We start from the raw sequence: 83,435 nt of genomic DNA, 5'->3' as shown, positions 1-83,435 counted from the left end.
TTCTGTCAAGTTACGACCACCGGCCCCGAACGCCGCCGTCACGGCGTCGCCGGGGTGCTGTCCGGTACCGTCTCCCCCGCATGACGCGACCGACGCCACATCGAGCACGGTGGCTGGTGATCTGGGCCCTCGCCGTGTTGCTCACAGCCTGTGGGACCGACCCCGCGTCCGCACCGTCGAGCACGACCAGCACTTCGAGCACGACACCGCGATCGAAGCCGGCCACGACGGCCGCTCCGACCTCGGTGACACCACCCGAGCCGGCCACGGGATCGATCTGTTCGGGGCTCGAGATCACCGCGACGGCGCAGATCGCAGTCGAGGGCGAGCTCGGTGAGATCTCCGGCGCCGTGACGTCGCACCGCATCCCCGGTTCGGTCTGGGTGCACGAGGACTCGGGCAACGAGGCGGTCCTGACCGAGATCGGCCCCAAGGGCGGGGTCCGGTCGCACTGGACGGTGCCTGGTGCCGGTGCGGTCGACTGGGAGGACATGGCGTCGGCCCCCGACCCTGACGGGGTCGTACACCTGTTCGTCGGCGACATCGGCGACAACGAGGAGAAGCGCGAGCACCTGGCGGTCCTGCGTCTGCGCGAACCCTCGCCGTCGGACACGTCGGGGACCACCGCCGAACCGTCGGTGCTCACCCTGGCGCTGCCGACGCCCCGGAACCTCGAAGCGCTCCTCGTCGATCCCCACAGCGGGGACCTCGTCGTGGCGACCAAGTCGCTCGACGGCGTCACCGAGATCCTGGTGGCCGAGGGCGCCGCCTGGGAGCCGCACGGAACCGAGGTGGGCATGCAGCGGGTCGGTTCGCTGCGTCTCGGCTTCGGGCGGGCGGTGCTGGCGGGCGACGTCTCCCCCGACGGCTCGCTCCTCGCGCTGCGGACGCCGGTCTCGGTGCTGCTGTGGGCGAGGCCCGACCCGAGCGCCTCGCCGGCCGAGGTCCTCACCGGCAGCGAGTCCTGCGAGGCGCCGGCCCCGTTCGATCCGCTCGGCGAGGCGCTGGCGCTCACCGGGGATGGCTACGTGCTCGTCGGCGAAGCCGAACGACCCGAGCTCGTCGTCGTCTCGGGTCCGGGCGCGGGCTGAGCGCCGGCGCCTGGGGCGACCTGGGCCGGTTCCAGGCGCAGTGCGGCCACCTCGACCGCGTGTGCGTGGAGCCAGGCGAACGCGCCGGCCAGGTCCTCCAGGGCTCCCCCGGCCCGTTCGCGCTCGAGGTCGTCCAGCGCGTGGCGCAACAGCGCCAGACGGTCCTGTGCGGCCTCGAGCTGGCGGCGGTCGACCACGAGTTGGTCGTCGGCCAGTCCGTGGGCGTCAGCCAGCGTTCGAGCGAGGTAGGCCTGCTGACGACAGCTCTGGCGGCAGTAGCGGCGAGGGCGACCGGTCTCGGCTGCGGCCGGCAGCGGGCGCTGGCACCACCGGCACATGCGGGGCCGCTCCCCCGGTCCCCTCGCCTCCCCATGTTTCGTCACGTGACGAAACTATCACAGGTGCCCGTCCCCACCGCGGCTCAGGGTCGTGAACGGTCCTGAGCCGCCTGGACCTCGGCGTGGGCCCAGCAGTCGACGAGGTGGTCGTTGACCAGCCCCATCGCCTGCATGAGCGCATACATCGTCGTCGGCCCGACGAACCGGAAGCCGCGCCGCTTGAGTTCCTTCGACAGGGCGCGGGATTCGGCGGTCTCGGCCGGGATGTCGCCCATGCGTCGCCGAAGCGGCGTCTCGTCGGGCCTGAACCTCCAGATGAGGTCGCGGATCGACCCGTCGGCACCCTGAACCTCGAGTGCAGCTCGAGCGTTGGCGATCGTCGCCTCGATCTTCGCCCGGTTGCGGACGATGCCCGCGTCGGCCAGGAGGCGCTCGACGTCGGGCTCACCGAAGCGGGCCACGGCCTCGATGCCGAAGCCGGCGAACGCCGTCCGGAAGGCGGCGCGCTTGTTCAAGATGGTGAGCCAGGACAGGCCGGCCTGGAAACCCTCGAGGCACAGCTTCTCGAAGAGACGATCGTCGTCGTGTTCGGGTCTCCCCCACTCGGTGTCGTGGTAGCGGAGGTAGATCGGCGGGTCGCCACCCCAGGGGCATCGCGCTCGCCCGTCGCCCCCGATCGCGGTGTCTGCCTCGAGCACGATCCGAACCTCCGCTCCTCCGTTGGGCCCCACCGGGCCTCGACGCCCTCCTGGCCGCACCGACGACGCAGCGGCGCGGATAGCGTCGGATCGTACGACACGAAAGGTGACGACCCGTGCCCCCCGACGAGATCCGCCAGCTGCGATTCGACCCACCCGCCGGCTCGACCCAGATCCTGCTCATCCGCCACGGCGAGTCTGTGCCCCATCGGCCCGGGACGCGGTTCTCGCTCGTCGACGGGCACGGCGACCCGCCGCTGTCCGAGCTCGGTCACTGGCAGGCCGAACGGGTCGGCGACCGGCTCAAGGACGAGGCGGTCTCCGCGATCTATGTGAGCACCCTGACCCGCACCCATCAGACCGCGGCACCCCTCGCCGCCCACCTGGGGCTCGACCCGGTCGTCGAACACGACCTGCGCGAGGTGTTCCTCGGCGAGTGGGAGGGTGGCCTGTACCGGGAGAAAGCGGCCGAGGACCATCCCGCCTTCCGCCAGATGCAGCGCGAGGAACGGTGGGATGCCATCCCCGGGGCCGAGTCCAACGAGTCGCTCACCGCTCGCACCGTCGCCGTGCTCGAGCGCGTCCATCAGGCCCATCCCGACGAACTGGTCACCGTCGTCGTCCACGGCGGTGTCATCGGCGCACTGCTGGCCCACGCCGCCCGGTCCCGCCCGTTCGCGTTCATGGGCGCCGACAACGGGTCGCTGCACCACCTGGTCATGACGCCCGAGCGCTGGATCATGCGTCGCTACAACGACACCGGCCACCTCGACAGCGTGTCGGCGGTCGCCGCACCGCTGAGCTGAGTGGTCGACATCGTCTGTAGCCGGGCAGCCTTCGACGCCCACCGCGAGCTCCTCGAACCTGCGGCCGGTCCCGATTGTCGATGGCTGCTGCTCCACGACGACGCCAGCACGACGATCGACGGCGTCGAGGTCGACCGCCGGACGCTGACACCCGAGGTGGCCTGGCTCAGCTCCGACATCGTCCAGTCCGAGCTGGCCCGGCCGTTCTTCGGCCTGGTGACCCGTTCCGAGTCGCTGCGATGGCTCCAATCGGTTGCCGCCGGGTTCGACCACCCCATCTTCGGTGAGCTCCTCGGCCGTGGGGTTCGCCTCACCCCGTCGCACATCTCGGGGCCACCGATCGCCGACTACGTCCTGCGCGCCGCGCTCGATCACCTGCAAGACGCTGCCGGTTGGCGGGCGGCGGCGGCGGACCACCGCTGGGAACCACACGAGCTCGTCGAGATGGCCTCCACCCACTGGCTGATCATCGGCCTTGGCGCCATCGGGGCCGAGATCGCGGTGCGGTCGCGGGCATGTGGGGCCACGGTCACGGGGGTGCGCCGCTCCCCCGACGGCTCCGAGCCCGTCGACGTGATGATCACCCCCGACGAGCTGGACGGGGCGTTGCCCGACGCCGATGTGATCGTGCTGGCGGTCCCCTCCTCCACCGCCACCGACGGCCTCGTCGACGAGCACTTCCTCGCCCGCACCAGACCGTCTGCCCTGTTGGTGAACATCGGGCGCGGGGCCCTGGTCGACGAAGCCGCATTGCTCGCCGCACTCGACGAGGGGCGTCTTGCCAAGGCGGTGCTCGACGTGACCGCGGTCGAGCCGCTTCCCGCCGACGACCCGCTCTGGTCGCATCCACGGGTCGAGATCACCCCGCACTCCTCGGCCCTCGGCGATGGCCGGCATCGCCGCGCCGCCGAGGCGTTCGCAGAGAACCTCCGCCGATACCTGACCGGTGACGCGCTGCTCAACGAGGTGACCGCCACCGACCTGGCCTGAACGATCCCATGGCGTGGGCGCACTACCATCCGAACCGTGTCCGAGACCCTGACCGTCGGCCTGGAAGGCTCTGGCTCCCACGAGATCACTGCCGACATGTCGCCGCCCCACCTGCCTGCTCCGGTGCTGTCGACACCCTCGATGATCCAGCTCATCGAGGCGACATGCCTCACCACGGCCCAGGCTCACCTCGACGAGGGCCAGACCACCGTCGGCACCCACGTGTGTGTGAGCCACGACGCCGGCGCGTTCGTCGGCGAGACGATCGAGGTGGGGTGCCGCCTGGCCGAGCTCGACCGCCGCCGCCTGACTTTCGAGGTCACCGTCACCTGCGGCGACCGAACGCTGTCCACCGGCACGCACCAGCGTGCGGTGGTGGACCTCAGCCGCTTCGGCTGAGACCGGCCCCGAGGTTGCAGGCGCGCGGGTCGCGGTCGACCGCGGTCGCGCCGGTCAGGCTCGCAGCGCGACCCAGGTGAAGGGCTGGGTCGCGCCGGAGGGGGTGTGGTGCTCGGTCCTGGTGGCGGCCACCAGCCGGAGTTGGTCGCCGAGCTCGGAGGCGAGGTGGTCGGGGTCGTAGCGCTCGACGGGCAGCCCGGAGCACCACTCGGGACCGTCGGCGGCGAAGGTGCCGACGACGACCAGCCCGCCGGGGGTGATGCTGCGCTGCAGCAGGTTTCGGTAGGTGGCCCGGTCGGCGGGGTCGGTGAGGAAGTGGAACACGGCGCGGTCGTGCCACACCGCCCAGGTGCGTTCGGGGGTCCAGGTGAGCAGGTCGGCATGGACCCAGGTGACGGGGGCGTCGTCGCCGAGACGCTGTCGGGCCAGATCGAGTGCGGCCTGGGAGACGTCGAGGACCGTGAGGTCGGTGTGGCCCCGGGCGGCCAGCGCATCGACGAGCCGGGACGCGCCGCCGCCCACGTCGATCACCGAGTCGGCGTCGGTGACCCCCACCTGGTCCAACAGCTCGAGGGAGGTGGTGGGCTCGGGCTCGTACCAGCTGACGTCCTCGGCGCCGACCTCGACGTAGCGGTGGTCCCAGTGGCTCTGGCGCTGGTCCGGGTTCGAGGGCGTGTCGGTCATGGGTTCAGTTCAGCTTGGATCGGGATCGAGCACCTACTCGGGCGCGATGCGGACATGCCATGGCAACGGCAGATCGAGCTCCTGTGCCTTCTGGTTGACACGATCGTGAAGCGTGAGCAGTTCTTCGACTGGCCAGGTGTCTCCCCGAGGAGCCTGAAGCCCGACACTGAAGCGAAAGATCGCCGAGCCCTCCCAGTCCGCGTCGCGCACCACACCAACCGTCCAGACGCGGCTCGACCCGGAGTCGGCGCCGCCATCGAGCAGCCACTTGCGAAGCGCCTCTGCTGACGCGGGTGTTGGAGCTACTGAACGCACCCACGAATCGTATCGCTGGCGTCGGACGGCAGGTCGACACGAGACGCGAAGTCGGGCCCACCGGCAAGTGACCGAAAGCCCTCTTGGTCACAATGGATCTACCTATCCGCAATGGAGGCCGGTGGGCCCTGGAGCCACCATACCGTGTTCTAGGTTGATATTTTGTGACCAAGAGGTACGATCCTCAGCCAGGGTGGACAGAGGAGGGTTGAAGTAGTAGAAACAAAAGAGGTGGCCCACCAAGGCACGGCGGGCCACCTCTACGGATCGGCACGATGGCGCTCTCCGCTTGCAACGATGAGCCTAGTCGTGCCGGTTCCTCCGTTCCAGTACAGAGGAGGTCGACATGACCGAGACGCACCACCCGCGATGTCCCGTCCGCCAGGATGTCGATGCACCGGACCCACGGCAGTGTCCATGGTGTCAGCAGATCGAGATGCTGGACGACATGTAGCCGCCGGCCAGAGCGAGCTAGCAACCGTCATCGGCGCTCCTGGGGGCACCACCACACGAGAGTGTCACACCGGTTCTGCACACTCGGGGTGTCGGGCTGAGAGCCACCCGGGCTCGGATGACCCGATCCTTCCCCATGAAACCAAATCGTCTCACCCAGCTCACATGGCCCGTGGCCGCTTCGAGCAAGCCCACCGGCACGTGCACCTCGGACCCGCTACCGTCGCTTCGCGAGTCGAGCTGCAATGGGGGCGGTGACTCGCAATGGGGGAGGGCAAACGGGGTCGTTGACAACCACCAAGGTGGAACGCCCTTCGCGTGGCGCTTCAGTTCAACGCTTCAGGCAATCGCGCCAGATGGCGGAGATGGCAAGACACATCGATCGAGTCGCGCTCGCGGCTCACCTAAGCAGAGGGGGATCAATCCCATGCCACTGACCTACGACGAACTGTACGACACGGTCACCGGACCGGGGGTCGGCATCAGGGCCCGCACCGAGTTCGATCCCCTCGGGGGCCCGGGAGACAAGGTCTTCCCGCCAACCTACGGGGTCGACCGCACCGCAGAGACCAAGTACGCCGTCGAACAGCGCACCATCAATGGCGAGCTCGTCGAGACCGTGATCCTCGACTCGGTCGCATCCCAGGCCAACCGGTTCGAAACTGCATTGCTCGAAGCACGTCGCGACGGAAGGCTCGGCGTTCCGCTGATCTCGGTCGACTTCTCGGGTACCGACGACCTCGCTGACCTCGACCGGATCTCGGCTCTCGAGGCCTCCCACCGAGTGTTCGATGCCATCCTTCGAGACAGTCTCCTCGGCGACACCCTGTTCAGGCTGAGCGACATCGGGCGCCGGATCACCGAGGCCGATCCAAAGAGTGCTGCGGCACTGTTCCACCACTCCCCCACCACGCTGCTGTTCGGTGGGTGGGATTCGACGGGACCCAAGGGGGGCAAGGGCGCCAAGTACGAGCGGGCCCTCTCTTCCGAGATCATCGGTATCGGCGCCACGCGAGGCGTGAGGACGTCGTCCCGAATCGATGCACTCGGCGTGGAGCTGAAGGCGGGGCCCGTCTACGAGAGCGAGGACGGCGAGTGGACACTGGACCCCGACGAGGCGCGAAAGGAGAAGGGCAAGCCAGTCGAGGTCAAAGGCAGCGCCGAGGGCCGGCCAGGCCGCCCCTCTCATGTCAACCACGGCAACATCACTCCATCGATCGACGAGCTCGCCGGTGGTGTGACGGTCGATCAGATCCTCGGCATCTCAGTGCTCAGCTTCATTCAGCTACGCCGGCTTCGCTTCCCGGTGGATTCGGAGGGGACGCCCATCCCACCCGACGCCCGCACCGAGGCCGAGGGATCCGCACGTACCGCTCTTGCAGCGCTGGGACTCGCCGCAATGACGCTCGCATTCGAGAACGGTTTCGACCTTCGCTCGCGGTGTGTGTTGGTGCCGGTGGACGATCTGCAGTTCGAGCTGATCCTCCGAGGAGCCACTGAACCCCATGCGTTCTCCCTCGACAGCAGCGAGGCAAGCGCGTTGCTCCAGACTGCTGTTGAGCGAGCTACTGCGGTCGGCCTCCCCTGGCAGGACGAGGAAGTGCTGCTCCAACCCACCGAGCGCCTCGTGGAACTCATCCGTCGAAGCAGGGCCCTTGCGGCCACGGGAGAGGCCGACGAAGCGGAGGCAACGTGATGTTCGCCATCGAAGTCGAGCTTCTCACCGGGTGCTACACAGCGACTCGCTACGACGACCGCAACAAGCCCGAGTGGCCGCCCCACCCAGCGCGGCTCTACTCCGCGCTTGTCAATGCCTGGGCTGAGTCGAGACGACCACGACGACGGCGAACAGCAAGCGTTGCGATGGTTCGAGTCCCTCACCGATCCAGAAGTGGCATCCAGCCGCCTCACAGCCGACACCGCGACCAGCGAGGTCGCCGTCCGGTCCGTTGTTACTCACTATGTTCCCGACAACGATCCGACTGTCGTCCGTCGTGACCTGCACCGGACCTATGAACAGCTGCAGCGGGCGGCCGATGCGACCAATTCCCACGACCAGGGTCCCATGTCCAAGGTCGCCGAGCGGACGAGCAAAGAATTGACCAAGGCGCTCGACAAGGCAGAGTCCGACTCGCTGAAGGCAGCAGCGAGCGGGACCGCGCCGGACTCGGCACTAGCCGTCCTTCCCGACCTTCGTGGTAAGCAGCCCCGGACCTACCCGACCGTTCGACCGGCCGATCCCGTCGTGACCTACACGTGGCCTGAGCACACACCGGATGACGCGACTCACACCCATCTCGACGCGCTGTTGAGCCGGGTCGGAAGACTCGGGCACAGCTCCTCACTCGTATCCTGTCGCGTGATCGATGAGAAGCGAACTGGCACATACGTTCCGCGCGCCGATGGCGAGACACTCATCCGCCTCCCTGGGCCCGGTCAGTTCGACCGGCTGCGTGAGCTCCATGAGTTCCATCAGGGTTCCGAGCCACGCAGCCTTCCCAAGCGAATCGTCCGCTACGGGAGCCCTCGGGATAGGGAGCCCCGTATGCGGGTTCGGTCTGGCACAACGGCACCTTCATTGCGCTGACGCTGGCCGATGGACCGCGCCTGTCGGTTCGAGACTCGCTGGCTCTCGCTCAGGCCGTCCGTGGAGCGATCTTGGCCCACGCGGGAGAGGTCGCCGAAGCGATCCCCGAGTCGATCTCCGGCCACGTGCCGCGCGAGGGGTCGGAGGCATCAACCACCAGGTCGCAGCGGCCCCACATGGCGGTCGTACCGCTCCCGTTCGCTGGCTTTCGCCATGCCGACGGTCTGATCAAGGGTGTCGCCGTCCTCTTGCCTGAGGTCTGCAGCGAGCCTGACCGGAATCTTCTCTTTCGAGCGATCAATCACTGGCTCGACGACGAGGATGACGATGGGCACCTGTCGGGAGAACTCTGGGCGCGCGGCCAAGCGCGAACCTGGACGGTCAGGCACGAGCCGGGGATCGACCGACCGCGGTCGCTGCACTTCGAGCGCTGGGCAGATCCATCTCGACGCTGGGCCACCGTGACGCCGACGGTGCTCGACCGTTACCCCGATGCGCTGTGGCGTGGGTCCAGCGCTAGGCGCGCACGGGGCCATGCTCAGGCCGTGACATTGATCGGGCAGGCCTGTGAGGCCATCGGCTTGACGGTGCCTCGAAGGGTCGAAGTAAGAGCGGACGCTCCTGTCGAAGGCGCACAACCCGTTCGACGCCACCCCACGTTCCACAATGGCGCCAGACCAGGAGCCCGGCCGTCAGTGCATGCGGTGATCGAGTTCGACGAGCCCGTCGCCGGACCAGTGATGATCGGTCGTGGTCGGTACCTCGGCCAGGGCCTCTGCACGCCCTTGGGGGAGAGCAGATGAGTGCTCAAGCGCTGGTGTCGTTGGACGCGAGAGACTTCCCCAGCTTCTTCGAGGAACTCTGGGACTACCAACCGTTCCCCTGGCAGCGCGATCTGGTAGCAGAAGCCTCTGCGAGGAACGCCTTGCCAAGCCTCCTTGACCTGCCGACGGGCACCGGCAAGACGAGCATCATCGACATCGCCATCTTCCTGCTGGCGCTCGACGCAACCGCCGAACCATCGAACAGGTGGATGCCCCGGAGAGTTGTCACGGTGGTCGATCGCAGAGTCATCGTCGACCAAGTGGTTGAGCGTGCCGAACGCATTGCCAAGAAGCTTCACCACGCATCGACAGATCCACACGCCGGGGTGCTGGCGAACGTTGCGCATCGTCTCCGGCGGCTGGCGGGGACCGATCCAGATGATGGGTCACCCGGCGACACCCCCACCATGATCGAGCCTCCGCTGCTCGTTGCCCCACTGCGCGGCGGCACCACTCGGGACGAATCGTGGATGCGCCGGCCAGACGTTCCGGCCATCGTGTCCTCGACTATCGACCAAGCCGGATCGCGCCTCCTGTTTCGTGGCTATGGGATCAGTCGCTCCATGCGACCTGTGCACGCCGGACTGCTGGGCAACGACGCTCTCTGGATTCTCGACGAAGTCCACTTGGCCCGTCCTTTTGCACAGACGCTCGGAGCCATCAGATCTCTTCGCCAGTGGAGAACCGGCGGCGGCGACCTGCCGAATCGCTGGGGCGTGATCGAGATGTCGGCCACCCCGACCGATCGGTCCTTGGATGACGGCGGGCTGTCATCACCAGGTGACGTCGTTGACGATTCATGGAGATTCCCGGGCGATGATCTGGTCACGACCGGGGTACCGACGCTGAGCCGCCGGTTGGCCGCTAGCAAACCCGCCCGTCTCGTCGATGTCAGCGTTCCTGCGAACCCGGCGAAGGCCGATGAGCGGTTCGCCCGTCACTGTGCCAGGGCGGCTGAAGAACAGATCGAGGCGGGCATCCGCACTCTTGCGGTCATCGTCAACCGTGTCGACACGGCGCGACGCGTGAACCTGGCGCTCCGAGACTCGGGAGCCACCGTCGTGCTGCTGACGGGTCGGATGAGGCCGCTTGAGCGAGACCGAATCCTCCACCAGTACAGGGATCGCCTCCGGACCGGCAGACAGCGAGACGCACATGACGAATCGTTGGTCGTGGTATCCACCCAAGCGATCGAGGCCGGCGCCGACCTGGACTTCGACTCGATCATCACCGAGGCTGCAAGTCTCGACAGCCTGCGGCAGCGCTTCGGCCGAGTTGATCGCGATGGCCAGGTTGCCTCGGCTGGGCCCCCGCCGATGAGCGTCATCCTGGCTCGCTCGTCGGACCTCAAGCCGGGAACCGAGGACCCCATCTACGGAGACGCGCTCCGCGAGACGTGGCGGTGGCTCGAAGCGCTCCCAGAGCTGGACTTCGGGCACGGCTTGCTCCCAGACCCCGATCCCGAGACACTCACGGCACTCGTGCCCCCGGCCGGTCGCGCTCCGCGGTTGCTCCCAACTCATCTCGACCAACTGGCCCAGACCTCCCATCCCATCCAAGCCGACCCCGACGTCAGCCGGTGGCTTCACGGGGAGCGCCCTGCACAAGCCGACGTACACCTCGTGTGGCGAAGCGACCTGGACGAGGAGTTCATCGTCCGCATGAGCCATCTCGCTGAGGAAAGCGAGGAACGGACCGAGATGATCGAGCGGCTGACAGCCTGCCCACCCAGCCCCCTCGAGATGCTCCCCGTACCGATCAACGCTGCCCGCAAGTGGCTGAATGGCCAAGCGCCCACACCCATCAACGACGTCGAGGGGTCGGACGACGACACGCCTTCCGACTCGGAGACACGCCCACGCCCCTGGATCTCTTGGACGAGCGGGACACCAGCGCCGATCGCGCGCGGACCATCCACGGGCCGCGATCGGGATGATCAGGATCGAGCTGCAGTGCTACGGCCTGGCGGGGTCATAGTCGTTCCAAGCCACTACGGAGGAATCACCGCTGGCACCTGGGATCCGGCGGGGACCGAACCGGTATCGGACCTCGCGACGGGCGCCCACCTCAAGCAGGGGCGCCGCGTGATCCTTCGATTGCATCCGGGGATGATGACTTCGCCACACGGTGAGGCACTGTTCTGCGACCACGAGCTTCCAACCGAGGACGACTGCCAAGAGATGTCCAGGAGAGAATTACGAAATGCTGCTCTGGAGGTGGTCGAGGCGATCGACGCTTCGCGGGCCGGCGAGGACGACCGCCGTGCGAGAGAGATGCTGATCAAAGCTCCTCGGTCCTCCGTCTCCGTCCTACGTCCGCTTGCCGGGGGCTTCGGAGCAGATGCGAGCCACCGACGGTCCATCATCTTGTCGGCTCAGCTCCCCGAGAGCGAGGAGACGTCGATCCTCAGCGGCCCAACTTCCAACACCGACCCAGAGATGGAGGCAAGCTCCTTCACCGGAGCTGGCGTCGGCTTGCAGGAACACCTACAGGGGGTTGGCAACTGGAGCAGATACCTGGCCGAGGGCCTTGGCCTCGAAGGTAGCTACTCGGAGTTGCTTGAGCTCGCAGGGCGGCTCCACGACCTGGGCAAGGCGGACACACGCTTCCAGGTGCTCCTGCACCACGGAGATGAGGTTGCTGCCGCTGGAGCGCCCCTCCTAGCCAAGTCGAAAAACTCACCAGCCACGACAGCCCGTCGCGGCGCCACCGACCGGAGTGGATATCCAAAGGGTGCCCGCCACGAACTCACCAGCCTCGCTCTCGGCGAAGTACCAATCGAGGCGTCCGCTCGGCCCGATCTGGTGGCTCACCTGGTTGCGAGCCACCATGGCTGGTGCCGGCCTTTCGCTCCGCCTTCGGTCGATCCGTCACCAGTCGACATCGACGTCGAGATGGACGACATCCAGATGACCGCTCGGTCGGACCACGGACTTGATCATGCGGGTGCCGGAGCACCCGACCGGTTCGCCGACCTGAACCGAGAGTACGGCTGGTTCCATCTCGCGTGGTTGGAGGCCATTCTCCGACTCGGCGATCACCGTCGCTCCGAGTTTGAAACCCGCTCGATGACGAACGATCGGAGCAGTGCACATGGCTGAGATCGAGCTCAGACCCCTTCGGGGTCAGAACCCGGGGGGCTTCCTTGCCGCGCTCGGCGCGCTCGACGTGGCGACCCGTCACCTCGACGGTACCCGGCCGACCCTTCGCTGGAGTGAGGATGTGGACCCCTCTGCCGTCATCGAAGGGCCCTCCGAAGTCGAGGAGCTCATCGAGATGTGCCGGGTCGACCTCGACCACTGGCGGGCCTCACCGGTCCTCGCATGGCCCGCTGATGACCCCTTCGTCGACCTCAAGGTCACCCAGGACCAACTTCGGGAGTGGATCGATGCTGTCGAGGCGGCGTCGACGCCCGAGAGTGATGCCGACCTGCGGCTGCACAGCGCCCTAGTCGCGGAGGGAGGGGTTGCTGGGAAGGGCGACTCGAAGCCGACCCACCTGCACTTCACGGCAGGACGCCAGCTGTTTCTTATGATGCTCCGCGAGCTTCGTGACAACTTCGACAGCGGAGATGTTCGAGGAGGCGCTCCAAGGACCGTGGCGGTATGAATCCGAGCTACCGGTTCTTGGCTGGGACGCGCGGGGCGAGAGGATCCATGCGCTGTCCGGGCCAGCACCCTCATCTGTGAAGAAGACCGGGGTCCCGGGCGCCGAGTGGCTCGGTTTCTTGGGCCTTCGGTTCTTGCCCGTGTCAATCGAGGGTGGACAGGTCGTGACGACGGGATGCAGCCATGGCTGGAAGGTTGGTTCGTTCACCTGGCCACTGTGGCGTGACCACCTCACCGCGCCAGCGGTGGCAGCCCTGATCTCGCGTCGGGATCTTCCCGGCCTCTCGGATGCTCACCCGCAGATCTGTCGGCGTCTCAGCGTTGCTGCAGTGCCGAATCCGACGATCTGATCAGGGCGGCTACGGCAGCTTCGGGCCAGCCACGACGATTTGAGGGCTTGATGGCGGGCGACACCGACACCGATGTTCCGGAGCTGGTACCGGCGCGGATGCTCAACGAGTTCTGCTACTGCCCGCGGCTGTTCTTCCTCGAGTGGGTCCAGTCCCGGTTCGCCGACAACACAGACACCGTCGAGGGCGCATGGGCTCATCGGGCCGTTGACCGTGAGGAGGGAAGAGCTCCGTTGCCGGACGACGAGGAGCCGTTCAAGGTCGCTCGCTCACTGTCGTTGTCGAGTCCGAACCTGGGCATCGTCGCCAAGGCCGACCTCGTCGAGGCCGGCGCCGACGGCAAGGTCGTACCGGTCGACCACAAGAAGGGACGCGCTCCCGACCTCGCCGAGGGCGCATGGGAGCCCGAGCGGGTGCAGCTCTGCGCGGTCGGTCTCCTGCTCCAGGAGGCTGGCTATGACTGCGATCACGGGATGCTCTACTTCGCCGCGAGTCGCCGGCGTGTTCGGATCGACTTCGACGAGGACCTCATCCAGCTGACCACCAGCCGACTCCACCAGTTGCGCGAGGTCGCCGCCGAAGGCACCCCTCCACCGCCGCTCGTCGATAGCCCAAAGTGTCCTCGCTGCTCCCTCGTGGGTCTCTGCCTCCCTGATGAGACCAACGTGCTCGCCGAGCGCACCAACAGGACGGCTCGGCGTCTGATGCCCGGCGCCGATGATGCTCGCCCCCTCCACGTGACCGAGCAGGGCACCTGGGTGACCAAGTCCAAGGGTCGCGTCGTCATCAGCAAGGACCGAGAGCGTCTGGCATCGGTTCGGCTCATCGACGTGTCCCAGCTCTGCGTGCACGGGAGCGTGCAGGTGAGTACCCAGCTGTTGCGGGAGCTGATGGCCGAGGACGTGCCGGTGTGCTTCTTCAGCTACGGCGGATGGTTCAGCGGCATGGCCCACGGGCTGCCGAGCAAGCATGTCGAACTGCGGAGGCAACAGGTCATCGTCGCGGCTCAAGGCGGCCTTGCGATAGCTCGGCGCGTGATCGAGGGCAAGATCCGCAACTCTCGGACCCTGGTGCGCAGGAACGCCCGGCCGAAGCCGGATACCACCATCGGGTCACTGAAGGTGCTAGCCGATCAGGCGGCCGAGGCAGCGAGCGTCGAGACGTTGCTCGGAATCGAGGGCGCGGCCGCCCGCCTGTACTTCGAAGCGTTCCCCACAATGCTCAAGTCCTCCGGTGACCTGCCCGGCGGGCTGTTCGACTTCGCCCAGCGGAACCGTCGGCCCCCACGAGATGCGATCAACTGCCTGCTCTCCTATGGCTACTCGCTGCTGACCAAGGAGCTGACGGTCACGACCCTCGCCGTGGGTTTCGATCCCTACCTCGGCTTCTACCACCGCCCGCGCTACGGGCGGCCTGCGCTCGCGCTTGACCTGGCCGAGGAGTTCCGCCCTCTTGTCGTCGAGTCGATGGTTCTCACACTGGTGAACAACGGGGAGCTGGGTCCATCGGACTTCGTAGTGCGGGCCGGTGGCGTCAGCCTCACCCGCGAGGGACGTCGAACCGTCACCCGCGCGTTCGAGCGGCGCCTCGATACCGAGGTGACCCATCCCATCTTCAAGTACCGGATCACCTACCGGCGGGTGCTCGAGGTCCAGGCTCGACTCCTAGGAGCACTTCTGCTCGGGGAGATCGACGAGTACGTCGCGTTCGTGACTCGGTGAGCCATGGCTCGACGGCGCTATCTTGTGATGTACGACATCCGCAGCGAAGGCCGGCTTCGGCGGGTGTTCCAGGTCGTCAGCGGCTTCGGCGACCGTCTGCAGTACTCGGTGTACGTCTGCGACCTCAACCCGTCCGAGCTCGTACGCCTGCGCTGGGATCTCGATGACGAGATCAATCCGATGGAGGATTCCGTGGCGATACTCGACATGGGTGAACTCAGCCGACAGACCACCATCGGATTCACATTCCTGGGGGTCCGCCCCGATCTTCCAGACTCGGGGGCGACGATCATCTGACCGCTGCGAGCGGTGCGGTGCCAGGCTCGAGCCCGGGCTCCACTCGCCCGCAGGTCAGGACCAGGTTTCGATACTTGACAACCCAGAAGCTTCGACGACAAGCGCCTTTCGCTCCACACCGCTCGCAACTACCCGCGAAACGCCTGCTCAGCGGGTACGAAAACTGCGAGTGGTCCTCCCCTCCTCCCCGGAGGGGCTCCATTGCGGCTACGGCGATGACAGCGGGCGCGAGCATGGCCGGCGATGCGAGCTCGCGGTCCTCCCCTCCTCCCCGGAGGGGCTCCATTGCGGCTCTGCCTCGGCGGCCTCGTCGCACGCTTCGGCGTACTGTCCTCCCCTCCTCCCCGGAGGGGCTCCATTGCGGCGCCTCGCTGCATGCGGACGGCCTTGCGTAGCGCAACGGTCCTCCCCTCCTCCCCGGAGGGGCTCCATTGCGGCCGCAGATCGTCGTCGGCGATCTCGTGTGTGCCTTGCCGGTCCTCCCCTCCTCCCCGGAGGGGCTCCATTGCGGCGGTTGGGTCAATGCGATGGGGACGTTCGTGGCGACCGGTCCTCCCCTCCTCCCCGGAGGGGCTCCATTGCGGCACCCTGCTCCCCGGGATCTCCGACGATGCGATGAGCGAGGTCCTCCCCTCCTCCCCGGAGGGGCTCCATTGCGGCCGGCCGTCCAGCTCGATGCGGACCTCGCTCGGGAACATGTCCTCCCCTCCTCCCCGGAGGGGCTCCATTGCGGCATGCACTCGGCGAGGGTGTCGAAGAGGTCGTGGACGGCGTCCTCCCCTCCTCCCCGGAGGGGCTCCATTGCGGCGCAGGGCGGCCGTTCCGCGTGTCGAGTGAGATCGCATGTCCTCCCCTCCTCCCCGGAGGGGCTCCATTGCGGCCCGGTGTGTCGAAGCTGCGGTGGATCACCTGTGGCGAGTCCTCCCCTCCTCCCCGGAGGGGCTCCATTGCGGCGCGGCTTGGTCGGGGTGAGGTCGGTGGTCGTGCCCCGTCCTCCCCTCCTCCCCGGAGGGGCTCCATTGCGGCACCGGGGCACCGTCGGGGCTTCCCACAAGCGCAACGGTCCTCCCCTCCTCCCCGGAGGGGCTCCATCGCGGCTGTAGGGCACGGCTCAATGCTCCGGCACGTTGTCTGCCCGTCCTCCCCTCCTCCCCGGAGGGGCTCCATTGCGGCAGCTTCCAGTACCCCACTGGGGAGTCCGCCAGCACCGGTCCTCCCCTCCTCCCCGGAGGGGCTCCATTGCGGCTTGCTTGACGTCGGCTCGGTTGGATGCGAGCAGTCGATGTCCTCCCCTCCTCCCCGGAGGGGCTCCATTGCGGCCCGGACCCGATCAGGCCACATGGGAATCGCTCTCGCCTGGTCCTCCCCTCCTCCCCGGAGGGGCTCCCATTGCGGCTACTGCCGAACGGTCACTCGCTCGGCTGGAACGGTCCTCCCCTCCTCCCCGGAGGGGCTCCATTGCGGCTACTGCCCGAACGGTCACTCGCTCGGCTGGAACGGTCCTCCCCTCCTCCCCGGAGGGGCTCCATTGCGGCTACTGCCCGAACGGTCACTCGCTCGGCTGGAACGGTCCTCCCCTCCTCCCCGGCGGGCTCCATTGCGGCTTCGACCTGACCCTACAGGGGGAGATGACTCTCACCCGGTCCTCCCCTCCTCCCCGGAGGGGCTCCATTGCGGCACGTCCCACCTCCTCGGTAGCCGTCATCCCGGAGCAGCCAAGTCCTCCCTCCTCCCCGGAGGGGCTCCATTGCGGCAGCGGTTCGGTCGCGTTGGTGATGTGGCGGCGGGTCTTGTCCTCCCCTCCTCCCCGGAGGGGCTCCATTGCGGCGGCGAAGTCGCCGAACGCATGACCGCCGGCGGTCTGCTGGTCCTCCCCTCCTCCCCGGAGGGGCTCCATTGCGGCAACCAGTCCCGTTCACTGGTCACGATCCCCCGGTACACGGTCCTCCCCCTCCTCCCCGGAGGGCTCCATTCGCCCTGAGCGCGATCTCGACGGCGGCGAGCGGCATGTGGGAGTCCTCCCCTCCTCCCCGGAGGGGCTCCATTGCGGCTTCGCTGGTGGGGGTGATCGAGACCGGTGATTTGGTCCTCCCCTCCTCCCCGGAGGGGCTCCATTGCGGCGTGTGCGGGCGACGCATCCGGCCTGGTGCGTCGACACGTCCTCCCCTCCTCCCGGAGGGGCTCCATCGCGGCATCTCGGCTCGTGCCAGGCGTTCCCACTAGTTCGAGAGGGTCCTCCCCTCCTCCCCGGAGGGGCTCCATTGCGGCGTCACCCGGCGCCGGCGGCGACAGCGCGCCAGTCGATGTCCTCCCCTCCTCCCCGGAGGGGCTCCATTGCGGCCGGCGTTGACCCCGGTCCACGCCCACGAGGGTGAAAGTCCTCCCCTCCTCCCCGGAGGGGCTCCATTGCGGCTGCGCTGACAGGCTCATGTCGCGCACCGTCGCCACCGGTCCTCCCTCCTCCCCGGAGGGGCTCCATTGCGGCGGTTCGGTTCACTGAGCACCCCTTTTGAGGAATCGTGTCCCCCCTCCTCCCCGGAGGGCTCCATTGCGGCGACCAGGGACCGTTCTGGACGAACCAGATGAGCCTCGCGTCCTCCCCTCCTCCCCGGAGGGGCTCCATTGCGGCACCTTGGTGAGGTCCTCGGTCGTGCCCCAACCCGATGAAGTCCTCCCTCCTCCCCGGAGGGGCTCCATCACGGCCGGCCGTCGACGGTGAAGCCCAGTCGGCCGAGGCAGCGGGTCCTCCCCTCCTCCCCGGGAGGGCTCCATTGCGGCGGGGTGGCACCAGCGGCAACGGGGGTGGCCTCCGTCGTCCTCCCCTCCTCCCCGGAGGGGCTCCATTGCGGCCCGTTCTGACGACCGACCAACAGCAGGATGGTGCGGAAGTCCTCCCCTCCTCCCCGGAGGGGCTCCATTGCGGCGCCTACGTCCGATGCTCGACCAGGACCGACCCCACGTGCGTCCTCCCCTCCTCCCGGAGGGGCTCCATTGCGGCGAGGATCGGGCGATCGGGTCATCTCCTTCTCGGCAGCCGTCCTCCCCCTCCTCCCGGAGGGGCTCCATTGCGGCAACCTCCCCTGCCCGAACCGTGGCACTGGAGCCACCGAGTCCTCCCCTCCTCCCCGGAGGGGCTCCATTGCGGCTACGGCGAGCTCATCGACCGGCGGGGCCGACTGTGGGAGGTCCTCCCCTCCTCCCCGGAGGGGCTCCAGTGGCCCGTCGCTGATGAGGAACGAATACGCCATCTCTCCCGGTCCTCCCCTCCTCCCCGGAGGGGCTCCATTGCGGCCGCATGCCGACGCTACCGCGTCTGCATGTCGGTCGGCTCGGTCCTCCCCTCCTCCCCGGAGGGGCTCCATCGCTGGCAGCCGCGGGTGGTGGAGGCTGGGGCCGCTGCCGCTCTGGTCCTCCCCTCCTCCCCGGAGGGGCTCCATTGCGGCAACAACCCACCCGCTGCTTCGGAATGCTCAGCAGCGGGTCCTCCCCTCCTCCCCGGAGGGGCTCCATTGCGGCTGGTTCTCCGGCTGCGCGGAGCCACCGAGATCGCTCGGTCCTCCCCTCCTCCCCGGAGGGGCTCCATTGCGGCAACACCGGCCCCGGCCGTGCCGAGCCTGACGTATCCGGTCCTCCCCTCCTCCCCGGAGGGGCTCCCATTGCGGCTGGCGGTCACCACGCCACCGGACTCCAACCTCGCGGATGTCCTCCCCTCCTCCCTGCAGGGGCTCCGTCGCGGCCGCATGGACGCTGGCGCTGCATTGGTCGGTCTGCTGGGTCCTCCCCTCCTCCCCGGAGGGGCTCCATTGCGGCTGCGCACGGTGGCCGCGAGGTCGGTCGCCGCCTGCCGCTCTGGTCCTCCCCTCCTCCCCGGAGGGGCTCCATTGCGGCCGGACCTTGCCGGCGCCGGTTCCGATCGGCATGGGCGAGGCCCTCCCTCCTCCCCGGAGGGGCTCCATTGCGGCGGACCCGCGATCCAGGTGCCCGCAGGATGGTTGCGGGGGTCCTCCCCTCCTCCCCGGAGGGGCTCCATTGCGGCATCGGTGGCACCGTCGGCGCTCGACGTCGACTGGTCGAGTCCTCCCTCCTCCCGGAGGGGCTCCATTGCGGCATCGGTGACACGTCGGCGACTCGACGTCGACTGGTCGAGTCCTCCCCTCCTCCCCGGAGGGGCTCCATTGCGGCGCTGATGGGCGACCGCCAGGCCGAACATCAGCAGTTCGTCCTCCCCTCCTCCCCGGAGGGGCTCCATTGCGGCAGGGACCCGAGCTAATGGCCCGGCTCCGATTCGAGTCCTCCCCTCCTCCCCGGAGGGGCTCCATTGCGGCGCGGCTGGCACGCAGGCGATGGAAACCCTCAAGGGCGTGTCCTCCCCTCCTCCCCGGAGGGGCTCCATTGCGGCACCCGCGTCCAAGGCCAGCGCACCGGGGCCACACCGTCCTCCCCTCCTCCCCGGAGGGGCTCCATTGCGGCACGTCGCCGGTGTTGGTGAACGGGATCTCGAAGGCCTGGTCCTCCCCTCCTCCCCGGAGGGGCTCCATTGCGGCGACGCGATGAACCCGCCGAACGGGTGGGGCAATCGGTGAGTCCTCCCCTCCTCCCCGGAGGGGCTCCATTGCGGCGAGATCCGGCGGGTTCGCGACCGACAGCGTCACTGAGGTCCTCCCCTCCTCCCCGGAGGGGCTCCATTGTGGCGGTGGTGCAGCTCCGCGGCAGCGCATGCGGTCAGTCTGCTCAGGTCCTCCCCTCCTCCCGGAGGGGCTCCCATTGCGGCAGTTGGCTGCAGTCGCGGGCAGCGCATGCGGTCAGTCTCTCGTCCTCCCCTCCTCCCCGGAGGGGCTCCATTGCGGCTCCACGAGGTCGGTGGGGATCTTGGTGACGCCCAGGTAGTCCTCCCCTCCTCCCCGGAGGGGCTCCATTGCGGCAACGCCTCGGAGGTGTTGCCACCGGCGGCGATGAACTCCTGGTCCTCCCCTCCTCCCCGGAGGGGCTCCATTGCGGCGCCTCCAGCGCCGCCCTGCATCTTGCCGGCCCGCTGCGTCCTCCCCTCCTCCCCGGAGGGGCTCCATTGCGGCCGGTCATGCGTCGATCTCCTGTTGCGAGCAGACTGAGGGGTCCTCCCCTCCTCCCCGGAGGGGCTCCATTGCGGCCCGTCGCTGATGAGGAACGAATACGCCATCTCTCCCGGTCCTCCCCTCCTCCCCGGAGGGGCTCCATTGCGGCGGCGTCACCGAGGAGAAGGCGTTCATGACCGGGGACGGGTCCTCCCCTCCTCCCCGGAGGGGCTCCATTGCGGCCGGCGTTCCCGACCGAGGCGAGTGAGGTGTCCTACGAGTCCTCCCCTCCTCCCCGGAGGGGCTCCATTGCGGCCGGCCGTCGACGGTGAACCCATCGGCGAGAGCAGCGGGTCCTCCCCTCCTCCCCGGAGGGGCTCCATTGCGGCGGTTCGGTTCACTGAGCACCCCTTTTGAGGAATCGTGTCCTCCCCTCCTCCCCGGAGGGGCTCCATTGCGGCGACCAGGGACCGTTCTGGACGAACCAGATGAGCCTCGCGTCCTCCCCTCCTCCCCGGAGGGGCTCCATTGCGGCACCTTGGTGAGGTCCTCGGTCGTGCCCCAACCGATGAAGTCCTCCCCTCCTCCCCGGAGGGGCTCCATTGCGGCTGGCCGTCGACACTCGGAACTGTCGGCGCGCGCCCGACACATCCTCCCCAGGAGGGTCTCCATCGCGGCCCCGGCTGAGTCGACACTTCGTCACGGACATACGGGGCGACTCAGCCTCGATGACGTAGGTCGTTCCACCGCCACCGCGACCCGTCCAGGAGCAACTCGGGGTCGCCCGTCCACAGCGTCGCATCTTCAGCGACAGCGAGCGCAGCGCCGAATGCATCGGCGTAGGCCATCGGGTGGTCAGCCTTCAGGCGGGCCGCGCCGAGCACGAGGCGCTCGTCTGGGAGTCGGACGTCGATCAGGTCGCGAAGGTCGCGCACGGCCTCCATGGCGTCGTCCTCGCCATGTGCACGACGTAGGACGTAGTGCACCTCTCCCAGGTTGATCCAGGACATCAGGGGCCGATCGTCATCGAGGAGATCGGAGACGAGGGTCGCGGCCGGCTCGGTGTTCTCGAGGTACCTGAGCACGGCCCAGGAGTCGAGGACGATCGTCATCGTGCAGCTTCTCGACGGCGATCGACCTCACGTTCCGCAGTCAGAGCATCGACGAGGGACGACCCTTCGAAACGGCCTCGCAGGGGCCGCCGATGGCTCGCCGGGCGAACCGCCACATGGTCACCGTGGCGCCAAAAGCTGACCTCGTCGCCCGGCTCGATCCCGAGCTCATCTCGCAGCTCCTTCGGGATGACGACCTGGCCCTTCGGACCGACACGGTGAGTCATACCAATAAGTATAACCCACTCGAGGCGCGCCTACCGTTGCGGCCGACTTCAGCCGAAGCCCAGTTCGGCAAATAGGTGAGATTGGGGTGGGTGAGTGAGTGGCACTGTCACACCTCTCGCGCACAATCAGTGTCATGGATGGGGCTGGGTTCGTGACGAGGGCGGTGGTGTTCGGGATCGACGTGTCACCGTCCGAGGAACGACTGCTCCGGTCCTACTGCGGGGCCCGGCGGTTCGCGTACAACTGGGTCCTCGCCACCGTGGCCGAGAACCTGGAGACTCGAAGAGCAGAGCGTGAGGCCGGTGTCTCCGACGACGAGCTGACACCCTCGGTGTCGTGGTCGTACTACTCCTTCACGAAGCTGTGGAACGGCGTGAAGGGCGAGGTGGCGCCGTGGTGGCGGGAAGTGTCGATGCACGCGTTCCGATCCGGGATCGACGATGCCGCGACAGCGCTCGACAACTGGTCGAAGTCGCGGTCCGGTCAGCGGCGTGGCCGTCGCGTTGGTTTCCCTCGGTTCAAGGCCCGCAACAAGTCGGTGCCGTCGGTGTCGTTCGTGGAGATCAACCACCAGCTGTCATGGCTCCACGAGAACCGCCACGCCATCCGGCTGATGCTGCCCCAGTCGACACCGGATCCGGCGGTGAAGCGTCGCCGTGGTGAGCTCGCCTGGTTGCACACAACCACATCCACGCGTCGGCTCTACAACTTGGTGGCCCAGGGTCGGGCGTCGATCCAGAAGGTGACGGTCGCCAAACGTGGTGGCCGGTGGCAAGCCAGTCTGCTGGTGCGCTATCAGCTCAAGTCGCGACCGACCGTGAAGCCCCGCAAGCACTACGGTGCCACGATCGGTGTGGATGCTGGTGTGAAGCACCTCGCCACCCTGTCCCGTCCCGTGCCCGGCCTCACCGATAGGTGTGGGCATGTCGCCAACCCGAAGGTTCTCAACAACCAGCTGCGACGGCTCGCCAAGCTCGACCGGGCGGTCGCCCGCTGCGAACGCGGCTCGAACAACCGACGACGTCTCCTGGATCGGCGAGCCAAGCTCCACGGTCGGATCACCAAGACTCGTGCCCTGGGTCTGCACCACCTGAGCAACTCCCTTGCCGGTGGGTTCGACACCGTCGCCATCGAAGACCTCAACCTTGCCGGCATGAGTAGCCGCAAACGCCGATTGGGTCGTGCGTTGGCGGATGTGTCGCTCGGTGAGCTGCGCCGCCAACTCGACTACAAGACCACCGACCACGGCACCATGCTGGTTCCGATCGGTCGTTTCTACCCGTCGTCGAAGACCTGTTCTGCCTGTGGGCTGGTGAAAGCCAAGCTGGCCCTCCATGAACGTGTCTTCAACTGCGACGACCCCAGCTGTGGTCTCGTCCTTGATCGGGACGTGAACGCGGCACGCAACATCGCTCGGGAAGCCGCACGGCTCCTCGAGCAGCAGCATGAACAGCAGTCTGTCGCCGGGCTACGACCGGAGACACGAAACGCCGAGCCGAGACCGCACAAGACCAGCCCAGCTCACGCTGGGATGGCAGCGGTCGCCCGAGGCCGGAACCAAGCAGCCCCACCAGCAACAGCTGACAGGGCGTAGGACTTGGACGGGACGCTGGCAACGGCGTCCAGTTCGACAACATAGGCAACAGATCCTGCCCACCCCGGATCTCACCTATTTGCCGAACCTAGCCGAAGCCGAACTCCTCGAGGATGGCGGCGAGCTCGAGCGGCCGGTCGCCCTGCACCGAGTGACCCGCCCCCTCGACGGTGACCACGCTCGCCCCCGGCAGGCGCCGGGTCAGCTCCTCGACACCCTCGTCGCGCACCATCGAACCCTTGGCACCACCACGGACCAGCAGGTACGGCGCGGCGATGCCGCTCAGCTCGTCCCACTGGTCGGGTGCCTCCACCGTCGGCGCACCAGAGCGATCACGCCGGTCGTAGCGCCACTGCCAGGATCCGTCGGGATTCCGTCTGGCGTTGTGGAGGATCCCGCGGCGCAGCGAGGCGACCGACCGGGTCGGGTTGTACTGCACGGTGCGGTCGAGGATCTCGGCGAAGCTCGCGAACGTCTGGGGCCCCGAGATGAAGTCGTGGATGTCCTTGGCGTCCTCAGCACGAGGATTCGGGGTGATGTCGACAGCGGCGATGCGACCCACGAGATCCGGTCGACGAGCAGCCACCGCGTTGGCCACCGCACCCCCCAGCGACATGCCGACGAGGAGCACCGGTTCGTCGACGAGCGCCTCGATGGCGGCGACGACGTCGTCGGCGAGCTGGTGAGGTCGGTACCCGAAGTCGTCGCGCCAACCCGAATGGCCGTGTCCGGGAAGGTCGATGGCCAGCGCCGGTCGGCCGAGGGCCAACAAGACGGTGTCCCAGGTGTGGGCGTTCTGGGCCGTGCCGTGGAGCAGCACCACCTCGATGGGCTCGGTCCCCCACCGCAGCGCGCTCACGCAGCGATCGCCGGCGACGGGGATCTCCACGCGCTCCACCGCCGGTGGACCGCTCCAGGCCAGCCCCACCTCCTCGGCGTTCTCGTGGAAGTAGGCGAACTCGTCGTACTCGAAGTCGTCGGCGGTCGGGTCGGTCGAGGCCATGGTGATCACCCCCGCCGGGCAGCATGGCACGCGTCGGGTCCCTCGCGACAAGCCCACACCCAGCCGGCGGTGAGCCGTGCGTGGGCTGCCGGCGAGCTCAGTCGCCGGCGAGCTCCTGGGCACGGTCGGCGGTGGCCTCGATCCCCTTGCGCAGCTTCTTGCCCGTGGCCTTGGCCTTCTTCTTGGTCGCCTTGGCCTCGGCCTTGGCCGCCTTGGCGGCCTTGCGGGCAGCTCGCCGGGTCCGGACCGTCGTCGAGGGCTTGTCCTTCTTGGCCGCCGCAGCGAGCCGCTTGGCGTCCTTGCGGGCGGCCTTCGACGCCCGCGCGAACTCCTTGCGGGCGGCCTTGGTCGTCGCCTCGACCTCGTCGCGCGACCGGGCCGCCACGGTGCCAGCCCGCCGGCGGAAGCGTCCGATCCCGACCCGAACGCCTCCCGCAGGTTCCGAGCGGCGCCGGCGACGTCGCGAGGCAGCCGCCTTGGCCTCCTTCAACAGGCGCCCCTCGGCATCGCGGGCGCGCTGGTCGGCGGCCGCGACCCGCTGGTCCGCGTCGATGCGGGCCTGCTGCTCCTTCTCGAGCTCCAGCTCCGCGAGCCGCGATGCGGTCTCGGCCTGTTGGAGCCGCTCCTTCTTCGACCGGAACGGCACCACACCCAAGGTCACCACCGACATGGTCTTGCGGATCGCTCCCATTTGACCTCCCATTGCCGTCGACGGTGTCGGTCTACCCCCGCGCCGGCAGAGTCAACCACCCGGGCTGCGATCGGATGGGGCCCACCTGTATCCTGTGCAGGCGATCACCAGGAGGTGCCCGATGGCCGAGCTCCGGCTCCCGTTCCCCCGTCCGACCTTCGAGAACCCCGCCGAGGAGCGCCTGCACCTCAAGCAGCGGCTCGCCGCCTCGTTCCGCCTCTTCGGCCGGTTCGGCTTCTCCGAAGGCGTCGCCGGACACATCACCGCCCGAGACCCCGAGCACCCCGATCGATTCTGGGTGAACCCGTTCGGCATGAGCTTCAGCCACATCCGCGTGTCGGACCTGATCTGTGTCGATCACGACGGCGAGGTCGTCGAAGGCGAGTACCACGTGAACCGCGCCGCGTTCGCGATCCACTCCCAGGTCCACGCCGCCCGACCCGACGTCGTCGCCGCCGCCCACGCCCACTCGGTGCACGGCAAGGCCTGGTCCTCCCTTGGTCGCACCCTCGACCCCATCACCCAGGACTCGTGCGCCTTCTACGACGACCACGTGCTCTTCGACGACTTCACCGGGGTGGTGCTCGACACCGAGGAAGGCAAGCGCATCGCCCACGCACTCGGCGACAAGAAGGCCGCCATCCTCCGCAACCACGGCAACCTCACCGTCGGCACGTCGGTCGACGAGGCCGCGTGGTGGTTCATCACCATGGAACGCACCTGTCAGGCCCAGTTGCTGGCCGAGGCAGCCGGGACGCCGGTGTCGATCGACGACGAGTCGGCTGCACTCACCCGAACCCAGGTGGGCACCGAGGGCGCGGGCTGGTTCAGCTTCCAGCCCCTCTACCAGTGGATCGCCAAGGCCGAACCCGACCTCTTCGACTGAGCCCGACCTCTTCGACTAACCCGGTGCGCTCCGGCCTCTAGCGCTCGTCGCCGACCGCGCGCCCGACCGGCAAGGTCGTGGCCACATCGGGCTCGGTCGCAGCGACCGACGGGCGAAGTTCGACGATCGCGGAGTCGACCTCGTCCTTGACGCTGCCGAGGGGCAAGATGTTGAGCACGCCCTGTCCCTGGCGCAACACGTCGAGGATCTCCTCGTCGCTGCGGACCAGCACGCTGGAGCCACGGATGACCAGGTTGGCGGTGACGATGTCCTCGCCGAGGTGCTCGCGCAAGAAGGTGAAGGCCTCACGCACCGACTCGAGACGGATGCCGGCGTCGAGCAGGCTCTTGATCACCTTCAGCTCGAGCAGGTCGCGGTAGGAGTACTGGCGGCGGCTGCCGCTGCCGTTGGCGTCGGCCAGCGAGGGCCGCACCAGGTCGGTGCGGGCCCAGTAGTCGAGCTGGCGATAGGTGATGCCGACGACCTCGGCGGCCTTGCGGCCGCTGAACCCGTGGGCGACAGCACTGTCTCGGGCGGACTGGGTCATGGTGAGCTCCCCGTCGGGATGTGGTGCCAGGCGCTGGCTTCCTCGGTGGCACAGATGTTCGACACCGGCGAAATTACGCCGGTGTCAGCCGAACCGAGCGTACGACGGCCCCGCTCACCCGTCAATGCCCACCGGGATCGGCCGAAGTCGCGGCTCAGGACGCGAAGTCGCCGGGGTCGACGCTGTCGATGAACTCACGGAACTGCTCCACCACGTCCTCGGGCTCTTCGGGCTCGGCCTCGACGAACCCGGCCTCGTCGAGCACCGCTTCCTCGGCGTGGATCGGTGTGGCCGTGCGGACCGCGAGCGCGATGGCGTCGGATGGCCTGGCCGAGATGACACGGGTGCCTTCGGCCAGGCTCAGGTGCAGGTCGGCGTAGAACACGCTGTCGCGCAGCTCGGTGACGACCACCTGCACGAGGGTGGCTCCCATCTCGTCGAGCACGATCTTCAACAGGTCGTGGGTGAGCGGACGCCGCGGCTCGAGCCCTTCGAGGGCGACCGCGATGGCGGTGGCCTCGGGCCCGCCGATCCAGATGGAGAGCATGCGCTGCTGCCCCTCGGTCTCGCGGAGCACGACCATGGGTTGGTTCGAAGGGACTTCGACTCGAACGCCGATCAGCTCCATCTCCACCATGACTCGACCCTATCCCGATGGCGGCCGGTCTTCACTCGTTTCGCCGCGAATCGCGCCCGCCGGTCCGAGCGGGAGCGGTCAGGGACTACCCAGGTACTCGCGGAGCGCGTGGTGCAACATGGCCGCACGCAGGCCCTCCCCCAGCTCGGCCAGCTCACCCAGGGTCTCGACCGCCTGTTGGCGGGACGACGGGTGCCGCTGCTTCAGCAGCGGCATCACCACCTGCTGGAAGAACGATGCCTCGCGCTCGGCAGCCACCTTGTACATCCGCAGGTGACGACCCTCGACGCCGTGGCGGAAGAACCCGGCAGCCAGCCGGGCCACCCCCAACGCCGACTCGTCATAGAGCACGGTGGGGCCGATGGTGCGCCCCGACAACAGGCCGAAGCGCTCGAGGTCGGCGACCTCGGCCGGGCTGATGCCCGCCGCTTCGGCCAGCTCGTCGCGACTGAGGGCGACCGATGCCGACCCCGGATCGAGTGGAGCGGTGCGGACCGCGTCGCGGGCGGCTCGGGCTGCACCGCGTCCACGGTCGGAATCGGCCGCGTCGGTCCCCGATGCGGAGTTGGTCCCGCCCCCGGTGCCGCTGCCAGTGGGTGCAGGCAGGTCGAGCTCGGTGTTCGCGGGAGGATCCGGGGAGCCGACGTGACCGGCACCGTCGGAGACCTCGTCGAGCTCGCCGCGCTCGAGTCGCTCCTTGATCACCTTGAGCGGCAAGAAGTTCTCGCGCTGTTGCACCAGGATCCACCGCAGGCGAGCGATGTCGGCCTCGTAGAACTTGCGATAGCCAGACGGGGTCCGCTCGGGATCGATGAGTCCCTGACTCTCGAGGAAGCGGATCTTGGAGATCGTGATGTCCGGGAACTCGTCCTGGAGCAGACTCAGCACCTCGCCGATCGACAGGTGGCCCCGATTGGCGTCGGCTGCTTCGCTCACTCGTCGCGGCTTCCTGTGTCACTGGCGACGAACATCAGCTTGAACTTGCCCACCTGGATGAGATCGCCATCGTGCAAGGGCCCCCGGTCGACCCGTTCACGGTTGAGGTAGGTGCCGTTGAGCGAGCCGACGTCGACGACCTCGTAGCCATCGCTGGTGCGGCGGATCTCGGCGTGACGACGCGACACGGTGACATCGTCGAGGAACACACGGCTGTCCGGATGCCGACCGAGGCTGGTCACCGGATGATCGAGCACATAGCGCGAGCCGGCGTTGGGCCCCCGCCTGACCAACAACATGCCGGTGCCCGGCTCGATCTCGGCCTCGTCGAAGACGTGCTCCTCGTCGACCGGTGGGAACTCGTCGACCGGGATCGCCTCGGTGCTGTGCTCGTCGTCGCGATCGGTGAGGGGCGACCCGCACGAGGAGCAGTAGTTCGCTCCCAACGGGTTCGGGTGCCCGCAGGCTCCGCACACGACGTCGGACACCGCTCAGCCCTCGACGAGCGAACGATAGGCAGCGGCGTCGAGCAGGTCGTCGACCGCGGCGGGATCGGCCGGTTCGATCACCGCGATCCACCCGTCGCCGTACGGGTCGTCGTTGAGCCGCTCGGGGTGGTCGCCCAAGTCGGCGTTGACCTCGGCGATGGTGCCGGCCACGGGTGCATAGATGTCGGACACCGACTTGGTCGACTCGACCTCGCTGAACGACTCGCCGGCGGTGACGCTGCGTCCCGTATCAGGGAGCTCGACGAAGACGACGTCGCCCAGGGCGTCCTGGGCGTAGTCGGTGATGCCGAGCCGGAGCCGGCCGTCTTCGACGCGCACCCATTCGTGATCTGTCGAGTACCGGAGATCGTCGGGGATGTTCATCGACGAAACGCTACAAGACATCGAGGCGCCTGGCGACCGGCGCCGAGCAACGTCCCAACCTCGACCAGAGGTTGAGGTTTGGCTCAGCTCGGCTGGCCGCGGCGAGCGGCGCGACCCTCCGACAGCGCGCTCCTCGCCGCGGGCAGATAGCCCCACGCCGCGTAGTAGGCGATCGCCAGGCCAGGCGCACCGCACGCCCACGCCAGCCACCACGAGGCATCGGCCAGGGACCAGTCAGCACCGGAGACGAGGAAGAGCGGGAAGCTGATCATCAACAGGAACGTGCCGGTCTTGCCCCACCAGGTGACGTCGATCCGTCGGGCACCGAGCGCCCCCAGGGCCAGGGCCAGGACCGACACCACGCCCTCGCGGGCGAGGGTGAGCCCCGCGAACCACCAGGGAACGTGGCCCGCGACCGCGATGGCCAGCACCGCCACGAGCAACATGATCCGATCGGCGGTGGGGTCGAGGATCTTGCCGATCTCGGAGACCTGGCCGAACCGTCGCGCGATGTATCCGTCGACCCAGTCGGTGACACCGAGGAAGGCCAGGAGCACTCCCGCGGCCAGGGGAGCGTCGAGCCCGAACAGCAGCCACAGAAAGACCGGTACGCAGCCGAGCCGGCCCACCGACACGAGGTTGGGGACCGTGAGCAGACCGGCATCGGAATCATCGGACGACTTCGGCACGGCGCCACTCTACGATCTGGGCATGGCCACCATCTTCACCCGCATCATCGAAGGCGAGCTCCCGGGACGATTCGTCTGGCGCGACGACACGTGCGTGGCGTTCATGTCGATCGCCCCGCTGCAACCCGGCCACACCCTCGTGGTTCCCATCGTCGAGGTCGACCACTGGATCGATCTCGACCCGACCACGGCCACCCACCTGATGGGCGTGTCCCAGACGATCGGCCAGGCGATCCAGCGGGCCTTCGAGCCGGCCAAGGTGGGGCTCATGCTGGCCGGGCTCGAGGTGCCCCACACCCACATCCACCTGGTGCCGATCCGTGGCGTGCACGACCTGGACTTCGCCAACGCCGACACCGACGCCAGCGGGGAGGACATGGACGCGGCCGCCGAACGGATCCGCACCGAACTGCGTGCCGCCGGCGCCGCCCACGTGGCCGACTGATCTCCGATCACCCCCATCAGGGGTCGGCACGCTCCGAACGGAGGAAGAGCCGCACCCCGTGTCGTTGGTAGGTGAGCTCGAAGCCCTGCTCCTCGACCGCCCGCACCACCCCCCGCAGGCGGAACTGGTTCCAGGCACCGGTGACGGTCTCGTCGAGCAGCAGCGCATCAACCCCGGCAGTGAGCTCTCGACCGCCGATGTCGGCCCGGTCCTCGGCCACCACCAGCACCTCGCGCGACGCGAGATCGGCCAGCGCAGGTCTGGTGGCCCGCACCCGATCGTCGGACTCGACGATCTCGATGGCGTCGAGGCGGGCCTGATCGGCCAGGCTGCGGCCGCCCCACCCCCATGGTTCGTGGTAGGGCGACGCGGGCGCGTCGTGGATGAAGAACACCGCGGCCGCCAGGGTGAGCGCTCCAAGGAGGCGCCGGTCGACGGTGATGCGCTCGATGTTGCGCCGGCCCAGACGGGCGAGCGCGAACGGCAGCGCCAGGAACACGAACACCAGCAGTGGCACCAGATTGGCCGCACCCTCGGGACCGGTCGTGGCGACATCGGCCACGAAGATGGTGGCGACGACCGGCGCGATCGGGAGCAGGTACCGGGGAGCGAGCAGCGGCAGGAAGGCCACCGGAGCGAACACCGCCACCAGGGCGGCGAAGTTCGCTCGCTCCACGAGATCGGCCGCGACGCCGAGCGGATCGGTGAGCATCCCCCACATCACGTCGGGGAGCGTGGTGCCGTAGGGAGCGAAGGCCTCGGCGTGCACGAACGAGCCGTCGCCGAACGCGGGTTGGATCAACAGGATCGAGACGAGGGTCCACACCACTCCCCCGAGGATGAACCGTGGTGCCTGCCGGGTGCGGGTGTCGATGATCAGGACCACCCCGATGGCGGCCACCACCAGCCCCAGATCGGCCCGCATCGAGACCGCGGCCACACAGAAGAGCGTCGCCCACCACCAGTGGCCACGGAACCCGGCGTAGGCCCCCGCGAGCAGGAGCGGAACCGCCAGCACCTCGGGATGGAAGTCGGCGAGGTTGAGCTGGTGCATCGGCGGATAGAGGGCATAGGCGGTCACCGCTGCGCCGGCAGCACCCGCTCGGAGACTGCACACCTTGCGGCACAGGCGCCAGATGGGGATGGTGCCGAGGGCCAGCGCCGCCGACTGCACCACCAACAGGAAGGGGATGGCGGCCACGACGTGGGTGCCCTGGGCCAACAGCGCGTAGCCGAACGCCCCCTCACGCTCGAAGAGATTCGTGCCGGTGAGGGTGAGCTCGGGGTCGTGACCGCTGGTGAGGTAGAAGGCTCCCTGGACCCACCGGGCGAGCTCGGCCCCGTTGCCCAGGTTCCGGGCCTGGGCCAGGGACAGCGCCACCAGGACCACGAACAGACCGATCGCGGCACTGATCGGCAGCACCCGGTCGGCCCACGCACCGTCGAGGCGAGCCTGCCAGCGCAGCAGCTGGTAGTCGAGCTTGCGCCGAAGCGCCTTGGTGGGGATCACCCGCCCGTGGCCTCGTCATCTCGGGGCTCGTCGCCGATCGCGACCGGCTCGACCAGATGCGCGCCGTGGTTCCGGGTGTTGTTCACCTCGGTGCTGACCGGATGGAACGAGATCAGCTGGGGTGGGGCCGGGACCAGGAACCGACCGAGGAGATCGGGGTCGTCCACCTGTGGGTCGAGCCAGGTCGACCAGGCGTCGGGTGCGAGCATCACCGGCATGCGGTCGTGGATCTCGGCCATCTTCTCGTTGGCCGGGCCGGTGAGGATCGTGCACGTGCGAAGGGGCTCGTCCTCGCGGTCGGGGCCGCGCCAGGTCTCCCACAGCCCGGCGAAGGCGAAGGGTTCGCCGTCGGGGCGGTGGACGAACCACGGTTGCTTCTTCTTCTGGCCTTCGGGACGGGTCCACTCGTAGAAGCCGTCGGCGGGAACGATGCAGCGCTGGCGACGGAAGGCCTTCTTGAACGCGTTCTTCTCGGCCACCGTCTCGGCGCGAGCGTTGATCATGCGGTTGCCGATGCTGAGATCCTTCGCCCAGAAAGGAACCAGTCCCCACCGGGCGAGGTCGAGCCGTCGAGCCTCGCCGTCGGCGAAGACGGTCCAGACCGCACGGGTGGGTGCAACGTTGTACTCGGGATCGAGCAGCTCCTCGGCGGTGAGGGTCGCGCCGAAGTAGCTCGCCAGCTGATCGGCCGGGGTCGAGGACACGTACCGTCCGCACATGCTGCGCGACGCTATCGGTCGCCGTGGCCCCGGTGGGTGAGTCCTGCGCCACGCCTGGTGAGAGGGGTCGCGCCGGGCCCGTGGTCAGCCGCCGAGGTAGGGGGCCAGCACGTCGCGAACCCTGGCGCCCGCCGCGGTGCCGTGTTCCGCGGCGGCATCGGCTGCGCTCTTCGCCGCGATCCGAGCGGCCGCATCCCGCGTCCCGTCCATCAGATGCGCGACCTCGAGGGCACCTTCCACCACCCCGATCGCGGCGGCGGTGACGTCGGCCCCCGCCGCGGCCGCATCGACCACCGCAGCGCGCCCCGCCGACTCGATCACGGCCTCGTCGACCAGGTGGGCCTGGCGGACACTCGAGATCATCGAACCCTTCGCCGCGTTGTGCACCGAATCGGCGGTCGTGGCCGCGAGCTCACCCGGGCGGGGCAGCGTCACCTCCGCTCCCCGCTGATGACGCCGAGCCAGCACCGCGGTGGCCGCAGCCGCCACCGCGCTCACCCCGGCGCCGATGAGGCGTGGTCGGCCCCGGAGTCGTTGCGCCAGCGTGGTCAGGACTCGTCGGATCTCGCGCATGGCGGCCATCGGCTCTCCCAGCTCCCGGATGCTCACAGCACCATAGCGATGCCGTAGGCCAGCGCGACGACGAAGGGAAGCACCATGGCCCAGCGGATGGTCGTGTTCGGGTCGTGGGTCAGGCGGCCGAGATGAACCGGATCGGTGTGGAACGATGCCACCAACGCCCGGCGTGGCAACCGCCAGGCCAGGACCGCCGCCCCGGTCAGACCGAGCACGATGATCACTCCCGAGCCGGTGACCTGATCGACCCGGTCGAGCACCGGAAGCCCGCCCACCGTCAGGCCCATGTCGGTGAAGCTCAGTGCCGACGGTGTACCGAGGACCACGATGGTCCCCGCCGTGAGCTGGGCGGCACGGCGCCGGCTGAGCCGGAGCTGATCGCGCACGGTCGACATCACCACGATCGATGCCCCCATGCACGAGGTGAAGGCGGCCACGAACAGCAGCACGAAGAACGCGATCGCCAGCAACGCGCCACCCCTGACCTCGGCGAAGGCCTGCGGGAAGGCGGTGAACGACAGCTCGCTGCCGGTGTCGGGAGCGATGCCGAAGGTGAAGACGATACCGAACACCATCAGGCCCGAGACGAACGCGATTCCAGCGTTGGTCAACGCGATGATCGCGGTCGAGCGCAACAGCTTGGTTCCGGCCGGGACGAAGCTGCCGTAGGCGATGAGGATCCCCTGGCCCAGGCCGATCGAGTAGAAGGCCTGACCGGCCGCGGCCCGCCAGGTGGCGGCATCGGCCAGCGCCGCGCCGTCGACGCCGAAGTAGAACGACCGTGCCTCGCCTGCGCCGTCGAGGGTCTGGGAGTACACGGTCAGCCCCACGACGACGACCACCAGCATGGGCAACAGCACCAGGCTTGCTCGTTCGATGGCGCTGACATCGCGCAGGAGCAGGCGGTAGACCCCGAAGCCCACGAGCAGGAAGAGCCACAACGACGTGTACCCCTCGGTGAACTCGGTGAAGGTCACCAGGTCGCCACGGAACGCATCGACGGCATAGCCGAGCGTCCAGCCCGTGACCACCAGGTAGTAGCTCATGATCGCCACGGTCATCGCGATCACCGCCCAGCCGAGGACCGCGCCGGCACCACCGGCTGCCCTCCGGAACAGCCCTACCGGCGAGCGCCGAGCGAGGTTCCCGGCGCCGCTCTCGAGGGCGGCGAGGGGGATACCGATCACCACCACACATACGAGGTAGGCGAGGAGGAACGAGCCGCCCCCATGCTGACCGGCCATGTAGGGGAACCGCCAGATGTTTCCCAGCCCCACCACTCCGGCGATGGCGGCGAACACGTAGGCCCGCTCGGAGCGCCACACGGGGCGCGGATACAGCGCCGCATCGGTGATCGCCGACAGCACGCTGCCGGTCTGTGCATCTCCCGACTCGCCCCGTGCCATGGCGCTCGACCCTAGCGGCACCCGCCAGCACCCGACCCGGGTAGGGACCGGTGCCCCACATGCTGCGCCGGCCTATCGCCCGAGGAGGCGGTCGAGGGCGCCGAGGAACCGCCTGGCGACGGGCTCCGGGGCGTACTCCGTTCGCAACGGCTCGACCTGGCGCATCGCACGCTGGGTCGCGGCCGCCGGATCGGCCCGGATCTCGCGAAGCATCGCCACTGCTCGATCGAGGTCCGGCTGGGCCCAGCCGGACCCGGACTCACCCCAGTCGCGCAGGCCGGTGGGGACGGACCTGGCGGGCACGAGCCACGACGAGGCCCGGTCGAGGTAGAGCGGCGGGGCTCCCCAGTCGGTGACGACCACCGGGGTACCCGACATCGCTGCATCGAACGCGCCCAGATCCCAGCCTTCGCCGTGGGAGAGACCGAGGAAGCAGTCCCCGCGCTGGTGCAGACCCCCGAGCTCCGACTCGGTCAGGAACCGGTCGATGATGCGGATCTCGGGGGTGGGCCCCAGCCGGCCCATGACCTTCGCCATGGCGAACCACGTGCGGTCCCCGACCGCCGACGGTGCGTCGACGTCCACCTGTCCGGGAAACACCTCGGGCCCGGTCTTGAGGACGAAGGCGACGGTGTCGTCGTCGGGGTCGAACGCACGAGCGAACGCCTCCATGGCCAGCCACGGTGCCTTGCGGGGAGACCAGGCTGCGACCGTGTAGACGACGAACCGTCCGGCGAGATCGTCGAGCCACGCCACCTCGTCGATCGTGTCGGGGCGAGCGACGTGTGGGACGACCTCGATCGGGGCGGTGACGCCGCCACGACGGAACGTCTCCGCGTTCCACTCGGTGGGGACGATCACCCCGTCGCAACGGTTCAGCAGCTCCGGCCAGTGGCTCTGGATGTGCTCGGATTCCCAGACGGTGTGGCAGATGAGCGCCGCATCGCCCCGGAACTGCTGTGCCGCGGGGATGATCTCCGGTGTCGCATGCAGCACCAACGCGTCGAACCGGCGCTGCCCCCTGCGGTGGTGTTCGAGATCCGGGACCGATCCCCGCCTCGATGGCTGGAAGCGGGGATCGGTCCCGGCGAACTCGATCGGTGTCCACCGCACGGCCAACCCGTGCCCGAGCAGGGCGAGGACGAGGCGTTGCGCGGCCACGCCGTATCCCGACGCGTACCCGTGGCCCCAGTAGTCGATCGTCGGATGCACCGCTGGGTCGCTCAGAACAGCCCGTGGTCGGGCAGGAACGGCCGAGCCGCGACCGCGAGCGGTGTCGCCGCGGACCTGATGTGGTTCTCGGTGGCGGCGGCGGCGGAGAAGCGGGCGAAGTCGGTCCGGTCCTGCTCCCACCAGAGATGGGCGCAGAGATGGACCGAGAACGTCTCGTCGAGCTGTGCCGGCACCAGAGGCCGTTCGAGCAGATCCGCCATGCCCGAGGGGGTGTGGGCGAAGGGAGCGAAGCTCGATTGCGGTTCGATGTGGATGTCGCCTGGCTTCTCGGCGGCCAGCTTCGTGGCCAGGCCGCACGAGTGTGCCGACCAGCTGCCGTCCATGGCATCGATGATCCGTTCTCGCCACTCGACGATGAAGGGCGCATCGGGCTGTGCCATGACGAGCGCGTTCGACAACGAAGCGACCGCCATGCCGGTCTCGGGGTCGCCCACGTCGGCCTCCCGGCCGATGACGGCATCCGCTTGCCAGAGATCGTCCCGCACCGGTCGGACGAAGATCGTGTCGATGTCGGCGTACATCCCGCCGTGCTCGGCGAGGACGTCGAGCCGGACCACGTCGCTGTGATGCGCGTAGCGGTACCGGGCGACGAAGTCGTCGAGGGGGACCATCTCCACGGCGTGGATCAGTTGGATCCGGTGCAGCTCGACCAGGGGGCGGGCCAGGTCCCAGTAGATGCCATAGGGAAGCTGGTCGAGGTGCAACATGATGATGTCCGGCTGCACGACGCGCCGGCACGACTCGATGGCGAGGTAGTGGAGCAGATGGAACGGCTCGTCCTGTTGGCGCAACCCGAACACGAAGTGGACGATGCGGGTGGTCATGATGGCTGGATGGTCTCCATGGCACCGACATCATGACAGCGCTACCGACGATCGTCGTCGTCTCACCCATCGAGCCGTCGAGCACGGGCAACGGCCTCGCCATGAGGGTCGAGACCATGGTCGCCGCCGCCGCCCAGGACCATCTGGTCGAGCTGATCGTCGTTCCCGTGGCCGGACGGCCACCCGTCGTGCGGACCGACGTCGTCGTGGCCAACCGCCACGACGTCTCGCTCCCGTCTCCGCGCCAGCCTTCGACGTTGGTGGGGTGGTTGGGCTCGCAGCGCTGGCGCGACCGGCTGTCAGCCGCGGCCCCGCTGCCCGATCCGGTGGCGCGGACACCCCTCGCCGACGCCGACGCACTGGCAACACATCTGGCCGCTCTCGCCCCCGTCGCGGTGCTGGCGTGTCGACTCACCACGGCGATGTTCGCTCTCCGGATCGCCGAGGCGTTGGACCTGCCGCTGCTGATCGACCTCGACGACGACGACGAGGACCTCGCTCGATCCCTAGAAGACGAGGAGAGCGCCGACGGCTGGCACCGCCTCGCAGCGCTGATCCTTGCCAGCGCCGCGACGAGCTTCGCGGCCAGCGACCGCGTCGCCCGAGCGATCACCGCCCGCCACGACCTCGACCAGCCGGTCGTCGTCGTGGCCAACCCCGCACCGGTCCCGTCGAGACCGATCGCCCCACCACCCGGGGACCGGCGACTCCTGATGATGGCCAACTTCGGCTACGAACCGAACGCCGAAGGCGCTCGATGGTTCGTCGACGAGGTCATGGCCGGACTGGACGGCCGGTGGACCTGCGACCTCGTCGGTGCCGGGAGCTCCGAGGTGTCGGGCATCGACGTCGCCGGCGTCCGCTCCTGGGGTCACGTCGACGACGTCTCGGTGCACTACGAGGCATGCGACGTGGTCGTGGTGCCGATCCTTCACGGCTCCGGCACCCGGATCAAGGTGTTGGAGGCGTTCGCCCACCACCGGCCCGTCGTCGCGACCACCGTGGCGGTGGATGGCCTCGCCCTGATCGAGGACGTGCACGCCATGCTGGCCGACGACGCGGCATCGTTCGCCGCGGCGATCCAACGATGCGAGGACCCCGAGCACACCGCACCGCTGGTCGCGGCCGCCGCTCTCCTCACGTCGAGGGCCTACGATCGAGGGGTGATCACGCGCGAGGCAGCCCGTCACGTCCGACAGGCCGGCGCCGGGTCACCGACCACCGGCCCACGAGAGGAACGAAGTTGAGCCAGGAGACACCGAGCCCCCTGCCTGAGGCTCGCAGCGACGTCGAGGTGTTCGAGACTGCGGACGGGCTCGTCATCTACGACCCCGACGGCGACCGGGCGCATCACCTCAACCCGTCGGCATCGCTCATCTTCTTCCTGTGCACCGGCCAGGTCGATCACACGGAGATGGCCCGCCACCTGGCCGGTGCGTTCGAGCTCGACGCGCCACCGCTGGACGAGGTTGCGCAGTGCCTGGCGACCCTTCGAACCGAAGGGCTGCTTCGCTGACCCGTTCTGCACCCATCGAGGTCGAGCTGCTCTGGCACCGGTTCGAGGTGCACGTCGACGACGCCCCCGCTCGCGACGCCCTGCAGGCGATCCGTCTCGGCGCCGTCCAGGACCTCGATCCGCAGATCACGTGTGTGCTCGAGGTCGTCGGCGCGCCCGGCACCTACCGCGTCCACGACAACGGCGACCTGTTGGCCACCGCACCGAGCACGAACGAGGTGGTCGGCATCGTCCTCGAACGGATGCAGCGGCGTGCCTTCGAGCTGGCGGCACTGAAGAGCTGGCTCCGCATCCACGGCGCGGTGCTGACTATCGGCGATCGGCGGGTGGCCGCCATCGGAGCGTCCGGGTCCGGCAAGACGACCCTGAGCGTCGCAGCACTCGCTGCTGGTCACCAGGTCGAAGCCGACGAGAGCTTCCTGTTCGCCGGTGGTGTCGCCATCGCTGTGCCTCGTCGCTTCCACATCGAGCACGGCACCTTCGACCTCGTGCCCGAGGCGCGCTCCTGGGCGGTCGACGCGCCGATGCTCTCAACGGATCCTCCCGTGGTGGCGCTCGACCCCAGCGAGGTCGGGCACGGGTGGCACACCCGCTCCGGACCGCTCGACGCCGTCGTGATCATCGGCACCGGACCGGACCACGATCTTCGGGCGCTCGACACATCGACGGCGCTCCCCCTCCTCATGAGCCAGGCCCTCCCGACGATCGAGACCAGGGCCGCGGTGGCCAGCCACATCGCCGGGCTCCTGCGCACCACGCCCGTCCACGCCATCGGCGGGCGACACCGTCTCGACCCGCAGGCGCTGCTCGAGGTGCTTGCCGGTGTACCGGTCCACCGGTAGTCTTCGTTGCACACGCTGGCGGGCAGCACTCCGGAGGATCGAGATGGCAGACACCCCAACACCTTCGGACGGCTCGTCGGAGCTGTTCGACCAGCTACCGCCCAGCCGGCGCACCTTCGTCAAGCGGGTCGCCATCGGTGCCGCCTTCGCCACCCCGGTCGTGTCCTCGTTCTCCATGAGCGGCATCAACTCGGTGTACGCCCAGACCGGCGGCAGTCCCAACCAGCCGAACGGCAGCCCCAGCCAGTCGAACGGTGACTTCTAGCCCACCTCATCGGTGATCTCGAGATCCCCGTGCGCCTGAGCGCGGCCCTGATCGTCCGCGACGAAGCACAACGCCTCCCCGACTGCCTCAGCTCGATCCGTGCGGTCGTCGACGAGATCGTCGTGGTCGACACCGGCTCGGTCGACGACACAGTCCAGATCGCCGAATCCTTTGATGCCCTGGTCCTGCACCGGCCCTGGGACGACAGCTTCTCGGCACCGCGCAACCTCGGCCTCGACCACGTCACCGGCGACTGGGTGCTCTACATCGACGCCGACGAGCGCCTGGCCCCCACCAGCCGGGACCACATCGAGGCCCAGCTCGCCGACCCCGACGACCGCCACATCGCCATGCGGCTCCGGCTCAGGGCCCGCGCCGACTTCTCGCCCGCCTGGGAGTACCGGTTGTGGCGGAACCGTCCCGAGATCCGCTTCGAGGGCGTGATCCACGAGACGGTCGTGCCCGCGATCCACCAACTGGCCGCCGCCGAGGGCACCACCATCGGAGAGGCCGACCTGCTCCTGTTGCACGAAGGCTACGAGGGCGACCTCACCGCCAAGCACCACCGCAACATCCCCATGCTCGAACGCCAGATCGGCAACGACCCCGACCGCACCTACCTCTGGGACGAGCTCGGTCGGGCCCGGCACGCGCTCGGCGAGGTCGACGCGGCCAAGGAAGCGTGGCGTCACGCCGTCGGCATCGTGCGCCGCCGCGGCGTGCAGCAGCCACCGGACTGTCTCTGCTTCGTCGATCTCATCGTGGCGTGCGCTGCCGACGGCGCGCCCGAACCCGACCTCGTCGCCGAGGCCGATGAGCTGTTCGCCGACAACCCGCTCGTCATGTGGGCCGGTGCCGTCGACGCCGGCGCCCGCCAGGACCACCAGACAGTGATCGACCGCGTCGACCGGCTGCTCGCCATCGATCCCGACACGACCGCCAGGTCGCTCATGGTGCACGTGCGGGTAACCGGCGACTGGGCCCTGCACGCTCGCGGCATGGCCCGGTTCCAGCTGGGCGATCTCCGTGGAGCAGCCACCGACTTCGCGGCCGCCGAGGCCCTCGATCCGGCCAACGCCGAGTACCGCACCAAACGACTGCTGGCGGAGTCGGTCGCCGCGCGGTCCTGAGGACCGGCGCACGGACACCACGAGAGGCGGCCCCGGTGTGGAGCCGCCCCGTGGTTGGTCGGGCTGGCGGGATTCGAACCCACGACCTTCGGTCCCCCAGACCGACGCGCTAACCAAGCTGCGCCACAGCCCGTGAGCCCGTCACTCTAGCCCCTCCGGAGCGGTCCCCGATCCAGATGAACGGACCGCCGGAGGGAGCGTTCAGAACCAGGACCGCAGCACCCACAGCAGCCCTTCGACCAGGCGCCAGCCGAGGTAGACCACCACTCCGACGACCATGACCCAGAAGTGCCACGGTGCCTTGGCCGACTCGGCGTGGTCGACCCCGACGGTGCCGGAGGGACCCGGTGCCGCAGGCCCGTCGACCGGCCGGCCACACGAGGGACACGTGCCGTCGGCGTGGATCGTGTTGGGGTTCAGGAAGCGATCACACCGCTCGCACCAGGGCACGTGAGAACCGCTCAGGCGCGGCGTATCGCCAGGATGGCCACATCGTCCTCGATGGGTCCGTCGGAGAAGTCCCTGGCCGATTCGAGCAGGGTCTTGCACAACACGTCGGGGGCGGCACCCGGGTCGCGGCGGATGATCGTCGCCACCCGGTCCTCGCCGAAGAGGGCATCGCCGCTGCGGGCTTCGGCCAGACCGTCGGTGTAGAGCACGGCCATGTCTCCCTCGACCATCGGGATCTCGCGCGAGAAGTAGGTGCCGGTGGGATCGAGCATGAGCAACGGACCGGTCGCCCGCAGGGGGCTGACCTCCCGCTCGTGCCACAGCCACGCCGGCGGGTGTCCGGCCGAGGCGAAGCGCAGCGTTCCGGCCTCGGTGTCGAAGACGATCACGCACAGCGAGATGAACTCCTCGCCCCGGTCCATGGCCGCCATCTGGGTGTTGAGCTCTTCCATGGCCTGGGCGGGATCGCGGTACTGGCGCAGGAAGGTGCGCAGCAGGTACTTGGCCTGGAACGCGGTGATCGAGGGCTCGATCCCGTGCCCGGTGACGTCGCCGATCACCGCCGCCACCCTGGTCTTGGCCACACGGAACAGGTCGTAGAAGTCGCCGGCCATCAGTCCGGTGCCGGCCTGGTAGACCCGGCCGACGTCGAAGCCGGTCACGTCGGGCAGATCCTCGGGCGCCAGCCGGTCGGCCCAACGCCGGGGCGCCGAATCCTCCTGGTCGAGCACCTCCTGGGCACGCCGTTCGAGCTCGAGGCGGTTCTGCGCCAACTTGGCGTCGGGGATGAAACCCCGGCCGATGACGAGGGTCACGCCGATCGGCACGAGGAACAGGACGAACACCACGCCGGGTGTGGAGTCGAGGAACGAGGCGACGGCCGCAGCGAGCGCGATGGAGCCGTAGAGACCGGCGGTGTGGAGGTCCTTGCGGTAGTCGGACCGGGCCAGCTCCCTGGCCTCGGGGTCGACCGAGTTGCGCCGGACGCGCTGGAGCACCCGGGACCGGTGGGACGCGGACCGTCCCCAGATAACCGCCGCCAAGAACGCGGCGATCGCGACGACCGCCAGCAGGGCATCCTCCATGAGGGTCCCGATGATAACGCCCATGAGGCTCAGGACGAGCGGCGGCGCACGCGGAGCTTGATCGGGGTGGCCCCGAGTTCGAGGTCTTCACGCAGTCGGCGCTCGAGGAATCGAAGGTAGGTGGGGTGCAGCTCGCGGTTGGTGAACAGCGTGAAGGTCGGCGGGTCGGCCGCGCCCTGGGTGGCGTAGAGCACCCGTGCACCGTGGGGAGCGGGCTGGGCCTGCTGGGCGGCCCGCAACACCTGGTTGACCCGCCTGGTGGGCACCCTCGTGTGGTAGTCGGTGATGGCGCGGGTGAGGGTCGGCATCAGCTGGTGAACCCCCTTGCCGGTGAGCGCACTGACCTTGAGGATCGGCGAGTCGCCCAGGAAGTGGAGACGCTGGTCGACCTGGTAGAGCACGTCGGTGCGTCCATCGGCGTCGAGGATCTCCCACTTGTTCAACAGCACCACGATCGGGCACCCGGCGGCATCGATGCGCTCGGCGAGGCGCTGGTCCTGGTGGGTGATGCCCTCGGTGGCATCGATCACCAGCAGAGCCACGTCGGAGGCATCGACCGCCTTCAGCGCCCTCACGAACGAGTAGTACTCGGTGCCCTCGTCGATCCGGCTCCGTCGACGCATGCCCGCGGTGTCGACGAACCGGATCGGGCCGTCGGGCGTGTCGACCACGGTGTCGACCGCGTCCCGGGTGGTGCCCGGCAGGTCGTGCACGATCGACCGGTCGTCGCCGATCAGCCGGTTGAACAAGGTCGACTTGCCCACGTTCGGTCGTCCCACGATCGAGACCGCAAAGATGCGTTCGGCGTCGGGATCGTCGCCGCCACGGGCGCCGCCGCCGCCGGCCTCATCGACGGCGGGCGCGTCGAGGGCTGGCGCGGCGACGGGTTCGGGAAGCTGGTCGACCAGCGCGTCGAGGAGATCGCCGGTGCCGCGTCCGTGCAGGGCACTGACCGGCCACGGCTCGCCCAGCCCGAGGCCCATCAGCTCCCAGGCAGCCGCCTCATGGCTGGTGTCGTCCACCTTGTTGGCTGCCACCAGGACCGGGACCGTGCCGCGCTGGAGCAGCTCGGCCACGCGGCTGTCCTCTTCGGTGATGCCGACGGTGGCGTCGACCACGAACAGCACGGCGTCGGCGTCGGCGATGGCGCGCTCGCTCTGCTGGGAGACCTTGGCCTCGAGTGTCGAGCCCGACGGCAGCCATCCGCCGGTGTCGACGAGCCGGAACGGACGTGATCGCCACTCGGCCTCGACGTCCTTGCGGTCGCGGGTGACGCCGGGTTTCTCCTCGACGATCGCCTCACGGCGGCCGAGGATGCGGTTCATCAACGTGGACTTGCCGACGTTCGGCCGGCCGATGATGACCACGACCGGTCGCGCATCATCGGTCACCGGTTCGCTCCCGACAGCGACCGGGACCGATCGCCCAGGTCGAGGGCGTCGCGCAGCGCGATGCCGTCGGTGGCGATGATCTCGACCGGCCTCGGGAGATCGGCCGGGGTCAGGCCATCGAGGAACCGCCCCTGGGAGAGGCAGACGTCGGGCAACAGGTACCGGTGTCCGGAGGGCTGATCGGCCAGCGTGCGCGCCAGGTCCTCCCCCACCATCAGCCCGGTGACCCCGATGTTGCCGCCGAAGTACCGGTTGGCGACCTCGACCACCCGGACATCGTGGCGGCCGGCGCCGGCCACGAGCGGTTCGAGGACACGTGCGCCGAGCGGTCCGGTGAGCAGTGCCACCGGCGCCCCCCGACGGGGCCCGATGCGCAACCCCGTCTCGGAGCTCGAGCCACATGGCACGGGCGCCTCGGTGGTGCGAGGAGCCCGATAGCCCTCGGCGGGAGCACCGTCGACCCAGGCGAAGAAGCCGCTCTGGGGACCCGTGGGTTCGGCGACACGCCCGGTGAACTCCAGCTCGAAGGTGCGGGCCATGCCGATGCCGTCCTCGTGCATGGGGAACCCTTCGTAGGTGTCGGGCTCCGGGAACGGCCGATCGGCGAGGAGGTAGTACTCGTCGGCGGCGAAGACCAGGCGGTGCCCCAGCACCGTGTGGTAGATCTCCTGCCAGTCCTCGACGGTGTCGACCACGGTCGCGGCCTCGGTCCGGGTGTGGGGGCGCATGCGGGCCTCGTTCGAGTGGCGACTGACCCCGAGTGGCACCACGCACAGGCTGGCCAGCTCCGGGTACTGGTCGAGCACCCCGGCCAGTGTGTCGTCGAGCACGACGCCGTCGTTGATCCCTGGACAGACCACCACCTGGCCGTGCACCTCGATCCCGTGATCGAGCAGGGCGCGAAGCCATCGGAGGCTGGTGGCCCCACGCCGGTTGCGCAGCATGTCGACCCGAACGGCGGGGTCGGTGGCGTGAATGCTCACGTGCAACGGCGAGAGTCCCTCGGTGACCACCCGCTCGAGGTCGATCTCGGTGAAACGGGTGAGCGTGGTGAAGTTGCCGTACAGGAACGACAGCCGGTAGTCGTCGTCCTTCAGGTACAGGCTCTTCCTCATTCCCGGTGGCAGCTGGTAGATGAAGCAGAACTCGCAGTGGTTGTCGCAGGTGCGCACCTGGTCGAACAGTGCCGAGTGCACCTCGGCCCCCAGGGCCGCTCCGTCGGGCTTGGCGACGGTCACCTCGATGATGAGTCCGCCGCGGTCGATCTCGAGCACCGGATCGGGTCGATCGACCAACAGCCGGTAGGCGATGACGTCTCGGGGCACCTCACCGTCGATGGCGGCGATCTCGTCGCCGACGGCCAGACCCGCAGCAGCAGCCGGGGAGGACGGGGCGAGCGCGACGATGCGAGGGCGGGACACCCAGCAAGGATAGGGCCCGACGCCGCCGATCGGTACCCTCGGGGTCGTGGACGTCGATCGTGTGCTGCTCGCCGCTCCCCGTGGCTTCTGCGCCGGGGTCGAGATGGCCATCAAGGCGCTGGCCTGGATGGTCCGGGCCTTCGACCCGCCGGTGTACTGCTACCACGAGATCGTGCACAACCAGCGGGTCGTGCAACGCTTCGAAGACCTGGGCGTGATCTTCGTCGACGACATCGCCCAGGTGCCCGCAGGCCGGCCCGTCATGCTCTCGGCCCACGGATCCGCCCCCGAGGTGGTCGACGCCGCCATCGCCAGCGGCGGCTACGTCGTCGACGCCGTGTGCCCGCTGGTGACCAAGGTCCACCACGAGGTGAAGGTCCGCTCGGGCAAGGGGTACCAGATCGTCTACGTCGGCCACGAAGGCCACGAGGAGGCCGTTGGCACCATGGCGGTCGCGCCCGACTCGATCCATCGTGTCGAGACCGTCGACGAGGTCGGGGACCTGCCCGCGTTCGAGCAACCCGTCGCCTTGCTGGCCCAGACCACCCTCAGCCACCGCGACTGGGCGGGGGTGATGGACGCCACCCGCTCGAGGTTCCCCGATGTGTGGCTGCCGGGACGCTCCGACCTCTGCTTCGCCACCACCAACCGGCAGTCGGCCCTGATGCAGATCGCGTCGGACTGCGACGCCGTCGTGGTCATCGGCTCGGCCAACTCGTCGAACACCCGCGCCCTGGAGAAGCTGGCCTCGGAACAGGGATGTCCCCGGGTCTACCGGATCAACGATGCCGCGGAGCTGCCCGACGACCTCGCCGGCACCATCGGTGTCACCGCCGGGGCCTCGGCGCCCGAGGAACTCGTCGATGCCGTGATCGATCGCCTCGCGCCGCGTCGGGGCGTCGAGGAGGTCCGCATCACCGACGAGGAGGAGTACTTCCCACCCCCGCGTTCATTGCGGGAGCTCCTCGGCGCGGTCGATGTCATGGCCACGCTCTCGCTCGGCGGCCCGTTGGGCGGGGCTCGCCCGGGCGTGAACGACCGCGCCATCAGCGCCAGCGAGGTGCTGGCCGCGCTCTGACCCCCCACACTGGCCGCCATGCTCCGTGCCGACCTCCACACCCTGCGCATGACCCTGCACATCCTCGCGGCGACGGTGTGGGTCGGAGGCCAGCTCACCCTGGCGGGACTTGTTCCCGTGGTGCGTTCCTTCGGGCCCGATGCCCCGAGGATCGTCGCCCGGCGGTTCAACGTCATCGCCTGGTCGGCCCTGGGTGTGCTCCTGGTGACCGGCATCTGGTCGGTGTTCGAGGCGGGAATGGCTGATCGCCCCTCCGAGTATCACATCACCCTCGGCGTCAAGCTGCTCGTCGTCGGCCTCTCCGCTGCGGGAGCAGCCGTGCACGCCTTCGGACGCTCCCGTCTCGCGCTGGCCGCCGGTGGGGCGGTCGGGCTCCTCGCAGCGATCGGCGCCGTGGTCCTCGGGGTCATGCTCAGGGGATGAGCTCTGCTACCCGACAACACAGCACCCACCCGACAACACAGCACCATCTGAGCCACACTGGTGCCCATGACTTCCACCTTCACCCGGATGGATGAGTCCACCGCCGAGCAGTGGGCGCACATCGGAGCCGAGACCAACCGCAACCAGGGACGGGTCGCCGAGGCCATCCTCGGCCTGCTCGGTTCACTCGACACGGTGGTCGACGGGTTCGCCACCGACCAGCTCACCCACTGTCTGCAGACCGCGACCCGAGCCGAGCGGGCCGGTGCCGACGACGAGGTGGTGTTCGCCTCGCTGTGCCACGACATCGGCAAGGCCATCAGCGTGCCCAACCACCCCGCCATCGCGGCCGAGATCATCCGACCCTACGTGCGCGACGACGTCTACCACATGATCCGGACCCACCAGGACTTCCAGGGGCGCCACTACTACCACCACTTCGGCGGCGATCCCACGCTTCGCGACCAGTACCGCGACGAGCCGTGGTTCGCGCTCACCGAGCGCTTCGCCGACGAGTGGGACCAGACCTCCTTCGACCCCGACTACGACACGTTGCCGCTCGAGCACTTCGAACCGCTCGTTCGGCGTCTCACCGCGCGGGTGGCTCACCGCGACATCGCCCGCGCCGAGGACTGATCCCGGTTGGGGTCGCCCGCGAGCGGTAGGCGGTTGGCGCCATGACCGACGCCGAGCCTGATCCCGACGAGCCCGACGAAGGAGCCTCCACCCCGGACCCGTCCGACGATTCGCCCCTGACGGAGGCAGCCCCCACCGTCGCGCTGGCCGACCACCGCCTGACCAGGGCAGGCGTCTTCGCCTGGAGCGTCATCGGACTGCTGATCCTGCTCCTCGCCCTCCTCAAGTTCGTCGACATCTTCAGCCTGGTGGTCGTCCCGCTGGTGATCGCCCTGCTGCCGGCTGCGCTCCTGTCACCCCTGTCCGAGTGGGGAAAGGCCCGTGGCGTTCCCCCAGCGCTGGTGGCAGCGGTGCTGGTGCTCACGTTCCTGTTCGGGCTCATCGCCCTGCTGGTGGCCATCGGGTGGCTGATCGCCAACGAGCTCACCGACCTCACGGCAACGCTCGAGGACGCCTACGCCGACATCACCGACTGGCTCGAGACCCGCTTCGAGGTCACCATCCCCGAGGTCGACGAGCTGCTGGAGTCGGTCGAGGAATGGGCCATGGGGCTCGACGTCAGCGGGTCGGCCCAGCAGGTGGCGTCGATGACGATCGAGGCGCTGAGCGGCATCCTCCTCGCGCTCATCGCGCTGTTCTTCTATCTCAAGGACGGCCACCGGTTGGCCCAGTTCGCGCTCGACATCACTCCGGCGCGCCTCCGTGGCGACATGTCCGAGGTCGGACGCCGGGTGTGGGCGACGCTGGGCGGCTACTTCCGTGGACAGATCGTCGTCGCCGCCGCCGACGCGGTGTTCATCGGCATCGGACTCGTCCTGCTCGACGTCCCGCTCGCCATGCCCCTCGCCATCCTGGTCTTCATCGGCGGCCTGTTCCCCATCGTTGGCGCCTTCACCGCCGGGGGTGTGGCAGTGCTGATCGCGCTGGCCGACGGAGGTGTCGGCCTGGCCCTGGCGGTGCTGGTGCTCAACGTGGCCGTGCAGCAGGCCGAGGGGAACCTGCTCGAGCCGTTGATCGTCGGTCGGGCGACCAAGCTGCATCCCCTCGCGGTGCTCGCCGCGCTCACCGCCGGCGCGGTCACGCTGGGAATCCTGGGCGCCTTCCTGGCCGTCCCGGTCCTGGCCAGCGTGGTTCGGGTGGTCGGCTACGTGTTCGAGCGCGACAGCGAACGCGCCATCCAGCCCGGCGAGACATCTCCCTGAGACCCGGCCGGCGCGCTACACACCGGCGTCGTCGTCGACCTCGACCGTGCGGTTCATGGCGCTGACCACCGCCCGCAGCGATGCGTTGAGGATGCTGTCGTCCATGCCGACGCCCCAACACACCGTGCCGTCGCGACGCTTGGTCTCGACATAGGCTGCGGCCTCGGCCTCCGAGCCGCGGCCGACCGCGTGCTCGGAGTAGTCGGTGATGTCCAGGTCGGCGACCTCGCCCACATCGGAGACGTGCTCTCTCAGTCCCGAGACGAACGCGGCGAGCGGCCCGTTCCCCTTGCCGATCACCGTGTGTGGCGCACCGTCGACGGTCAGCTGCGCGGTGGTGGTCGTGGTGCCGTCGACCGTGGAGATCTCGGCGCTGCGCAGCTGGATCCGAGGCGACTCGGGCAGGTAGGTCTGCTGGAAGTGGGACCAGATCTCGGCCGCGCTCACCTCGGTTCCGGTGTCCTCGGTGACCTTCTGGATGGTCTGGGAGAACTCGATCTGCAGCCGGCGGGGCAGCGTGAGTCCGAACTCCTCCTCCATCAGGTAGGCCACGCCGCCCTTGCCGGACTGGCTGTTGACCCGGATGACCGCCTCGTAGGTGCGCCCGACGTGCGCGGGATCGATCGGCAGGTACGGCACGCCCCACTCCGGGTACTCGCCGTCGACCTCGGTGGCCCGCAGCGCGGCGAACCCCTTCTTGATGGCGTCCTGGTGCGAACCGGAGAACGAGGTGTACACGAGGTCGCCGACGTAGGGGTGACGCAGGTGCACCGGCAGACGGTTGCAGTACTCGGCCACCCGCCGGATCTTGTCGATGTCGCTGAGGTCGATCACGGGATCGACGCCCTGACTCATCAGGTTGAGCGCCAGGGTGACGAGGTCGACGTTGCCGGTGCGCTCGCCGTTGCCGAACAGGGTGCCCTCGACGCGGTCCGCCCCGGCCATGACCCCCAGCTCCGCAGCTGCCACGGCCGTGCCTCGATCGTTGTGTGGATGCAGGCTCAACACGATCGAGTCGCGGTTGCGGACCGTCCGGCCGAAGTGCTCGATGACGTCGGCGTAGACGTTGGGCGTGTACATCTCCACCGTGGCCGGCAGGTTGAACACGATCGGCCACTCGGGGGTCGGCTCGATGACCTCCATCACCGCCTCGCAGATCTCGATCCCGAAGTCGGGCTCGGTGCCGGTGAAGCTCTCGGGCGAGTACTCGTAGCGCACCTCGGTCTCGGGGACGGTCGCTTCGAGCTTGCGGCACAGCTTGGCCGCGTTGACCGCGATCTCGGTGATCCCCTCGCGGTCGAGGCCAAAGACCACCCGACGCTGCAGCACCGACGTCGAGTTGTAGAAGTGGACGATCGCTCGGCGCGATCCGGCGATGGCCTCGTAGGTGCGCTCGATCAGCTCCGGTCGAGACTGGGTCAGGACCTGGATCGTGACGCCCTCGGGGATCAGGTCCTCCTCGATCAACTGGCGCACGAAGTCGAAGTCGGGCTGGGAAGCAGACGGGAAGCCGACCTCGATCTCGGTGTAGCCCATGGCCACCAGGGTTTCGAACATGTGGTGCTTGCGGCCCGTATCCATCGGGTCGATGAGCGCCTGGTTGCCATCCCGCAGATCGACGCTGCACCAGATCGGTGCCGCTTCGATCCGGTGCTGGGGCCAGGTCCGGTCGGGCAGGTCCAGCGGCCGGAAGGGCACGTACTTGTGGAACGGCATCGGTTTGGGGGTTGGTGGAGTGGGAGGCATGGGGGATGGTCCTTCCTGGTGGAGCGGGTGCGCGAGGGGGGCGAAAAACGAAGAAACCTCCCGGCTCTGGGAGCGCAGGAGGTTTCGGCGAGCACCGATATGTGGTGCTCGCCTACACGAGAAGAAGCAGGTCGCGGTCGAAGCGCATGAGAACACCGTGACGTCTCATCGCCCGATTGTCAAGCCTCGTGGTTCGAGGGGACGGGTTGGCCCACCCGGCGTTGCGCGGCATCGAACACCTGCTGCACCTGTCCGTGCAGCGTCGCGGTCAGCGTCTGCACCTCCCTGCGGGTTGCCCGGCCGGTGCCGCTGCGCTCGGGTGGCAGAAGGGGCGCCCCGAACACCAATGTGATCTTGCGGGGCTTCGGCAGCTTCGCGCCCTTTCCCATGGCGACCTCGCTGCCACCGATGCCGACGGGGATGATCGGAACACCGGTCCGACAGGCCAGGAAGGCCGGGCCGTCGAACAGGGGCTGGATCTCGGGCCCGCTCTGGCGGGTCCCCTCGGGAAACAGCACCAGCGGCTCGCCCTGCTCGAGCAGTTGCTGGGCGGTGCGCAGCGCCAACCGGTCCGCCGTTCCCCGAGCCACCGGAAAGCCGCCCAGCGCGGTCATGAACCAGGCCCAGAACCGCCCGGCCTTCCACAGCGAGTCCTTGCCCATGAGCCGCAGCTGACGACGCGTGACCGCCTGGACGAGCAACGCGTCGAGGTTCGACCGGTGGGCGGGGGCGACGACGTAGGCCCCCGAGGGTGGAAGGTTTCGAACCCCCACCGTCTCCACCCGGAAGTACACCTTGAACGCCGCCACCGTCACCGTCCGCACGACGAGATAGACCAGGCGTTGGATCCTGGAGAGCGGCACGGCCCGAGTCTCGGGATCAGCCATCGAGCATCCTCACGATCACATCGAGCACCTCGTCGACGGTGCGGTCGGTGGTGTCGACGATCGTGGCGTCGTCGGCGGTTCGCAACGGATCGCTCCCTCGTCCCTGATCGAGGGCGTCGCGGCGGGCCAGGTCGGCGGCGACGGTGTGGTAGTCGAGATCGGTGACCTCCTTGGACCGTCGGGCGGCCCGGACCTCGGGCGAGGCCGTGAGGTACAGCTTCAGCTCGGCATCGGGGAACACCACCGTGCCGATGTCGCGTCCCTCCAACACCCCGCCACCGCGCCGCCGAGCCCACTCGCGCTGGCGGCTCACCAACTCGGCCCTCACGTCGGGGTTGGCGGCCACGATGCTGACCGCTCGGGTGACCTCCGGCCCACGGATCTCGATGGTGGCGTCGACACCGTCGACCCGCACGCCGTCCTCGTTCACCACGAGGTCGAGGTCGCGCGCGATGCGGCACACCACCTCGGCATCGGCCGGATCGACGCCCCGGCGCAGCGCGGCGAAGGCAACGGCGCGATACATGGCACCGGTGTCGAGGTACTCGAGGCCGAGTCTCGCCGCGAGCAGCTTGGCGATGGTCGACTTGCCCGAGCCCGCAGGGCCATCGATGGCGATCACTCTCATCGGGCCGGGACCCTACCCGCCGGCCGTACCGGAGGGCATCCTGAGCCGGTCGAGTCGGTCGAAGAAGTCCGGAACGGTCTTGGCGACACATCCGGGATCGGCGATGGCGATGCCCTCGGAACGGAGGCCGAGCAACGCGAAGCTCATCGCCATGCGGTGGTCGTGGTAGGTCTCGATCACCGCGGGGACCGGGCGACCCGGATGGATCGTGAACCCGTCGTCGTGCTCGTCGGCGGCGATGCCGCACCGCCTCATCTCGGTGACCACCGCAGCGATGCGATCGGTCTCGTGGCCCCGGATCAACCCCACCCCGCGCACACGGGTCGGTCCCTCGGCGAAGACCGCGACCGCGGCGACGGTCTGGGCCATGTCCGGCATGTCGGCGAGATCGATGTCGACGCCGTGGATCACGGTGGGACCCGTCACCGCGGTGGCCTCGCGTCGACGATCGACCACCGCACCCATCGCCTCGAACACCTCGACCACGCCCAGGTCGCCCTGGAGGCTCGCGCCCCCCAGGCCGTCGACCCGCACCTGACCACCACAGATCATCGCGGCGGCGAAGAAGTACGACGCCGCACTGGCGTCGGGCTCGATCCGGTAGTCGGTGGGTCCCGGGCCACCCGGTCGTACCCCGTAGCGGCGGTCACCATCGCTCGTCGCATCGACCCCGAACGTCTGTAGGACCTCCACGGTCATGTCGAGGTAGGGGCGTGACACCACCTCTCCTGTCAGTTCGACGGTGAGTCCGTCGGGGAACATCGCCCCGGCCAGGAGGAGCCCGGACGTGAACTGACTGGAGGTGGATCCATCGACCTCCAGACGCCCGCCGTGGGCCTGGGGTCCCGAGATGACCACGGGGAGGTGGCCCGGCCGAGCCTCGTCGTCGACCTGGGCGCCCAGGCGACGCATCGCGTCGAGCGTCGGGCCCATGGGCCGTTCGCGCAGCGGCGGGTCGCCATCGAGCACATAGGGTCCTTCACCCAACATCAGCACCGGGAGCACGAACCGCGAGGTGGTGCCGGACAGGCGGGCGTCGATGGTGATCGGGCCCGGACGCGGCCGGCCACCGAACCCGGTCACGTGGCAGATGTCCGGGTCGAGGTCGACCCGGGCGCCGAGGGTCTGCATCGCGGCGGCCATGGCCTCGGTGTCGTCGGCGACCAGCGCGCCCCGTAAGGTGCTGGTGCCCTCGGCGAGCGCGGCCAGCACCAACCCACGGTTGGTCAGGCTCTTCGAACCCGGCACCGCGACATCGGCGTCGAGTGGCCTCTCGATCGGAGCGATCGCCCGTGCGGTCACTCCAGTCGCCTCGACGACGGACGGTAGTCACGCGCCATCAGGCCGCCGACCAGGCGCTCGGCGAGATGCGCATCGACGACCAGCACCAGCAGCCCCTTGGTCCCCTCGGCGCTGTGATCGATCTCGATGTCGTAGATGTTGACGTCGAGATCGGTGGCGAGGGTGGTGATGCCCGACAGCTCGCCGGGGCGGTCGGTGACCGGCACCCGGACCTCGCTCAGCTCGCCGGGGCGAACCGACCGGCTCGGCAGCGAGTCACGGGCGGTTCGGGCCCGAGTCAGGGCGCCCAGCAGCGGTTGGCGTTCGGCGTCGGCCACCATCTGCCTGAAACCACCGAGGGCGCCCATGAGCTCGTCGAGCGCCTCGGTGATGGCGTCCTGGTTGGCCGCGCAGATGTCGGGCCAGATGCCGGGGTGGCCCGACGCGATGCGGGTCATGTCGCGGAAGCCCCCGGCAGCGAGTCGCAGCAGGCCGCGGTGCTGCTCGGACCGGGCGTCGGCCAGCGTCATCAGCGCCGCCGCGGTCAGGTGGGGCACGTGGGACACGACGGCCACCAGCTGGTCGTGGCGCTCCGGGGACACCTCGACCACCTCGGCTCCCAGCGAGGTGACGATCGAGCGGACCAGGGTGAAGGCCGCGGGGTCGGTGTCCGCGACCGGCGTGAGGACCCACACCGCGCCCTCGAAGAGATCGGCGCTGGCCCCGTCGATCCCCTCCTGCTCGGACCCGGCCATGGGGTGTCCGCCAACGAACCGCGGATCGGCGATCGAGGCGACCACCCTGGCCTTCACGCCACCCACGTCGGTGACCACCGCTCGGGTCGCCGCCAGGGCCTCCTGCACGGCCGAGGAGATCTGATCGACCGGTGTTGCGACGAACACCACCTCGGCGTCGGGATCGAACCCGATGTCGGTGACGGCGCCCAGCTCGATCGCCCGATCGAGTCGGGCCCGGTCGTGGTCGACGCCCGAGACCAGCCACCCGCGCTCACCCAGGGCCAGCGCGAGCGAACCGCCGATCAGGCCGGTGCCGACCACCACCGCCCGCCGCGGGGTGGCGTCCTCGGCGTCGCTCATCGGCATCGGGCTTCGGTGACGGGATCGTGCATCTGCGGGATGCTACCCGGGGCGACCGCCGCCCCCGGCCGCTTTCGCTTCCAGCGCGCGCACCTCGGCGGTGGTGAGATGGCGCCAATCGCCGGGAGCGAGACCTCGGTCGGCCAGGTCGGCGATGCGGGTCCGCACGAGGCGCCGAACGGGGTGCCCGATGGCCTCGCACATCCTCCGCACCTGGCGGTTTCGGCCCTCGTGGATGGTGATGCGCAGGACCGAGGGCTCGAGCGCGGACACCTTGGCGGGGGCGGTCGGTCCGTCGTCGAGCTCGATGCCCTCCCGCAGCCGGCGCAGCGACGCCCGCGACGGAGCGCCCTCGACGTGGGCCAGGTACTCCTTGTCGACACCGAAGGACGGGTGGGTGAGACGATGGGTGAGCTCGCCGTCGTTGGTCAGCAGCAGGAGTCCCTCGGTGTCGGCGTCGAGACGACCGACGGGAAACACCCGTGGCTCACCCGGCACGAGCTCGACCACCGTGGGACGGCCGTGGGTGTCCTCGGCGGTGGTGATCACCCCGTGGGGCTTGTTGATCAGGTAGTACACCAGACCGGGTCGAACCGAGACCGCCACGCCATCGACCTCGATCCGGTCGGCGTCGACGTCGACCCGCCGCCCGAGGACGGCCACCTCGCCGTTGACCGCCACCAACCCGTCCTCGATGAGCTCCTCGCACCGGCGACGACTGCCCAACCCCGCTCGCGCCAGGACCTTCTGGAGCCGCTCGCCTTCGGCCAGCTCGTTCCCGGCACCCACCGCTACTCGGTCGGGTGGTCGCCGTTGGACGACTCGCGGGCCTCGTCGGGCTGGGGCTCCAACCGCAAGCCCTGCTCGAGGGCCTCGACCACCTCCGCGTCGGGCACGAAGTCGCCGAGGGGCGGCAGGTCGGCCAGCGAGTCGAGCCCGAGGCGTTCGAGGAAGGTCTGGGTGGTGCCGAACAACACCGCCTGACCGGGACCTGGATCGCGTCCGATCTCGTCGATGTAGCCACGCTGTTGGAGGGTGCGCATCACGCCGTCGACGCTCACCCCCCGGATGGCGGCGATCTGGGCCCGCGACACCGGTTGCTTGTAGGCCACGATCGCCAGGGTCTCCAGCGCGGCGGCCGACAGCCGGGCCGACTGGCCGTCGAGCACGAACCGCTCGACGTAGGGCGCCTGGTCGGGATGGCTCTGGAAGCGGTAGCCACCGGCGACCCGCACGAGGACGAACCCCCGTTCCTCGGCCTCGTAGTCGGTGGCCATCGTCTCGCACAGGGACTCGACCCGGGGCATCGGCAGCTCGACCAGCTGCGCGAGCAGCTGGGGGTCGACCGGCTCGTCGGCCACCATGAGAACCGCCTCGATGGCCCGGCGGGCCTCGGCGATCAGCACCGGGGAGTCGGGGGCGTCGGGGGTGTCGCTCATCCGTCGTAGACGTCGATGGCGGCCAGGTCGGCATGGTCGTGGTCGGAGCCGGCGAGCCACACGATGTCGATCTCGCCGAAGGTGGCCGGCTGGGACAGATCGATCAGTCCCTGCTTGAACAGCTCGAGCACCGCGAGGAACCGCACGACGACCTCGAGGCGGTCGACCAACGACGAGGTCAGAGCCCGAAACCCGATCCGGCCGACTCGGGGTAGCTCGTCGACGAGCTCCTCGACCGCGTCGGCCACGCTGAGCCGGATCGGGGCGACGTGGTCGAGCTCGACGCGTGGAGCGGGCTTGGGGGCGGTCGCCCGCAGGAACGCATCGCGCAGGTGAGCCGGGGTGACGCCGTCGAGCAGGTCGGGAGCGAGCTCGGCGAACCGCTCCTCGAGTCCGGCGGTGCGAGGGTGGCTGCGCCCGGCGTCGGCTTCGAGCCCTCGGAGCACCTGAGCGGCGTCCTTGAACGTCTTGCATTCGAGCAGGCGCGACAGCAACACGTCTCGCTCTTCCCAGAGGGCGAGCTCGTCGTCGAGGTCGATGCCGCCGTCGTCGGGGAGCATCCGCCGGGTCTTGAGCTCGACCAGGGTGGCGGCGATCAGGAGGAACTCGGTTGCCAGGTCGAGGTCGAGATCGAGGTCGCCCATTCGCTCGAGCTCGGCGAGGTAGGCGTCGACGATGGCCGACAGCGACACCTCGTAGAGGTCGACCTGTTCACGGAGGATGAGGTGGAGCAGCAGGTCGAAGGGACCCTCGAACACCTCGGTCTGCACGGCGACGGTCACGTGTCCGATCCTACCCCTGCAACTGGGTAGCGTCGGTGCATGCGCATCCTCGTCACCGGCGGTGCCGGATACATCGGCAGCCACACCGTGGTCCTGCTCATCGAGGCGGGTCACGAGGTGGTCATCGTCGACGACTTCTCCAACAGCAAGCCCGAGGCCGTACGACGCATCGCCGGGCTGACCGGGCGCGCACCAGAGCTGTGCACCCTCGATCTCCTCGATGCCGACGGGGTCGACGCTGCCGTCGCCGAGCACGGGCCCGAGGCAGTGATCCACTTCGCAGGTCTCAAGGCGGTGGGTGAGTCGGTCGCCCAGCCCCTGCGCTACTACCGCAACAACCTCGTCGGCACGCTCAACCTGCTCACCTCCCTCGACCGGCACGGTTGTCGGACCCTGGTGTTCTCCTCGTCCGCCACCGTGTACGGACCCGAACCGGTGCTGCCGCTGCGCGAGGACGCCCCCACCTCGGCCACCAACCCGTACGGCTGGTCGAAGTACATGATCGAACAGATCCTGGCCGATCTGGCGGCCGCGGATCGGTCGTGGTCGGTGGCGTCGCTGCGGTACTTCAACCCCGTGGGGGCGCACCCGTCGGGCCGCATCGGCGAGGACCCCCAAGGCATCCCCAACAACCTGTTGCCGTTCGTCACCCAGGTGGCCGTCGGTCGGCGCGAGCGTCTCGACGTGTTCGGCGACGACTACGACACCCCCGACGGCACCGGCGTCCGCGACTACCTGCACGTGGTCGATCTGGCCGCCGGGCACTTGGCGGCCCTGCACCGCCTCGTCGAGGTCGGGGGACACCACGTGTGGAACCTCGGTACCGGGCAGGGCCACAGCGTGTACGAGGTCATCGCTGCCTTCGAGCGGGCCACCGGCATCGACATCCCCCACCGGGTGGTCGATCGGCGACCGGGTGACATCGCCGCCTCCTATGCCGATCCCACGAAGGCCAACGAGGAGCTGGGCTGGACCGCCGATCGCACGATCGACACCATCTGCGCCGACGCGTGGCGCTGGCAGTCCCAGAACCCCGAGGGCTACCCGGGCGACTGACCGCCTCGGCCATCGACGAACGGGGTTCTTGGCGGTGCTCCCGCTCCCCTACCATCAGCGCCCATGGTGAGAGTCTTCTCCGGTATCCAACCCAGCGGCGACCTGCAGCTCGGCAACTACCTCGGAGCCCTGCGCCGGTTCGCCCGCGAGCAGGACGAGGCCGACACCATCTTCTGCATCGTCGACCTGCACGCCATCACGGTGCCCCAGGACCCCACAACCTTGCGTGAGCGCACGATCCAGATGGCGAACCTGTACCTGGCGTCGGGGATCGACCCCGAGCGCTCCACGTTGTTCGTCCAGAGCCACGTGCCGGCCCACACCGAGCTGGCCTGGCTGATGGAGTGCACCGCCAGCTTCGGCGAGCTCAGCCGCATGACCCAGTTCAAGGAGAAGAGCGACCGCCGCGACTTCGTCTCGGCCGCGCTGTTCACCTACCCGGCACTGATGGCAGCCGACATCCTGCTCTATGACACCGACCGGGTACCGGTGGGCGACGACCAGCGCCAGCACCTCGAGCTGTCCCGCGACGTGGCGATGCGGTTCAACAGCCGCTTCGGCGAGACCTTCGTCGTCCCCGAAGCCGCCATCCCCAAGACCGGTGCCCGGGTCATGGACCTGCAGAACCCCACCAACAAGATGTCCAAATCGGCCGACTCACCTCAGGGCACCGTGTCGATGCTCGACGAACCGGCGGTGATCGAGCGCAAGTTCAAGCGGGCGGTCACCGACAACGATGCCGAGGTCCGCTACGACCCCGAGGCCAAGCCCGGCGTGTCGAACCTGTTGTCGATCCTGGGAGCGGCCACCGACCGCCCCCCTGGGGACGTGGCCGCCGACTACACCCAGTACGGGCCCCTCAAGTCCGACACCGCCGCTGCGGTGATCGAGGTCCTGGCCCCGGTGCGAGCGCGCTATGCCGAGCTGGCCGAGGACCCGGCGGCCACCTCCAAGCTGTTGGCCATCGGTGCCGGGCGGGCCCGCGACATGTCCGCCCCGGTGCTGGCCCGGGCCCACGACCGCATCGGGCTCCTCCCCCGCTCCTGAGTCTCGTCCCTCGACCGTCCCACCTCGCGCCGACAACGACTGCCCAGGCCGCCGCCCCTGGGAGGCTCCGATCGCGGGCCCGACCCCCTCTGCCGGCAGAGACCGACCCACGAGGGCTCCCTGTGCCGGCAGAGCACGTTCTGCGAAGATCGCCCGGCCTCGATCGCTCAGTCGTCGTCGCAGGCCTTGAGCGCTTGGCCGATGTGGGCGGGCACGGTCCAGTCATCGGGCCCCAGGTGGTGCTCTCGGGCCCAGGCCACGGTGAGCGAGTGCGACTCCGCCATGGCCAGCAGATCGCCACCGAGCTCGGGGTGCCGCAGGTAGAGCCCCACCCGGCGCACGAAGCCCTTGGCCTCCGACCAGCGGTAGGCCATGTGGTGGCCGGCGACGGCGCCCGAGACCGTGGCGATCACCCGACCATAGGTGCCCAGACCCGCCACGCTCTTGCCCACGTCGTGCAACAGGGCGGCCGCGAGCACCTCGCGACCGGCGTCGTGGCCCAGCGCCCGCTCGACGCGGCGTGCCACCAGCACCGAGTGACGGCGGTCGGGCCCGCGCAGGGCCCGCCACAGCTCGAGCTCGGCCTCACTCAGCTGGGTGGCGACCCACTCACGGTCGGTGGCCGACGGCCCGCCGGGTCGCAGCGACGTGACGAACCGCCGACTCAGGTGCGAGAGGTGAGCCACCTGCTCAGCGTAGGTGGTTCAGGCGTGGTCGATGCAGCGCCGGGTGGCCGGCATGGCCTCGAGCCGGGCGTCGGCGATCGGCTCGCCACACACCTCGCACAGCCCGTAGCGACCCTCGTCGAGCGCGGCGAGCGCCTCCTCGACATCGTCGAGCTGCTCGCGCAACGAGTTGGCCAGGGACTTGTACTCGCCCCGCTCGGCCGCGACCTGCCCGGAGTCTGCGAACCCACCGTCGAAGGTCAGCCCCTCGTCGGAGTCGGCAGCCAGCTCCTCGACCTGCTTGCTGAGGCGGGTGCGCTCGACCTCGAGGTCGTTGCGAATGCGGTCGCCATCGCGGACGTCGTCCATTGGTCCAGGCTAGTCACTCTGGGCTTCCGGGGCGCGCCGATCGTGAGGATCGTGGTCGTGTGGCCCGAGGGTGGGCCTGGTCGTACACCGCCCACAGACGCTCGGTGGAGACCAGCGTGTAGACCTGGGTCGTGCTCACCGACGCGTGACCGAGCAGCTCCTGGACCACTCGGAGATCGGCCCCGTGATCGACCATGTGGGTCGCGCACGAGTGTCGCAGCACGTGCGGGGTCAACAGCTCGTCCAGCCCGGCCCGCCGCCCGTGCTTGCGCACCACCCCCCAGGCGCCCTGACGGGTCAGGCGGCCGCCCCGGGCGTTCAGGAAGACGGCCTCGGCATCGCCGCGCCGTTGCCAACGGGACGGCGCCAGCGCGCCCCGGCCGGCATCGTCGAGCCACGCCTCGAGCGCCAGCCCGGCCAGCCGACCGATGGGCACGACCCGCTCCTTCGACCCCTTGCCGTACACCCGCAACCGCCGAGCGTGGACATCGATGTCACCCAGGGACAGACCGACCAACTCGGAGATCCTCGCGCCGGTGCCGTAGAGCACCTCGAGGATCGCCCGGTCCCTTCGGGCGACGGCGTCGTCACCGACGACCGACGCCAACAGGGCGTCGACCTGGCCCTCGCTCAGCGCCTTGGGGATGCCCCTGGGCACACCGGGTGAGTCGATCTCGGCGGTGGGGTCGACCGCGGCCATCTCTTCGTCGACCAGGAACCGGTGCATCGAGCGCACCGCCACCAGGCGCCGGACCCGGGTCGTACGGGCCAATCCCTCCGCGTCGAGCGCGGCCAGAAAGGCGCGAACGTCCTCGGCCGTCGCCGTCTCGACCGACGAGCTGCGCCCGGCCAGGAACGCGACGTAGGCGCGGAGGTCGCGACGGTAGGCCTCGAGGGTGGAGGGAGCACGACCCCGCTCGCTGACCAGCCAGGTGAGGAACTCCTCGACCTCGATCGGCAACACGACCGGTTCCGATCCTGGCGCGTCGACCGGAGCCATTGCGGGTCAGCCGGTGAGCCGGTCGCGGGCGAGCGACAACCCGATGATGGTCTTGGCGTCGGTGATCTCACCCGAGGCGACCAACAACAGGGCGTCGTCGAGCGCCATCGTCTCGACGGTCATGTGTTGCTCCTCGATCCCGTGCGCGGCCCGCGGGACCGCCGCGAGACCGACACCGAGGACGATGGTGGTGCGATGGTCGGTGAACCCGGCAGCAGGATGGAACACCGTCAGCGGCGAGATCTCCTCTGCCCGGTACCCCGCCTCCTCGGCGAGCTCCCGTTGCGCGGTCTCCTCGGGGGCTTCGCCCTCGACATCGCACATCCCCGCGGGAATCTCCAGCAGGAGCTGTTCGATCGGTGCACGGAACTGGCGCACCAACACGACCTCCCACTCTCCTCCGGGTGCCCGATCGACCGCAACGATGCCCACCGCGGCGGGTGTGCGGACCACGTCGCGGGTGAACTCGGTGCCGTCTTCGGCGACGAAGGTGGCCTCGACCAGAGACAGGATGTGGCCCTGATGGATCTGATGCTCGCCGACGCGCCGGAACCCGGTCACGAAGCGGTGGCAGATGGCCTGGAAGCGACTTCGAGCAGCCGCGGGTTGCGTCCCTCGGCGCGCCCCAACGCCGCACGGATGAGACCATCGAAGAGCGGGGCGGGGCGATCGGGTCGGCTCTTGAACTCGGGGTGGGCCTGGGTGCCGACCCAGAACGGATGCCCCCGCAGTTCGATGAACTCGACCAGGCGACCGTCGGGCGAACTGCCCGAGCACACGAAGTCGGTGCCGTCGAACCTGGATCGGTACCGAGGGTTGAACTCGTACCGGTGCCGGTGGCGTTCGCTGACCACCGCCTTGCCGTAGAGCCCGGCCACCTGCGAGCCCTCGGCCAGCTCGGCCACATAGGCGCCGAGCCGCATGGTGCCGCCCATGTTGGTGACGTCTCGTTGGGTGTCCATGAGATCGATCACCGGATGGGGTGACTGCGGGTCGAACTCCGTCGAGTTCGCGCCGGTGAGTCCCAGCTCGTTGCGGGCGAACTCCATGGTCATCACCTGCATGCCGAGGCAGATGCCCAGACAGGGGATCTGGTGCTCGCGGGAGTAACCGGCCGCGGCCACCTTGCCCTCGATGCCTCGCTCGCCGAACCCACCGGGGATGACGATGCCGTCGAGCTCGCGGAGACGCCCGGCGGCGAGCAGCCCTTCGGTGTCCTCGGCCTGGATCCAGTCGACCACGATGTGGGCCCCGTGGGCGAACCCGGCGTGGCGCAGCGACTCGACCACCGACAGGTAGGCATCGGGGAGGCTGACGTACTTGCCGATGATGCCGATGCGAAGCGGCACGGTGGCGGCCTCGACCCGGTCGACCAGGTCCCGCCACGCCGTCAGGTCGGGATCGGGGGCGTCGAGGCGGAGGACCCCGCACACGTAGTCGTCGAGGCCCTCGTGATGAAGCGTGAGCGGGATCTCATAGAGGCTGGCAGCGTCGGCGGCGTTGACCACCGCCTCGACCGGCACGTCGCAGAGGTTGGAGATCTTGCGCTCGAGGTCGGGGCCGATCGAGGCCTCGCTGCGGCACACGATGGCGTCGGGTTGGATGCCCCGACTGCGCAGCTCTGTGACCGAGTGCTGGGTGGGCTTGGTCTTCTGCTCGCCCGCAGGCCCGATGAAGGGCACCAGCGTGACGTGCACGTAGCAGACGTTGTCGCGACCGACGTCGAGACGGACCTGGCGGATGGCCTCGAGGAACGGGAGGATCTCGATGTCGCCGACGGTGCCGCCGACCTCGGTGATCACCACATCGACGTCGTCGGTGGCCAAGCGCATGATGCGACGCTTGATCTCGTCGGTGATGTGGGGGATGACCTGCACGGTCTTGCCGAGATAGTCGCCCCGGCGCTCGGCGGCGAGCACCGCGGAGTAGATGCTGCCGGTCGTGGCGTTGGAGTCCTTGGTGAGGTTCTCGTCGATGAACCGTTCGTAGTGGCCGAGATCGAGGTCGGTCTCGCCGCCGTCGTCGGTGACGAACACCTCGCCGTGCTCGAACGGGTTCATGGTGCCCGGATCGACGTTGATGTAGGGGTCGAGCTTCTGCATGGTGACCCGCAGACCGCGGGCCTTGAGGAGCCGCCCGAGCGACGATGCGGTGAGGCCCTTGCCGAGCGAGCTCACCACCCCACCGGTCACGAAGATGTGCTTCGCCACAACGCCTTCTTTCCGTCAGCACCAGGACGGAAGCCCACCATACCCGACCACGATGACAGTGGTGTGATTCGACTACCCACTCGCTCGTCCCCACCGGTCGAGATGGGACAGCCCGGGGGTGGATCCGATCACCCGGCTGAACGAGATCCGCTCGCTCACCAGGTTCAGGACCAGCAGCACCACCATGACACCGACCCGAGCGTGCTCATCAAGGGCCATCACCACGCCCAACCCCAGAGCGGCCCCGACCGCGTTGGCGCCGGTGTCGCCGAGCATGATCTGTTCGCGGAGCTCGGGGACGAGCAGGCCGACCGCCGACCCAACGACGAAGAGCGCCGCGACCGGCGGAGATCGCAAGCCATCTCCCTCGACCACCGACCACGGCCCGACCGCGACGAGGACGACGGCGGCGATGACCGCCACCTTGGTGAGCCGGCCGGGGGCGCGGTCGAAGAGATTGGCCAGGTTGGCGGCCAAGGCCACCAGCGCGACATCGACCACGAGCTGCCAGCCGAGCTCGACCAGCACGCCGGTCTGCACGGTCGCGATGAAGGCCACCACTCCCCCGCCGATGAGCTTGAGCGCCCCGGTGGTGAGCGTCCCGGAGGCGAGCGAGCGCAGGTGCCCGGTGAATCCGCGCGAGCCGTGGTCTCCGATGAGGTCGTCGACCAACCCGAGCAGCCCGAACCCCAGCACCGCGACCAAGGTGGGCTGCCAGCCGAGCCTCAGCTCGATGGGCACGCCGGTCCACCTCGCGAGCCAGGCGAGCTGCACCGCGGCGACCGGCACGAAGCAGGCCAGCACCAGCACCAGCCCACCAGCGGTCGGGACCGACAGCCCACGGACGTTCTCACGGCGCAGGACCGGATGGTCGAACACCGCCTGTGCGGCCCGCCACAGCAACGCTGACACCGCGACACCGGCGAGAAACGAGCCGACGAGGGAGACCAAGGTCATGGCGGCGGTGGGGAGCCCGACGCGGGGGCGGTGAGGATCGGAACTCGCTCGCGCGCCGGGTCGAGGACCAGCAACGCCAGGTAGGGCAACAGGTAGACCACGAACAGGGCGACCACGATGGGACCGGAGTCGTTGGCGGCGAAGCCCAGCAGGGCGGCACCCACGACCGAGATCGCCCCGATCCGCAGCGCCGAGCGCGGGGGCAGCAACCGCTCCCACCCTCGACCCCAGGCCAACAGGTACAGCACGAAGCCGGCCACGATCGGGATCATCCATGTCCAGATCGACACCCGGAAGATCCGGAAGTTGGCAGCCTGCTTGCGCAGGTAGGTCTCGATGAGCGGCCCGAGGCCCTCGTCCAGCAGTTGTGCTGCGAAGCGCCCGAGGTGGGCTCGACTCTCGTCGGGACGAAGCAGATCGATGGAGGCGGCCGCCACCAGCACCGCCAGCGCGCCGGCACCGGCGGCGACCAGCGTCCACACGCGGATCGGCCGACCCGACAGCGCCCACAAGGTGAGGCCGAACACCGGGACCAAGGTCAACATGGCACCGGTGTTGGCCCCGAGCATCGGCAGCCCGCTGGCGATGACCACCACCGCGAACAGGGACCCGACCGCCACCAGTGCTTCGCGAGGTCGCGCGCAGCGGTGCATCCAGCCTGCCGCGAGCAGGATCGCTGCTGAGCCGAGCACGGCGAAGGTGGAGTTCGGCAACCCGTAGAAGCGGCCGGCACTGTGCAACGAGTACCCCAGCCAGCTCGACACGTTGAGCCACGTTCCGGTGGCGGCATCGATCACGATCACCGCCACGGTGAGCGCGAGCACGACATCGAGCCCCGCGAGCGGGTGGCCCCGGCGACGCGACGCGAGCGTGGCGATCACCACCGACGCGGCGATGGCGAGGATCGACGGCAGCACGACCGGCCCGGCGGTCGCTGAGGGGATCGCCTTCACGATGAAGGTCGACACCGGATAGCTGGCCACCACCAGCACCGCCCAACGGGCGACAGTCCCACTGCGGGACCCTTGCCGACGACGCGACACGACCAGCGCAACCGCGGCATAGACCAACGCCTGCGCCGCGATGAAGAGCTGGGCCTGGGCGAAGTAGGTGCGCTCGCGGACGTTGGTCTCGCGGTCGTAGCGGGAGAGGACGTCGAGGTTCGCCGGACCATCCTCGTAGCGCAACGCGTTGCCGGGAAGGTCGTGTCCCGTCTCGCCCGTCAGCGCGTGGAGCACCGTGGGGGCCAGATCGGTCAGCGTGACCAGGCCCCGACGTTGGGTGGACGGAGATGTGATCCACGAACCCGGAGGCACCCCCGAGCCGGTGGCGTACACAGGGGTGAGGCGATAGTCGCCCCCGCGGGGAGCGACCGACACGACATAGATCAAGGTGTCGGAACCCACGCGCTCGATGAGGTCCCCGAGCAGCTCGTCGGTGTGGGCCAGCGCGTCGTCGCGCATCGCGTCGGCGACTCCCGGCAGGGTCGAGGACCGGAACGACGAGGCGCGCTGGAGGTCGCCGGGATCGACCACGACCAGACCGGCACGACCGAGCGCGTCGTCGACGGCCGACAGGACCGCGTCGGGGTCGGAACGAACCCCGAACGGGGCCGAGGGGTCGTCCATCAGCAACTGGTCGGGATCGACCGAGCCGGTGGAGACGGTGAGGTCGCTTCCCATCGCCGCCAGCGCGGCCGGACGTTCCCGGGACCCGCTGCGCGTGGAGGTTCCAGGGTGATCGGCAACCCCCACCACCGCGGTGGCGATCCCGGCGTCGGCGAGCGCGTCGGCCAGCGCTCCGGGCGGCGACGCCACCTCGACTCCCTGGTTGGCCCGGATCGTCGCCGAGGCACCAGGCACCCCGATCTCACCCCGAGGCTGCACCCCGGTGATCTGCTCCAGGGTCTCGGCCACCGTCTGGCCATCGACCTCGGTGTCGGTCGGTACCGCGAGGCTTGCACCGCGACGGACCCGGACCCGCGAACCGGCACCGAGACTCAGGTATCCCTCGGCGATCGACGGGCGCCGGGCAACCGTGCGCACCGTCATGGCCCCCATCGCTCCCTCCTGGCGCAACCGGTCGAGGGTCGGCGTGTGGACGCTGGGCACGTCGTCGAAGTCGTAGGGGGCCACTCCGAAGACGACGACGTGCTCGGGGCCGGCGGCGAGCGCCTCGGTGTCGGGCTGCCAGCTCGACCCGGTCCAGGCCATCGCCGCCACCAGCACCGCGGCGAACACCACGATCGCGCCGATGCGCTGGCGCCCGGTGGTGATCCGGGGCCACAACGACCGGACGACATCGATCCCTTGCCGCCCGCGGTGGACGAACCCCGAGAAGGACCGACCCGTGTGACGGTGCTCGATGGGGGCTTCCACCTCCACGATGCGAGCTCCGGCCCTGGCCGCGTCGATGGTCATGGCCACCTCGAGCCCGAACCGTTCGGCGTCGGCCAACCCCCGCAGCAGTTCGGCACGGACGGCCCGCTGTCCCGACAGCGGCGCGGCGCTCTGCCACCCGCAGGCGCGGGCGATGCCTCGACCTGCCAGGTCGCGGACCAGACCGAACCCTGCCCGCCCACCTGCCCCTGGCAGCACGGCGATGGCCAGGTCGGCCTCGCCGTCGAGCACGGGGGCCAAGAGCCGGCCGGTCTCGGCGGCGGTCTCGGCCAGGTCGGCGTCGACGAGCAGGAAGACGTCGGCATCGGGCGAAGCGGCCACGCCCGCGGCGATGGCGCGCCCCTTGCCGACGTTGACCGGCATCGTGAGCACCTCGGCGCCGGCGCGTCGGGCCTCGGCCCCGGTGCCGTCGCCCGATCCGTCGTCGACCACCAGGACGCGGGTGACCCCGGTGATCGCGGCCGTGGCGGCGACCGTGGCCGCGATGCGGTCGACGCTGTCGTAGGCGGGGATCAGCGCGATGACGTTCACCGATCACCGCCCTCTGCCGACCGGAGCCGCGAAAGCTCGGGGGCACCCAACACCGCCTGGGCGGCGACATAGACCGCCACCGCTGCGATCCCGGCGAGTCCCACCGCCAGTGCCGCGGCCAAGCGACCGTCGTGGCCGATCAGCTCCACCACGGTCCAGGCCGCCAGACCGGCGACGGCACCCAAGATCAGATCGCGGGCCAGCGCGGGCCCCAGCGCGATGGTCCCCACCCGCCGACCCATCCCGGTCAGCAACACCAGCGACCCGGCGGTCACCACCGCGGCGTGGGTGAGGCCGAGGAACACCAGCAGCGGCGTCGCGTCGAACATCGCTCCTCCGGCGATGAGGGCGATCACCCCGACCGAGATGGTGGCCAGGTTGACCAGGGTCGGAGTCCGCGTGTCCCCCAGGGCGTAGAAGGCCCTGGTCACGAGGAAGAACGTGGCGTATCCGAGCAGACCCGCCAGGTAGGCAGCGGTGGCGGCCGCGACCAGGTCGGCGCCACGACCGTCGAGGTTGCCGAGCCTGACGAGCTCGAGCAGCGGACGCGTCAGCGCGGCCAGCACGAACGAGGCGGGGATGAGCACGAACGCCAGCATCCGCAGTCCCCAGGTCAGATCGATTGCCAGCTGGTCGGATCGACCGGCGGCGGCCGAGGCGGACAGGCGCGGGAACAGCGTCGTGGTGAGTGGGTTCGCCAGCAGCGCATAGGGCAACAGGAAGAAGGTGAAGGCCACCTGGTAGGCGACGACCCCGCCCACGACCTCGTTGGCCACGATCAGGGTCACCAAGGCGAACAGCTGGGCGAGACCGAGGTGGCCGGCGGCCCACACCCCCTTGGCTGCCAGCGGACGGATCTGGGGATGCCGGGGGGCCCATCGAGGGGTGAGCGCCAGGCCGCTCCGCCACACCGCCACCAACGGGACCACGGTCATCGCAAGGACGCCGAGGGTTGCGCCCGACGCCAGCACGAGCTTCTCGGCCATCGACAGGTCGAACGCGGGAGGCCCGTCGCGCATGGCCCAGAACATCACCATCGCTGCGATCACCATCAGGTTGTTGAACACCGGAGCGACCGCCGCCGCCACGAACCTCCGGTCGGCGTGGAGCAACGCCGTGCTCACCGCGCCCACCGCATAGAGCAGCACCTGCGGGAGGAAGAACCACAACAGGAAGGTACCGAGCTCGACCTGCTCGGCCCGGAGATCGCCATCGGCGACGCCGGTGGTGAGCACCCCCATGAGGCGAGGTGCCAGCAGCAACGCCGTCGCGACCACGACGCCGAGCAGGGCCAGGGCGACACCCAGGAGCGCGCCGGCCAGCCGCGCTGCCTCCCCGCGCCGGCCCCGGTCGATGAGCTCGACGAAGGTCGGCACCAACGCCGCCGACAGGACACCTCCGGCGAGCAGCTCGAAGAGGATGTTCGAGGTGAGGTTGGCCGCCTGGTAGGTGTCGCCGAGGGCCGTCGCGCCGAGGGCGGCGGACATGGCGATGACCCGACCCAGGCCGGTGAGGCGCGACACCAGGTTGAGGCTCGACACCGCCAGGGTGGCCCGTGTCAGGTTCTGCTGGTCGCGAGAGCGATCGCCCTCGCCGTCAGATCCCCGCGTCAGCGGGCGTGTGATGACGCCGATCACGGCGCGCCTGCCGGCAACAGCCGGTCGGCATCTGGTCCGAGTCCCACGTGCTGGACGAGTCCCACCTCGAGATCGGCGGTCGCGAGGACCAACCCGGCATCGCCGACGAAGGTTCCGATCGCGTCCACGGTGCTGATCCGTTCCCGCAGGTCTTCGTCGGATCGGATCGCGTCGATCACCTCGGTGGTCCGGTCGCCCTCGGCGGCGTCGTCGTCGCCGGTGAGCGGAGGTGCAGGAGCCAGGTTCGAGGCCACCACCACCGGAGCCGGATCGCCCGCTGACATGGCTTCCAGGACGGGGAGGACGACCTGGTCGGCCGCGAGCGACGCCTCGTCGTCGACGACGAACACGTACCGCATCTCGAAACGGGGTACGGGGCTGGCCTCGCGCTCGGGGAAGAACTCGAGATAGCCCAGCGCCAGCAGTCTCTCGAGGATCTCGGCGTCGGGGGTCGCGGGAGTTGGGTCCTCGGTCGGCTCCTCTGGCTCCTCGGCTGCGGGAGCGTCGGGAGACTCTTCGCCGGGCTGACCGGCGATCGTCGTCGTGGTCTCGTCCGGGTCCTGCGCCGCGTCGTCGCCAGTGCCCTCGCCGGACGGGTCGGGCTCGAGGGTGGCACCCTCGGGTGCCTCGCCGCCGTCGTCGCTGGCGTCGCCAGGAGCGTCGCCGGCGTCGTCGGACGACTCGTCGTCGGGCTCGGGGACCGGGCCCGAGGCCTCGACGAGCTCGTCGGCCAACTCGCGCAACACCAGCGATCGGGCCAGGGTCGCGGTGGAGAGCTGGCGGTCGATCACCTCGGAGAGCTCGGCGATCTCCTCGGAGGAGAGGTCCTCCCAGCGGGTGGTGAACACGAGGGTGCCGCTGAGCTCGGCCCCCGAAGCCCGCAGCGAGGCGCGAGCCGCATCGACCAGGTCGTCGCTGGTTCCCTGAACCGACAGCATCAGGACCGGGACCTCGCTGAGGTGACCCCCGAACAGCGCTCGACCCTGGTCGGTGAGCTGGTCGGCCAGATCATCTCTCTCGCCCAGCTCGGTTCGCAGCGCCGCGTTCGCCTCGTCGGTGCGCGAGACCTCGTCGTCGAGCTCGTCGAGGCGGCTCTCGAGCGTGTCGATGGTGTAGCGCTGGATCATCGTGGAGCCGAGCGTCACCCCGATACCGAGCGCGAGGAACACCGCGGTGATCGACACGATGTGGTAGCGGAGATTGATCATGGGTGCTCCTAGAACGTCAAGAGGTAGCCGCGGAGCACCACGCGCAGTGGCTCGCTGACGACGAAGATCACGGTGAGGGTGAAGATGGCGGCCAGCACCAGCAACGCGAGGTCGCGCTTGCGGACACTCTGCCGGTAGAGCCGGCTCACACCCTTGGCGTCGACCAGCATCGGCCCGACCTTCATGCGCACCAGGAAGGTGGAGGCCATGCCCGCTCGGCCCTTGTCGAGGAAGTCCGCCATGGAGCTGTGGGTCCCCACCGCGACGATCAGCTCGGTCCCCTTCTCGTAGGCGAGCAGCATGGCGATGTCCTCGCTCGTGCCCTCGAGGGCGACGACCACATAGGGCAGGCCGAGCTCGTCGAGGCGCGCCGCTCCCGGCGCGTGGCCGTCGCGGTAGCCATGGACCACCAGCTCCGCCCCGCTGAGCAGCGCCCGCTCGGACACCGAGTCGAAGTCGCCGACGATCATGTCGGGTTTGAGGCCCATCTCGAGCAGGGCATCGGCACCGCCGTCGACACCGATGAGCACCGGGTGCATCTCGGTCATGTACCCGCTGCGTCGCAGCATCTGGAGGTCGTCGCGGTAGTCACTGCCCCTGACCACGATGAGCGCCTGGCGCCCGGCCAGAGGGGTACGAAGCGCAGGGAGCTCGAGGTCGTCGAGCAGCAGATGCTGTTCGCGCTGCAGGTAGCCAAGCGTGTTCTCGGCAAACCGGGCCAGCTCGAGTCCCATGCTGTCGCGCGCATCGGCGATCGCCACGTCGAGGGTGGAGGTGGTCTGGCGAACGCCGCGCCCGATCAGCCGGCCGTCGACCTGGACCTCGGCGCCGACGACGGCGATCTCCTCGCCATCGGTGATCTCGTCGAGCAGCCCGGCCCCCACGTTGTCGACCAGGGGGATCCCCGCATCGGTCAGCAGCAGCGGCCCACGGTTCGGGTAGCGCCCTGAGACCGACGAGGCTGCGTTGACGACCGCTCCCACGCCGGCCGACACCAGTGACCCTGCGGCGACCGGGTCGAGATCCTCGTGATCGATGACGGCGATGTCGCCCGGATGGATCCGCTGGATCAGGTCCTTGGTGCGACGTCCGACCCTGGCGCTTCCGACCGTCGGTGCGGGAGCGATGGGATGTGACCGGCGGCGGCGGGCCCCCATGGCCCGAGGCGTGCTCACGGCCGGGCTCGTCGGGCTTGGTCGAGCAGCTCCGCCGCGTGGCGCCGCGCGGTGGAGCTGTCGAGGGTGCCCGACAGCATCCGCGACAGCTCGACCACCCGGTCGTCGCGGTCGAGGGTGGACGTCTGCGAAACCGTGGTGTCGTCCTGGTCGTGCTTGGTGATGGCCACCTGGTGGTCGGCGTGGGCCGCCACCTGCGGGAGGTGGGTCACCACCAGCACCTGATGGTCGCCCGCGACCTCGGCCAGCGCCCGTCCCACCGCGACCGCCGCCTCGCCGCCGATGCCCGCATCGACCTCGTCGAAGACCAGCGTCGGGGGTCCAGCGGTGAGCACCAGCCGGATCGCCAGCATCGTCCTCGCCAACTCACCGCCCGACGCGGTCTTGGCCAGGGGCAGCGCGGGCGAGCCGGGGTTGGCGGCGAGATAGAGCTCGACGTCGTCGCCGGGATCGACCGATCCCACCGACACCTCGACCTGGGCCTTGTCCATGGCGAGATCGGCCAGGCGGGTGGTGATCGCCATGGCCAACCCCGGTGCCGCAGCCCGTCGAGCGGCTCCGATCGCGGTCTCGGCATCGGTCAGGGCCTGCAGGGCCTCAGTGCGCTCGCTGTCGAGGCGCGCGGCGGTGGCATCGTGACCTTCGAGCTCGGCGAGCCGGCCCCTGGCCGTGGTGGCGTAGTCGATGACCTCGGCGAGGGTGTCGCCGTACTTGCGTCGCAGCTCGCGAAGCAACTGGCGGCGCGATCGGACCGCATCGAGACGTTCGGGGTCAGGGTCGATCGACTCGCCGGTGGTGCGCACGTCGGCCACCAGTTCGCTGAGCTCGGCACTGATGCTTCGCAGGCGTTGCTCGTGGTCGGTGAAGGGGCCCCGACCGGCCAACACAGACAGCGCCACCGCCACCGAATCGAGGGCGCCTGCGTCCTCGGCCAGCGCGGCGACCGCCGCGGCCGCTGCCTCCTGGTGAGCGACGGCGTCGGCCAGCAGGTCTTCCTCGGCGTCGAGCGCATGGTCTTCGCCGGGGTCCTCGAGGTGGGCGGCATCGAGCTCGTCGACCTGGAAGCGGTAGAGATCGATCTCGCGGGCTCTGGCCCGTTCGTCGCCTCCGAGCGCGGCGAGCTCGGCGTCGAGCTCGACCAGGTGGCGCCGAGCGCGGCGTAGGTCGTCGAGGTCGATCGCCCCGAAACGGTCGAGAACCTCGCGCTGCACCGCGGTGGACAGCAGCGACTGGTGCGCGTGCTGTCCGTGGAGATCGATCAGACGCCGCCCCCAGTCGGCCAGTTCGGCCACGGTGGCCAACCGACCGTCGACATAGGCACGAGAACGGCCGTTCCGTGGCACGGCGCGAGCCAGGACGACCTCGGATCCGTCGGATTCGTCGGGGTCTCCCGGCGCGAAGCGGCCTTCGATGACGGCTTCGTCGGCACCGGGACGCACCAGGGTCGAGTCGGCGCGAGCGCCCACCAACAGCTCGATCGCATCGACGATGAGGGTCTTGCCGGCTCCGGTCTCGCCGGTGAGCGCGGTCATGCCTCGCCCGAACAGGAGTCGACTCTCCTCGATCACGCCCAGGTTTCGTACTGCCAGCTCGATCAGCACCGCCACACCTCTCGCTCGACCGGCTGATGACCGCCCCCGTCCGCGTGGGCCGAGATCATCGATCGTTCAATCCGAACTTGTTCTTGAGGATCCGGTGGAACTCGCGCGGTCCGAAGGTGACCAACCGTGCCGAATGCCTCGATGCGCGACAGGTTATCGAGTCGCCCTCGTCGAGCTGCCCAGCCGGCTGGCCGTCGATGGTCAGCGCCGCGGGACGATGATCGGCAACGGCGACGACGAGCTCGGTCTCGGGTTCGAGGACCAGGCTGCGGTCGAAGAGCATGTGGGGCGACACGGGGGTGAGCAGCAACGCCCGGTGCCCGGGGTCGATGATCGGCCCTCGAGCCGACATCGCGTAGGCCGTGGACCCGGTGGGCGTGGCGACGATGAGGCCGTCGGCGATGTAGGCGCTGAAGTACTCATCGTCGATGGTCACGGCCAGCCGCACCGTGTGGCCGGGCGCGATCCGCTCGAGCACCGCCTCGTTGAGCGCGTGTTCGACGGTGCCACCGTGGCCGGCGATGGTGGCGGTCACCGACAGCAGCATCCGGGTCTCGATGGTGTGATCGCCGGCGAAGTACCGTTCGAGCGCGGTCTCGAGCTCGGCCGGTTCGATCTCGGTGAGGTAGCCGAGGCGGCCCACGTTGACGCCGAGCACGTCGACGTCGTGGGACGCGACCAGACGGACCGAGCGCAGCATCGTGCCGTCGCCTCCGAGGCTGAGCACCAGATCGAGTCCTTCGGCGAACTCGTGGTCGTCGACGCCGACGCCGGCGACCGCCGGCGCGTCGGTGGTCGTGACGCGCGTGGAGTGGCCGTGAGCGCCCAACCAGTCGATCGCCCCGGCAGCTACCGCCTTCACCATCGGCCGATGCTGGTGCAGCACCAGGCCCACCTCAGCCATGCGCGCCCCGCAACTCGACCGCCGCCCGCACCGCGTCGCGCAACCAGCCGTCGATCGTCTCGGCAGGCGACGAGGTGACCATCGGCTCGGGAGCGCGGAGGTGCAGGAGGAACTCGACGTTGCCATCGGCTCCGGTGAGTGGGGAGACCATGGCCCCCATGATGGCCGCTCCACCAGCGTTGATCGCGTCACGCACCTCACCGAGGACCCGCAACCAGATGTCGGGGTCGCTGATCACTCCCCGTCCCCTGGAGGCCTCCTGACGTCCGGCTTCGAACTGTGGCTTCACGAGGACCACCACGTCGGCCCCGGGCAGGCACAACGCCAGCAGGTCGGCGACGACGGTCCTCAGGGAGATGAACGACAAGTCGGCCACGACCAGCTCCGCCGGACCGCCCACGGCCTCTGGATCGAGGCCGCGCAGCGACGTCCGCTCGTGGGACTGCACCCGATCGTCGTCGCGCAGGTGTTCGTGCAGCTGCCCTCGGCCGACGTCGACGGCGACGACCTGGCTGGCACCGTGCTGGAGCAGGACGTCGGTGAATCCCCCCGTGGAGGCGCCGCAGTCGATGGCGCGCCGGCCGGTCGGGTCGATGTTGAAGCGTTCGAGCGCGGCGGCCAGCTTGTCGCCACCACGACTGACGAAGCGTGGACCGGGCCCCGCGATGTTGAGCGACTCGCCGGGCGCGACCAACCGGGCCGCCTTGTCGGCGATCGCGCCACCGACGGTCACCCGCCCAGACCGGATGTCGGCCTGAGCCTGTTCTCGGCTGGGGCTCAGGCCCCGCCGGACCAGCTCGACGTCGAGGCGTCGACGGCTGGTGGCGATGATCAGGCCCCGGTGGCCTTGGTGCCGGCGCCGCTGCTGGCAGCCTTGGTGCCGGCGCCCGACTTGGACGAGGTCGCCTTGGTGCCGGCGCCAGACTCGGACGAGGCAGCCTTGGTGCCGGCGCCAGACTTGGACGAGGTCGCCTTCAGAGCCTTGGCCAACTTCGCCTCGGTCTCAGACACGCGGGCTTCGAGCTCGGCCAAGTCGGCCTTGGTGACGACGGTGACCGGCGCCAAACGGACACCGAGCTCGGACCGGAACTCGTCGAGGTCGGCGATGAGGCGATCGCTGTTGCGGCGAGCCCACGAGATCAGCTCGTTGACCGCCCCCGTCACCTGCTCGGCGGTGGGTTCGGCCTTGGAGCGAAGCTCGCCGGTGACACGCTCACGGGCCTCGTCGGCCTGCTCGGCAGCGTTCCTGGCATTGCTCGTGACCTCGGTGGAGAGCCGTTCGGTCGATTCGGTGAGGGTCTCGATGAACTGGCGGGTCGCGTCCTGGGTGCGGTTGAGCAGATCCTGCGCGGCCGTCTGGGCCTTGGCGATGGGGGTGGTGTCGTTCGTGGTCATGGCTCGATAGTAACGCCAGTGAGCAAATGCTTGCAAGAGTTAGCACCCCGGTCGTCGGTCACACCCTTGCCTCACCGAGCGCTCGCTCGACCAGCGCCGCGAGGTCGGCCCCCACCAGCTCCGGGACCGGATCGATCCGTTGGACCTCGGACCCGGTCACCCCCGTGTGGACCAGACCGAACCGGTAACCCAGTGCGACGGCGAAGCGTCCATCGGTCTCGGGGCGATCGCCGACCATCGTCCCGTCGGCGCCGAGGCGCCGTCGGACCAGCTCGACCATCGGATCGTGGGGCTTGCCCGCCACCACCGGCTGCACCCCGCTGGCGGTCACCACCGCGGCGAGGATCGCTCCCCCACCGGGCAGCTGACCATCGGGGGTGGGGTAGGTCGCGTCGTCGTTGGTACCGATCAGACGGGCCCCGTTGCGCACGGCAAGGGTCGCTGCGCTCAGCCGATCGAAGTCGAACGCGCGGGTGAAGCCGACCACCACGGCATCGACGTCGGTGGCTCCGGGCGCGGCCGGATCGTCGACCACCACGACACCTCGATCGTGTAGCGCCTCGGCCACCCCGGGGCCGGCACAGACGAAGGCCCGCTCGCCGGGGCGCACCAACGTCGCCCCGGCCATGGCCGAGGTGACGACCGACCCTGGCGCTTCGACACCCATGGCCGCCAGCTTCTCTTCGACCTCTGTGACCGGAGCCGACGAGTTGTTGGTGACGAAGAGGACCGCGATGCCTGCCTCGCGCAGCCATCCGATGGCCGTGGCCGAACCGGCGATGGGTTCGTCGCCCAGCCACATCACCCCGTCGAGGTCGATCGCCCAGCCCACGTGGCCATCGTGGCAGATCGGCACCTGGCACCGAGGCCCCCCGGTTCTGCCAGGATGTTCGGATGCCTCGTTTCTCGCCGTTCCCGGCTGCCCGCTACGACACCAACCGCCTCGACCTCACCGCTGTCACCTCCCCTCCCTACGACGTCATCGACGACGCCGAGCGAGCAGGTCTGGCCGCCCGCGATCCGGCCAACGCCGTTCACATCGACCTCCCCGCCGAGACCGGCGAGCTCGACCGCTACCAGGCCGCGAGGGCACGGCTGGACGAGTGGCTCGCCTCCGGTGTGCTGGTCCGAGAGACCGCTCCGGCCTTCTACGGCTACCGCATGTCGTTCGTCGACGCCTCGGGGAGGACCCATCGCAGCACGGGAGTGTTCGGCGCGCTCGAGCTGTCGAGTCCCGGTGAGGGCCACCTTCTTCCCCACGAGCACACCACCCCCAAGGCCAAGAGCGATCGCCTCGATCTGCTCCGGGCCAGCGAGGCCAACCTGTCTGCCATCTGGGGCCTCTCGCCCTCCGCCGGGCTCACCGCCGCCATCGGCGAGCCGGAACCTGACGCCGACAGCTGGTCCGACGACGACGGCATCGACCACACCATGTGGGTCATCCGCGATCCCGACCAGATGGCGGCGATCAGCGCCGCGGTGCAGGCCAACCCGGTCGTCATCGCCGATGGACACCACCGCTACGAGACCTCGCTGCAGTACCGCGACGAGCGCCGAGCGGCCTCACCCGACGGGTCGGCCGGTGACGCCGAGACGGCCATGTTCCTCATCGTCGAGCTCGTCGCCGACGAGCTCGACGTTCTGCCCATCCACCGCCTCATCAACGGGCTCGACACCGTCGATGGCCTCGCCGAACGGCTGACCGACTGGTTCGAGGTCGGCGACGATCTCGAAGCGACGCCGACCTTGCTCGACCAGATGATCGAGCACGGCCACCTGGTGCTGGTCGAGCCGGGACGGCTCCGGGCGCTGCACCCACGACCGGGAGCATTCGATCACGTCCGCGACCTCGACACGGTGCGACTCGACGCCGCGCTGGCCGGTGTCGGTGACGTCGAGCTCTCCTACCAACACGGGATCGACCACGTGGTGCGAGCGGTCGAGGATCGCACCGCGCAGGCGGGTGTGCTGGTCAGACCGGTCACGGTCGACCAGATCGCCGCCACCGCCGACGGCGGCGAGCGCATGCCGCCCAAGACGACCTTCTTCCACCCCAAACCCCGAACGGGTGTGGTGTTCCGGGTCCTCGACCGCTAACGAGCGACGAGGACCCGGACCGGCGGCCTCAGCCGACCTCCCAGGTCGCTCCGGAGCGCAGGAGCTCGGCCAGATCGCCGGGACCCCGCTGCTCCTGGGCGTGGGCGAGCTGCTTGTCCATCTCCTCGGAGTACTCCGGACGATCGACCGACCGGAAGACCCCGACCGGTGTCGGTTCGTGGGGGCTGCTCGAGATCTGGGCGAGCATGAACGCCAACGCCGAGGTGGGCGCCTTCTCGTCGTGCACCACGATCTCGGACTCGTCGACATCGGCCACATCGACGATCTTGGCCTGGCCGCTGCGGTCGATCACCACACCGCTCGACCCCTCCGGGCCGAACCGAACGGGCTGGCCGTGCTCGAGGGGGATCAGCATCGACTCGCGGTTGGCCTTGCTGGTGATGTCGCCGAAGGCACCGTCGTTGAAGACGTTGCAGTTCTGGTAGATCTCGACCACCGCAGCGCCCTTGTGCTCGTGAGCCCGCCGAAACGTCTCCTGCATGTGCTTGCGGTCCATGTCATGGGTGCGGGCCACGAAGCTGGCCTGGGCCCCCAATGCCAACGAGATCGGGTTGAAGGGCTGGTCGAGCGAACCGAACGGCGTGGACTTGGTGACCTTGCCCACCTCGCTGGTGGGTGAGTACTGGCCCTTGGTCAGCCCGTAGATCTGGTTGTTGAACAACAAGATGGTGAGATCGACGTTGCGGCGCAGGGCATGGATCAGGTGGTTGCCACCGATGGAGAGCAGGTCGCCATCGCCGCCGATGACCCACACGTCGAGGTCGGGTCGAGACAGCGCGAGTCCGGTGGCGATCGCAGGGGCACGACCGTGGATGGAGTGCATCCCGTAGGTGTTCATGTAGTACGGGAACCTGGCGGCGCAGCCGATCCCGGAGATGAACACGGTGTCCTCGCGACGCACGTCGAGGTCGGGCATGAGCATCTGCACCGCGGTGAGGATGGAGTAGTCCCCACAACCTGGGCACCACCGGACCTCCTGGTCGGACTGCCAGTCCTTGCGGGTCGTGGGGGCGAGATCAGTCATCGAGGGCTCCAGTGATGGCAGCATGCAGTTCGGCGGCGGTGAAGGGCGTGCCCTCCACCTTGTTCACGGATCGGGCGTCGACGAGGAACTCGGCCCGCACCATCCGCGACAGCTGGCCGAGGTTCATCTCGGGGACCAGCACCCTGCGGTAGCGGCTGAGCACCTCACCCAGGTTCGGTGGGAACGGGTTGAGATGACGGAGATGGACCTGGGCGACCTTGTTGCCGTCGCCACGTGCTCGTTGGACCGCGGTGGTGATGGCGCCCCAGGTCGAGCCCCACCCGAGCACCAGCACCTCGGCATCGGCGTCGCCGGCGACCTCCACCGGTGCGATCGTGTCGGCGATCTTGGCCACCTTGCTCGCCCGCAGCGCCACCATCCGTCCGTGGTTGGCGGGGTCATAGGAGATGTTGCCCGAACCGTCCTGCTTCTCGATCCCGCCGATGCGGTGCATCAACCCCTCGGTGCCGGGGGTGGCCCACGACCGGGCGAGGGTGTCGGGGTCGCGGAGGTATGGCCAGTACTCGGGTTCGCCGTCGGGCGAGGTGTGGTTCGCCTCGGTGGCGAACTCGACGTCGATCTTGGGGAACGACGCGACATCGGGGAGCCGCCAGGGCTCGGTTCCGTTGGCCAGGTAGCCGTCGGAGAGCAGGATCACCGGTGTGCGGTACTGCAGTGCGATGCGCACGGCCTCGATGGCGGTCTCGAAACAGTCCGAGGGCGTGGAAGCGGCCACGATGGGAAGCGGCGACTCGCCGTGGCGCCCGTACATGGCCAGCAGGAGGTCGGCGGCCTCGGTCTTGGTGGGAAGTCCGGTCGAGGGGCCACCGCGCTGGATGTCGATGATCACCAGTGGCAGCTCGAGGCTCACCGCGAGCCCCATCGTCTCGGACTTGAGCGCCACACCGGGTCCGCTGGTGGTGGTGATGCCGATGTGGCCACCGAAGGACGCCCCGAGGGCGGATCCGATGCCGGCGATCTCGTCCTCGGCCTGCAGGGTGCGCACGCCGAAGTTCTTCTGCTTCGACAGCTCGTGGAGGATGTCCGAGGCCGGGGTGATGGGATAGGACCCGAGGAACAGGGGAAGCTCGGCGAGCTGGCCGGCCGCGATCAGTCCCCACGACAGGGCGGTGTTGCCGTTGATGTTGGTGTAGGTGCCGGGCTGCTGCGGCGCCGGCTCGACCTGGTAGCGGTGGTCGAACAGCTCTGCGGTCTCGCCGAAGGCGTGCCCGGCCTTGAACGCCAGCACGTTGGCCTCGTGGACCGTGGGGTTCTTGCCGAACTTCTCCTCGATCCAGTCGAGGGTGGTGTCGATGGGCCGGGTGTACATCCACGTGACCAGACCCAGCGCGAAGAAGTTCTTCGAGCGGTCGGCGTCGCGGGGCTTGACCCCGGCGGGGACGACCGCCTCCTTGGTCAGCGAGGTCATCGGGACCTCATAGACCGAGTAGCCCTTCAGGGAACCGTCGGTGAGCGGGTTCTCGGAATAGCCCGCCTTCGCGAGGTTGCGCTCGTCGAAGGTGTCGACGTTGACGATCACCGTGCCTCCGTCCTCGAGACGGTTGAGCTCGGCCTTGAGCGCGGCGGGGTTCATCGCCACCAACACGTTGGGAGCATCGCCGGGGGTGGTGATCTCGTGGTCGGAGATGTGCACCTGGAACGCCGAGACGCCGGCGAGGGTGCCTGCAGGGGCACGGATCTCGGCGGGGAACTCGGGCAAGGTGGCCAGATCGTTGCCGAACAGCGCGCTGGCGCTGGTGAAGCGATCGCCGGTCAACTGCATGCCGTCGCCGGAGTCGCCGGCGAATCGGATGACGAGGCGGTCGAGCGTCTCGGGCTCCCGCGGGGCCGTGTCTGTCACGTGCGTTCCTTCGATCTGTAGACCTGATCCACGCGGCCACCCTATCCAACTGAGCAGTGGTCCCGACAAGGCCAGAAGACCCTCAGCGATGGGTCGAGCGACCCGACCTCGGACGCGGCAGGGGGCCGAGCCACCGGCCCGGCCCCCTGTCCTGCGTCGCTGCCTCGGGGATGACCCCAACCCCCCAGATGAGGTTCCCCGGCGCGCTGCACCCAAGTTTCTAGGCGATCAGTCGCTCCGCGTCCAGAGCGGTTCGACCGCCGACCGGGCGCTGACGCCGATCAGGTGATCGACGCCTCGTAGATGCTGGCGATCGAGCGGTCGAGCACGGCGTTGAACTCGTCGTCGCTCTGCTGGGCGGTCAGTCCCTCGGTGAGGGCGCGGGAGAAGCTGGCGATGACCCCGTGGTTGCGGGCGAGACGGGCGTTGGCGTCGTCGCGCGAGTAGCCACCCGAGAGCGCGACGACCTTCAAGACGTTGGGGTGCTCGACCAGATCGCGGTAGAAGTCGTCGGACTCGGGGAGCGTGAGCTTCAACATCACCGATTGCTGGGCGTCGAGCGAACCCAATCGGGCGAGGATCGCGTCGCGCAGGAGCGCCTCGGCCGCGGCCTTGTCGGGGCTGTGGATGTCGATCTCGGGTTCCAGGATGGGTATCAAGCCCGCGTCGAGGATCTGGCGCCCGATCTCGAACTGCTGATCGGCGATGGCGTCGACACCACCCGGGTCGGCCCGGTTGACGACCGACCGCATCTTGGTGCCGAAGACCCCCTTGGCCCCTGCCCGCTCGAGGAGCTCGGACAGCCCGGGGATGGACTTCATGAGCTGCACCCCGTCGGTTTCCTCGGCCAGGCCCTTGTCGACCTTCAGGAAGGGCACGACCCCCTTCACCGACCACAGGTACTGCGACGCCTCGCGGCCGTCGATCTCACGGTCCATGGTGTCCTCGAAGAGGATCGCCCCCACCACTCGGTCACCACCGAAGGCCGGGCTGGTGATGATGCGTGAGCGCATCTGGTGGATGAGGTCGAACATCTCGTCGTCACCGGAGTAGGTGTCGGGCTCGATGCCATAGAGCGCCAACGCCTTGGGGCTCGAACCACCACTCTGGTCGAGGGCGGCGATGAACCCGCGTCCGCTCTTCACCTTGTCGAACTGCGCCTGGTCCATGGCTTCCATCCTGTGCGGGGGTGGTGTGGCGTGCGATACCTGGGCGCCGTGGCGCGGTGCCCGCCACTTCAGCGTAGGCGGTCGCGGCAGGGTGATCAGACAGCGCCCAGCGCCGCCACGTGGTCGGCGATCACCCGGTACGACCGGTCGAGGCCCGCGGTGACCGAGCTCTGGCGCGCACCCGAGGTGATCCGATCGGCCACGACCTCGGTCCGGCTGGCGGTGCCGCCTCCGGCCCGGAAGAAGCGTCGCCGGACCCGGCCCACCACCAGCACCTCGTCGCCCGCGGACAGCGCGCGCGGGGGTCGAGCGCGACCGGGCACCACGGCAACGCTCTCGGCGGGTCCGCTACCGGTACGGGTGGTCACCTCGTAGGTCCACACCTCGTCGCCCGATGGGAGGGTACGGGACCTCGGTTCGCTGGACAGGTGGCCGTGCAGGACGACCAGGTTCAGGTCCGGTGTGCACTCGCTGGATGCAGCCATGTCTTCCTCCTGAGCCGGCCAGGGCCGGCACCGTCGCCCACACGGGCGCTGAGCCAAGGGGAAGTCACGGGACGAGCGTACTCGCGCCCAGTGACAACGACCTCGCAGGAACGGCGGCCGGTGCCCTCAGGCAGCGACGTCGACCACGACCCGGCCGCGCACACGGCCCTCGAGGATCTCAGCGCACACCCCCGGGACATCGGCAAGGGTCACTTCGCTGGTCATCGAGGCGAGCTGGTCACGGTCGATGTCCGATGCCAGACGGTCCCACGCGGCGACTCGCCGCTCGTAGGGGGTCTCGACCGACTCGACGCCCGCCAGGGTGACCGCCCGCAGGATGAACGGCGCCACCGTGGTGGATAGGTCGATGCCCCCGGCCAACCCACAGGCCGCGACCACTCCGCCATAGCTGATCCGGGCCAACACGTTGGCCAGGGTCACCCCTCCCACCGCGTCGACCCCACCGGCCCAGCGCTGGGATTCGAGCGGCCGAGGTGGCTCGCCCAGCTCGTGGCGATCGACGATCTCCACCGCGCCCAGGTTCTTCAGGTAGGCGGCCTCCTCCGGGCGGCCGGTGACCGCTGCCACCTCGTAGCCGGCGGTGGCGAGCAGGCTGACCGCCACGCTGCCCACGCCGCCAGAGGCCCCGGTGACCACCACCGGCCCGGCCTCGGGTCTGAGTCCCTGGCGCTCGAGGGCGAGGACGCACAGCATCGATGTCAGCCCGGCGGTGCCGATCGACATCGCGGTCCGGGTGTCGAGAGCGTCGGGCAGCGGCACCACCCACTCGCCTCGCACCCGGGCCCGTTCACTGTGGCCACCCCAGTACCGCTCGCCCATCCGCCATCCGTTCACCACGACCCGGTCACCGGGTCGGTAGCGAGGATCGGTGCTCTCGGCCACCACCCCGGCGAGGTCCACGCCGGGCACGATCGGATAGGCGCTCACCACGCCGGGCGCTCCCTGGTAGGCCAGTCCGTCCTTGTAGTTCACCGTCGAGTACTCGACGGTGATCGTCACCTCGCCCTCGGGCAGGTCGCGATCGTCGAGGTGTCGTAGCGACGATGTCACGCGGTCCCCCGACCGCTCCAGATAGATGGCACGGAACACCTGCGCTGCTCCCTTCCTCGGGTTCGGTCTGTGGGCTCAGCGAAGCGAATCGACCCGGCCCGCGACATCGCCGAACTCGGGATCGGCGGCCGCCACCCGTTCGAACAGCGAGCGGGCTTGGGGCAGATCGCCGGCGCGCTCTCGGAGGTCGGCCAGGGCATAGGCCCGACGCAGGTGGTGGCCGAGGGGGTTCTTCGGGAACCTGAAGCCCTTCTCGAGCAAGGCGATGGCCTCGGAGAGACGGCTCCGGTCGGCCAGCGATCCGGCCACGACGATGCGCCCCTCGGTCACCAGTTCGGCGCTCGGAGAGACCTCTCGCAGCTCCTCCCACAGCTCGTCGACCTCATGCCAGCGGCGCAACGCCCGGTAGCAGTCGGCGAGCACGGGATGCTGCTCGGTCGAGCCGGTGAGCTCGCGGAAGGTCTCGAGCTCGGCAACCGCCTGCTTCCAACGTCCGGTCCGGTAGTGGGTCAGTCCCAGCAACTCCCGGACTGCAGCGTTCGCCGGCATGCGGTCGGCCAGTGGGACGAGCAGCTTGCGGGCCTCCTGGTACCGCTCCCGTTCGAACGCTCGCGCCGCGTCGCGCAGCCGGCTCTCCATGCGCGCGACCTCCTTGGGGCCGACCGCGCGCCCGACACCGGCATCATCGAGGTCGATCCGCGAGGCTGCGTCCGAGCGCCGGTGCTCGGACGGCTTCGCACCCCGGCGCACCGCGCCCGCAGCAGCGTCGCGCACCGGACCTTCGTCGATCCAGGTGTCGGGCGCTGCGTTGGCCGGACCGCGGCGTTGATCGGGCCCCGCAGTCCCCGCACCACGCGGGTCGTCGTCGAGCCGGCGTGCCCCCTTGCGAGCCAGGCTGCCCCACTCGCGAGGGCCCCGGTCGCGGTCCTGGCCGCCTGGCTCACGCGCCGGATTCGTGCGTGCCGGGTCCTTCGGCCCACGCCCCGACGGGGGCGAACCCGATCGCGGTGGGCGACCCTTGCCGGCAGAGGGCTTGGCGCGACTTGGCGGTCGCGAGCCCCGGCCCGGACGCGACGGCTCCGAGGGACGGGGCGGTGATGCCATCTCCGCATCGTACCGGACATCAGACCCGGCCCGAAAACGACGAACGGGCCCCCGAAGGGGCCCGTTCTCGTGAGAAATCCGGCGGCGTCCTACTCTCCCAGGGGATCTCTCCCCAAGTACCATCGGCGCTGGTGGGCTTAACTTCCGTGTTCGGAATGGGAACGGGTGTGACCCCACCGCTATGGCCACCGAAACCTCTGTCAAGGGCGGCGCAGCACGCGCAGCCTGCCCTCGAGAACTCCATAGCGAGCACGAACATCCCTGGACCCCCACGATGTGAGGAGAATCCAAGCCCTCGGCCGATTAGTACCGGTCAGCTGAACACGTTGCCGTGCGTACACTTCCGGCCTATCAACGTGGTGGTCTGCCACGGGCCTTACCCGGTTGACCCGGTGGGGAACCTCATCTTGAAACAGGCTTCGCGCTTAGATGCTTTCAGCGCTTATCCTTTCCGCAGGTCGCTAACCAGCCGTGCCCTTGGCAGGACAACTGGCACACGAGAGCTGCGTCCGTCCCGGTCCTCTCGTACTAGGGACAGCCTTTCTCAAGTTCCCTCCGGCTGCAGAGGATAGGGACCGAACTGTCTCACGACGTTCTAAACCCAGCTCGCGTACCGCTTTAATGGGCGAACAGCCCAACCCTTGGGACCTGCTTCAGCCCCAGGATGCGATGAGCCGACATCGAGGTGCCAAACCTTCCCGTCGATATGGACTCTTGGGGAAGATAAGCCTGTTATCCCCGGGGTACCTTTTATCCGTTTGCGACGGCGCTTCCACACGCGACCGTCGGATCACTATGTCCTGCTTTCGCACCTGCTTGACCTGTATGTCTCGCAGTCAAGCTCCCTTGTGCCATTGCACTCGACGCCTGATTGCCAACCAGGCTGAGGGAACCTTTGAGCGCCTCCGTTACCTTTTGGGAGGCGACCGCCCCAGTCAAACTACCCACCTGACGCTGTCCCCAACCCGGATCACGGGTCTAGGTTAGAGCTCCGTCATACGCAGGGTGGTATTTCAAGGATGGCTCCACG

77 protein-coding genes, 1 tRNA gene, 2 rRNA genes and 1 CRISPR repeat array (1 of these 81 only partly in view) are annotated in these 83,435 nt (G+C 69.1%); of the genes, 24 read left to right on the top strand and 56 right to left on the bottom strand.

The window, feature by feature from the left end; genetic code table 11:
* Window positions 1-245: 245 nt before the first annotated feature.
* A complete protein-coding gene (locus tag U5K29_02185) occupies window positions 246-1,091 on the top strand; it encodes a hypothetical protein (GenBank protein MDZ7677342.1) in 846 nt (281 codons plus the stop codon).
* On the opposite strand, the gene U5K29_02180 is transcribed toward U5K29_02185, so the two are convergent.
* Window positions 1,025-1,474 (bottom strand): hypothetical protein, encoded by a 450-nt coding sequence (locus U5K29_02180; GenBank protein MDZ7677341.1) that lies wholly within the window; start codon window positions 1,472-1,474, stop codon window positions 1,025-1,027. The two genes, U5K29_02185 and U5K29_02180, sit on opposite strands and share 67 nt — an antisense overlap.
* A 38-nt stretch (window positions 1,475-1,512) precedes the next feature.
* Window positions 1,513-2,127: a DNA-3-methyladenine glycosylase I gene (locus U5K29_02175; GenBank protein ID MDZ7677340.1), complete on the bottom strand. Its 615-nt coding sequence runs from the start codon at window positions 2,125-2,127 to the stop codon at window positions 1,513-1,515.
* Between the two features lie 116 nt (window positions 2,128-2,243).
* Between U5K29_02175 and U5K29_02170 the strand changes: the two genes are divergently transcribed.
* From U5K29_02170 to U5K29_02160, 3 genes are read left to right on the top strand one after another with little or no spacing between them, the layout of a single operon-like run.
* A complete protein-coding gene (locus U5K29_02170) occupies window positions 2,244-2,933 on the top strand; it encodes a histidine phosphatase family protein (GenBank protein ID MDZ7677339.1) in 690 nt (229 codons plus the stop codon).
* Entirely contained in the window at window positions 2,934-3,923 is a 990-nt protein-coding gene (locus tag U5K29_02165; protein ID MDZ7677338.1) for a D-2-hydroxyacid dehydrogenase, read from the top strand.
* 36 nt (window positions 3,924-3,959) lie between these two features.
* On the top strand, window positions 3,960-4,322 hold the full coding sequence (locus tag U5K29_02160) for a hotdog domain-containing protein (protein MDZ7677337.1): 363 nt from the start codon (window positions 3,960-3,962) through the stop codon (window positions 4,320-4,322).
* A gap of 54 nt (window positions 4,323-4,376) precedes the next feature.
* Here the strand turns inward: U5K29_02160 and U5K29_02155 are convergent, their stop codons facing one another.
* On the bottom strand, window positions 4,377-5,006 hold the full coding sequence (locus U5K29_02155) for a class I SAM-dependent methyltransferase (GenBank protein ID MDZ7677336.1): 630 nt from the start codon (window positions 5,004-5,006) through the stop codon (window positions 4,377-4,379).
* 33 nt (window positions 5,007-5,039) lie between these two features.
* Complete coding sequence (locus tag U5K29_02150) at window positions 5,040-5,216, bottom strand: hypothetical protein (protein MDZ7677335.1); 177 nt, start codon at window positions 5,214-5,216, stop codon at window positions 5,040-5,042.
* Window positions 5,217-6,201: 985 nt separating this feature from the next.
* Between U5K29_02150 and cas7u the strand changes: the two genes are divergently transcribed.
* Window positions 6,202-7,470, top strand: a complete 1,269-nt coding sequence (cas7u, locus tag U5K29_02145; protein ID MDZ7677334.1) for a type I-U CRISPR-associated RAMP protein Csb1/Cas7u — start codon at window positions 6,202-6,204, stop codon at window positions 7,468-7,470.
* Window positions 7,471-8,510: 1,040 nt separating this feature from the next.
* Here cas7u and U5K29_02140 read toward each other — a convergent pair.
* Window positions 8,511-8,696 (bottom strand): hypothetical protein, encoded by a 186-nt coding sequence (locus U5K29_02140; GenBank protein ID MDZ7677333.1) that lies wholly within the window; start codon window positions 8,694-8,696, stop codon window positions 8,511-8,513.
* 464 nt (window positions 8,697-9,160) lie between these two features.
* Between U5K29_02140 and cas3u the strand changes: the two genes are divergently transcribed.
* The 4 genes from cas3u (at window position 9,161) to cas2 (ending at window position 15,161) form a co-directional block, all read left to right on the top strand.
* Window positions 9,161-12,286 (top strand): type I-U CRISPR-associated helicase/endonuclease Cas3, encoded by a 3,126-nt coding sequence (cas3u, locus tag U5K29_02135; protein ID MDZ7677332.1) that lies wholly within the window; start codon window positions 9,161-9,163, stop codon window positions 12,284-12,286.
* Window positions 12,279-12,794 carry a hypothetical protein gene (locus U5K29_02130; protein MDZ7677331.1) on the top strand — a complete coding sequence of 172 codons (516 nt, stop codon included), beginning with the start codon at window positions 12,279-12,281 and terminating at the stop codon, window positions 12,792-12,794. The genes cas3u and U5K29_02130 overlap by 8 nt, the downstream gene beginning before the upstream one ends.
* Before the next feature lie 399 nt (window positions 12,795-13,193).
* Window positions 13,194-14,864, top strand: a complete 1,671-nt coding sequence (gene cas1, locus U5K29_02125; GenBank protein ID MDZ7677330.1) for a CRISPR-associated endonuclease Cas1 — start codon at window positions 13,194-13,196, stop codon at window positions 14,862-14,864.
* A gap of 3 nt (window positions 14,865-14,867) precedes the next feature.
* Window positions 14,868-15,161 carry a CRISPR-associated endonuclease Cas2 gene (cas2, locus tag U5K29_02120; GenBank protein ID MDZ7677329.1) on the top strand — a complete coding sequence of 98 codons (294 nt, stop codon included), beginning with the start codon at window positions 14,868-14,870 and terminating at the stop codon, window positions 15,159-15,161.
* Between the two features lie 175 nt (window positions 15,162-15,336).
* A CRISPR array of direct repeats spans window positions 15,337-20,890; the repeat unit is 28 nt; unit sequence CCCCTCCTCCCCGGAGGGGCTCCATTGC.
* A 41-nt stretch (window positions 20,891-20,931) separates the two neighbouring features.
* On the opposite strand, the gene U5K29_02115 is transcribed toward cas2, so the two are convergent.
* A complete protein-coding gene (locus U5K29_02115; protein ID MDZ7677328.1) occupies window positions 20,932-21,324 on the bottom strand; it encodes a type II toxin-antitoxin system VapC family toxin in 393 nt (130 codons plus the stop codon).
* 361 nt (window positions 21,325-21,685) lie between these two features.
* Between U5K29_02115 and tnpB the strand changes: the two genes are divergently transcribed.
* Window positions 21,686-23,146 carry an IS607 family element RNA-guided endonuclease TnpB gene (tnpB, locus tag U5K29_02110; protein ID MDZ7677327.1) on the top strand — a complete coding sequence of 487 codons (1,461 nt, stop codon included), beginning with the start codon at window positions 21,686-21,688 and terminating at the stop codon, window positions 23,144-23,146.
* Between the two features lie 88 nt (window positions 23,147-23,234).
* Here tnpB and U5K29_02105 read toward each other — a convergent pair whose 3' ends face one another.
* Window positions 23,235-24,149, bottom strand: a complete 915-nt coding sequence (locus U5K29_02105) for an alpha/beta hydrolase (GenBank protein MDZ7677326.1) — start codon at window positions 24,147-24,149, stop codon at window positions 23,235-23,237.
* Between the two features lie 97 nt (window positions 24,150-24,246).
* The gene (locus tag U5K29_02100) at window positions 24,247-24,840 is read right to left on the bottom strand and encodes a hypothetical protein (GenBank protein MDZ7677325.1); all 594 of its coding nucleotides are present in this window, start codon (window positions 24,838-24,840) and stop codon (window positions 24,247-24,249) included.
* 121 nt (window positions 24,841-24,961) lie between these two features.
* On the opposite strand from U5K29_02100, the gene U5K29_02095 reads away from it, so the two are divergent.
* Window positions 24,962-25,726 (top strand): class II aldolase/adducin family protein, encoded by a 765-nt coding sequence (locus U5K29_02095; protein MDZ7677324.1) that lies wholly within the window; start codon window positions 24,962-24,964, stop codon window positions 25,724-25,726.
* Between the two features lie 37 nt (window positions 25,727-25,763).
* Here the strand turns inward: U5K29_02095 and U5K29_02090 are convergent, their stop codons facing one another.
* From U5K29_02090 to U5K29_02065, 6 genes are all read right to left on the bottom strand, one after another.
* Window positions 25,764-26,273: a MerR family transcriptional regulator gene (locus U5K29_02090; protein MDZ7677323.1), complete on the bottom strand. Its 510-nt coding sequence runs from the start codon at window positions 26,271-26,273 to the stop codon at window positions 25,764-25,766.
* 154 nt (window positions 26,274-26,427) lie between these two features.
* Window positions 26,428-26,910: a bifunctional nuclease family protein gene (locus tag U5K29_02085; protein ID MDZ7677322.1), complete on the bottom strand. Its 483-nt coding sequence runs from the start codon at window positions 26,908-26,910 to the stop codon at window positions 26,428-26,430.
* 78 nt (window positions 26,911-26,988) lie between these two features.
* On the bottom strand, window positions 26,989-27,846 hold the full coding sequence (locus U5K29_02080; GenBank protein MDZ7677321.1) for a MerR family DNA-binding transcriptional regulator: 858 nt from the start codon (window positions 27,844-27,846) through the stop codon (window positions 26,989-26,991).
* On the bottom strand, window positions 27,843-28,334 hold the full coding sequence (locus U5K29_02075) for an FHA domain-containing protein (protein MDZ7677320.1): 492 nt from the start codon (window positions 28,332-28,334) through the stop codon (window positions 27,843-27,845). The genes U5K29_02080 and U5K29_02075 overlap by 4 nt, the downstream gene beginning before the upstream one ends.
* 3 nt (window positions 28,335-28,337) lie before the next feature.
* On the bottom strand, window positions 28,338-28,718 hold the full coding sequence (gene gcvH / locus U5K29_02070; protein ID MDZ7677319.1) for a glycine cleavage system protein GcvH: 381 nt from the start codon (window positions 28,716-28,718) through the stop codon (window positions 28,338-28,340).
* Between the two features lie 83 nt (window positions 28,719-28,801).
* Window positions 28,802-29,407, bottom strand: a complete 606-nt coding sequence (locus U5K29_02065) for a CDP-alcohol phosphatidyltransferase family protein (GenBank protein MDZ7677318.1) — start codon at window positions 29,405-29,407, stop codon at window positions 28,802-28,804.
* Between the two features lie 22 nt (window positions 29,408-29,429).
* Between U5K29_02065 and U5K29_02060 the strand changes: the two genes are divergently transcribed.
* On the top strand, window positions 29,430-29,852 hold the full coding sequence (locus U5K29_02060) for an HIT family protein (GenBank protein ID MDZ7677317.1): 423 nt from the start codon (window positions 29,430-29,432) through the stop codon (window positions 29,850-29,852).
* A gap of 16 nt (window positions 29,853-29,868) precedes the next feature.
* Here U5K29_02060 and U5K29_02055 read toward each other — a convergent pair whose 3' ends face one another.
* The 6 genes from U5K29_02055 to U5K29_02030 form a co-directional block, all read right to left on the bottom strand.
* On the bottom strand, window positions 29,869-31,362 hold the full coding sequence (locus U5K29_02055) for a DUF2079 domain-containing protein (protein MDZ7677316.1): 1,494 nt from the start codon (window positions 31,360-31,362) through the stop codon (window positions 29,869-29,871).
* The gene (locus tag U5K29_02050; GenBank protein ID MDZ7677315.1) at window positions 31,359-32,081 is read right to left on the bottom strand and encodes an SOS response-associated peptidase; all 723 of its coding nucleotides are present in this window, start codon (window positions 32,079-32,081) and stop codon (window positions 31,359-31,361) included. Before U5K29_02050 ends, U5K29_02055 begins: the two co-directional genes overlap by 4 nt.
* A gap of 84 nt (window positions 32,082-32,165) precedes the next feature.
* Complete coding sequence (locus tag U5K29_02045) at window positions 32,166-32,663, bottom strand: hypothetical protein (GenBank protein ID MDZ7677314.1); 498 nt, start codon at window positions 32,661-32,663, stop codon at window positions 32,166-32,168.
* Window positions 32,664-32,686: 23 nt separating this feature from the next.
* A complete protein-coding gene (locus U5K29_02040) occupies window positions 32,687-34,063 on the bottom strand; it encodes a sodium-dependent transporter (GenBank protein MDZ7677313.1) in 1,377 nt (458 codons plus the stop codon).
* 72 nt (window positions 34,064-34,135) lie between these two features.
* Window positions 34,136-35,275, bottom strand: coding sequence for a glycosyltransferase (locus tag U5K29_02035; GenBank protein ID MDZ7677312.1), 1,140 nt, complete (start codon window positions 35,273-35,275; stop codon window positions 34,136-34,138).
* Window positions 35,276-35,286: 11 nt separating this feature from the next.
* The gene (locus U5K29_02030) at window positions 35,287-36,120 is read right to left on the bottom strand and encodes a glycosyltransferase (protein MDZ7677311.1); all 834 of its coding nucleotides are present in this window, start codon (window positions 36,118-36,120) and stop codon (window positions 35,287-35,289) included.
* A 32-nt stretch (window positions 36,121-36,152) separates the two neighbouring features.
* On the opposite strand from U5K29_02030, the gene U5K29_02025 reads away from it, so the two are divergent.
* From U5K29_02025 to U5K29_02005, 5 genes are read left to right on the top strand one after another with little or no spacing between them, the layout of a single operon-like run.
* Entirely contained in the window at window positions 36,153-37,367 is a 1,215-nt protein-coding gene (locus tag U5K29_02025; GenBank protein ID MDZ7677310.1) for a glycosyltransferase family 4 protein, read from the top strand.
* Window positions 37,364-37,636, top strand: coding sequence for a PqqD family peptide modification chaperone (locus U5K29_02020; GenBank protein ID MDZ7677309.1), 273 nt, complete (start codon window positions 37,364-37,366; stop codon window positions 37,634-37,636). Before U5K29_02025 ends, U5K29_02020 begins: the two co-directional genes overlap by 4 nt.
* Entirely contained in the window at window positions 37,597-38,478 is an 882-nt protein-coding gene (locus U5K29_02015) for a hypothetical protein (GenBank protein ID MDZ7677308.1), read from the top strand. The genes U5K29_02020 and U5K29_02015 overlap by 40 nt, the downstream gene beginning before the upstream one ends.
* A 43-nt stretch (window positions 38,479-38,521) precedes the next feature.
* Window positions 38,522-38,743, top strand: coding sequence for a hypothetical protein (locus tag U5K29_02010; GenBank protein MDZ7677307.1), 222 nt, complete (start codon window positions 38,522-38,524; stop codon window positions 38,741-38,743).
* 29 nt (window positions 38,744-38,772) lie between these two features.
* A complete protein-coding gene (locus U5K29_02005; protein MDZ7677306.1) occupies window positions 38,773-39,873 on the top strand; it encodes a glycosyltransferase family 2 protein in 1,101 nt (366 codons plus the stop codon).
* A 55-nt stretch (window positions 39,874-39,928) separates the two neighbouring features.
* Here the strand turns inward: U5K29_02005 and U5K29_02000 are convergent.
* From U5K29_02000 to U5K29_01980, 5 genes are all read right to left on the bottom strand, one after another.
* Window positions 39,929-40,006, bottom strand: a tRNA-Pro gene (locus tag U5K29_02000).
* A 68-nt stretch (window positions 40,007-40,074) separates the two neighbouring features.
* Entirely contained in the window at window positions 40,075-40,323 is a 249-nt protein-coding gene (locus U5K29_01995; GenBank protein MDZ7677305.1) for a hypothetical protein, read from the bottom strand.
* Window positions 40,324-40,334: 11 nt separating this feature from the next.
* A complete protein-coding gene (locus U5K29_01990) occupies window positions 40,335-41,408 on the bottom strand; it encodes a PP2C family protein-serine/threonine phosphatase (protein ID MDZ7677304.1) in 1,074 nt (357 codons plus the stop codon).
* A gap of 29 nt (window positions 41,409-41,437) precedes the next feature.
* Window positions 41,438-42,799, bottom strand: coding sequence for a ribosome biogenesis GTPase Der (gene der / locus U5K29_01985; GenBank protein MDZ7677303.1), 1,362 nt, complete (start codon window positions 42,797-42,799; stop codon window positions 41,438-41,440).
* Window positions 42,796-44,220: a DUF512 domain-containing protein gene (locus U5K29_01980; GenBank protein MDZ7677302.1), complete on the bottom strand. Its 1,425-nt coding sequence runs from the start codon at window positions 44,218-44,220 to the stop codon at window positions 42,796-42,798. The genes der and U5K29_01980 overlap by 4 nt, the downstream gene beginning before the upstream one ends.
* A 46-nt stretch (window positions 44,221-44,266) precedes the next feature.
* Between U5K29_01980 and ispH the strand changes: the two genes are divergently transcribed.
* The 4 genes from ispH (at window position 44,267) to U5K29_01960 (ending at window position 47,559) form a co-directional block, all read left to right on the top strand.
* Window positions 44,267-45,298: a 4-hydroxy-3-methylbut-2-enyl diphosphate reductase gene (ispH, locus tag U5K29_01975; protein MDZ7677301.1), complete on the top strand. Its 1,032-nt coding sequence runs from the start codon at window positions 44,267-44,269 to the stop codon at window positions 45,296-45,298.
* A gap of 18 nt (window positions 45,299-45,316) precedes the next feature.
* Window positions 45,317-45,721: a hypothetical protein gene (locus U5K29_01970; protein ID MDZ7677300.1), complete on the top strand. Its 405-nt coding sequence runs from the start codon at window positions 45,317-45,319 to the stop codon at window positions 45,719-45,721.
* Window positions 45,722-45,787: 66 nt separating this feature from the next.
* Window positions 45,788-46,357, top strand: a complete 570-nt coding sequence (locus U5K29_01965) for an HD domain-containing protein (protein MDZ7677299.1) — start codon at window positions 45,788-45,790, stop codon at window positions 46,355-46,357.
* Window positions 46,358-46,398: 41 nt separating this feature from the next.
* The gene (locus tag U5K29_01960; GenBank protein MDZ7677298.1) at window positions 46,399-47,559 is read left to right on the top strand and encodes an AI-2E family transporter; all 1,161 of its coding nucleotides are present in this window, start codon (window positions 46,399-46,401) and stop codon (window positions 47,557-47,559) included.
* 15 nt (window positions 47,560-47,574) lie between these two features.
* Here U5K29_01960 and leuA read toward each other — a convergent pair whose 3' ends face one another.
* The 8 genes from leuA to U5K29_01920 form a co-directional block, all read right to left on the bottom strand.
* Complete coding sequence (gene leuA, locus U5K29_01955; protein ID MDZ7677297.1) at window positions 47,575-49,275, bottom strand: 2-isopropylmalate synthase; 1,701 nt, start codon at window positions 49,273-49,275, stop codon at window positions 47,575-47,577.
* 209 nt (window positions 49,276-49,484) lie between these two features.
* Complete coding sequence (locus U5K29_01950) at window positions 49,485-50,192, bottom strand: lysophospholipid acyltransferase family protein (protein MDZ7677296.1); 708 nt, start codon at window positions 50,190-50,192, stop codon at window positions 49,485-49,487.
* A complete protein-coding gene (gene cmk / locus U5K29_01945; GenBank protein ID MDZ7677295.1) occupies window positions 50,185-50,820 on the bottom strand; it encodes a (d)CMP kinase in 636 nt (211 codons plus the stop codon). Before cmk ends, U5K29_01950 begins: the two co-directional genes overlap by 8 nt.
* A 12-nt stretch (window positions 50,821-50,832) precedes the next feature.
* Window positions 50,833-52,122, bottom strand: coding sequence for a 3-phosphoshikimate 1-carboxyvinyltransferase (aroA, locus tag U5K29_01940; protein MDZ7677294.1), 1,290 nt, complete (start codon window positions 52,120-52,122; stop codon window positions 50,833-50,835).
* Entirely contained in the window at window positions 52,119-53,198 is a 1,080-nt protein-coding gene (locus tag U5K29_01935) for a prephenate dehydrogenase/arogenate dehydrogenase family protein (GenBank protein ID MDZ7677293.1), read from the bottom strand. The genes aroA and U5K29_01935 overlap by 4 nt, the downstream gene beginning before the upstream one ends.
* Window positions 53,199-53,240: 42 nt before the next feature.
* Entirely contained in the window at window positions 53,241-53,987 is a 747-nt protein-coding gene (locus U5K29_01930; protein ID MDZ7677292.1) for a pseudouridine synthase, read from the bottom strand.
* Between the two features lie 2 nt (window positions 53,988-53,989).
* Window positions 53,990-54,637: an SMC-Scp complex subunit ScpB gene (scpB, locus tag U5K29_01925; protein MDZ7677291.1), complete on the bottom strand. Its 648-nt coding sequence runs from the start codon at window positions 54,635-54,637 to the stop codon at window positions 53,990-53,992.
* Window positions 54,634-55,419 (bottom strand): ScpA family protein, encoded by a 786-nt coding sequence (locus U5K29_01920; protein ID MDZ7677290.1) that lies wholly within the window; start codon window positions 55,417-55,419, stop codon window positions 54,634-54,636. The genes scpB and U5K29_01920 overlap by 4 nt, the downstream gene beginning before the upstream one ends.
* A 39-nt stretch (window positions 55,420-55,458) precedes the next feature.
* On the opposite strand from U5K29_01920, the gene galE reads away from it, so the two are divergent.
* Window positions 55,459-56,475 (top strand): UDP-glucose 4-epimerase GalE, encoded by a 1,017-nt coding sequence (galE, locus tag U5K29_01915; GenBank protein MDZ7677289.1) that lies wholly within the window; start codon window positions 55,459-55,461, stop codon window positions 56,473-56,475.
* Between the two features lie 63 nt (window positions 56,476-56,538).
* Complete coding sequence (trpS, locus tag U5K29_01910) at window positions 56,539-57,522, top strand: tryptophan--tRNA ligase (GenBank protein MDZ7677288.1); 984 nt, start codon at window positions 56,539-56,541, stop codon at window positions 57,520-57,522.
* 167 nt (window positions 57,523-57,689) lie between these two features.
* On the opposite strand, the gene U5K29_01905 is transcribed toward trpS, so the two are convergent.
* The 15 genes from U5K29_01905 to U5K29_01835 all read right to left on the bottom strand — a co-directional run bounded on the left by U5K29_01905 (window position 57,690) and on the right by U5K29_01835 (window position 74,405).
* Window positions 57,690-58,208 (bottom strand): hypothetical protein, encoded by a 519-nt coding sequence (locus U5K29_01905; protein MDZ7677287.1) that lies wholly within the window; start codon window positions 58,206-58,208, stop codon window positions 57,690-57,692.
* 18 nt (window positions 58,209-58,226) lie between these two features.
* The gene (locus U5K29_01900; GenBank protein MDZ7677286.1) at window positions 58,227-58,556 is read right to left on the bottom strand and encodes a TraR/DksA C4-type zinc finger protein; all 330 of its coding nucleotides are present in this window, start codon (window positions 58,554-58,556) and stop codon (window positions 58,227-58,229) included.
* Between the two features lie 13 nt (window positions 58,557-58,569).
* Window positions 58,570-59,520: a site-specific tyrosine recombinase XerD gene (locus U5K29_01895; GenBank protein MDZ7677285.1), complete on the bottom strand. Its 951-nt coding sequence runs from the start codon at window positions 59,518-59,520 to the stop codon at window positions 58,570-58,572.
* 42 nt (window positions 59,521-59,562) lie between these two features.
* The gene (locus U5K29_01890) at window positions 59,563-60,117 is read right to left on the bottom strand and encodes an NUDIX hydrolase (GenBank protein ID MDZ7677284.1); all 555 of its coding nucleotides are present in this window, start codon (window positions 60,115-60,117) and stop codon (window positions 59,563-59,565) included.
* Window positions 60,114-61,766 (bottom strand): CTP synthase, encoded by a 1,653-nt coding sequence (locus tag U5K29_01885; GenBank protein ID MDZ7677283.1) that lies wholly within the window; start codon window positions 61,764-61,766, stop codon window positions 60,114-60,116. Before U5K29_01885 ends, U5K29_01890 begins: the two co-directional genes overlap by 4 nt.
* Window positions 61,767-61,838: 72 nt before the next feature.
* Window positions 61,839-62,723, bottom strand: a complete 885-nt coding sequence (locus tag U5K29_01880; protein ID MDZ7677282.1) for a hypothetical protein — start codon at window positions 62,721-62,723, stop codon at window positions 61,839-61,841.
* The gene (locus U5K29_01875; GenBank protein ID MDZ7677281.1) at window positions 62,720-65,653 is read right to left on the bottom strand and encodes a glycosyltransferase family 2 protein; all 2,934 of its coding nucleotides are present in this window, start codon (window positions 65,651-65,653) and stop codon (window positions 62,720-62,722) included. Before U5K29_01875 ends, U5K29_01880 begins: the two co-directional genes overlap by 4 nt.
* On the bottom strand, window positions 65,650-67,290 hold the full coding sequence (locus U5K29_01870) for a lipid II flippase MurJ (GenBank protein MDZ7677280.1): 1,641 nt from the start codon (window positions 67,288-67,290) through the stop codon (window positions 65,650-65,652). Before U5K29_01870 ends, U5K29_01875 begins: the two co-directional genes overlap by 4 nt.
* Entirely contained in the window at window positions 67,287-68,498 is a 1,212-nt protein-coding gene (locus tag U5K29_01865) for a copper transporter (GenBank protein MDZ7677279.1), read from the bottom strand. The genes U5K29_01870 and U5K29_01865 overlap by 4 nt, the downstream gene beginning before the upstream one ends.
* An 8-nt stretch (window positions 68,499-68,506) precedes the next feature.
* On the bottom strand, window positions 68,507-69,673 hold the full coding sequence (gene steA / locus U5K29_01860; GenBank protein MDZ7677278.1) for a putative cytokinetic ring protein SteA: 1,167 nt from the start codon (window positions 69,671-69,673) through the stop codon (window positions 68,507-68,509).
* Window positions 69,670-71,274 (bottom strand): DNA repair protein RecN, encoded by a 1,605-nt coding sequence (gene recN, locus U5K29_01855; protein MDZ7677277.1) that lies wholly within the window; start codon window positions 71,272-71,274, stop codon window positions 69,670-69,672. The genes steA and recN overlap by 4 nt, the downstream gene beginning before the upstream one ends.
* 55 nt (window positions 71,275-71,329) lie before the next feature.
* Window positions 71,330-72,178: an NAD(+)/NADH kinase gene (locus tag U5K29_01850; GenBank protein ID MDZ7677276.1), complete on the bottom strand. Its 849-nt coding sequence runs from the start codon at window positions 72,176-72,178 to the stop codon at window positions 71,330-71,332.
* Window positions 72,171-73,007 carry a TlyA family RNA methyltransferase gene (locus U5K29_01845; protein MDZ7677275.1) on the bottom strand — a complete coding sequence of 279 codons (837 nt, stop codon included), beginning with the start codon at window positions 73,005-73,007 and terminating at the stop codon, window positions 72,171-72,173. The genes U5K29_01850 and U5K29_01845 overlap by 8 nt, the downstream gene beginning before the upstream one ends.
* Window positions 73,008-73,009: 2 nt before the next feature.
* On the bottom strand, window positions 73,010-73,573 hold the full coding sequence (locus U5K29_01840; protein MDZ7677274.1) for a hypothetical protein: 564 nt from the start codon (window positions 73,571-73,573) through the stop codon (window positions 73,010-73,012).
* Window positions 73,574-73,631: 58 nt separating this feature from the next.
* Entirely contained in the window at window positions 73,632-74,405 is a 774-nt protein-coding gene (locus U5K29_01835; protein MDZ7677273.1) for an HAD-IIA family hydrolase, read from the bottom strand.
* Window positions 74,406-74,467: 62 nt separating this feature from the next.
* On the opposite strand from U5K29_01835, the gene U5K29_01830 reads away from it, so the two are divergent.
* Window positions 74,468-75,670 (top strand): DUF1015 domain-containing protein, encoded by a 1,203-nt coding sequence (locus U5K29_01830; protein MDZ7677272.1) that lies wholly within the window; start codon window positions 74,468-74,470, stop codon window positions 75,668-75,670.
* A gap of 28 nt (window positions 75,671-75,698) precedes the next feature.
* Here U5K29_01830 and U5K29_01825 read toward each other — a convergent pair whose 3' ends face one another.
* The 8 genes from U5K29_01825 to U5K29_01790 form a co-directional block, all read right to left on the bottom strand.
* On the bottom strand, window positions 75,699-76,715 hold the full coding sequence (locus U5K29_01825; protein MDZ7677271.1) for a 2-oxoacid:ferredoxin oxidoreductase subunit beta: 1,017 nt from the start codon (window positions 76,713-76,715) through the stop codon (window positions 75,699-75,701).
* The gene (locus tag U5K29_01820; protein MDZ7677270.1) at window positions 76,708-78,576 is read right to left on the bottom strand and encodes a 2-oxoacid:acceptor oxidoreductase subunit alpha; all 1,869 of its coding nucleotides are present in this window, start codon (window positions 78,574-78,576) and stop codon (window positions 76,708-76,710) included. Before U5K29_01820 ends, U5K29_01825 begins: the two co-directional genes overlap by 8 nt.
* Before the next feature lie 281 nt (window positions 78,577-78,857).
* Window positions 78,858-79,745 (bottom strand): fructose bisphosphate aldolase, encoded by an 888-nt coding sequence (locus tag U5K29_01815; GenBank protein ID MDZ7677269.1) that lies wholly within the window; start codon window positions 79,743-79,745, stop codon window positions 78,858-78,860.
* 95 nt (window positions 79,746-79,840) lie between these two features.
* Window positions 79,841-80,230, bottom strand: a complete 390-nt coding sequence (locus U5K29_01810) for a hypothetical protein (protein MDZ7677268.1) — start codon at window positions 80,228-80,230, stop codon at window positions 79,841-79,843.
* 126 nt (window positions 80,231-80,356) lie between these two features.
* Window positions 80,357-81,340: an MDR family oxidoreductase gene (locus U5K29_01805; protein MDZ7677267.1), complete on the bottom strand. Its 984-nt coding sequence runs from the start codon at window positions 81,338-81,340 to the stop codon at window positions 80,357-80,359.
* Between the two features lie 36 nt (window positions 81,341-81,376).
* A complete protein-coding gene (locus U5K29_01800; GenBank protein MDZ7677266.1) occupies window positions 81,377-82,075 on the bottom strand; it encodes a CDC27 family protein in 699 nt (232 codons plus the stop codon).
* A gap of 406 nt (window positions 82,076-82,481) precedes the next feature.
* Window positions 82,482-82,598, bottom strand: a 5S ribosomal RNA gene (gene rrf, locus U5K29_01795).
* A 90-nt stretch (window positions 82,599-82,688) separates the two neighbouring features.
* A 23S ribosomal RNA gene (locus U5K29_01790) occupies window positions 82,689-83,435 on the bottom strand (it continues 2,320 nt past the right edge of the window).

This window comes from Acidimicrobiales bacterium (genome assembly GCA_034521975.1).
Lineage (GTDB): Bacteria > Actinomycetota > Acidimicrobiia > Acidimicrobiales > SKKL01 > SKKL01.
The sequence above is the reverse complement of the archived record's forward strand: the minus strand, read 5'-3'. Positions and strand labels throughout refer to the sequence as shown.

What these genes read in the sequence shown, in the direction of transcription:
- U5K29_02155 (MDZ7677336.1), bottom strand. Translation starts at nt 5,006, where the DNA reads ATGACCGACACGCCCTCGAACCCGGACCAGCGCCAGAGCCACTGGGAC.
- cas7u (MDZ7677334.1), top strand. Translation starts at nt 6,202, where the DNA reads ATGCCACTGACCTACGACGAACTGTACGACACGGTCACCGGACCGGGG.
- cas3u (MDZ7677332.1), top strand. Translation starts at nt 9,161, where the DNA reads ATGAGTGCTCAAGCGCTGGTGTCGTTGGACGCGAGAGACTTCCCCAGC.
- U5K29_02130 (MDZ7677331.1), top strand. Translation starts at nt 12,279, where the DNA reads ATGGCTGAGATCGAGCTCAGACCCCTTCGGGGTCAGAACCCGGGGGGC.
- cas1 (MDZ7677330.1), top strand. Translation starts at nt 13,194, where the DNA reads ATGGCGGGCGACACCGACACCGATGTTCCGGAGCTGGTACCGGCGCGG.
- cas2 (MDZ7677329.1), top strand. Translation starts at nt 14,868, where the DNA reads ATGGCTCGACGGCGCTATCTTGTGATGTACGACATCCGCAGCGAAGGC.
- U5K29_02115 (MDZ7677328.1), bottom strand. Translation starts at nt 21,324, where the DNA reads ATGACGATCGTCCTCGACTCCTGGGCCGTGCTCAGGTACCTCGAGAAC.
- tnpB (MDZ7677327.1), top strand. Translation starts at nt 21,686, where the DNA reads ATGGATGGGGCTGGGTTCGTGACGAGGGCGGTGGTGTTCGGGATCGAC.
- U5K29_02105 (MDZ7677326.1), bottom strand. Translation starts at nt 24,149, where the DNA reads ATGGCCTCGACCGACCCGACCGCCGACGACTTCGAGTACGACGAGTTC.
- U5K29_02100 (MDZ7677325.1), bottom strand. Translation starts at nt 24,840, where the DNA reads ATGGGAGCGATCCGCAAGACCATGTCGGTGGTGACCTTGGGTGTGGTG.
- U5K29_02095 (MDZ7677324.1), top strand. Translation starts at nt 24,962, where the DNA reads ATGGCCGAGCTCCGGCTCCCGTTCCCCCGTCCGACCTTCGAGAACCCC.
- U5K29_02090 (MDZ7677323.1), bottom strand. Translation starts at nt 26,273, where the DNA reads ATGACCCAGTCCGCCCGAGACAGTGCTGTCGCCCACGGGTTCAGCGGC.
- U5K29_02085 (MDZ7677322.1), bottom strand. Translation starts at nt 26,910, where the DNA reads ATGGTGGAGATGGAGCTGATCGGCGTTCGAGTCGAAGTCCCTTCGAAC.
- gcvH (MDZ7677319.1), bottom strand. Translation starts at nt 28,718, where the DNA reads ATGAACATCCCCGACGATCTCCGGTACTCGACAGATCACGAATGGGTG.
- U5K29_02060 (MDZ7677317.1), top strand. Translation starts at nt 29,430, where the DNA reads ATGGCCACCATCTTCACCCGCATCATCGAAGGCGAGCTCCCGGGACGA.
- U5K29_02050 (MDZ7677315.1), bottom strand. Translation starts at nt 32,081, where the DNA reads ATGTGCGGACGGTACGTGTCCTCGACCCCGGCCGATCAGCTGGCGAGC.
- U5K29_02045 (MDZ7677314.1), bottom strand. Translation starts at nt 32,663, where the DNA reads ATGGCCGCCATGCGCGAGATCCGACGAGTCCTGACCACGCTGGCGCAA.
- U5K29_02040 (MDZ7677313.1), bottom strand. Translation starts at nt 34,063, where the DNA reads ATGGCACGGGGCGAGTCGGGAGATGCACAGACCGGCAGCGTGCTGTCG.
- U5K29_02030 (MDZ7677311.1), bottom strand. Translation starts at nt 36,120, where the DNA reads ATGACCACCCGCATCGTCCACTTCGTGTTCGGGTTGCGCCAACAGGAC.
- U5K29_02025 (MDZ7677310.1), top strand. Translation starts at nt 36,153, where the DNA reads ATGACAGCGCTACCGACGATCGTCGTCGTCTCACCCATCGAGCCGTCG.
- U5K29_02010 (MDZ7677307.1), top strand. Translation starts at nt 38,522, where the DNA reads ATGGCAGACACCCCAACACCTTCGGACGGCTCGTCGGAGCTGTTCGAC.
- U5K29_01990 (MDZ7677304.1), bottom strand. Translation starts at nt 41,408, where the DNA reads ATGGAGGATGCCCTGCTGGCGGTCGTCGCGATCGCCGCGTTCTTGGCG.
- U5K29_01970 (MDZ7677300.1), top strand. Translation starts at nt 45,317, where the DNA reads ATGCTCCGTGCCGACCTCCACACCCTGCGCATGACCCTGCACATCCTC.
- U5K29_01965 (MDZ7677299.1), top strand. Translation starts at nt 45,788, where the DNA reads ATGACTTCCACCTTCACCCGGATGGATGAGTCCACCGCCGAGCAGTGG.
- U5K29_01960 (MDZ7677298.1), top strand. Translation starts at nt 46,399, where the DNA reads ATGACCGACGCCGAGCCTGATCCCGACGAGCCCGACGAAGGAGCCTCC.
- leuA (MDZ7677297.1), bottom strand. Translation starts at nt 49,275, where the DNA reads ATGCCGTTCCACAAGTACGTGCCCTTCCGGCCGCTGGACCTGCCCGAC.
- U5K29_01950 (MDZ7677296.1), bottom strand. Translation starts at nt 50,192, where the DNA reads ATGGCTGATCCCGAGACTCGGGCCGTGCCGCTCTCCAGGATCCAACGC.
- cmk (MDZ7677295.1), bottom strand. Translation starts at nt 50,820, where the DNA reads ATGAGAGTGATCGCCATCGATGGCCCTGCGGGCTCGGGCAAGTCGACC.
- U5K29_01935 (MDZ7677293.1), bottom strand. Translation starts at nt 53,198, where the DNA reads ATGAGCGACGCCGAGGACGCCACCCCGCGGCGGGCGGTGGTGGTCGGC.
- scpB (MDZ7677291.1), bottom strand. Translation starts at nt 54,637, where the DNA reads ATGAGCGACACCCCCGACGCCCCCGACTCCCCGGTGCTGATCGCCGAG.
- galE (MDZ7677289.1), top strand. Translation starts at nt 55,459, where the DNA reads ATGCGCATCCTCGTCACCGGCGGTGCCGGATACATCGGCAGCCACACC.
- trpS (MDZ7677288.1), top strand. Translation starts at nt 56,539, where the DNA reads ATGGTGAGAGTCTTCTCCGGTATCCAACCCAGCGGCGACCTGCAGCTC.
- U5K29_01900 (MDZ7677286.1), bottom strand. Translation starts at nt 58,556, where the DNA reads ATGGACGACGTCCGCGATGGCGACCGCATTCGCAACGACCTCGAGGTC.
- U5K29_01880 (MDZ7677282.1), bottom strand. Translation starts at nt 62,723, where the DNA reads ATGACCTTGGTCTCCCTCGTCGGCTCGTTTCTCGCCGGTGTCGCGGTG.
- U5K29_01865 (MDZ7677279.1), bottom strand. Translation starts at nt 68,498, where the DNA reads ATGATCAATCTCCGCTACCACATCGTGTCGATCACCGCGGTGTTCCTC.
- U5K29_01850 (MDZ7677276.1), bottom strand. Translation starts at nt 72,178, where the DNA reads ATGGCTGAGGTGGGCCTGGTGCTGCACCAGCATCGGCCGATGGTGAAG.
- U5K29_01840 (MDZ7677274.1), bottom strand. Translation starts at nt 73,573, where the DNA reads ATGACCACGAACGACACCACCCCCATCGCCAAGGCCCAGACGGCCGCG.
- U5K29_01830 (MDZ7677272.1), top strand. Translation starts at nt 74,468, where the DNA reads ATGCCTCGTTTCTCGCCGTTCCCGGCTGCCCGCTACGACACCAACCGC.
- U5K29_01825 (MDZ7677271.1), bottom strand. Translation starts at nt 76,715, where the DNA reads ATGACTGATCTCGCCCCCACGACCCGCAAGGACTGGCAGTCCGACCAG.
- U5K29_01815 (MDZ7677269.1), bottom strand. Translation starts at nt 79,745, where the DNA reads ATGGACCAGGCGCAGTTCGACAAGGTGAAGAGCGGACGCGGGTTCATC.
- U5K29_01810 (MDZ7677268.1), bottom strand. Translation starts at nt 80,230, where the DNA reads ATGGCTGCATCCAGCGAGTGCACACCGGACCTGAACCTGGTCGTCCTG.